Here is a 114,933-nt window from a genome sequence, read left to right on the forward strand (position 1 = left end):
GGTTGGACGGCCTTTTGAGCGGCAACGTCTGCTCGATGCTGGCCAACATTTGGGCATACTCCATATCCAGCTTCCACAGGGGCAGGCGGATCGGCTTGAACCTGCTGCTGATCTGCATGTCGGTGCTGGTGGCCACGAGAGCATCCTTGGTCCCGACAAGCACGATCGGGATCATCATCTTGTTCCCAAGATTCTTCAGGGCGTTCATGAAAGCGCGCTGCTTGATCATAGACCCGCTAAGTACGTTGTGGATCTCATCGACGATGAGTATCCGGGTTCCGATCTTCTCAAAGTAGTATTTGATGTCGTCCAGTTTCTGAGACGGCGCATCCCTGTGGCGGAACGGCACCATCAGGACGGAGAATATTTCATCATAGAATCTTCGCTCATCCGGAACAGGGGGCGCCTGGACATAGACCACCGGATATGCGTCCCCTAGAAGGCCATCGGTGGGAGGATGGTTGCGGCAGAACGTCTTGACGACGCTCGTTTTCCCATTATTGCTGTCCCCGACGACAAGCAAATTGGGCATTCTCGACCTATTGGGCGCCCTCATGAGCGCATCCATCTTTTCGAGGATCTGATTGGCTCGCGGATAGGGAATCCACTTGTCGCTTTCGATATACTCAATCCTCTCCCTATCGCTTTTTCCGACGATCCCCCGCGCCTCAGGGAGAAGGTTGTCGAGATGAGTTTTATCAGTAGTCTTCATATTTCCTCTTTTGGTCCCGCAAGACCTCGATTCCCTGGAACGGTTTGACGTTGGCAAACAGCTCGTCCAATTTGGCATCCATAGACTCGGCCACGGCCCCGCGCGAGACCTTCCCCTCTTTTTTGAGGGTTTCGGCATGGTCTCTTTCATCTGTCAGGCTTGCCTTTCGCTGCTTCTTGGCCTCACCGCCGCGCCTGGCCAGTTTGGTCTTGGCCGCCGCCTCCAATTCAAGTTTTTTCAAGTTCTCATGGGCCTGAAATATCTGATGCTCGTTTGGCTTCCCCAACCCTTTATCACGGAGATTGCGGCGCACTTCACGCAGCTCCCAAATCGACATGGGCGGATAGCCGAGGTTCCTGTAAGGAATCGTGTAATACTGACGCAACCCGGGATCATAAAAATAAACTCTGCTGATATCCCGTGGGTCCTGCCGGAAGGTGAATTTGTCCTTGCTCGTTTTTTGGCCAGACTGGCTTATATACCTCCTGAGCACGTCGTGGAAATAGTGTATGCCATCACTGACCACGCCCTCTCTGTTGATCCTTCTGCGAAAGGAGGGAAGCAAGGAGACCCGGAGGCGTTCCTCGTCGTCAACGACTGAAGGGAGTCCGATCCCGGGTACGGACTCGGTTCCCAGGATCATTTCTTCATATTTCTTGCGGGGGGACATCCCCAAGGTGGAATGATCCTTGTTGTGATAGACGTCGACCAGATAATGCACAATCCATTTCTCCAGTTCGGCGAACGTGAACACTGCCTCCTTGTCGGAGTTGTAATCGCCCCGGGCCGTAACATTGGAAAAAGTTGTGCCGGGCAGATTGTGGATCGCATTGTTGAGGTTCCCGACCAGTCGCTCTATGTGGCCGCCGAATTGAGGACGAGCCACAGGCCTCCAGGCAATCTCGATCCCGTACTCCTCGCAGAAGGCTTTGATATCCTCCCCCCGGAATTCACCAGCGTTGTCGGCGAAAATCGCCTTCGGGAGCCCGAATATCTCCCAGGCTCCATCGACACCCAGCCTTTTCAGGAGTGGGTCTTTTGGAAGTATACCCATCGCCAGGGCCTGGCCGACGGCAAAGAACCCCGGACGGTCCAAGGAGAGGTAGAACCCGTAAACGAATCGAGAAGACACATCCATGGCAAGAGTAATATATGGACGCCCTATCGGCTTCCTGTGAACTTCATCGACCAGCATGATATCTAGAATGGTGTGGTCGATCTGGATGGCGTCAAGGGGGTATTTCCCGTCGGGGAACGTCCCCTCCACGCTACTGAAAATCCTTGAGCTTTTCCTGCTGCCCTCACGCCGCTTGACGACTTCTTTATCGGGCAGCGCAGTGATCCTGTTCCTGATAGTATTTGCGTGGGGAACCCGAACGCCTGCCGACTTGCAGCGCATGGCAACTTCGCGACATATCTCAGTGCCATCTTTGCGTTGTCTCGTCAGGTAACAGTCCTCGATAACCTTCTGCACGATGGCTTCCGCCGCAGGATCGAGCCGTGACTTCCCCTTCCCGCCTCGCAGGTCGAAGGAGGGAGATAGGGCACTCAATTGCTGGGTCGCAAGGTAGCGTTTGATCCAGCGATAGATGGTCGAGGCGCCCACCCTATATACCGAGGCTCTTTGCTCCACCTGCTTCCTGGTACGCCCTTCTCCGAGTACCGGGGCGATTATCTCGAAGCGCTTCCTGGCCACAGCCAGATTCTCATCCGACATTTCATCGGGCGGAGGCAGCGACGTCCCGTCACCGTTTTTCAGTATCTCCCCCAAGTCCGCCACTGCGACAATCTTGACTTCGCCCGTGCCGACATTCTTGATCGTCACGCTCTGCAAATCATACGGCCCCATAATTTCATAGGGCTCACCGCCGACCATAAGTCTGCCGCCTTTTTTCAAATCATGGACGCCCATCCACCACCTTCAGAATTGTAGAGTTGTCTATGGGCCGCTCGACATCCGACAACGCGAGGCGGCCCTTGAAACAGAGATGCCAGACTACAGGCACAAGGACTGGCTGTTCGGCTCTGTCCTTCGCGCAGTGCTGCAGCAGATCGACCAGGCTGATCCCGCCGACGCCCTGAACCGCCCGAATAATCTTCTCCGCGTGGAGGCCGAAGTCCGTGGGCTGGCGGTTGAAGCCGTAGATGAATTTGCAGTTATCAAGAAAATTGCCGCGGATATCCTCATCGGTCATGACTTTGAACGCCAAGCCGTTTTCTTCCGCATACGACTTGGCCAGGTCGAACCTGGGGAGCAAGTCTTCCTTGTTTTCTTCCAGGTCCTTTCGGTATTTGACTTCAACGATGGTTTGGAGAGGACTACGATGGCGATAGGTGATCAAACAGTCCGGAGTGTATTTAAGCTTTTTCCCGGCCAGTTTCCCTTCCAGGACGAGGGGCTGTTCTTCATATGTGGCAACGGCAGGGTCGAATTCGAGCAGGAGGAAGAAATCCCTTTCCAGCCGAGATTCAAAGGCAACGCTCCGGCCGTTCTTCACGCTCGGGAAAAAACCGGTAACGGACCTGAAGTTTTTTGGTATCTTTCGGACAGGCATACACTTTTCCTCAATAGTAAATTTGTCTCACTATTTCGTATTAAATGCAAGCCTGTCCCACTATCTTTTATCACAATCCCATATTTCTTTGTGCATACGCTCAAAGAATGCTAAAAATAGTCAGGTAAGTTGAATTGCGATCACTGCTGGATTTCCAAGGGATAAATCATCCATTATGACAGTCTCGGCAACTTATGGAATTGACAATGGTTTTCCCTTTGTGTATGCGGTTTCTCAATGGCGTGATATCTGTCTTAAATCCGACCCATAGGCGGTAAACCCAACGAGAGGGGAAAAAGAACTGCCAAGATGAGCCAGTCCAAAAAATCGGCGTTTTTGGCCGGGTCATTAAAAATTTCAACCTTCATTTCTTCAAAGTGCTTCATTTCCATGATTCTCTCTCCTTTGGATTCTTGACTATTTTTTGGGCGGAACACTGGTTGCTGTCCGGTATTGGGCATCAATCTGGCCACCATTGGCTTTCACGAGTTCAGTCAGTATGCCGGCAAGAAGCATCTCCTGTCGCTCCTGCCGCAATTCCTGCCGGTGCTGCATTTCGATCAGCCGGGCCAGCATGAAGGCGGTTTCCCTATTTACGGCAGCTGGCGAAGCGGCCAGCATCTGGGAATACCATTCAGGATTGTTGGCCCGCCGATCCACTTCCGCTTGCTGAAGCAAGAAGTAACTTGCCTGGCCGGATTTGATTGCATCATCAACAGCCTTCGGCACAGTTACCCCTCCCATCTTTGCCCAGATGTTACGGATGTGATCTGCCAGCGGTACTCCATCAGCTTCAGCCGGCGCCCGCCAGGCCATGGCTTCGGCGAAGGCCGAAGCGGCGAGACCAAGCTTTGCCTGCTCTGAAAGCCGCATTGCTTCATAAGCCCGGCCTTGATCGGTGTTCTCCAGGTTGCCAGGTAAAACCGGCCGAGGTTGCGGTTGCACGACGTTGCTAGAATACGCCCTTGCCGCCTCTGTCTGTTGTTGATTGAATACATAGCTCTGGTTGCCCGGCAGGCCGGCGCCATGCGTAACAGATCGCGGATCAATGTCAGCATCCTGCATGGCCGACACGGCGGAACAGCGTTTCTGTTCCACATCAACGGGGCTGCAATACTTTTCCCGGTGCCGGGAGTACGTCGTATAAGTGGCCGAGACCGGGGAACTGGTATTCAGCCCCCGCCAGCGAAATCCGGCATGCTCAATTGCAGCTGTCCTTGACGCGCTTCTGGCGACTGCTCCGGCCATCGAGGCGGTGGACACCGAATCACAGGGATTTGGCGGCAGGATCCCGTAATCTTGTCGTGCCCGGGCAGCGCTCTCTGCCCCGGCCAGAGCTACCCGCTTTTTGTCACGATTGTCTGCCACGTCGCCGGCAACCCGGGTGGCCTCACCTTTGACGGCATCGGCGCTGGTGGCAATGGCTTCTTTTAGACTCCTTTGGGAATTTTCTATTGCCCCCACAATATTCCCTGCGGCTGCGTTGATCGCGGCCACTTCTCCACAACACCCGGCCATGGCGCCATTCGCAGGGGCCAGCACGGCAAGCAACGCCAAGTATGCCGCATATTTTTTCGTATTTTTCATTTCGCGGGCCTCGTGAAGGTAAACATTTTTTCCTTGGGACTCGCCGCCCGGCAGGCCGGATCCGTCCCCCCATAAACGACGCATTTGCAGTTGCAGGTTTGCGAGGTTTCTTTCTTAAAGAATGTCCAAACCTCCGTCGGTCCCGTTTCGGGGAAACACTCACATTCGCAACTTTCTTCCCAGCCGCCGGGGCCGGTGATCACCAGGTTCATTTTTTCCTTTTTCGCTTCCTCGGCAGCCTGCGCCTGCCATGCCAACCCCAAAATCGCCATTGTCACTACTAAACAGATTGTCTTTTTCATTTAAAGATCCCCTTAATGTAGCCTGGTATTTCGCTGATTGAATCCTGAATGGCCCCGCCTGATGACTTTTTCACGGTCACGTCCGCAGCCGGCGTGCTGACCGTGTTGGGCTGGTAGACCCCAAGCTGATTTGATCCCGGCAAGCCGACCTGCGCTCCGCCGATGTTGCCCGGCAGCATAACGCCTTGCCGCATGTTTCCTGCCGCCTGGTTGTAGACCGAATCGATCGACGTGCAGGCCGCCTGAGAAACACGGTCCAGGGCTTGCTTTGCCAGATCGCTAACGGATGGGATGCCCAACATACCGGCGACCTTCACGTCCTTGTACTTTTCCAGGCAATTGGAGCTTGAGGCATTTGCCGCGCCTGGCCTGCCCGGCTGTCCCGTGGTGGTTCCGCCACCCTCCAAGGTTGCCGCCGAAGCCTCGGAAAATTCTTTAATTTCCCTGTCCCGTGCATTTTGCGCCATCTGCTGAGCCCGGGCCATCAGGTCAGGTCTGACCGATTCGCAGTCGGCAGCCAGGGCCAGCGTCGGGGAACTGCCGAGAAGAACTATCATTGCGGAAATTTTGATGATTTTTTTCATGCTGCCAACCCCTCCTCTTTTGCGCGTGCGAACTCCAACTCCGCTTTCGCCACCAGGTATTTGCGGGTAAAGACAGCCACCAAGCAAGCCGCCAGTAGCGAAATTACCGGACCAGGCCCGCCAGGGCGCATCCAGCCGAAGGAAAAAAGCAAGCAGCTGAAGACCATCGAAAACTGGTAAAAGTTTTTTCTCCCCAGAAGCGAAACTAGGGGCAAGCCCAGAAACTCAGATTTCGGATCGAGTAGATCCAACTGCTTGGCCCTTTTCCAGCCACGCCAACCAGCCCAGCTCAGAGCCACCCCTCCCACCATCCAGAAAAAATAGTAGATAGGGCTTGCCTCGCGGCCAGACACAACTCTGATAAGGAAATTGAGGCCCGCCGAAGCGGCGATAATGTACCCACTCATTACCGCCGGCCAGGCAAAGAAGCAGAGATTTTCCTTGAATTTTGACTTTTCCATTTTTCCCTCCATTCTGTTCGCAGAATTTGTGTGGTTCCCCTCCCCCCGTGAGGGGGGAGGGGCTTGTACGCCACAGGGTATCTTTTCCCGGCGGGAGAGTTCCGGAAAAAGAAAATGGTGGTAGATGTGCGTCGGCCCACCCATAAATTCTGCGTCATTCAGGCCAGCCAGGAAGTTTGCTACTTCTTCAAACCCTGCCCGAAAAAACTTTTTTTGGACGCATTCGTCTGTTTCAACTTCGGGAATCAGACTAATTCTCACCCCATTTTTGCAGGGGCGAACATCCAACTTTTCCACGTTTGCACCCCAAAACGGAGAGCAGTATGCCCGCGCGAGGCAGATCCATTCATTGTCAGCCGCCGCCTGCCCCATGTGTCCCCGCCAATTGCCGCCACACTCCTCCCTTCCGTCGTAATTTCCTTTTTCCTCAATTTTTTCCATCCATTCCTGCTTCATGATTTTCTCCTTTTTTGTTTTTTTGTGGTTCTTCCCCTATGGAAAAACATCTTTTCACCCCCTTCCCTCACCCCTAAGGGGGAGGGGGTGAAAAGATACAGATCCCGGCTTAGCCGGCTTCCGCTGCAGTTCACAGGCTGCCAGATCGGTACTGACTTGCTTCCGGCAGGGCGAGGGAGCAGTGGGCGTGACAGGCAAAGCCTGGCGCGACCTCTGCCGCCCTGTCCGGCCACTGCTCCAAAATCCCGGAGGGGTCGGGGGGCCAGGGGGCGGGGAGGGCCTGACCTCCCCGGCTCCCCCTGCGTGTTATTGGGATTAAGTGGGCCGAGGCGCAGAGTTTTCTTTCTTGGCCCTGCCTGCCGCCCGGCGCTCTTCTGCCTCTTTGAGCCGTTCTTCTTCGGCTCGGGCCTCTTCCTGGACCCGACGCTCTTCTGCCTCTCTTTCCTGCCTCTCCCGCTCTTGCTGCTCGGCCAAGGCCTTTTCTTTTGCCTTCTGCTCTTGCTGGCGCACCTCTGGATCTGCCCGGCGGATCTGATTGTCGGTGTTTCTGTCAAGCTGCTGGTGCTCCATCTTCTCCTGCCGCTCGGCCTTCTCTGCAAATGCCTCTATTTCAGAGGGGGTGACTTTCAGGGCCTTGATCTCTTGCTCGATCTCCTCCAGCCGATGAGCCTCTTTTCCGCCCAACTCCTTGAGCCTTGCGATATCCTGACCGAGCTTTTCCCGCTGACCGAATTGCCAAAAAGCGAGCATTTCCTGCTGCTTCTCAGTCTCCGCCACCTGCCGTTTGAAAGACGCAAGCCGGTTCAGGGCTTGTTTTTTCTCTTTGGCCAGCTCCGCTCGCCGCTCCCCGTGTTTTTCCTTCAGGCATCTTGCGTGGCAAGCCTCCGGATCCAGCCTCCAGCCCCACTGCTGATTTATTTCCTTATGCATCTCCTTGCGGTGCTCGTTGTATAGATCACGGAGTTGCTCACGCACCTGAGTGCGGATCGCCTCAGGGGCAAGGTCATGCAGCTTGTACCCCACATCCGTATGGGCAATCGCGCCGAACTGTACCGGGGTCAGGGAGCGTTTCCGTGCGATTTTCTCTATCCATTCCCTTGCCTTGTCTTCTGGGGTTTGCTCGACAGGCATTATATGCTTTGGTGTCACCTCTTGATTTTCGGTAGATATCATTTTTTGCTCCTCACGAGGCCGGGAAGCAGCAGATGAAGCAAAGACGTCGATGCCCTCTGTGCCGGCTTCTGCTGATGCTGCTGCAGGTGCTTCCAGAGTGCCCTGCCCATTCCTGCAAACTCCTGCTCCAGGGTCGCAATTTGCTGATTCTGGTTCAGGATCTGCTGTTCCAGCGCCTTGATCTGCTGAGGCAAGCGGAACAGTGGTTTCAACATTGCCGCTGTCTCCTGCGTCACCTGCTGCAGCTGTGCCCGCATCAGCCGCAAGATCTCTTCCCCCTGCTCCACCGTCAGGAGCTGGGGAGAGGGCGGCGTTTCCTGCTGCCAGTGGTTCTGAGGTTCGATCTCCTCCTCCATTTTCTGAATCATGCTCATGTGCTGTTTCCTCCTTTTTGGATGGCACCGTGTAACCGGGTTGTATTTGATTTTGAGGGGAGGCAGCCGGGCCGATCGAATCCGGCATGCCCGGCATGCCATGTTTTTCTCGCCAGGACTGAAGCTCGACTAGGTCCTCGGCAGATGGCTGATACCCCTGGATATCCAAGCCCATCTTGGATCCGGCCAGCCAGGCCTTGCGGCAAAACTCCTCCTCGCCCTGGATTTTCAGGGATTGACCGAAGGTCTCCGAGGCGGTGAGCAGCGCCGCTCGTATGGCCAAATCCTGCCTGGCCAGGACGTGGATTTGCTGGCCTTCCATCCGGAACGCCACTCGCTCTGGGTTCCGGCGGTGCGCCCAGGATCCGTTTTCCAACTGGACAAAATATCGATCTCGTTCTTTCCAGGGGTCGATTTGCCCACGCGCTCGGTAGATTTCAGGCGCCTCTGTCGGTGCCGGCCCCGCCGAGGAGAATGAGCCAGCCACTTCGGAGGCTACGGCCTTCTCACGTAGCCGGGCAACCAGCTCGGCGTCTTTCGTTGCATCAAAATGCACATCCTCCGCAATCCTCTGCCATTTGTATGCTTTGCCGAGGCTGCTGCCTGAGAAGGCATCACCGCCGGCGAGCCGGAAAGAGATACCGCCGACCTGGCCGGATTTGCCGGCTGGCAGCACCTCGATGCCACTTTTTTGGCATCGGGAAACGAAGGTGGCAAAATCCGGGCAGTCCTTCCGGACGGTCCCTATTTTTTTCTGCAAAATGAGGCGATCCGGCACCTTGCCGGTGCGCCGGTACTGGCCAAGCTCGCCTTTGCTGAGACTTTTTTTCTCGCCGCCTTCGGCGCCGGCGGTGAGTTTGAGATTGTGCTCCTTTTCCAGCTCCTGGCAGATCCGGATGGATTGGCGGATGCCGTACTGGTCGTGCCAGACCTTCCCGTCCAGGGCTATGCGGGAGACAATCAAGTGGATATGGTCATGCTCCTGGTCGGTGTGGCGGCAGCAAAACCACTGGTGCCGATCTGGATCCAAGCCCATGCGGGAGAGATAGTCCCGGCTGACTTCCGCCCATTTTGCGTCGCTTAGTTTTTCCCCTGGCGGCAAGGACAAGCTCACATGGTAGACCGGATTTTTGATCTCCGGGCGCAGCCTCCGCGAGGCGGAAAACTGGCGGGCCAGGTCGCGGGGGTCAGTACCCAGGACATTCCCGGCCCCCTCGACCGGGACAGCTCGGCCCGGGTGATTTTCCTCGCCGGGCCCCAGCACGTATTCCAGTGCCCCCCGGAACCCATTCCCTTTTGTTATTTTGCCTTTCACGTCCTCCTCCTATGGATGAAGTATGTGATTTTGTGTCCTCAAATCTCACCACCATCCCCGTCCAGGGCATTTGCAGAGGCAATATGTGATTCGGTGTCCTCTAAGGGAGGAAAAAAACCCTCTCCGAGGAGCTGCCCCCGCAGGCGACCCAGCGCTTCCCGGATTTCGAGGATATCCGGCGTAACGCCCCCCTCAACGCCCGCCTCCACCAGGTGTAGGTGATGGGCAATTTGGTTGAGGTTCGCCGCCGTTCGGGCCAGGGAAACCCAAGCCTCATGGTTGATTGTGGGGATCGAGTGGATTTTTCGGCCCAGGGCCTGCTGCCGGATGTAATCCGGGATCCCGCCTTCGACGAGCCCGCCCTCCCCAGCCATCCGGGTTAAATACTGCATTTCCAGGTCAGAGAAATGGACCCGAACCCTATTTTTTCTTCGTTGGCTGTCCGGCAATGCCGGGCGGCCGGGTTTTTTGAAAGCCATGATCGCCTCCTTTTGTGGTGGAAATATGTTATTTTGTGTCCCCTTATCTTTTCGGGGTGAAGCGAAGCGCCGCCCCCATTTCCCGCTGCCAGAGGCCGGGGGCAAGGTAATCGGTCCCCCATTTTGGGGGCACCGATTAACACCTTGCTACCTGCCAATCTGTGATCAATGCCCAGCGCTCGCGCCGGGTCCCCCTGGGCGAATCGCGTTGTGATCTGGTGGAGAGATGGAGTTTTTGGTCCCTCCACCTGGTCTGTCTGTCCTCCCACCCCGGATTTGACCGCCCTCCGACTTCAAAGCCGCCATGGTGTGGCGGTCGTCATCCTGGCCACCGATCCTGCCGGGATGCCCGCCTACCCAGGCAAGCACCTCATTCGGAAGATGGTGAATCAGGGAAAAACACCGAGAAATTAAGACATATGACAGATAGCAGAAGATAATGAGGGTGGACAGGAAACCACCGATCGCGGCCCAGCCCGAGAAGGCAAAACTGCCGGAACCAAATATTACACTTAGGGAATACTGCAAAAACTTGCCGAGGATCATCATCAGCATCCAACCGGCAACCAGGCCGATGACCATCAATACCGGACGAAAAATCACATTCAGCAAAAATAAGTAGCCATGAGCTGTCCGTTGGCCCATCCCCTCGCCTTCTGTCTCCAGGTGGGCCAACATCCAAAGTGGCGCAGCCACCACTCCCTCTATGGCCACTATGAAATAACCAACGACTCCCGAGAACCAAATGAGGAAAGGGACAAATGGCAGGAAAAATGCCATGAGGACGCCCAGAAGAGTCAGGATCTGGAAGAGAGTAGGCAAGCCGAGGGCGGTTACGCCCGCCCCTATAATTGGGATGCTGGCTGCTTTTGCGGCAAATGCCAGCCCGGCGGCACCTGCTATAGTGAGAACATAACCAAGACCGGTGAGGCCGGTAAGCAAATCGCTCTCGCCGCCCATCAACCCGCGCATGGCGGTGGCCATGCCGGCCGACTCCATGGCGTCGCCGAAAATTTTGGGAAAATCAATGGTCACGGCATTTTTGATCGTTTTCGCCCAACCGGCGACTATACCGACGGCGCGCTCCATGGCTTGGCTCATGATGCCACTCTCGCCTTCGCCGGGAGCAATAGGCTTGACTTCCGCGCTCGCAGCATCGACTATCTCTCTGTTTACGCTGGATATTTTTAGGAAAATGGCCCCAGAATAGAGCCATGAGATGCCTTCTTTTCCCATCCAGTCTGCAAAACCGGTGCGGCTGGCAGCAGCTGCCCGGGCCAGCTTTGAACTTACATCCTGGATGTATTGATTTTTTATGGCGGCCAGGGCTCCTGGATCCGGAGCATGGCCTTCCTGAGTTAAGGCAAGAGACCAAGGATGCAAGGCTATGCTCATCTTTTGCAGGCCCACGGCCTGAGCATCAGCTACTGCAGTGGAATCAAACGGAGGCAAGGCTGCAGGGCCAAGGGGGCCGTCGAAGATGCCTTTGGAGTTAGTTTTGGGGTAAACGATTATCCCGCCACACGAGTCAGGATAATGCCCCTCTGCGGAATCAGAGCTCCCGAAAAGCAATTTCGTGATTGTGCCTTGCTGGGTTAAAGTTCCTTTTTCATCGTAGAAAATTGGCGGTTTACCGGCTTCCGCAGCGGCTTGCTTTTCCTGCAAATTATGCGTAATGGCGCAAACTTGCGACGAAATCAATGCTTCCAGGGTATCGTCCTGAATTCCTGCCTGGGGAGAAGAGAGCACCATGCCGTCCACATGCCCCAGCATCAACTTCCAACTGGCTTCCCAGGTGATATTCGCCACGCCGATTCCAATTACCATTCCCAGGATCATTAAAACCTGCGGGAAAGAATACCCTGCAAACATCGGCACCAGGCCGAATATGCCGTATATAACTCGAATCGGATACCAAATCGAAGAATGCCGACGGCCGAGGAACTGTCCCTCGACGGCGGTATGCATGACGCCGGACATCACGCCGTACAGAACAACAAACGTCGCAACCACAAAGACGGCGACGTTAAAGATGACAAATATCTCGGAAAGCGGAGATTCCGTGCCGGGGATAACCCCGGGAACGGGGCCGAATAGCTGGCCGAGCATGTCAAATGTCGGGTCACCTTCCGCCCTTTCCAGATAATCACTGATCGCGGCCAAAGCTGACGATGGCAAAATTAAGAGAAGCGGGACAACAAGCGCTGCCAACTTAGAAAATAATTTCATGATATTTCACCACTGAAAGATGCGTTTGATACCGCCAGCTGCCCAGAATTCATTTACATCACCCAACTTCCTGATCTCACATTGCCAATAGCGAAATGCGTACTTGAAACTGCACGCCGCGAATACCGCCATCAGGCTGATACTCACCAAGGCCATGTTCATGCGAGAGAGTGTGACGCCATGCAAAAAAATGAGCCCCATCCCCATGATCCAGAAATAAACCGAGACCCAGAACAGCACCCAATAGCAGCGCTTGCTTCCTTTCAGACTTTTCATGATCACGGGAAGTTTTTCAGGAGTAACCTCGAATCGTTTACAGGCGTCTTCAAAGGTATCGTTCTCGACAATCTCCCGGTCCCGCTCAGCCAGGCGCAGCCAGCTGCGAAGAATTCCCTTGGTGGTCCACATCAGAAGATCCCAACCGATGACTGTCAGGAAGGCTTTCTTCATCCCCAAGGCAATCCTTTTCAGCCTGGGGATCTTTTCAGTCCGCTCTTTTTTCTTTCTGAAAAAAAACATCGCGCCCTCTTTTTTCTGTTAATTTTCTAGTGCTTTCAAATAATTGCGTGTGCGCTCCGCCTCCGAAAGCGCCACTACCAGACCATCATCCTGATTTTCCAAGCTTTTTTGCAGTTCCTGGGCACTCTGTCTTGCCAAATTTTCCGCGACCCTCTCCCTATAGCGGTCTATGTTCTTGATTTCCCGACCTTTCTTTATAGCTTCAGCCACTATCTTGTCGGTTAATTGGCTGATTTTTTGTGTTTTTTCATCATCAACACCACCTGGCACTGAGGGGGTAGGGGGAGGTAGATCTATTTGTTCTACTGTTCTACTTTCGTGGCCCCTGCTTGGCCCCTGCTTGGCCCCTGCTTGGCCCTTTGCTTGGCCCTCTGCTTGGCCTTTGTCGATCGGCACAATCTCGTAAATGCCTGAATCTGTGATTTTAAGAGCGGTTCCCCACATGGCCCTTGTGGTGGCCCCCACCATGGCCACAAATCCCCACTTGATGAGCTGATCACGCGCAACCCTGTACTGTTTTGGGGTTGCGCCGATCGCGGCCGCGTCGCCCCGGCCAGTCAATGCTTCCCCGACGTGCAGCTCCACGCCGCTCGCGGGATCCCTGCCCTCCGAAAATCGCGCCCTGGTGGCCAGCAAGGTGAGCAGAGCCAGGGCGTAGGGATGCTGGAGGAGCAGGGCTAAAGCCTCTGTCCTGCCCCGATGCAGTTTGAGCCAACCAGCCACCTATTGCCCCTGCACCCTAGCCCTGAGCCAGGAGATAAGGTCGTTGACCTCGTAAAAAACTATCCTCCCCCCCAATTTCCCCTTTCTGCAGCCTTCCCCGCGGGAGTCCAAATTGGCCATAGTTCTGGGGTTCAACAAGCCCCCTGAAAATTTGGCCACCTCGCGCCGCGCAACTATTGCCGAAGGCCAGCGATCTGCCATTTGATCAAAGATGTCTCTCATTTTCTTTATCCTTATTGTGTTGCTTTCCGTGATTTTGTGTTATGCTGTATGTATCATATGGTACATATTTTGTGGATTAAAGTCAACAAGGAAAAAATAAATGTCCCGCGAAATATCTGAGAGACTGACTAATCTTGTTAATTCAATTGGTTGGACCCAAGAAAAGCTCGCAAAAGAAATTCATTCGAGCCGTCAAACTATCAATCGCTGGGTCACCGGAAAGGTCCCCCCCACGCGAAACAGTCTGTCGCGTGTCGCAAATGCGACAGGATGTAGCCTTGAGTGGCTTCTGACTGGCAATGGAGAAATGTTTGACACCCCGGACTGGGCCAGAGAAGAGACAAACTCTATAGAGCTTGCCCAAAAAGATGACAACCTCGAACATCTCCCTCCGGATTGGCTCGGTTCATCAAGAAAAAATCGCATATCCGACTTGCTGACTAGAGCTGCGATAGTACTAGAGTCCAGTGACGCCTACCGGATAGCATTGGCTGCCACTATCAATGCTCTGTACAAGACTATTGAGATGGAAAAGGAACTTACAGAACTGAAACAGAAATAAAGTGGGGAGATAGTGGGGAGAAAACAACCAGATACAAAAAAGGGTTTTCAGGCCGAAACCCGAAAACCCTTGATTTTACTGGAGCCAACGAGGAGAATCGAACTCCTGACCTACTGATTACGAATCAGTTGCTCTACCGACTGAGCTACGTTGGCGTTCCACTTGCGCATTCACGATATCTTACTGTATCGTGAACGATGATCTGCTACTATCAATTTTAGGAAAAAGTGTCAAGAAATTCCAGTGGATCAGCCGACAAACTGCAACCGAAAAATCTCCTATCTGCAAGTTACGCCGATGAAAAAAAGCATGCCCGTCACCATTCTGGTCGTCGACGACGACACCACCCACCGCATCATGCTCAAATCCATGCTCAGGGAATGGGGCTGGCAGATCGCCGAGGCGGACGACGGCTTCACGGCGGTGGCCGCGGTGCAGGAGCGGCCCTATGACGCCATCCTCATGGACGTACGCATGGCGAAGATGGACGGCATGGAGGCCTTAAAACGCATCCACGCCTACAATCCGGCCATCCCGGTGATCATCATGACCGCCTACTCTTCGGTGGATGCGGCGGTGGAGGCGATCAAGATCGGCGCCCACGATTACCTGACCAAGCCCCTTGATTTCGACCGCCTGAAGCTGACCATGGGCCACGCCCTGGAGCACCGGCAGGTGCAGGAGCACAAGGCCCAGCCCGGCGCAAACAAAGGCCCGGGCCTTGACACCAGCGGCATCATCGGCGACTCCCCGCCCATGCGGGAGCTGATGGAGATGATCTCTTACGTGGCGCCCACCGAGGCCACGGTTTTGATCAGCGGCGAATCCGGAACCGGCAAGGAACTGATCGCCTCGGCCCTGCACCACAACAGCACCCGGAAAAACGGCCCCTTTGTCAAGGTCAACTGCGCGGCTCTGGTGGAAAACCTGCTGGAGTCGGAGTTGTTCGGCCATGAAAAAGGCGCCTTCACCGGGGCGGACCGCCGCCGGGAAGGCAAATTTGTCCAGGCTGGCGGCGGCACCCTCTTTCTCGACGAAATCGGTGAAACCTCCCCTGCCATGCAGGCCAAGCTTTTACGGGTTTTACAGGAACATGAACTGCAGCGGGTTGGCGGCCAGGACACCATCAGCGTCGATGTGCGGGTGCTGGCGGCCAGCAACCGCAACCTCGACGACGAGGTGAAAAACGGCAACTTCCGGGAGGATCTCTACTATCGCCTCAACGTGGTCACCTTGAACGTGCCGGCGCTCAGGGAACGCAAGGAGGATATCCCGGCCCTGAGCGAGTTTTTTGTCCGCAAATGTGCCGAAAAGAACAAACGGCAGGTGGCTGGCATCACCCCCCGCTGCATGGACCTGCTCATCAACTACCCTTGGCCCGGCAACGTCCGGGAGCTTGAAAACGCCATAGAACGAGGGGTTATTCTCATGCGCGGCGAATATCTGGACGAAGAAACCCTGCCCATCGCGGTAAGGCGCTGGGCAGGACAGGGAGAAACGCCCGCAGCCCGGACGACGGTTGCAACACCGGCGTCACTGGAAGAAGCGGAGCGGATGGTGATCGAAAACACCCTGGCCGAGGCGGGGGGCAACAAGAGCGAGGCGGCCCGCCGCCTCAACATCACCAGAAAGACCCTGCTCAGCAAGATGCAGAAGTACGGCCTGGCCTGAAGAGGCTACAGATACCAGGCCTGGAAGACCGCGTCTTCCAGCGGGCCGGCGACAAGCCGCTGTTGCCTGCCGGCGGAGGCGAGAACCACCGTGGCGGCGGGCGACCCCTGCTCCACCTTCTTTCCGTAACGCACCACCAGCCCGGCGGCGGCGGCCAGATCCTCCGGGTGCTCGCTGTAGCGCAACAGTCCCAAGGGGCCGGGCCGCTCCTCCATGGTGAGCAGATCCCCCCGCCCCTGGTGGAGGGCGGCGATCCGCTCGTTCTCCGCCTGATCGCGGCCCAGGGCCAGCCAGCCGCCGTGGGGCAGCTGAAAATGCCGGCCGAAGAGCAGAAGGCGGATGTCGCTTACATTCACCGGCCACTTTTTCCCGTAATACCATGCGATGCGCTTGGCCTGGGCCTGCTCGGTGAGCACGCAGCCGCCGGCCGGCATGGGGTATTCGCTGATGCCGAAGCTTTTGGCCAGCCGCATCTGGGGCTGACGGCCACGGCCCCTGAAGGCGAGCAAGCGCTCGCGGTCCACCAGGCCGACAAGCTCGGCCGGGGTGGGTTCCTGGGTCTTGGCGCAGAGGGGGCGGAGAATCAGATCCTCGCAGCCGCTCTCCCTGGCGATGAGACGCAGGGTGTCCTGGCGCTGGCTCATGGGCCTCTGCCCCAATACCTCGCCACTGATCAGAAAGGAAGCGGCGCATTCATCCATCATCTCCCGCGCGGCCTTCATGAGGAGAATCTTGCAGTCGATGCAGGGGTTGAAGTTTTTTCCGTAGCCATGAGGAGGGTTGGCGAGCATGGCGAGATAGGAGTCGCTCACGTCCCGAAGCAGCAGCTCGATCCCGTAAGTTTCCCTCACCCACTCCACATGCTCGGCTTCCCGGCCGAGAAGATCGTAGCCGAAAAAGGGGGTGACGAACTTGACCGCCTTGACGCGGATCCCCTGGGCCGCGACCAGCCGGCAGGCGAGAATGCTGTCCAATCCTCCGGAAAAAAGAGCCAGGGCAACGGTCATCGGCTACCCTTTGCGCTCCATGAGTTTCCGCGCGTAGGCCAGGGTCTGCTCGCTCACCGAATCGCCGTCGAGCATCCTGGCCAGTTCGCTCACCCTCGCCTCCTCGGGCAGGGGGATGATGGTGGTCCTGGTCCGCTCGTCGCTCACCGTCTTTTGCACCAGGAAATGGTCATCGGCCAGACAGGCGATCTGGGGAAGATGGGTGATGCAGAACACCTGATGATGGCCGGCAAGTTCCCTGATCTTTCTGGCCACCGCCTCGGCGGCCTTGCCGGAAATACCGGCGTCGATCTCGTCGAAGATCACGGTATCCACCTGATCCTTCCTCGCCAGGAGCGATTTCAGGGCGAGCAGCAGGCGGGAAAGCTCGCCGCCGGAAGCCACCTTGGCCAGAGGCTTGAGCGCCTCGCCGGGGTTGGCGGAAAACATGAATTCAAGCCGGTCCATGCCCAGCCGGCCGATGGCCTCCGAACTTTCCGGATCATGTTCCTTAAAGGAAATCTCAAACAGGGCCTGTTCAAAACAGAGAGAAACCAGGGCCTCGCGAATCTTTTGGGCCAAAATTCCGGCCGCCGCATGGCGCTCCACCGAGAGCGCCCTTGCCTCGCTGAGCAGTCGCTCCCTGTCCTGCCGTGCCTCCTTTTCCAGCGAGGCGAGCCGCTCATCCAAGGCCGCAAGCTCGGCAAGCTCATTGGCCGCGGACCGACCAAAGGCGATAACCGAATCAAGATCACCGCCATACTTTCTCTTGAGCCTCTGGAGCAGATCGATGCGGGCCGTGACCGCATCCAGGCGCGCGGGATCGGAGGAGACCATCTCCACATAATTGCGGATGGTTATGGCATGGTCCTCAAGCTGGAAGCAATTTCCGGCCACCTCTTCGGCAAGCTTGGCCAGGCCAGGGTCAAAGGCGGCCATCTGTTCGAGATTTTTGCGGAGAAGGGCGAAACTTTTCCCGGCCGCCTCGGAAAGCAGATAATAACTCTTCTGCCCCAGGGTGATGAGATCGTCCGAGGCCCGCAACCGGTCGCGCTCAAGGAGCAGTTCCTCATCCTCGCCCGGGCTTGGCGCGGCCTCTTCGATCTCCCGGCACTGAAAGGCGAGAAAATCACGACGCTGCTCCTTGTCCTGCTCTCTGGCGAGGAGGGTAAGGTACGATTCCTTGGTCTGCTGCCAGCGATCGTAGAGAGCGGCAACCGCTTCCCTTCTCGGCCAGAGATCGCCCACCGCATCGATGAAGTCGAGGTGGCTGCGGGGGTGGAGGAGCTGCTGATGGTCGTGCTGGCTGGCGACGCTCAGCATATGTTCCATGATCTCGCCCACCACCTTAGCCGTGGCCATGCTGCCGTTCATGAAATAGCGACTGGTCCCCTTGTCGGAGATGACCCGCCTGACCACCAGCCCCTCCTCGGCCTCGATCCCCATCCCGTCAAGCAGCTCCCGGACAATGCGCTGTTTGGCGTCAAGCTCGAAAAGCGCCTCCACGGTCGCCTGCTCCGCCCCACTCCTGATCCAGGCAGTAGCCGCCTTGCCGCCCCCGAGCAGGTGAATGGCCTGCAGGATAATGGACTTGCCGGCGCCGGTCTCGCCGGTGAGCACGGTGAGCCCCTGGTTGAAGGAAACGTGCAGCTTCTCGATAAGGGCGAGGTTGATGATCAGTAATTCCTTAAGCATAAGGCACTCTATACAGCATTATCGGGAGATTGCAAGGGCAGGCGCGGGAAGGCGCCCGGGATTTTTTTGAGTATTACTGGCAATTATCACCGTGCGTAATTATAATTTAAAATCAAGATTATTTTAATATCAAATAAGTGCCTATCCCATCCAGGCCTCTCCCTTGCGAGCAGTATGAAAATTTCACGCCACGCCCTCCGGCGCTTCGTGGCAGGCGCCACCTTTGCCGCGTTCCTCTTCGGCACCCTGCAGCCTCTGCCCTTCCCCCCTTCCGCCGCTTGCGCCTTCACCGTGGGCGAAGAGCGCGAGGTCGGCGAAAAGCTGCTTTCCATCGTGCGCAAGGAGTTCAACCTCATCGATGATCCGGATATCACCGAATACGTTACCCTGCTGGGCAGGCAGACCCTGCAGCTCGCGGGCTCACAGTTTTTCGATTATCATTTTTTCGTCATCGACAACAAGGAGTTCAACGCCTTTGCCGCCCCCTCCGGCCTGATCTTTTTCCATTCCGGCCTGGTCGACATCTGCACCAGCGAAGGGGAGCTGGTCAGCGTCCTTGCCCATGAAATCGGACATGCCGCCAGCCGCCACATTGCCGACCGGATCAGCAAGTCGGGCAAAGTCAATGCCGGAACCACGGCTCTGATGCTGGCGGGCCTGCTTCTTGGCGGCGGCGCGCTCTCCCAGGCCCTTATCACCGGCTCCATGGCCGGCGGCGCCATGGCCAACCTCAAATTCAGCCGCCAGGACGAGGAAGAGGCCGACCGGCTGGCATACAAATGGATGAAGGAGCAGGAGCGTGATCCGCAGGAGATGGTCAACATGCTCAAAAAAATGCGCCGGGTCAGCCGCTACCACAGAAATCGGGTGCCCACCTATCTTCTCACCCATCCGGAACCGGAAAACCGTATCGGCTACATCGAAGACAAGATCCTCCAGGATCCCCGGAAATCCTTTCCCGGCCACGAGGAGTTCGCCTTCCAGCGTTTCCGGTACCGGGTCCAGACCCTGTCCAAGGACACCCAGTCCATCCTGCCGATATTGAAGAACAAGGCAGCTGAACCGGACACTCTTGCAAACGACCCCATGATCTTCTACGCCCTTTCCCAGGCCTATCTGCTCAACCGCGACTTCCGAAAGGCGGAGGACGCGCTTGCAAAGGTGATCAGCCGTTTTCCGGACAAACTGATCTTAAAGACCGACCTGGGGCGGCTCAAGCTTGAGTCAGGCGAGACAGAGGAGGCTTTGCAGATTTTCCAGGCCGTGAACAAGGATGCCCCCTACAGCATCTACAATACCTTCTATCTGGCCAAGGCACTGCAGCAGGCGGGGCAACAGGCGCAGGCGGTGCAGATCTATGAGACCCTGACCGACCAGCTCCCGGCCTACCCGAAGCTCTACTATGAGATCGGCAGAATCAGGGCGGCTCTCGGCAATCAGGCCCTGGGTCATTACAACCTGGGCATCTATCACTTCTACCAGGGGGCCGCCCCCACCGCACGCTTCCATTTCGACCAGGCCCTGAAGGGGCTGCCTTACAGCGATCCCCTTTACGAGAAGATCATGGTCATGAAGGAAAAGATGGAGCGTCTGGAAAAGATGTAGCCGCCTATTTGCGGCTGCGCAGCTTGCGGATGGCCATCACCGCGAAATCCCGAAAAAGGCGGGTGGCCTTGATCCTGCTCGAATCGAGCTTGGGGCGCCCCGCCTTGCGATCGAGATAGATGATGCCGATGGGCTTGTCATCGAGACAGATGGGGAACAGATACACGGTCCTGTCCTTGACAAAATACTTGAGATTCTCGGGAAAGGCGTTGGGGGTGTTGGCGGGGATGGCCATATCCTTGCAGGCGGCAAGGGCCCTGGGGATCACGAAACTGCTCAGGGCCAGGTCGTGTTCGAACTTGGCGATCCCGGCGGGATCGATGTCGCCGAGGCCGAAACGGCCGATCAGCATCTTGCTGGTGGGCTGCAGGCTGATCACGGCGAGGAGAACGCGATCAAAGCCGATACCCCGGTAGAGCGCCTCCAGCAGATTGATGTAAAAATCGTTGAGATTGAAGGGGCCCATCAGGGTTTCCGTGATGTCATGGATAAAGTCGTTGATGGACTTGTCCTGACTGATGGGCAACTCGTCGAGCTCCTGAACGCCCTCCGCATCCAGGGCGGCTCTGGTGCCGATGGACTCTTCCTTGGCTTCGGCCTCCACTGCCTTTTTTTTCTTCCTCTTCGCCGCCCGCTCCGGATCCTTGATATCCTCCTCAATCCCCCGCAGCCGACTGCGGATTTTCAGCTTGGACAGGCCGTACCGGATCGAATCGGATATATCCTCTGAGGCTTCGACGCTCTTGTTGACCATCTCCACCGCTTCTTCCTTGTTCACCGAAAGCAGTTCGCCGTACTGGCCGATGAGTTCGTCCAGATCCTTGTCCTCACAGATGTAATCGACGAGCCGGTTGGAAAAACTGGAGATGCTTTTCAGGTAGCCAAGGGTGTCGTACCCGTTTTTCGGTTCCCCGGGCGCCGGGTCCATGGAGGCGATGACCTTCTCGGAAAGATTCCAGAAGGCCGCCACCTCCTCACCGATCTTGTCAAAGGTCAGATCCTCAAGAACCTGACGGCAGGCGGCATCCTCGGAAAAGCCGTTGCTCACCTTCTGCTCTATTTCCCGGTACATGTCCGGCAGATAGATACAGACGATGATTTTGCCAAGGCTGTGCAGCAGGGAACAGATAAAGGCCTCTTCGGGAACGATCTTCAGGTTCTTTTCCACGGCCAGATCCCTGGCCTGCAGCGCGCTCAGAAAGGAACGGGTGAGAATCTTGCTGATCCCCTCCTTCTCGACCCCGGTTTTGATGAAATCCTCAAACAGGGCGATGGCCGTGGCAAGATCACGAACCGCATCAAAGCCGAGGATGGTCACCGCCTTGGAAATGGAGTTCACCGGGCGGCCCAGGGAGTAATAGGCGGAGTTGACGACCTGAAGAACCTTGTTGGTCAGGGAGTAATCCTTGAGAATTACCTTGGAAAGCTCATAGGCGGCACTGCGACTGCTGTGGGTGAGGGAGATGAGCTCCTGCACGTTATTGGACATGGCCGGCAGTTCGCCCATGTTCATTTTCGCAAAGATTTCAGCAAGTTTGCCACTGGGGGCCGGCGTGGTATCAGTCATATTTACCTGTAGTTACGTCCATATCAGCAAAAAAGATCAGCTCCCCCCGAGCCATTTTTGAAGAAAAATATAATTTAATTATACAAAATTTATGAAAAAAAACTAATTTATGACGGTTTTTTTTCTTACACAGTTATTTGATATATGATAACCTCTTAAGAAGCAAATTATTTCTCCGCAACGTTTTGATATAGTGAAACAAAAGTCCTTTCCCGGCCGACAGGACCGCGCCCGGCAAACCCAAAACGGATCAGGCCAAGATCCTGTCTAGCCCTTGCCTGGAGACAGACTGCGGGTCGCAGGAGAACGGATCTCAACATTCAGCAATTTCGGGAAGAACAATGATACAAAACGGAATGATCAATCTTGAAGACTACACGAAATCAGATTGGACAATCATGCTGAACGACCGGGTCATCACCCGTTTCACCATACACGAAGGCGGGAAACTGATCATCGGCCGCAGCCCGGATGCTGATGTTGTTATCGACAATACCGCCGTATCGAGGCATCACTCCTCTCTGGAGCTTCGCGACGGCCGCCATTATCTGGCCGATATGAACAGCACCAACGGCACCACGGTCAATGGCAAAAAAATCACCTCCAAGGTTCCAATCACGGAAAAAGATGTCATCTACATCGGCAAATTCCGCTTAACCCAATCTTCCGCCGCGGACCAGAACGCATCGTCATCCTATGCCACCTCCATGGATCTTGACGAGGAAACGGTATTCGTGAGTTCACCGAGACAGCAGCAGACGGCCGCGGCCCAGCCGGGCCCGCAGCAGACAGCGCAGTCCGAGGAAGCGGCAACCCTGACGGTCATCGAGGGTGAGGCCTCGCCAAGCAACTTGCCCCTGGCGGGGAAGAGCAGCGTCAAGATAGGCAAGGACCCGTCCTGCGACATGGTGATCGGCGGCTGGTTCGTCGGCAAGACCCAGTGCTACGTGGTAAAAAAGAAGGACAAATACCATATCATTCCCCAGCGCGCCTGGGCCAGCACCAAGCTCAACGATGTGATCATCACCGAAGAGCGCCTTCTGCGCAGAGGCGACATCATACAAATAAAGAACACAACGATCAGGTTCAATTAATTTTTTGGATGTTCTCCCGACTCCTTGACAAGATAAGCAATCGCAAAAAAGGTGCCAGCAGCGACTCTTCGGGTATTTCCCCCAAACGGCCCCCCAAGGATTCCCCTCGCCGAACCGAATTGCCGCAGGTTCCGGTCTGGCAGCCGGGCGACACCATTCTCAACCGCTACCGTGTCGAGCAGGTCATGTCCGGCTCCATGGGCAATGTCTACATCTCCGAACATCTCGGCTGGGGGATAAAGGTCGCCATCAAATCCCCACGGCCTGAGGTCCTCTCCGACCGCGAAGGCATGCGGAGAATCCTGAAAGAGGCGAACAGCTGGGTGCGCATGGGCATGCATCCAAATGTCGCCTCCTGCTATTTCGTTCTCGGCATCAACAAGATTCCCCATTTATTCATTGAATTCATAGACGGTGGCAATCTCTCGGATTGGATCAAGAGCGGTCGCTGCCGGAATCTGCGCACCGCCCTCTCATTGGCCATCCAGTTTTGCCACGGCATGGAATATACTCACAAACATGGCATCATCCATCGCGATATCAAGCCGCCCAACATCATGATCACCAAAAACTCCCTGGTAAAAATAACGGACTTCGGTATCCTCCTCGCCCACGGCGACAAGGAAACCGGAAGTGGCGAAGTTCCCGGGGCGGGCAAAGACGATCACGACGCCACCATCGGCTTCCGCGGCACCATCGGCTACGCCTCCCCTGAACAGCTCCGCAATGCACACACCGTTGACCAGCGCACCGATATTTTTTCCTTCGGTCTCTGCCTCTGGGTCATGCTCTGCGGCAATAAGCCTTTCACCAACAATGCCGTCGAACATGCGATTCCCACTCCGGTCTCAAACGCGCCGGGGGTGAAACTCTCCCCGGTCTTAAAAGAGATTCTCACCAAAAGCATCGCCTTCCATCCCGATGATCGCTACGCCAGCTTCGCCGAGATGCGCTCTGCCCTGAATGACGCTTACAGCGCTGCTTTCAACACGGCCTGCCCCTATGCGGAACTGAGCAATATCGATCTCAGGGCGGACAGCCTCAACAACAGGGCTGTGTCTCTTTTTGAGCTGGGGGAAAGCGCCGAGGCGGAAGAATGCCTGGCCAGAACCCTGGAAATCAACGACATGCTTCCCGAGGCTGTCTACAATATGATTTTACTCAAATGGCGTTCAGGCAAGATGAAGCCGGCCCGCATTCTCCGCCAGATCGAGGCCACGAAAAAGCGGGGCGTCCAGACGCCGTGGCTCAACGAGATGGAGGTGGCGGTCAAACGCAGCCTGGTGGGTGATACCCCGGACGGAGCCAAACAGAAATTCCCGGAGTTTCGCCTCTGCATCCCCAAAAACTCCCTGGAGGTATTCCGGGAGGGGCAGCTTCACCTTTCCGTCCAGCGCAACGTTCTCGACCACCTTGAGAACAAGCGTTACCAGTCCTGCCATGATATCCTGATGACCGCCTGGCAGAACAGCAGCTACAAAAAAGACCGGACCTTCAACAAGGTGTACGACCAGCTGCTGCGGGTTGGAAAAAAACAAAAAATCGTCGGCGTCCAACGCTTTCTCACCCTGAAAGGCTATGGCTCCCCCGCCACAAGCCTGGTCTATGTGCCGGAGAGTAAAAAATTTGTCTCCGCTGGTCCGGACGGCAAGGTTATTCTCCGGGATCTCGGCTCCTCCCTGCCGGCCCTCTTTCTCAGCGACGGAGGAAGCGGGGTTTCCGCCCTGGCCGTATGCCCCAAGGGCAAACATCTCGCCGTTGGCCGAGAAGACGGCACCATCACCCTCTTCTCTCCCCAGAGCGGGAAAGTGGTGGCCAACGAAACCGGCCACAGCGGCGCGGTATATGCTCTGGCCTTCAGCGATACCGGCCGCCACCTCGCTTCCGGCGGCGCTGACGGGCTCATGAAGATCCGCAAACTCTCCACCGGGCCGGAAACCACCGTCTCGGTGAAGGAGGGTGGCGCGTTGCGCTCCATCCTCTTTGTCAACAAGGGTCTCGAACTGGTAACAGGCAGCGAGGACGGCACCCTGCGCCTCTGGGAGTCCGGTGGCAAGGAATGCGTACGGATCATCGAAGCACATGCCATGCCGGTCATCACCCTTGCGGACTCTCCGGACGGAATGCGCTTTGCCACGGCCAGCACCGACCGTTTCATCAAATGCTGGGAACACAGCACCGGCAGATGCCTGCGCTCCATCAAGGCCCACGAAGAGACGGTTTCCTCGGTTCTCTTCCTGCGGGACAACCGCACCCTTGCCTCGGGTTGCGAGGACGACCTCGTCAAACTCTGGGACAGCGACAGCGGTGAATCCCTGGCGATTCTCGATGGCCGCGGCGACGGCATTTACAGCCTGGCCTACGGACCCAAACCCCACACCTTTCTCGCCGGAAGAAAGGATGGGGCCATTGTCTTATGGATGATCATCTACCAGCTGCATTTTGAATAAGCCCGGCAAGGGCGCATAACAGGTACGCTCCCATGTTCAGTTTTCTGAAAAGATTTCTGCCCACCCCCCACAGACCGGTCGCCTTTTTTGGCCGCACCGACACCGGCAGGGTCCGCAAACACAACGAAGACAGCTTCGCCACCCTGCGCAATCGCCGGATCTTCATCGTTGCCGACGGGATGGGCGGCCACAACGCCGGTGAGGTGGCCAGCCGCCTGGCCATCGAGGCATTGCTCGATTATCTCAGCGAAGAGCGCATCAAGGCCATGCGCGGCAACGACAACGAGATTCGGCACAACCTGCTCAAGGCGTTCAATCATGCCAATACGGTGGTCATGGAAAATTCGGCGGCCGATCCGTCCCACGCCGGCATGGGCTGCACCCTGGTCGCCTGCCTCCTTGACGGGGGAACCCTGCACACCTGCCATGTCGGAGACGCCAGATGCTATGTCGCCGAAGGGGGCAAACTGGTGCAGATCACCACCGATCATACCGGGGTTACTTTTGTGCAGACACCCACGCTGACCGAGAAGGAAAACCAGAAGGCGCGCAACGTGGTGACCCGGGCCATCGGTTTTCCATTTCCCCAGGATCCGGAATACCACAAAAACCTTCTGCGGCCCGGGGCAAGAGTTCTTCTCTGCTCCGACGGCCTCTGGAACATGGTTGACCATACCAGGATCGAACAGATGCTTCTCAATGCCGCCACCCCTGAAGAGGCCAGTGAGGCCCTGGTGAATGCCGCCAATGAGGAAGGCGGAAGAGATAACATCACGGCCCTGGTCATCTTTGCGTAACCTCCCATCCGCGGCCGCTTTCTTGATTTCCCTTTACCTTTCTCACTCCTGCCCAAGCAATGAATAATACTATTTCTCGAAAATAAACGGTGGATTACAATGAGTTCAGAAAAAAAAACCGGCTACAACCTTGCAACCATTTCCCTGGAGCTTACCGCTCTTGCCAGAGATCTTGCCCAGGGGAAGCTGCGGGTTGGCAGCAGACGCATCGATGTCTGCGAGCCCTTGTTTTTTAAGACAAAGCAGAAAGTTTCCGGCGAAAAGGCCTATTTCACCCTTTCCTTTCAGGTTCCTCTTGCCCAGGGAGAAACAGGCGATTGCCAAGAAGAAAAAAGTTTCCCCATTGACTCAAAGGGTCCGGGATCAAAACCTTCAGCCGCGGGGAGCGAATTTCAGGACAGACCGCCCGAGGCGAAAAAAATAAAAAAGCAAATCACCGCTCTCTGGAAAGCCATCGGCAAGAGCATTGATGGGGAAAAAGCGCCGCCAGCGGCGGAGGAAAAGAAAATCCTGGCGTTCTGCGAGGATTACAATCTTTTCGCGGAATCAGCCTGGCAGGCGGAGTGGCGAAACTGCGTGGAAATATTAAGAAAATCGTTGCTGGCGGCAAAAGACGGCGATTTCACAAGGGCGCGGGAGCTTGCCGACGAGGTAAACCAGCTTACCAAGAGTTGCCATAAAAAATACAAGTAACAGCCGATGACGCCCTTTGAAATTCTGAAGAAAACGCCTAAAACCAACTGCGGTCAGTGCGGTCAGCCAACCTGCCTGGCTTTTGCGGCCGCGGTGGCCAAAAGCGGCGAGGATCTCAGCAAGTGCCCCTACGTCGACCGGGAAGGGATCGCCATTGACACCGTGAAAGGCCCTGTCCTTGACGCCCTGGCGGAACAGCGCGATCTGGAACTCATCGAGCACCTGAAGAGCAAGATCTCCCACCTGGATCTCAACGCCATTGCAGCGCGACTTGGCGCCTCCCTGCGCGAGGATGACGATTCGCTCCTGTCTTTTCGCTATCTCGGCCAGGAGGTTCTGCTCGGCAAGGAAAATCTCCTGCTCGACAACACCCCGCCCTCAGACCACCGGGACCAGATACTTCTCTATAACTATGTGCATTCGCAAGGAGGAGCCAAGCCTTCTCTCGACTGGATCGGCCTCGAAAGTCTGCCCAATTCCATCTCCAAGGTGAAAACCCTTGCCACCTATTGCGAAAACCGCCTGGCCGGGCTTTTCGCGCAAACCCTTCCCGATCGGATAAGAGCCGCCTGCCAGGGACTGGACGGTGAGGAGGAACACGGAGCCCCGGCCACACTTGCCTTTGTCATTCCCGTGCTTCCCCGGATTCCCCAGTATCTTCTGTTCTGGGCAGAGGAACCGGAAGACGGCTTTGCCGCCAAGGTGAAAATTCTTTTCGATCGTCAGGTCCTGACCTTCCTCGATCTGGAATCCCTGGTTTTTTCAGCGGAACGCATGGCGGACCGCTTCACCGTCCTGCTTGCCTGAAGCAAGATCCTCAACAACCGCTCCTGCGAACCGCTTTCGCCAGGGCGGCCATCATATCTGATGACATTTTCCGCCTTTCCTGTCATAATGTAACCTTGCGAATCTTCGTTGATAATCACTATCCTCAGCATCAGGCAAGCCATGCCCCGACAACAGCCGCAACATAAAGCTCCCCTGGCAGAAAGGATGCGCCCGCAGGCCATCGATCAGTTTGTCGGCCAGGACCATCTTCTTGGCGAGGGCAAACTTCTTTGGCGTCTTATCCGGGAGCAATACCTGCCCTCCCTCCTGCTTTGGGGGCCGCCCGGCAGTGGCAAAACAACCCTGGCCCGCCTTCTGGCGCAAACCACCGGGGCTGAATTCGCCTTTTTTTCCGCCGTGCTTTCCGGGGTCAAGGAAATCCGGGAGATAGTCGCGCAGGCTGGAGAGCGGAAACGGAACGGCAACAGGGCGACCATCCTCTTTGTCGATGAAATTCACCGCTTCAACAAAGGCCAGCAGGACGCCTTTCTTCCCCATGTGGAGAGCGGTCTATTGACCCTGATCGGCGCCACCACGGAAAACCCCTCCTTTCATGTCATCGCCCCGCTGCTCTCCCGTTGCCGGGTGCTTGTCCTGGAACCCCTCTCGGTCGAGGCCCTGCAGACAATCATGCAACGTGCCCTCGCCGATGAGAAACACGGGCTAGGCGATTGGCAGCTCGACATGGCTCCGGAGGCGAGCGCCCACCTCTGCGGGATAGCGGATGGCGATGCGCGCAGCCTGCTCAACAGCCTGGAGATCGCCGCCAACCTCGCCGAAAAAGACGCCCAGGGTCGGAAAATCATCACCCTGGCCGCGGTGGAAGAGGCCATACAACGCAAGAGTCTTCGCTATGACGACGGCGGCGAGGAGCATTACAACCTTATCTCCGCCCTGCACAAAAGCCTGCGCGACAGCGATCCAGACGGTTCTCTCTACTGGTTGTGCAGAATGCTCGCGGCAGGAGAGGATCCCCTCTACATTGCCCGGCGCCTTATCCGTTTCGCATCGGAAGATGTCGGCAACGCCGACCCGCAGGGACTTGCCGTTGCAATCAATGCCCGGGATGCTTACCATGTGCTGGGAAGTCCGGAAGGGGAACTGGCCCTGGCCCAGGCGGTGATCTATCTGGCGAGCGCCTCGAAGAGCAATGCCGCCTATGCGGCGTACAATAAAGTTATGGCGGAAATCAAGCGCACCGGCAGCCTGCCCGTGCCGCTCCATATTCGCAACGCGCCAACTTCCCTCATGAAAGACCTTGGCTATGGCAAGGGGTACCGATACGCCCATGATGATCCCCACGCCCTGGTCGACCAGGATCATCTGCCGAAAGCCCTCGCCGGCACCGTCTTCTACCAGCCAAGCAACCGTGGCTATGAGGCAGTCATCAAGGACAGATTGAACAAATGGCATCAGATCCTCAGCAGCCGTCGCAAAAAAAATCCCGCTTGACAGAAGGAAACCAGCCCATGCGCCATCGTATCGTTCTCCTGTTGTCCGTTGTTCTTTTCGGTATTTCCGGACCGGCAAACGCAGAGGCCCCTGCTTCCGGCGATCTGCCCAGCCTGCAACTTTTCTACAGCAATGACGTGCGGGGCGAGACAGAACCATGCGGCTGAAAAAGCAACCAATTGGGCGGTCTGCCCAAAAAAACCCACCTGCTCAATGAGTTGAGAAAACAGAACGGGGAGATCCTTGCCATTGACGGAGGAGCGTTGCTTTTCAAGGAGAAGGAGATACCCCGGGAGCAGGAATTACAGAGCAAAACCACTGCCCGCGGAATTGTTTCCTCTTACAACGAAACAGGGTTCAAGGCGGTCGGCGTAACCCGCCACGACCTGGCGGCTGGCCTCCCCTTTCTGCTTGAGATCCAGAGGCAATCGCAATTTCAGTGGATAAGCAGCAATCTGATAAGCCGGAAAAGCGGCAAGCACTATTTTACGCCCCAGACCCTGATCACGACAGGCCAGCTCACCGTCGCCATCCTCGGCATCACCGACGACGGCGGGCAAGAACCCTTTTCGCCGGCCGACGATGCGGTCATCCTGCCTTGGCAGGAGGCATTGCCCGCCCAGCTTGCCAAGGTGAAAGATCGGGCGGATATGCTCATCCTTCTGTCCAATTATCCTGAAGCGGAAAACCGGAAGATCGCCGCACTTCACCCTGAAATACATCTGCTTTTGCAGGCCGGAGTCAGGAAAAGCAACCTGGAGCCGACGCTTGTCAACAATACCCTCATGGCCCAGGTGGAACCGCAGGGTAAATATGTGGGCATGCTCAAGGTGAGTTGGGACAAGGCGACAAAGCGCTGGCAATCCCCCCGGGACGAGGAGGCGCTATTGCAAAAAACAAATGAACTGGACCGGATCAGCTGGCAGATCGGCCGCCACCGGAAAAAAGGGGATCCACTCCTGCTTTACAAGGATCAGCCGGCAAATCTGCAGCTTTACAAGGATCTGCTCTTGCAACAGAAAACACTGCGCAACGAGGTCCAGCAGCTGCAGGCGGAAAAGGACGAAAGAGAGCGGGCCCGGACTGGCTTTTCCACCTTTTCCTTCCGCTATTCTCCGATGAACTCGGGGATACCGGATGACCCCAAGGTCAGACGCATGGTGGATGAGACCACCAAGGAAGTGAACAGCATCAACAGGCAGGCGGCGGCCAATCACGCCGCCAAGGATCGCAACCCGGACGCTGCCGGATCATCCTTCTCTAACTACGCGGGCAGCAGCACCTGCACCCCATGCCATGCCGAGCAGGAGCGAAAATGGCTCAATACCAGACATGCCAGAGCTTACGACACCCTGCAGAGAAAGGACCAACAATTCAACACCAACTGCCTCCCCTGCCATGTCACCGGGGCCTTGACCCTGCCGCAAACTTCCATTCTCGGCATTGGCAAGGATCTGCATCAGGTGGGCTGCGAAAGCTGCCACGGCCCTGCCGGCCAGCATGTTCTTTCCCCCCGGGCCCACAAGCCAGGCCAGCCGTCAGCCCCGCTCTGCCTGAACTGCCACACCCCGGAGCATGATGGTAATTTTGATTTCACGGCCGACCTTGCCCGCCTCGGTTGCGGCAAGTGATCCCTAATCCGCCTCAATGGCAATAAAAAACCCCCTGTACGGAATTTCCGTACAGGGGGTTTCGGTTACTACGGTATTTCACCGCTGAAGAACGCTGACAGTTAGCAGCCGAAAGCCTTCTGCAGGGGGGGAACGGTCTGCTTCTTGCGGCTCATCATGCCGTTAACCCACATGGAGTTGCCGGAGATCTTGCCGTTGAAGGCCTTCTCGATCAGGGCAGGGTCGTCGGAGATAACGATGAGGTCGGTTCCCTCTTTTACAACGTCGGTGAGCATGAACAGAACGGAGTGACGGCCGTCTTTCTTCAGATCCTCAAGGGCCTTGGTCAGATCGGCGCGGATGGCGGCAACCTGATCAACGGTGGCCAGCTCGAGCTGACCGATACCAACCTTCTTGCCGTTCATGTCGAAGTCCTTGTAGTCGCGGAAAACGAGATCCTTCATGGGGATGCCGTCCACGGCGGATTTGGCCTTCAGCATGTCCATGAAAAGAGCGTCGGTGTCGGCAACGCCGGCAATGCCCTTCAGGGCGGCGACAGCCTTTTTGTCGGCTTCGGTGCAGGTGGGGGACTTGAAGTTTACGGTGTCGCTCAGGATTGCGGAAAGCATTGCGCCGGCGATGTCCTTGGGCAGATTCACCTTGTTGTTGGTGTACATTTCAAAGAGAACGGTGCAGGTGCAGCCAACCGGCTGGGCATAGAAGAAGATGGGGTTGTTGGTGGTGATGTCGCCGATCTTGTGATGGTCGACAATGGCTACAACCTCTGCTTCCTTGATATTGGCGGGGGCCTGGCCGATATCGCTGAAGTCGACCAGGGCAACCTTTTTGCCGGCGGCGTCGGTCATGGTCTGGGGAGCGGCAAGGCCGAATTTCTTCAGGACGGTCTGGCTCTCGGGATTCAATTTAGCCGCATCGATCTGCATGCAGGCAACGGCATCGGTACCGGTTGCTTTCAGGTAATTAGCATATGCAAGGGCTGCGGCAACGGAATCGGTGTCAGGATTGGAATGGCCAACTACACAAACAGACATGGTGATCCTCCTTAAAAATTTTGTATTGTAAGCGAAACATCCTTTATGAATCGGCCTCCCGAGGCTGCCGAACATAAAAAATTGAGATACCTTACGCGAATGACAAACAATTCACCTTTATAAAACTGGCGAACAATAGTGCTATTGCTTGGGAGAGTCAAGAAGAAAGAAGAAAAAATGAGGGCCTGGAAGACGAAGCGGAATAACTATTTTCAGCTTCGTCTTCCAGGCAAATTGGCACAACCGGAGAGGCTCATGGCATTTGTCTTGCCTGCCTTGTTTTTTTCATGTAACAATTTTGCCAGGGAATGACCACAACCACGCTTGCGCCACCAAAAAGCCAGGACGACACATGACCACCGAATTCACAAAAACGCCGAAAGCCCCCAGAAGATGGAAGGTGCTGGTCGCGGAAGACAACCCTGTTGTCCGCAAGGGCCTGAACAATTTTCTCGTCAAATGGGGCTATGAACCCATTGAGGCGGATAATGGCGACGCAGCCTGGCAGGCGCTTGAAAATGACAGGACCATCAAACTCGCCATCCTGGACTGGAACATCCCGGGTTTAAGCGGCATGCAGGTCTGCCAGCGGATCAGAATGCGCAGCGATGGCCCCTATGTTTATACCGTCATCTTCAGCGCCCGTAAATCCATAGAGGAACAGGTGCTTGCCCTGGAGGGTGGCGCCGACGACTATCTGGTGAAACCTGCCAAACCATCCCTGCTCAGGGCCCGCCTGGGCATAGGCTTAAGAATTCTCGAAAGGATTCCAAGCCAGCCGGGCGGCACCGGCAAATAACGTTCCCCCACCAAAGCAGCCGCCTGCCATGCAAACCATTCAATGTGTGCTTTTCGACCTTGACGGCACTCTGCTGGACAGCCTTGCCGACCTGGCCGGCTCGATGAACACGGTGCTCCGCCGGCATGGCTATCCGGTCCACCCCATTGACGCATACCGGTACTTTGTCGGGGAAGGGGTTGTAAAACTTGTTGAACGCTCCCTGCCGAAAAACAGGAAAACCCCGGAGAAGATCGCGCAATGCGCAGATGAAATGAGGCGGGAATATGCCGGCCGCTGGGCGGAAACCACAAAGCCCTACGCAGGGATTCCGGAATTGCTCGACGCACTGAGTCAGCGCGGGATACCCATGGCCATTCTCTCCAACAAACCGGATGACTTCACGCGCGAAATCGTGAAAAGCCTGCTGGGCAAATGGGATTTTGCCATGGTTGCCGGCGCCAGGGAAGGGATCCCCAGAAAGCCGGATCCGGCCGGAGCCCTTGCTGTCGCCGACAAGTTGCGGATCCCCCCCGACAATTTTCTTTTTGTCGGAGACAGCAATATCGACATGCATACCGCCAGAGGGGCGACCATGTTCGCCGTTGGTGTTCTCTGGGGCTTCAGAACCGAGGAGGAGTTGAAGGCCGGCGGCGCGCAAGCCCTTTTGGCCAGGCCATCGGACCTTTGCCGTCTCCTGGTCCGAGGAAACCAAGGATAACCGCCCTTTGTGTCGGCGGCAGAGGATGGTTCATCCGAATTTGCGGCTCTGAAAGTGCCAAGAAATTCGTGCCGGATAAGGAGAGGAGCGGTTGCCTATTCCGTGGGCCCCTCCGAGAGCCCCATAAAAAAAGCCACGACATTTTGGAATGCCGTGGCTTTTCAGCTTGCTTTTGGCGCCTGCGTTATGCGTTCAGACGCTCCGCCTCTTTGGCCTTGCGGATCTCGCAGGCCAGATGAAACGCCTTTTCCTTGCCATGCTTCAGGATCGACACCGAGGTTTTTCCCTGCTTGCCCACACCATTCACCCAGCTCACCTCGTAGCGGTTCAATTTCTCGTTGAAGCGTACGCCGACCACGCCGGTGGAGGTGTTGCTCACCGTGACGATATGCTTGTCGGTCCGCACCTTGCCGATCTTCTTTTCCGTGGCGTCACGCCAGGCCAGGGCGGCAAGAAGGCTTGAGTATCTCCCCCCGCACTTGCCATCGGAAAAAAACTTGGAGTATGTCTTGCCCTTGAAACGGACACGAACATACCAACCATGGGTGCGTTTGTCCTCCTGATCGATTCTTGCTACATCCTTGTGTTTTTCAACCATAACTTTTTTCGACATATCACTTCACCTGCACAGGTTTAATAAAAATTACCATGCCCGACCATAACCGAAACGACCAACGCATGGCCCCCCCTGCGCCAGAACAACACTTGCAACATTCACTAAAGAGAGCGAATCGGGCGACAGGCATCCGGAAGACGCCTAGCAACCAAGCCCGCAGCAAAACCAATCACCGCTTCCCAACAATACGAACATACATTGTTTTTTAAACATATAGGGAATCACCCTACTCCATCGCTACATATCCATATGTAATTCCATTTACCATACCCTAACCGTTTTCGCACATAAAATGTTAGGAAAAATCATCTTGATCCATCCTTCTCTTTCGCGTGGAGAACTGGTATAGATCCGAACAACGATACGGACCGGCAAGCCGGGGCTTTCCCTCTGCCCATCAATTATTATAAAAATATTACAAAAACAAAAAAAGAGACCAAGAGACATGTCTGATCTCACAACCAAATTCATCAACCTCCTTGAGATTGTCGGCAGACTCAGGGCCCCGGGTGGCTGCCCATGGGACCAGAGGCAGACACCGCAAACCTTCAAACGCTATCTCATCGAAGAAGCCCATGAATTGCTCGAGGCCATCAATGAAAATGCGCCGGCCAGCATACGCGAGGAACTGGGCGACCTGCTTTTCCAGGTAATCTTCTTAAACAATCTTTATCAGGAGCAGAATCTCTTCACCCTTGAGGATGTAATCGACTCCATCTCGCAAAAAATGATCCGCCGCCACCCCCACGTGTTCGGCAATGAAAAAATCGGCTCTGAGCAGGACCTGAAAAAAAAATGGCAGGAAATCAAGAACCGGGAAAATCTCAACAAGGGACAGCCCACGGATCTGTTCAGCTCCATCCCCAAAAGCCTCCCGGCCCTGCGCCGGGCGCAAAGGGTCGCGGAAAGGGCTGCCAACAGCGGTTTTGATTGGCCAGACACCGCCAGCGCCATCGGCAAGCTCGAAGAGGAGATCACTGAATTGAAAACAGCTCTTGCCGGGAACAAGCAGGAAGAAATCGGCGAGGAGTTCGGCGATCTCCTCTTCGCCGTCGTCGTCATTGGCAGAAAGGCAGGCATCGATGGCGAAGACGCTCTCCACCACTCCACCCAGAAATTCATTACCCGCTATGCACGTCTGCAGGAAATTCTCGCTGCCAATGACCGGCGGATTGCGGAATGCGACACCGATGAGTTGCTGCGTCTCTGGAGGCACGCCAAAGACGTGACACGACAACAACCAGATAACCATTGACAAACAACATTTTTCCCTGTTAATAATCGCGATTGTTTTTTTACAAACCATTTTCTTAATCCCTCCTTGCTCTTTGCAGGAAGCGCAGATAGCAAGGGCCAATAGACCACAAGGAGGAATCAATGCGCAGGTACGAGACAATTATTATTGTCAAGCCGGGCGCCGGGGAGACGGACATCTCGTCGGTAGTTGAAAAAGCAACGGGCACCATTGAAAATTATGGTGGATCCATCGTGAAAAATGACCGGTGGGGCCTGAAAAAGCTGGCCTACACCATCGGCAAGGAAAACCAGGGTCACTATCTCTATCTCGAGTACGCAGGCCTGCCCGACGGTGTAAAGGAAATGGAGCGGCAACTGCGGATCGACGACCGCGTCCTGAAATTCATGACCGTAAAAACGCAGGATGTCTTCAGCGAGATCGCACCGAAGCCCGAGAAAGAATCCAGGCCATCATCGGACGATGATGACGATTCGGCTGAATAGTTTCTCATCCTTTGCGATTGAAACTAAAACGATCAAAAGCGAAACAGAGAGTGAGGAATATATAAATGGTTATCAAGAAAAAGAAGGTTTTCAGCCGTCGCAAGGTTTGCCGTTTCTGTACAGACAAGAGCCTTGTCATCGACTACAAGGATATTAAAACACTGCGCAATTTCGTTACCGAACGGGGCAAGATCATTCCGCGGCGGATCTACGGCAACTGCGCCCATCACCAGAGACAACTGACCGAAGCAATCAAGCGTGCGCGCCAGATTGCCCTGTTGCCATACGCGGGACACCCGCAGCTGTAAGAAACGGGCACCCGGCGCAGTGTTGTTTCAGAAGGGATTTTCAGCTGATGCGAAAAAAATAAGAGCCATTGCGATCACGGCCCTTGTTTTTTCCCTGCCGACCGTTCTGCCGGGTCTCGGTTGGCTGCATGGCCTGATGCCTCTGCCGGTTTATTACTTCTTAACCGTATATGGCAGACCGCAGGGAACGAAAATAGTATTCTGGGCCGTGGCAATCGCCGGCATGGCCTCTTTGCTCACAGGGACTTTCCCCGGCCTGCTCTTCTCGCTGACCTTGATTCCGGTGGGGTATATCCTGACCGGATACGCGGAGAAGAAAGAGTCCTTACTGGCCGCGGCGGGCAAAGGGACGATCTTTCTTGCCCTGGCCTGGCTTCTTTTTGCTTTATTGTTTGGCATCATGAGCCAGACAAATCCTTATCAGGAGATTCTGCACAGTCTTGATAATGGCTTTACGGCGACAATTGCCCTGTACAAGGATTCAGGGAAATTCGGAACCGATGACATGGAGGCGATCGCTGCCTTCATAGACCGGCTCAAGGTGCATGTAACCCGGCTTTTCCCGGCCCTGTTGCTCACCTCGATAATCTGCACGGTCTGGCTCAATATTGTTCTCGGCCAGTGGCTGTTCAGAAAAAAGGGAACCGCTCTGGCCGGCGGCGAAGACCTGAAGGCCTGGCGCCTGCCGGACCTCTTCGTCTGGCCCGTGATTCTGGCTGGCTTTGCATTGCTCATCCCCAATGCCCAGCTGAATTCTTTCGGCCTGAACCTGGGATTTGTGCTCCTGGTCGTCTACCTCTCGCAGGGGTTGGCGATCATGGCGACCTTGATGCAGCAGTGGGCATTGCCGAAGTTTTTCCGGTTTGCCCTCTATACCTTTCTGTTTTTGGAGGTCTATGCCATTGTCTTCGTGGCCGCTCTCGGCCTCGCCGATATCTGGCTTGACGTAAGAAGCAGAAAGGCGCAACAGGAAGTAGGCTGACACCCGAGGTGTCATGACATAAAACAATGAAACTGAAGATGAGCATTATCTTCTTTTTTCAGAAATAATGAATCCCCATCTGTTACGGATTCAACCGGAGGCAAAAAATGGAACTCATTCTCAAAGAAACCATCGATACCCTTGGTGAAGAAGGCGATGTTGTGAAGGTAAAGGACGGTTATGGCCGTAATTACCTCCTCCCCAGAAAGCTCGCCGTGCTTGCCACCAAGGCAAACCTTTCCATCCTGGAAAAGGAAAAGGCCGCCATTGTCGCCCGCAAGAAGAAACAGCGTGATGAAGCCGAGGCGCTTGCCAGGAAGATCGCCGGCGCCACCGTTGTTATCGAACATCGGTCCGGCGAAGACAACAAGCTCTACGGCTCCGTCACTTCCGCCGACATCGCCGCGAAGCTTGCCGAGCTTGGCATCGAAGTCGACAAGAAGAAGATCGTGCTCGACGAACCGATCAAGACCCTTGGCATCACCATGGTTCCGGTAAAAATCGGATATCAGGTCGGGGCTGACATCAAGGTCGAAATCGTTCCTCTGGCCGGCGAATAATTCCGGCGGGACAGGAGGATTTGCTTTCTCCTCCTGTCCCGACTCATTTGCCAATGGAACCAGGAACCGGCTCTTCCATAGCGCACCGCATTCCCCCGCAGAATATCGAGGCTGAACAATGTGTTCTGGGCTCGATCATGCTGCAGCAGGGAACCATGCCCAAGGCGGCGGAACTCCTCACCGAAGAAGACTTCTACCGCGACGCGCACAAAAAGATCTTTTCCGCCATGGTCACTCTCTTTGATCGCGGGGAGCCCCTTGATCTCATCACCGTTTCGAACATCCTGAAGGACAGCAACGTCCTGGACGGAGTCGGCGGGCCAACCTACCTCGCCACCCTCACCGACATCGTGCCCGTTGCGGCAAATATCGCCTACTATGCCAAGATTGTCAGGGAGAAATCCATTCTCCGCAGGTTGATCCAGACCAGCACGGACATTGCCGGCCGCTGCTATGAGGAGCAGGACGATATCGACGGTCTGCTGGATGATGTCGAAACCACGGTCTTCGAAATCTCGAGAGCTAAAAGCGGTCAGTCATTCCACCCCCTGAAGACCGTCATCAACACCACCTTCAAGCATGTGGAAAAGCTTTACGAACGCAAGGAACACATCACCGGCGTCCCCACCGAGTATCACGATTTCGACAAGATGACCGCGGGGCTCCAGCCTGCCGATCTGATCATTGTCGCCGGCCGACCCAGCATGGGCAAGACCGCCCTGGCCATCAACATGGTGCAGAACGCCAGCCTGCTCCACCAGGTGCCGGTCGCCGTTTTCAGCCTGGAAATGAGCAAGGAGCAGCTCGGCATGCGTATGCTCTGCTCCATCAGCCGCGTCGATGCCCAACGGCTGCGGACGGGCTTCCTCAAGGAACAGGATTGGCCCAAGCTCACCCGGGCCGTGGGCATGCTCTCCGAAGCGCCCATCTACATCGACGACACCCCGGCCATCACGGTGCTGGAAATGCGCGCCAAGGCCCGAAGGCTTAAGACCGAGCACAACGTGGGTCTGATCGTGGTCGACTACCTGCAGCTGATGCGGGGCAAATCCAATGTGCAATCGCGCGAGCAGGAGATCAGCGACATATCCCGCTCCCTGAAGGCCATGGCCAAGGAACTCAGCGTTCCGGTCATCGCCCTTTCCCAGTTGAACCGGAGCCTTGAAAACCGGCCCAACAAAAGGCCGCAACTTTCCGATCTCCGCGAGTCAGGCGCCATCGAACAGGACGCCGATCTGATCATCTTCATCTATCGCGATGAGGTCTACAACAAGGCGGAAGACAATCCCAGACGGGGCATTGCCGAGGTTATCATCGGCAAGCAGCGTAACGGCCCCACCGGCACGGTGGAATTGGCCTTCCTGGACCGCTTTACCACCTTTGAAAACCTTGCTCACCACGATTTTCCGGCAACAGAATGAGTTGCCGGTTGTTTTTTTGAGCACGGTCAGTTATTACATCAGACGAGTTTGCGGCAAAACAGGCGTCACAGGCCGGAAACCAGCATGAGCCAGGCATGGCGTCCCGCCCCCTCAAAAAATACAACTACCCGAATTTATTGAACCTATGCAGAAATCAATGAATCTAAAATATGACTTCGAGGCCATTGAGTCCAAATGGCGCGCACACTGGCAGAACAACTCCACCTACAAGGTCAGCGAGGATCCCGGCCGGCCCAAATATTACCTGCTCGAGATGTTCCCCTACCCTTCCGGCCGGATCCATATGGGACACGTGCGCAACTACACCATCGGCGACGTGGTGGCCCGCTACAAGAGGATGAAGGGCTTCAATGTCCTGCATCCCATGGGCTGGGATGCCTTCGGCCTGCCGGCGGAAAACGCCGCTATCAAGCACGACACCCACCCGGCCAAGTGGACTTACGAAAACATCGAATACATGAAAAAACAGCTGCAGCGCATGGGCTTCAGCTACGACTGGCAGCGCGAGCTCGCCACCTGCAATGCCAAATACTATCGCTGGGAACAGCTCCTCTTCATCAAGATGTTCGCCAAGGGCCTGGTGTACCAGAAAGTGACCACGGTCAACTGGTGCGAGACCTGCCAGACGGTGCTGGCCAACGAACAGGTCATCGACGGCACCTGCTGGCGCTGCGACAATGCTGTTTACCCCAGGGAGATGAACGGCTGGTTCTTTAAGATCACCGATTATGCCGAGGAGCTGCTTGCCGGCTGTGACCGCCTCACCGGCTGGCCGGAAAAGGTTCTCACCATGCAGCGCAACTGGATCGGCAAGAGTATTGGCGCCGAGGTGGAGTTTGCGGTGGAAGGCAGCGGAGAAACCCTGAAAATTTTCACCACCCGCCCGGATACCATCTTCGGCGCCACCTTCATGTCCATGGCTCCCGAGCATCCCCTCGCCCTGGAGCTGAGCAAGGGCACTGAACAGGAGGGCAAGGTCAGAGAGTTCATCGAACGGATCAAAATCGAAAAACAGCGCTTAAAGCCCGGAGACGAACTCGAAAAGGAAGGGATATTCACCGGCGGCTACTGCCTCAACCCCTTTACCGGCGACAGACTGCCCATCTATGTGGCGAACTTCGTTCTCATGGAGTATGGAACCGGCGCCGTCATGGCCGTGCCTGCCCATGACCAGCGTGACTTTGAATTTGCCAGGAAATACGGCATCGCCATCAAGGTTGTGGTCCAGCCCGCCGAAGAGGCCTCGCTCAACCCGGAGACCATGGCAATGGCCTCGGAAGGCGCGGGGATTCTTGTCGCATCCGGCGAGTTCAGCGGCCTGCCCTCGGAAGAGGCGAAAAAAGCGATCACCGCCGCGGCCGAGCAGAAAGGTTTCGGCTGCCAACGCACCACCTATCGCCTGCGGGACTGGGGCATCTCCCGGCAGCGATACTGGGGCGCGCCCATCCCCATGATCTACTGCCAGAAATGCGGAGTACAGCCGGTGCCGGAAGAGGAACTGCCCGTCAGTCTGCCCGTCGATGTGCAGTTTGACAAATCAGGCAAATCGCCCCTGCACGGCCTGGAGAGTTTTTACAAGACCTCCTGCCCCAGGTGCGGCGGTGCGGCAAGACGGGAAACCGACACCATGGATACCTTTGTCGAGTCATCCTGGTACTTTGCCCGCTACGCAAGCCCGCGGCACACGGATGGGCCGCTGGACAGAAACAGCGTCGACTACTGGCTGCCGGTGGATCAGTATATCGGCGGCGTGGAGCATGCGATCCTCCACCTGCTCTACTCCCGCTTCTTCACCAAGGTAATGCGGGATCTCGGCTATCTCAGCATTGACGAGCCCTTTACCAACCTGCTCACCCAGGGCATGGTGATCAAGGACGGCACCAAGATGTCCAAGTCCAAGGGCAACGTGGTGGACCCAAACGAGCTGGTGGCCAGATACGGCGCGGACACCGTCCGTCTCTTCAGCCTCTTTGCCGCCCCGCCTGAACGTGATCTTGAGTGGAGCGACCAGGGCGTCGAGGGCGCCTATCGTTTCCTGAACCGGGTTTACCGCTTTGTGTGCGACAACCTGGGCGCCTTTGCCCAGCCTCCCGCTCCTGTCGTCCCAGCCACCCTCAACGAAAGCAGCAGACTCCTGCATCGGAAGACCCATCAGACCATCCGCAAGTTCGGTCTTGACATTGAGAACAAGTTTCACTTCAACACCGCGATCAGCGCGGTGATGGAGCTGACCAACAGCCTTTACAGCCTGACCGGCGAAGAGGCCGGGGAGGCCTGTGACCCGGCGGTGATCCGCGAGGCGATCGAGGCCATCCTGATGCTGCTCTCCCCCATGGTTCCACATTTTTGCGCGGAACTCTGGGAGGGCACCGGACACACGATAGCCCTTGATCAAGTGCTCTGGCCGGAGTACGATCAGGAAGCGGTCAAGGAGGAAACCATTACCGTGGTGGTCCAGGTCAAGGGCAAGGTTCGCAGCCAGTTGCAGGTTGCGCCGGACCTGAGCGACGGGGAGCTTGAAAAAATGGCGCTCGACGACGAAAAGGTCCGGAAATTCCTCGAAGGCAAGCCCGTCCGCAAGGTAATCGTGGTCAAGAACAAGCTTATTAACATAGTGAACTGACGTCCAATCCGCTCCGACTGCCACCAACAAACAGAGCGCACGGCCGTTGCATGGTCTGGATAATGAACGTTTGCACCTTGAGAAAAATCTGCCTTCTGCTGGTACTTTTTTTCCTTTCCGGTTGCGGATACCACAATCCCAACATCTTGACGGATGAAGAAGCCGGCCCCCCCATCAAGCTCTACGTTCCGCTCTGGACCAACCCCACCAGCGAAACGCGCCTTGCCACCGACATTCACAATGCCCTGCAGGACTGGCTTATCCAGTCAAAACGCCTTATCCTGGTCGGGAATGCGGCCTCGGCAGACTATATCCTCAAGGGCAGGATTGTTTCGGTGCGTTATCCGGGAAGATCATATAACGTCAAAGATACCGCCCTGGCGCTGAAAGCCATCCTGACTGTTGAATATTCCGTGCGAGATGTGAAAACGGACAAGCCCGTCTGGGAGGCGAAGGGCTATTCCCTTGAAGAAACCTACACGGTTGGAAGCAGCACAGCCCAGACCGATGCGAACAAGAAAACCGCCCTGGAACTCATCGTCAACGACCTTGCCGAAAACATCTATATCCGCATCTACCGGGCCATTTCCCGGCACCGGAAGGGAACCGGAGCAGACAACAGATAAACAGCCCGTTGAAAAACGGGCTGAGCGGCGCAGGATGTGTCGCCGGATTTCGCCGGCTCTGTACGAACCAGTGAACTCGGGAGGCTGGCCGAAACGTCTTTTGCAACGGACTGATAGATGGGAAGCCCACTCTTCCCACTCTCCCGGAATCCCTTTCAAAAAATTCCGCCCGCCGCCTTGATTTTCCACCAGGTCACGATCGCCTTATCCAACCGGAAAAACGTCTTTATCTCCTAAAAGATGACGCGCGCGTTCACCGCCAAATATGAATGGCAATCTGCGCACAGGAAAGGTATATAGTGTAATTCCTTAACCCATATTTTTTTGCAAGCACGACCGAATCAAGCTCCGGAGGTACACATGCCATCTCGCAGAGAACTTGCCAATGCCATCCGCGCCCTCAGCATGGATGCCATACAAAAAGCAAAATCAGGCCACCCCGGCGCCCCCATGGGCATGGCGGACATTGCCGAAGTTCTGTGGAATGATTTTCTGCATCACAACCCGGCCAACCCGAAATGGCCCAACCGCGACCGTTTTGTCCTTTCGAACGGCCACGGTTCCATGTTGCTCTACTCCCTGCTGCACTTAAGCGGCTATGATCTGCCCATTTCAGAGATCAAAAATTTCCGTCAGCTCCATGCCAAGACTCCTGGCCACCCTGAGTACGGCTACGCCCCCGGCGTTGAAACCACCACCGGTCCCTTGGGCCAGGGCATTGCCAATGCCGTGGGCATGGCCATCGCGGAAAAGACACTGGCCGGCCAGTTCAATCGCTCCGGGCACACTATCATCGATCACCACACCTATGTTTTCCTGGGTGACGGCTGCATGATGGAAGGCATCTCCCATGAGGCGTGCTCTCTGGCAGGAACCTTGAAACTCGGCAAGCTGATCGCCCTTTATGACGACAACGGCATTTCCATTGATGGCGAGGTGGGAGGCTGGTTTACCGACAACACCCCCATGCGTTTTGCCGCCTATGGCTGGCATGTGCTTGAAAACGTGGACGGCCATGACCCGGAGGCGGTGAAAAAGGCCATTGCCGAAGCTAAAAGCGTCATTGACAAGCCTTCTCTCATCTGCTGCAAAACCATCATCGGCTGGGGCTCCCCCAACAAACAGGGCAAGGAGATCTGCCACGGCGCTCCCCTGGGGGATGCGGAAATCGCCTTGGTCCGCGAGACCATCGGCTGGCCCCATCCCGCCTTTGAGGTGCCGGCAGGGATCTATGCCGGCTGGGACGCCAGGGCCAAGGGCAGCAAGCTGGAGGCTGCCTGGAACGAGCAATTCGCTGCGTACCGGAAGGCCTTTCCCGAACTTGCCGCTGAACTCTCACGCCGCTTGAGCGGCGGGCTCCCTGCCGACTGGCCCCAAAAGGCCGCTGCCTTTATCGAAGGGATCAATGCCAAGGCGGAAAAGGTTGCAACCAGAAAGGCTTCCCAGATCTGTCTGAACGGCTATGGTCCACTGCTGCCCGAGCTGCTTGGCGGCTCCGCCGACCTGGCAGGCAGCAACCTGACCATCTGGTCCGGCAGCAAGGGCATTCAGGAAGATGCCGGCGGCAACTACGTCTATTACGGGGTGCGCGAATTCGGTATGGCCGCCATTGCCAACGGCATCGCCCTGCACGGCGGCTTTATCCCCTACACCGCCACCTTCCTGATTTTTTCCGAATATGCGCGCAACGCCCTGCGCATGGCGGCCCTCATGAAGCAGCAATCCGTTTACGTCTTTACCCATGATTCCATCGGTCTTGGCGAGGACGGTCCCACCCATCAGCCCATTGAACAGGCAGCCACCCTGCGGCTGATCCCCAACATGAGCGTCTGGCGCCCCTGCGACGGACTTGAAACAGCGGTAGCCTGGAAAGTCGCCGCGGAGCGGAAATCAGGGCCCACCAGTCTTTTGCTCTCCAGGCAGAACCTGCCCCACCAGCAGCGGACCCCGGAACAGATCACCAACATCGCCAAAGGCGGCTATACCCTGCTTGATTGCGGTTGCGCGAATCCCGACGCCATCATCATTGCCACCGGCTCCGAGGTCGAACTGGCCGTGGCCGCAGCCAAGACGTTGATGGACAAGGGCAAGAAGATCCGGGTCGTCTCCATGCCGAGCACTGATTTCTTTGACAGCCAGGATGCGGCCTATCGACAATCCGTCCTTCCCGACTCCGTCCAGGCTCGGGTTGTGGTGGAGGCAGGCGTCACCGGCGGTTGGTACCGTTACGCCGGTTGCAAGGGGAAGGTGATCGGCATTGACCGCTTCGGTGAATCCGCGCCGGCCGAGGAACTCTTCAAATATTTCGGCCTCACCGTGGAAAACGTGGTTAAAGCCGTGGAAGAAACTCTGTAAGACTTCAGCGAGGGGACAGAGTCATACGATCTGTCCCCTCTTCCCATTTTACCCCGCCCATGTTCTCCATAGCCAGCCTCGTCCTCGACAACCCTTTCATTCTGGCCCCCCTTGCCGGCTACACCGACCTAGCCTACCGCCTCCTTTGCCGGGAATATGGCGCTTCCCTCTGTTATTCGGAGATGATCAGCTGCCACGGGTTGATCCATGGCCAGAAGAATACCCTGGAGATGCTCGCCACCGTGCCCGAGGAGCGGCCCGTGGCCATGCAGCTCTTCGGAGGAGAAGCGGACCTGATGGGGGAAGCCGCCGCCATTCTCTCCGAGCAGCCCATCGACCTCATCGATATCAACATGGGCTGTCCGGTAAAAAAGGTGATCAAGAAGGGGGCGGGGTGCGCCCTGATGAAGGAGCCCCACACCGCTGCCCGGGTCATCAGGGCGGTGGTCGCGAAGGCGAAGGTGCCGGTTACGGTGAAATTCCGTTCCGGCTGGAACCATCAGAACATCATTGCCTGCGACTTTGCCAGGATGGCCCAGGACAACGGCGCTGCCGCGGTCATCGTCCATGCCCGCACCTGGAGCGACGGCTTTGGCGGTTCTGCCGACTGGAACATGATCAGAAAGGTCAAGGAAGCTGTCTCCATTCCGGTGATCGGCAACGGTGATGTCAAGTCGCACGCCGACGGGCTGCGCATGCTTTCTGAAACCGGCTGCGATGGGGTGATGATCGGCCGGGCCGCCCTGGGCACCCCCTGGATCTTTTCCGCTCAAGCCACAGCCTCTCCTCCGCTGGCCTACCGCCTCAACGCCCTCTGCCGCCATCTCGACCTGATTCACCGTTTTTTTTCGGCAGGGAAGATTCTCCCCAAAGTAAAAAACCAGGCAGGCAGATATTTCAAAGGGCTTTCGCACGGAAGCGCCCTCAAAAAAGAAATTTACCAGGCAAAGACTTTCCAGGAACTCATTGAGATCATTGAAAAAAATATTGCCAACAGAAACGATTGAGCCAACGGCACAAAACCTCTTCCCGCTCCTTTTCTCACTGGGCAGCAACCACGGCTTTTTTTCCCTCGCAAATCAGCAGGAAAATATCCAGAAGAATTCACCCGTTCCCCCTCTTAAAAAGTTGACTTCCCTCCTTGTACCAAATATTGTTAGGTAGATTAAAATTTGTTCAGAAGATAATGTTTCAATCAGGAGCTGCATGAAACCGACAAAACGACTCAGCGCCAGCCTGGAAGATTATCTTGAGACCATCTACCATATCATCTCGGAAAAGCAGGTGGCCCGCGCCAAGGAGATCGCCAGCAAGCTCAAGGTAAGCCGCTCTTCGGTGACCGAGGCCTTCAGGGCCTTGGCCCAGAAAGGATTTATCAACTACGCACCCTACGAGGTTATCACCCTCACCCCGGCCGGCAAGGAGGTGGCGGAGGACGTTATCCGACGCCACCGGGCCTTGAAGGAATTCTTCATCAAGGTGCTTGCCGTGAATGAAAAGGTGGCTGAAGACGGCGCCTGCCGCATCGAACACTCAGCGCCAAGGGAGATCATCGACCGCCTGACCCAGTTTGTCCATTTCATGGAAAAGTGCCCCCGCGGCGGGAACGATCTGATCAAGAGCTTCAGCAGGTATTGCCAGACAGGAAAAACAGACGACAAATGCAAGGAATGCATCTCACTTTGTCTTGAAAAGTAGATTCACTCCGTTGTAATTTAGAGAATATAATATTATCGGTTGGTTACTCAGGAGAAAGACACATGGATGGCTTGTTTGCGGAAGGCTGGTATGAACATCCCAGCCTCGGTCTCATCAAGGTATATACCAAAGGCGCGGAATGGGTTTATCAGTGCTATACCAAAAACGGTCAAAAGGCGCTCTCGAAAGAGCGCCCCTTGGACAGTTGGACCTGGGCCTTGAGCGAACCCAGCGCCAAGGATCTGCTGGCCTTCTGATTCCCCCGTCTCAGGAGAGACGGGCCAGGGCCTCGCGCAAACGCTTCATCCCTTCCTTAATGGTGTTCAGGTCGGTGGCAAAGGAAAAACGGATAAAGGCATCCGCCCCAAAGGCCGCGCCGGGCACTGTGGCCAACAGCGCCTCATCGAGCAGATAATCCGCCAGATCAACCGAATTGGCCACGGTTTTCCCTTTAAAATTTCTGCCAAAATAGGCGGAAACATTCGGAAACACGTAGAAAGCCCCCTTTGGCCGCACACAGGTCACATCCGGGATGCTGCACAAGGCATCCATGATGAAATCAAGCCTGGGCACAAAAGCATCCCGCATCATGGTCGGAAAGTCCTGAGGGCCGCTCACCGCGGCCAAAGCCGCTTTCTGGGCGATGGAGCTGGGATTGGAGGTGCTTTGGCTCTGAATCTTGTTCATGGCGGCGATGATATGCTTGGGACCGGCTGTATAGCCTATGCGCCAGCCTGTCATGGCAAAGGATTTGGACACCCCGTTGAGTACCAGGGTCTGCGCCGCAAGCCTCGGCTCAACGTCAAGGATGTGGCTGAGTTTGCCGTCCCCGTAAACAATGGTGTCATAAATATCGTCCGAGATAATCAGCCATTTCCGCTCGATGGCCAGCTTGGCCACCGCGGCCAGCGCCTTCTCGGAAAATACCGCGCCGGTGGGATTGGAGGGGCTGTTCAAGATAAGCGCCTTGGTCTTGGAAGTGGCATACCTCTCGAGAAGCTCTTCGGTCAGATCAAAGTCGTTTTCCTCTGCAAGCGGAACCTCCACCGGACTCGCGCCGGCCAGAGTCACAATGGGCGGATAGGAAACCCAATACGGGGTGGGGATCAGTACCTCGTCTCCCGGACCGAACAGGGCCTGGGCCATGTTGTAAAGCCCGTGCTTGCCGCCACAGCAGACCTGAATCTGGTCCGGCTCATAGCGCCAGCCCTTGTCCTCGGCGATCCGCCGGACAATCGCCTCGCGCAGTTCGGGGATACCAGGCACCGCGGTATAGCGGGTAAACCCTTCATCGATGGCCCGTTTTCCCGCCTCGCAGACATGGGCCGGCGTATCAAAATCGGGTTCGCCGACGCTGAAATTCAGAATATCCGCCCCGGCCGCCTTCAAGGCCTTGGCCTTGGCGTTGACGGCAAGAGTTGGCGATGGTTTGATCTGTTTCACACGGGCAGCAAGGCTAATAATTTCCGCTTCCATTTCATATCCCTACAGCAGCTTTGATTGAAAAAAACGCCCTTTTGGGCATCAGCACACCAACAACGCTTCAGTCGTACAGCACTTTCTTCAGGTTCAGGCCGCAGGCCGGGGCGGTCGCGCCAGCCATTGACCTGTCGCGGGCCGCCATGATATCGGCAAGTGCCTCGGCAGCAATGGAGCCACGACCAATGTCAAAAAGAGTCCCGATAATATTGCGCACCATGTGCCTCAGAAAACCATCCCCGGCAATTGTCAGCCGGCAGACAGCCGCCTCGCCTTCCGGTCCCTGCAAACGGACAGTATCGATGGTCCGGACCGCCCCCCTGCCGCCGCAGTTGGAGCTGTCCCGGGAACCGGTGGCCTCAAAGCTGCTGAAATCGTGGGTGCCAACCAGCACGGGAAGGCAGCGCGCAATAGCGGCAAGATCAAGAGGCCGCGGCACATGGGCGGCATAGAGGCGCAGGAGAGGCGGCATGATTTCCACCATGGCAAAGGTATACTCGTACACCTTTCCCCTGGCGTTATAGCGTGCCTGAAAATCATTGGCAACATTTTCCGCCGACAACACCCTGATATCCCGAGGCAGCGTATTATTCAACACCTTTACCAGCCCTGACAACGGGATATTGATCCTGGCGCTGAAATTCGCCACCATCCCGTCGGCATGCACCCCGGCATCGGTTCGCCCAGCCCCGTGCAGGGTGATGGTTTCCCTGCTGACCCGTGCGATCGCCTCCTCCAGGACACCCTGAATGGTCGGGTGCCCCTTCTGTCTTTGCCAGCCGGCATAACAGGTGCCATCAAAGGCCAGGACAAGTTTTATATTACGCACGGTGCATTACGGGAAAAAGGGAACGACCTTGAGACCGGTATTTTCAGGAAAGCCGCACATGATGTTCATGTTCTGCACAGCCTGCCCGGAGGCGCCCTTCACCACATTGTCGATGGCGGAAAGAACAATTACCCGGCCGGTGCGGGGATCATACTTAAAGCCGATATCACAGTAGTTGCTGCCCCGAACATACTGGGTGGCGGGATACTGATTTGCCGAACAAACGCGGACGAACTCCTCATTTCCATAGAAGTCCCGATACAGTTCAACAAGGCGCGGCAATGCCTCGTTGGCCTTGGCATAGATGCTGCTCAAAATCCCCCGGGACATCGGAACCAGATGGGGGGTGAAGGAAACCGTGACCGGCCTGCCGGACAACACGCTCAACTCCTGCTCGATCTCCGGGGTATGGCGATGCTCTCCGACTTTATAGGCCTTAAAGCCATCGGCCACTTCGCAGTACAGGGTCCCGACCTGGGCGGAACGCCCCGCCCCGGAAACACCGGACTTGGAATCTATCACTATTGTTTCCGGATCAACGACCCCTGCCCGCAACAGAGGGGCAAGACCAAGAATGATGCTGGTGGGATAGCAACCGGGATTGGCGACCAGATCGGTGGCGGCAATCTTCTCCCGATACAGCTCAGGAAGACCGTACACCGCCTTGGCAAGCAATTCCTTTGCGCTATGGGCCTGATACCACTGTTCATATACTGCGGCATCACGGATGCGAAAATCCGCGCTCAGATCAACAACCTTTTTGCCGGCGGCCAAGATCTGCGGGACAATATCCATGGCGGTCTGATGGGGCACGGCGGTGAAAAAAAGATCGGCCCGCTCGACCAGTTTATCTCCCTGCACATCCTCGCAGAGGATATCAGCGCGCCCCCGCAGGCTCGGGAAAACGTGGGAAAGGGGTTTCCCCGCATACTGGCGGGAGGTCGCCACCGTGAGTTCGATTTCGGGATGATTGCACAAGATCCGGGCAAGCTCAGCACCTGTGTAGCCCGACGCACCAACGATTCCTACTCGCACCATCTGCCTCACCAATCAAAAAAAACATTCCGTGTATATGCCGACAAAAAAACAGGGGAAGAGCGATAACGCCTTCCCCTGCAGAGGTAAACAAAGATATGCAAGAATGCAACTGTAAAACTGTTAACGCTTGGAGAACTGGAACCTCGCCCTGGCCGCCTTCTGGCCATATTTCTTTCTCTCCTTCGCGCGCTGGTCGCGGGTCAGGAAACCAGCCCGTTTCAGGGTGACGCGGTATTCAGGGTCAACGATGAGCAGGGCGCGGGCTATTCCGTGCCGCAAAGCCTCGGTCTGGGCGATCTTGCCGCCGCCGCTCAAGGTAGCCATGACATCGTACTTCGCCGCGGTCTCGGTCAAAGCCAAGGGTTTGGCAACCTTTTGACGGTAATCAAAGCCACCACCGAAATAATCTTCAACGCTCATCTTATTGACTTGGATATTGCCGGATCCGGGAGTGAGCCATACCCTGGCAACAGCGGTCTTTCTTTTTCCAGTCGCGTAAAAACGATTTTCAGCCATTTCCTACTCCAATAGCCTGCTCATTGAACAGGTGATTATAATTCCAAAGCCTGAGGCTGCTGGGCTGCATGCGGATGCTCCGCGCTCGCGTACACCTTCAACTTCTTCAACTGGGCGCGCCCCAGAGTATTTTTAGGCAACATGCCACGCACTGCCTTGATCAGGATATCCTCAGGCTTCTTCGCCAGCATTTCCTTTGCGGTCTGTTCTTTCAAGCCGCCCATATACCCGGTGTGGCTGTAATAGACCTTGTCATCCCACTTCCGGCCGGTCATCCGGACCTTGTCGGCATTGACAACGATCACGAAATCACCGACATCAAGAAAGGTGGAGTAATTGGCTTTGTGCTTCCCGCGCAGGCGGATCGCAATCTCTGATGCCAAACGGCCAAGCACCTTGTCCTGAGCGTCCACCACATACCACTTGCGCTCAATCTCTTTGACCGGGGTCAAATGCGTTTTCATTTCACTTTCCTCTCGAATACTAAAACCGGATCCATAATTATAAGTTAAAATGGCCCGTTTTGCCACAAAAAAAGCAAAACGGGCTTCCGGTATCTCAATGAAAGGCCCGAATGGCTTCGAACCTCGTTATCGCAAATAAAAATGGAGCGGGAAACGAGATTCGAACTCGCGACTTCAACCTTGGCAAGGTTGCACTCTACCACTGAGTTATTCCCGCTCTCAGACTGCTCTCTTCAAAACGCCCGATATATAACAATGCCCGACTTGGTTGTCAACAAAAAACCTGGAGTTCGCAATATTTTTGTCATGTCCCGGGACAAATTGCGACCCGGTGAGCAATTTAACGATAATATATCGTTATTACAATATTTTTTTTCAAAAAAATAGGGATTCTTATTGCCTCGCGGCATGGCATCTTGGTAAGATAGCCATAATTATCGATCTACTCAAAATTGCCGTACATGTTCCTTACCTCATTTATTACAACGCAGGAGTAATCCATGGCCGCACGACGCGTACGCCAAGGCGAAATCAAACGCCAGACCAAGGAGACCGACATCGGCCTCTCCTTAACCATTGACGGTTCGGGACGGGCCGAGATCAAATCCGGAGTCCCTTTTCTTGACCACATGCTGACCCTTTTTACCGTGCACGGTTTTTTTGACCTTGCGGTGCAGGCCTCCGGGGATACCGAAGTGGATGCCCATCACACCGTGGAAGACCTCGGCATCTGTCTGGGCCAGGCCCTGAAAAAGGCTTTGCAGGACTTCGCCGGGATCAAACGCTATGGCTTTTGTTCGCTCCCCATGGACGAGACCCTGGTCCGCGTGAGCCTGGACTGCTCGAACAGACCATACCTTCATTACGGAGTCGCCCTCCTTGACCAGAAAGTCGGCGAGTTCGACACCCAGCTTGCCAAGGAATTCCTCCGCGCCTTTGCCCTGCATGGAGGATTGACCCTGCATATAGAAATGGCCCACGGCGAAAACACCCATCATATCCTGGAGGCAATCTTCAAAGCCCTGGGCAGGGCACTGGATGAGGCGACAACGCCGGAAGCCCGCGCCCAGGGACCGCTTTCTTCCAAAGGCACCTTATAATTCCATAACTCCGGGAGAACCGCTGTGACATCTTGCAAATCCTTTTTCGTCGGCGTCATCAATATAAGCCTGCTCCTCGCTCTTTTCGGTTGCGCCCAGAAAACAGCGCAGCAAACCCAGGAAGATGAGCTGTTCCCCATCAAGACCATCGTTCTCCTTCCGGTTGAAATCGCCCCTGACGGGAACACCAGCCCCTCGGAAAAAGAACGGGCGCAACTCGAGGCGGGCCAGATTGCCATGAATGCCATCCTGGCTGAATATTTCGCCGGTAACGACCAGATCAACATCCTCACCGAAGGACAACGCGACGCTCTCGACAAAGGCTTTACCCGCTGCCGCACCACCGCGGCGGTAAACATCTGCCGTATTTACAAAGCCGACGCGGTTCTGCTCTGCACCCTGCACCGGTATGTGGAAAGGGAGGGAACGGAATACTCCATCATCAGTCCGGCCACGGTGGCCTTTGACTACAAGCTTGTCCTGGCCGAAAGCGGGCAAACCCTCTGCGCCGGCACCTTCACCGAAACCCAGAAACCGTTGCTGGACGACATGTTTCAGTTCTTCAAGAAGGCAAAACGCGGCTTCAAGTGGTTGACCGCCGAGGCGCTGGCCCGGGACGGCGTTCAGCAGAAACTTGCCAACTGCCTTTATCTCCAGAAATAGTCTTCCCGGTGCTGCCCATCCCAAAGCAGATCAACCACCTGGTCGGCAGGGCCATGCATCTCTACAGGATGCTCGCCGACGGCGACCGGGTGATGATTGCCGTTTCCGGCGGGATCGACAGCCTCGTGCTTTCCTGGCTTCTGCGGCAATGGCGCCTCAAGGCGCCCATCAGCTTCGAGCTTCTGGCCGTCCACCTCGACATGGGTTTCGGCGGCAACGAGCTGGAACTTGTCAGAGAGCAGCTCAGCCGTCTCGACCTCCCCATGCTTCTGGAACGGACCGAATTCGGCCGCAATGCCCTTGCCGCCGAAAAAAATGGCAAGAGCGGCTGCTACCATTGCGCACGGCAACGCCGCAACCGCCTCTTTGCCCTGGCGAAAGAGCATCGCTGCAACAAGATCGCCTTTGGCCACCACCAGGAAGACATCATTGAGACCTTTTTCCTCAACCTTTTCTACGGAGGAAGCTTAAGCGCCATGTCCCCCAACCAGAAACTTTTCAACGGCAAACTCGCCATCATCAGGCCGCTTGCCCTGGTTGGCAAGGACCGCATCTGCGCCCTGGGTCTCGATCTGGGCGTCACCCCGGTGGCCAATCCCTGCCCCATGGCAAAGGAGTCGCACCGGGAAAAAATCCGCCTCTGGCTGCAGGAACTCTACACGAACGAACCTTCGCTCAAGGCAACGATTTTCGCAAGCCTCGCAAACGTAAAGCCCGATTACCTCCTCACTCCGCAGCCATGAGTCGAGGCAGAGGCTGATGCAAACCCATACCGCCTGCCTGCCCTGCCTCAGGAAACAAGCGGAATATACCCTGCGCCTTGCCTGCCCCGAACCCACACGGCGATCTGCAATACGCGCCGCAGTGGAAGAGTATCTCGCCGGCATTGACCCCGCCCTCTCGCCGCCGGAAAATGCCACCGGCATGTACCAGCTCATCGCCCGCGAGGCCCGATGCCCTGACCCATATGCCGCCCTCAAAAAAAAGAGCAACGATCTTGCCCTCGCCCTGCGCGCCAGAGTCCGGAAGGAAATCAGAGCCAGCGCCGACCCGCTCCTCGCGGCCATCAGGTTTGCCGTAGCCGGCAACATCATTGATTATGGAGCGCACCATGACTTTGACATCAAGCAGACCATGGACCGTTGCCTGCACCATGATTTTGCCATAAACGACTATACATGCTTCCGTGAAGAGCTAGGCAAGGCCGAAAAAATCGTCTTTCTTGCGGACAACTGCGGGGAAATCGTCTTTGACGATCTGCTCATCGGCGAAATCGGCGGCAATATGCTTCTCGCCGTCAAGGACAGCCCCATCATCAACGACGCAACGCTTGCCGATGTGGCTGCCTGCAATATCGGCCAACAATACCGGGTGATCGGCAACGGCACCGCCTGCCCCGGAACGCCCCTTGATCGTTGCAGCCGCGAATTCCTGAGCCGTTTCCAGGACGCCGACCTGATCATCAGCAAGGGCCAGGGCAACTTTGAAACCCTCTCGGCGAGAGCCGCGCCACTCTACTTTCTGCTCACGGTGAAATGCGGCGTCGTCGCCGGGCACCTGCAGGAGCTGAACGGTATCAGAGTGAAGATCGGGGATATGATCCTGTGCAAACAAAAAAAGGGGAGCCTGTAATACCGGCCCCCCTGCAAACATTACCCTTCTGACTCAAGATCCCATCCGGCTCCCTATCGGTTGAGCAGACGGGCCATCTCCTTGGCAAAATAGGTGATGATGATGTCCGCGCCGGCCCGTCTTATGGCCAGCAGGCTCTCGCACATGACCTTTTCCCCGTCGATCCAGCCATTGGCGGCCGCCGCCTTGATCATGGCATACTCACCGCTCACATGGTAGGCGGCGATGGGCAGATCGAACTCTTCCCGCAGCCTGCTGATGATATCCAGATAGGCCATGGCCGGCTTGACCATGAGGATGTCCGCGCCTTCATCCACATCCAGGGTCGCCTCGCGCAGGGCTTCCCGGACGTTGGCCGGGTCCATTTGGTACGCCTTGCGGTCGCCATGCTGGGGCGCGCATTCCGCCGCGTCCCGGAACGGTCCGTAAAAGGCGGAGGCATACTTGACCGCATAAGACATGATCGGCACCATGTGAAAGTTGTTCTCGTCCAGGATGCCGCGAATTTCGGCGACCCGGCCGTCCATCATGTCCGAGGGGGCGACCATGTCGGCCCCGGCCTGGGCATGGGACAGGGCGGTCCTGGCCAAAACCTCAAGGGTGGCGTCGTTATCCACTTCATCCTCGATGATAATGCCGCAATGGCCATGACTGGTATATTCACAGAGACAGACATCCGTGGAAACCATGAGCTCCGGAGCCTTGTTCTTCAGCTCCTTGATGGCCCGCTGAATGATGCCGTCCTTGGCATGGGCGCCCGACCCCCTGGAATCCTTTTTGTCCGGCAGACCGAAGAGGATGACATTGTTCACCCCGAGGGACATGCACTCCTTTGCCTCTTTGGCCAGCTGATCGACCGTGATCCTGAACACCCCGGGCATGGAGGAGACTTCCTCCCGTTTCCCCTTGCCGGGCATCACGAACAGCGGGTAGACAAGATGCGCCGGGGAAATGCTTGTTTCCCGCACCAGGGCGCGGAATATCTCGTTGCGTCTGAGCCGTCTCGCTCTGTACTCCGGAAAAATCATAACCTCTCCTTTTCGTGGCGGCAAAAAATCCCGGGCCAAGCCCCTGAAGCCTTTCCTGCCTGCTGATGATTGTCTTTGAAGGTCGCGGACTTGAGCAGCCACGCAACGTGGCTACTCGACCCGGAAGGTCTCCCCAACCAGTTTATTGATGAATTTTTCAGGCGAATCGACCCCCTCACGGGGAATCACCACCCGGTCCACGCCTTTTTTCTGACTCATGAGCCGCAGGCCATATTCCATGGTTTGCAGAATCCCGACACAGGCTGCGTTGATGGCCTCAAGGGTTCTGGGCTCCCGGCGCAACAGGCCGTCGATGGCCTCTTCGGCAAAGGTGACCCGGATGCCGCATTTCTTGGAAATCTCATCCTCGCAGTCGTGGATCGCCTTGACCAGCCGGATGAATCTGTCGCTCACCTCACGCGGGTCCGTATCCAGCTCCTGGCTTTCCTGGGCCATGAGGCGAAGGCGCTCGGGTGTGGTGAGCACCTGATGCTCCTCAAGATAATCCCCCATCCGCCGGTGAATAAAATCCATCAAGTGCTGGTACTCGCTTTGCAGCAACTCCTCGTAGCGGCGGCGGTGTTTGGCCTGCACCCCGGGATCAGCGAGCAGTTGCGCAAGCGCTTCCCGCGGCTCCCGCACCATCTCGGCATCCACCACCAGATGCCGGATGGCGGTGGAGGGCAGCTTTTTTTCAAAATGGAGAAGCACCCTTTCCATGACGCTCACCAAGCCGCGGGCCCCGGTTTTCTCGTTCATGGCGCGCCTGGCGATCTCCCGGAGGGCCGCGCCCTCAAACTGAATCTCGATGCCGTAGGCGCGAAAATCCTGCTTTTTGGCGACAATCACCGAGCTGTTCGGGTTGGTCAGGATCTCATGGAAATCATCCTCGCTCAATTCATCAAGGACGGCGATCACGGGCAGGCGGCCGACGAACTCGCTCTCAAAGCCGAACTGGATAAGATCCTCCGCCTTGACCTGCTTCAAAAACCGCCACGATTCCTTCTGGGAAGAAACCGCGCTCTCAAAGCCGATGGACTGCCGCTGCACCCGCTTTCTGATAATCTCCTCCAGACCGACGAAGGCGCCGCTCATGATGAAGAGAATGTTCCTGGTGTTGACGGTGCGCTTTTCCCTCTTGCCGGTGGCGCGGTACTGTTCGATGGCCTCGATCTGGGAGATGGGGTCGTGGGGCACCTTGAGCTCAACCTCGGTTTCCTCCATGGGTTTCAGCAGAGCCCGCTGCACGCCGGTCCGGGAAACATCGGCGCCGATCCGGTATTCGCTGGCGGCGATCTTATCGATCTCGTCCACATAGATGATGCCGTACTGGGCGCGCTCAAGATCCCCGTCCGCCTGGCGGACCAGATCGCGGACCAGATCCTCGACATCGCCTCCCACATAGCCGGTTTCGCTGAACTTGGTGGCATCCCCCTTGATGAAAGGCACGCCGAGGCGCTGGGCGATGAGCTTGATCAGGAAGGTTTTTCCCACGCCGGTCGGACCCATGAGGAGGACGTTGTTCTTGATCTGACCGATATTGCGCTTGGCCCGCCCGGGATTCTCCAGAGCGAAGCTGATCCTGTTGAAATGGGTGCAGATCTTGGTGGCGAGGATGGCCTTGGCCTCGTCCTGTTTCACCACATACTCGTCCAGATAGGCGATGAGTTCCTCCGGCGTGGTGTCAAAATGAAATTGCTTTCCGTCGGCGGACTTGACCTTGTCGCCGTCCTCCCCCTCTTGGGGCTGGGACATGGGCAGAAGTCCGCTGGAGACAATCTTCACCCGCTTCCCGTATTTCTTGGTAAGATATTCGCCGATTTCCCTTTCCAGCTCTTTCTGGTCCGGCAGGTTGTTGTCAAATTCGCTCATGGCATCCTCGATCGCAGCAAGACTTCCCCTCACTCCTCATCAAGGGCGAGGGTTTTCATCTTCTTATGCAGATGACTCCGTTCCAGGCCGATTTGTTCCGCGGTTTGGGAAATGTTGCCGTCATTCTCCCCAAGGCGCTGCTTGAGATACTCCCGCTCAAAGATCTTTTTCGCCTCCTTGTAACTCAAGGCATGATACAGGGCGGCAAGACCCGCGCTGGCCGGAATCTCGCCACCGGCGGCGGTCCCTCTCCCCAGCAGGGAGACGACCAGGGCCTCATCCACGATCTCGGCGGGCGACATGATCATGACCCGTTCGACAAAGTTGCGCAATTCCCGCACATTTCCCGGCCAGCGGTGCTGCATCAGCACCTGGAGAGCGCCGGCGGTAAACTTTTTTTTCCCCAGCCCCTTCCGGGCATTATCGACGACAAAGTCGGAAACCAGCAAGGGAATATCCTCCAGCCGGTCGCGCAGAGCCGGAACGTGGATGGGCACCACATTGAGGCGGTAGAAGAGATCGGCGCGAAAATTGCCGTTTTCTATTTCCTGCTCCAGATCCTTGTTGGTGGCGGCAAGAACCCGCACGTCCACGTGGATGGTCTTTGCTCCGCCCACCCGCTCGAATTTCTGCTCCTGAAGGATGCGCAACACCTTGGCCTGGGTCTTGAGGCTCATGTCGCCGATCTCGTCCAAAAAAAGTACGCCGCCGTCGGCCAGGTCGAACTTCCCGCGCCGGCCGGCAGTGGCGCCGGTGAACGCCCCCTTCTCATGCCCGAACAGTTCGGACTCGATCAGCTCTTCGGGAATGGCGGCGCAATTGAGCTCGATCATGGGCTTGTGCGCGCTCCTGGACAGACGATGAATGGTCTGGGCCACCAGCTCCTTGCCGGTGCCATGCTCGCCGCGAATCAGTACCCAGGCGTCGGTGGGCGCGACCCGTTCGACCAGCTGCCGCAATTGCGCCATGGCCGGGGAATTGCCGGTAAGCTGCTTTTTCCCGGCGCTCTGCTGACGGAAGATAAGATTCTCTTTCTTGAGCTGGGAAAGATGGAGGGCGTTGTTGATGGAGAGAATGATCTTGTCGTAGGAGGGCGGCTTTTCAATGAAATCGTAGGCTCCCAGCCGGGTGGCCTGCACCGCGGTTTCAATGGTGCCGTGGCCGGAGATCATGATCACGGCCAGGTCCGGGTAGGACTCCCTGATCTGCCTGAGCACCTCCATGCCGTCAAGACCTGGCATCCAGATGTCGAGCAGGACCAGATCGAAGCGGTCCTCTTCCAGAATAGCCAGCCCCCTTGTGCCGTCTTCGGCGCAAACCGGTTGAAACCCCTCATCGGAGAGGATGCCGGAGAGGGAATCGCGGATGCTTGCCTCGTCATCGATTATGAGAATTTTTGCTGCCATCATCTTTCAAGTATGCGGTTTTGATTTCATCCTGACCATAATACCATGGGATACCACGCAGGAGAGAACGATTTTCTAGCCCTTGTCCAGGGGAAGCTCCACGATGAACCGGGTGCCCCGCGGTTCATTGTCCTTGACGCGGATGTAGCCGTTATGGTCGGCAACCACGGTGCTGGCAATGGCCAGACCCAGACCGGTGCCGGTTTTTTTCCTGGAGAAATAGGGCTCAAAGAGATGCAGTTTATCCGCGTCGCTGACGCCGATGCCATTGTCCCGCACTTCAAGAAATGCCGCCCGTTCCGCCTGGTCGCAGGAGAGGATGATTTCGATGCGCCCGCCCGCTTCCGTAGCCGCCACCGCATTGTCCAGGAGGTTGATGAGCACACGTTTCATCTGTTTGAAATCAAAGGTCAATCTTGGCATCCCCTGGTCCACGTCCAGGCGGAACTCCCTTTCCTTGTGGGCTTCCTCATAGAGCACGAAGACCTCCTTGGCCATGTCCGCAAGGCTGCCTAAAGACTTCTGTACGGCGGGCATCCTGGCAAAACTGGAAAACTCGCTGACCAGCTTCTTCAGCTCCTCCACCTGATTGACAATGGTCCTGGTGCAGACATCAAAGACCTCCCGATCCTCATCCAGACGGTCGAGATACTTCTTGCGCAGCCTCTGGGCGGAAAGCTGGATGGGGGTCAGGGGATTCTTCACCTCATGGGCAATGCGCCGCGCCACCTCGCGCCAGGCCGCCATGCGCTGGGCCTTTTCCAGTTCGGTGAGGTTGTCGAACACCAGCACCACACCCAAGGGCTGGCCGTTTTCATCCTCGAGCTTGGTGAAGTTGACGCGCAGGGAAAAGGTTTCATCACCAACGGTAAGACGCAGGGGCTTTTCGATGGAAGGCTTTCCCGAGCGTGCCAGTTCGGCCAGGAAACCCTCCAGAATCGTCAGATGCTCCTGGCGCATGACCGCCCGATAATGGGCGCCGGCAAAGACCTTGCGGTCGATCTTCAACAGCTCTTCGGCAAATCGGTTGATGGTGGTGATCCTGCCGTTTTCATCGAGAGAGATCACGCCGGCAGCCACGTTCTGGAGGATGATTTCCATGTACCGGCGCCTGGTTTCCGCGTCCAGGTTGCTCTGCCGCAAGGCAGAGGTCGCCTCCTCGACCTGTTTCTTGCTGGCCGCCAGGTCGCTGGTCATCCGATTGAAGGAGTCCACCAGGGTGCCCATCTCATCGCCCGAGGTTTTTTCAAGCACGAAGTCCAATTCGCCCTCGGCGACCCGGCGGGTGGCTTCCGCCAGCTTGCCGATGGGACCGGTGAGCCCGCCGGCCACGTAAAAGGCGAACCAGACTGCGCAGAAGACAATGAGCAGGGTGACGATGAGCAGCATGACCAGAAGGCTTGTCTTGATGGGGGCCTTCAACAGCAGCAGTTGCTTGTATCCCTCATACCCAGAGGAGACCGTCTCCATCCGCTGAATGCGTTCCTGGGGGATCAGGAGGGAAATGACCAGCACCTCCTGCCGGGAGGAGGATCCGCCGACGCGCACCGGACTGATGCCGCGGACCAGCTCGCCAGCCACCACCGGCTGGATGGTCACCTGCTCCCGGGTGCCGGCAATGGCGTTGCGGATCATCTCCATGGGGATCTCCGGCACAGCCTGGTCCGCGACCTCGGGCCGATAAGCCTTATTGAGAATCTCCCGCTGTTCGGAGATGATCTCCACCCCGGCAAGGCCGTGGCTCTCCATGACCTCGACAAGAAAAAGATCCAGATTGTCGGCGCTGACATGGTTGTAGCGGGGCGAGGCAAGGCGTTCGGCGATAAGGCGGCCCTGGCGGCCGGCCTGACTTTGCGCCTCCTGGTAAACATTTTTCGCGATCTGGATCGACTCTTCCAGGGACTGCTCCACATTGATATTGAACCAGTAGTCCATACTGGTGGAGATAAATTGCAGGGAAATGAAGAAGAGCAACCCGGTGGGAAAGAACGACATGGAAACAAAGGCGATGACCAGCTTGGTGCGCAATCTGGTGCCGAGAAACCTGCGACGCCGCTCGAAAACGAGCTGGACCAGATTGCGGAGGACCAGGAACACCATCAGGAGGAGGAGAAGGACGTTGAAATTGATGAGAACGAAGATGAGGACGTTGCCGCTCACCGGAAAAGGCACGGTGCCCAGCTGGACCACTTTCGTCTCCAGAAAGGTGAGAAGCGGAACGAGAACAAGACAGGCCAGGATGATCAAGCGGATTCGCTTCTTGCGTCGCTCCCGATCCCTCCTGACCACCTCCTCCTGATTGCTATCCATTTCAGTACCTGAATTCGAGGCTGTACCAGTCGGTTTCAAAGTCCCAGAGGCTCAAAAACGGGACCACATAATGGAAATAAAGGGGCAGGGTTTTCTCGGCAAGCTTGGCCTTGACCCTGAGAGAATACTCCTCTTCGGCCCGCAGGGCGTTGAGGGGCAGCACCTGCACGCCGTTGAGCTGTGACATGGCCCGCTTGGCCTCGGGCAGCGATTTGGTGCGGATGATCTGCCCGTCCGCCTCGGAGCGGCTGACGGCATACTCCTCTTTCAGGGTATCGTAGGCCAGGGTGTGCTCAAGTTCCAGGGAAATGACATCCTCATTGAGCCAGGCCTTCCTGTTTCTGGACAGTTCCACATAAAAACTGAAGGTCACCGGGATGCCGTTTCTGATCCCCTCTTCCATCTCGGCGGTAAAGGCGTTCTTCACGTTGAGAAAGAGGAGCAGATCGCTGCTTGAATTGGTGACAATGAGCTCTTCGATGCTGGCATTCTTGGCAAAGCAGTCCCGCGAGGCCGTGACGGTGAAAACCGCGGCCAGGGCAATGAACAAAAAAAGGCTGCGTGCAGAATTCTGAAAAACTCTCGCCATGATTCAATAACCGTACTGCTCCGCGTACGCGCTGAAAATGGATAAGGAAACGGGCGGAATCCAGATTTTGGCAAGCCCATTTTTTACAAAGGTTACGGGTTGTTATACCTGTAAACCAAAACAATTGCACCAGATTGTTACAAAACTTCGGCCCGCCCGAGCCGAAAACGCGGGGGAGCGCCTTGCCGACAACGGTTCAAACGGTAAACCCGCTCTCCGGGCCGCCGAGAGGCGGACGCCCCATCTGGCGCCATTTTTTTGCCACCAGGGAGTGCGCCTTTTCCAGAAACGGGCCGAAAGTTGCCGCGTCCCTGGCCGACAAGGCCACCGCGCCATGGATTCTGACCTGCTCGGCAACAAATTCGGCATCGACGAGGTCGATCTTGTTGAACACCTTGAGACAAGGGAGATCATCAAGCTCAAGCTCGCGGAGCAGCTCCTCAACCACCTGGATATGATCGACAAAGCGCGGATTGCCGAGGTCCACGACATGGATGAGCACGTCCGCCTCATGCAACTCCTCCAGGGTGGCCTTGAACGCCTGCAGAAGCTCGTCGGGCAGATTCCGGATAAAACCCACCGTGTCGGTGATGATCACCTCGACGTCCTCGGGAAAACGCAACCGCCTGCTCGTGGGGTCCAGGGTGGCGAAAAGCTTGTCTTCGGCGACAATCTCGCTCTTGGTCAGGGTATTGAGCAGGGTCGATTTGCCGGCATTGGTGTAACCCACCAGGGAAAGGACAGGCAACTCCCGCTTACGGCGCCGCGAGCGACGGTGCTCCCGCTCCCGGCCCACCTCTTTGAGTTTTTTCGCCAGCTTGCTCAAGCGGTCGTTGATCCGCCGTCGGTCAACCTCAAGGCGGGTTTCGCCCGGGCCGCGGCCGCCGATGCCGCCGGTGAGCCTGGAAAGTGCATCGTCACGGGTGGTGAGCCTGGGCAGCATGTACTTGAGCTGGGCCATCTCGATCTGCAGTTTGCCCTCGCGGCTCAAGGCCCTGCGGGCAAAGATATCGAGGATGAGCTGGGTGCGGTCAATAACCCGCAGTTCGGTATGGTCGGTGATGGAACGGATCTGGGAGGGATTCAGCTCCTGGTCGAAGATGAGCAGGTTGGCGTTCAAACGCAGGGCGGAAAGCATGATCTCCCCGAGCTTGCCCTTGCCCATGATCCATTTCGGATTGATCCTGTCGCGGCGCTGCACCACGGTATCAAGCACCACCACCTCATCGGAACGCGCCAGCTCGACCAGCTCGTCCATGGCTTCCTGCGCCTTGCCCCGCTGGGCCGTGGTCACGCTGACCAGGATCGCACGGTCCCTGCCCTTGTCAACCTCGCGGGCCGGACGGTAGCGGGCGAATTCATCCTCCAGGGCGGCGATGAGCTCCCGACAGGGATGGCTTTGCCGGCTCGGCACCTCGGGAGGCAGAAACACCCAGTTGCGTCCCTCCACGGCCTGCGGGATCAGATGGGCGGTGTAAAGACGGGTGGGCAGGCCGCTTTCGTCCATCTTCACCATGCTCATCAGATCAAGACGCAGAAAGAGAAGATCCATCAGATCGTCTTCGGAAAGATCCTCGCCGCCAAGATGGGTATGTACGCAGCGCAACCCCTTCAGGCGGCCGCCCGCCGCGGAACGGTACTGGCTGAGGGAGGGAATCATGATGGCCCGGTGATCGCCCACCAGAACAAATTCCACCTGCCCGACCCGGCTGAGCAGCACCCCGACCTGCCGCCCGGTTTCAAAGGAAAAGGCGCAAAGCTCCCTGGCAAGCTCAGGGCTGATGATGTCGTCAGGGGAGACCCGCCGCTTGGCGATGCGTTCAAGCCATTTCAACTGCGCGGTTTTCAGGCCGCCGGTGTTGCCGCTTATGATGCCGATGGGAATCCCTCCGGGTAGAGATGGGGAAAAGAAGGAGGCAATACGCTCAACTGCTCCGCTCCCGGAGCAGCCGCTTGTCGCCGACCCGGATGGTCACCTTGATCCTGTCGAAATACTCCAGGAGCGGAATGGAGAACTTTCTGGTCAGTCCGGTCATATTCTTGAAGCGGGGCGCATCGATTTCCCCCTCTTTGCGGATAAAATCAACCACCTGCCGCTGCAGCCCGTTCACTGTCTCGGCGTGAAAATAAAGATCCTCGCTGATCTTCACCAGTACCTGCTCGCGGACCAGAACCTCGAGCACCTCCTTGACCAGGGAGAGTGGATACTTGGCAAAGTGCTCCTGCACCTCACGCACCGTTGGCGGGGTGAGTCCCGCCTGTTTGTAGAAATCCGCCATCTCCCGGCGGACCGCCTGGGCATCCGCCTTGAAGGAAACCTTGTGGCTGGCAAGACGCACGATGGATTCGTCCACCACAATCGCCCCCTGTTTGCCCAAACCGGCAAGGAGGAGTTGAAAGAGCTTCTGGTCGATGGTGCCAGGGAGCCTGGACCGCAATTCCTCTTTGGAAAGCCCTGGCTTCATGGAGTTGTCCCGATGAAAATCGGCCAGAATCTTTACCAGGGACGCAGAGGTCTGCTCGAAGGTTTGCGCGGCAATCATCCGCTGCCGCTCTGAATCAACGACAATGATCCTGCGGCTGGAGATGGGGGCTTCCAGGACTTTCTTAAAACGTTTGCCGAATTGGCCGCTCTTTACTGAAAGCTCATCAAAAGTGAGGCCGGAAATGCCTGCCTCGGCAAGGTGCAGCAGGGCGAGATCCTCGCTGGAGCCTTCATGGTAACAGGCGAAGATCCCCTTGTTCACTTCCTTGAACCGCCGCCGCTTCGGGGGGGCACCGTTTAAGATGGCGCCGCCGCCGATGGTGAATACCGGCGAGTAGCTCCGCACCACATAATGGTCGCCCGGCCAGGCGCCGAAAGGCGCTTCGAGCAGAATCTGCACATTGGCCTGCCCGCCCGGGGCAAGCTCCTCATCATCGAGCAGGACGATGCGGGCCATGATCTCGGCGGTACCGATATGCACCCGCACCCGGGTTCTGTTTTTGAGCGGTTTGGCATTGCCGGAAAGATAGAGAAAATCGGCGTCGAACATATAGGAGGGCTGCAGGGTGTTGGGAGTGGCCAGCATGTCGCCCCGGGTCACCATGTCCATATCAATCCCCTGGATGTTGATGGCGGTGCGCTTGCCCGCCTCCACCAGCTCCATGTCCTGGCCATGCACCTGGATGCCGCGGATCTTGGCGATGTGTCCGGCCGGGTAGACGGCGATATCGTCTCCCACGTTGATGCGGCCGGAAATGGAGGTGCCGGTGACCACCGCGCCGAAGCCCTTCATGCTGAAGACTCTGTCCACCGGCAGACGGAAGGGGCCGTATGCCTCGTGGAATTCGCTTTCCCGCACCAGACGGTCGAGCACCTCCCGCACCTCGGCAATCCCCTCGCCGGTCATGGCCGAAGCCGCCACCATGGGAGCATTTTCCAGAAAGCTGCCCTGCAAAAACTGGCGCACGTCCTCCCGAACCATTTCAAGCCATTCCGGCTCGACCATATCCTTTTTGCTGAGGATGACCAGGCCGCGTTTCACCCCGAGCAGACGACAGATCTCGAAGTGCTCCCGGGTCTGGGGCATGATCCCTTCATCGGCGGCAATAACAAAGGCGACCAGATCGATGCCGGAGGCGCCCGCCACCATGTTTTTCACAAAGCGCTCATGGCCGGGCACGTCGATGATGCCCAGGCGATGGCCGCAGGGCAGATCGAGAAAAGCGAAGCCGAGTTCGATGGTGATGCCGCGTTTCTTTTCCTCCTTGAGCCTATCCGTATCAATGCCGGTGAGGGCCTTGACGAGGCTGGTCTTGCCATGGTCAACATGGCCGGCGGTGCCGAGGATGATCTCCCGCATCCTGGCTACCAGCCTCCGTTCAGAAAGGGATTGGCGCGAGCCTCCTCACCCACTGTGGAGCGGGCGCCACCATAGCCATGTCCCGGCCAGACCACGGTCTCCGGCGGCAGGGAGAGGATCTTTTCCCGGATGGCATCGAGCAGTTGCAGAGTATCGCCGCCGGGGAAATCGGTGCGGCCGACCCCGCCGACAAAGAGGGTGTCGCCGGTGAAAAGATGGGGCGCGGCATAGAGGCAGATGCCGCCGGGGGTATGGCCGGGGGTGTGGAGTACCGTAAGGGTCACCTTGCCGACAACGATGGTGTCGCCGTCGGCCACGGTCCGGTCCGCGGGGGGAGAGAACGGCAGGCCAAGCATGGCAAAATACTGCTCGATGTCCTGACGGGCGAAAAACTCCACATCGGCCGTGTGCATGATGATCGGAGCGCCGGTGGCCTTTTTGAGGAGCGCATTCCCGCACACATGGTCAGGATGGCCGTGGGTGCAGACAATCGCCTCAACGGCAAGCCCTTCGCTCCTGCAGCAGGCGAGGATCTTCTCCTCGCCGCCGCCGGGGTCGATGACACAGCATTTGCCCGTCTCCTCGCAGCCCACCACATAACAGCACACGGCCATGGAACCAACGGTCAACTGTTTCACAATCATCAGCAAAACTCCCCTGATTTCAGCAACTGCCCCGACAGGCAGGCGAAACCGCTTTACTCTTTACACCCCACCGCCTTCAACAGTCGCAGGTATCGGGGTTGCAGGGCCCGCCGCCACAGCCGCAGCTTGAGGCAGCGGCGGCCATGGGGATCGACGAGGCGGCCGATCTGGTCGGCATCTGCTTTTCCACGTTGGCGAGAAACGCATTAAAGGCATTGATGGCCAGGCTCTCGGCCCCGGATGAGAGATAGGGCCTGCCGTCGTCGCCGGCGATCACAACCTTGGGATCCACCGGAATCCTGCCCAGGAAGGGAATGGCAAACTCAGCGGCCAGTTTCTCGCCGCCGCCGGTTTTGAAGATCTCCACCGGCTTGTCGCAATGGGGGCAGATAAAGCCGCTCATGTTCTCGACGATGCCGACAATCTGCATCTTGACATGCTTGCAGAAATTCAAGGATTTGCGCACGTCGGCCAGAGCGATGTTCTGCGGGGTCGTCACCACCAGGGCCTTGGCGTCCTTGATGGTATTGGCCACGGTCATGGGTTCGTCGCCGGTGCCCGGCGGCGCGTCGATGACCAGATAGTCCAGGTCGCCCCAGGCCACATCGGCGATGAACTGACGGATGGCCTGGTTTTTCAGGGGACCGCGCCAGATAATGGGATCATCCCTGTTCTCCATCATGCTCTCAAGCGACATCACCCTGAGGTTGGCGTTGTATTCCATGGGCGGCATCTTGCCCTCCTTGGTGAGTTCGCCTTCCATGCGGCCGTGCATGTTGAGCATGCGGACGATGTCCGGGCCGTGCAGGTCAACATCCATGAGGCCGACCTTGTACCCCTTGCCGGCAAGGCCGATGGCCAGGTTCACCGAGATGGTGCTCTTACCGACCCCACCCTTGCCGCTCATCACCAGGATCTTGTTTTTGATCCGGCCGAGCGAGGCAGTGATCGCCATATTCTGCTGGGCAAGCGCCGCATCGGCGGAACCGCAGGTGCTCCCCTTCTTGCTTCCACAACTTCCACTGCTGCATTTTGACATGATAACCCTCCAACGCTATGGACAATCTCAAAAATTGAGTTGTTCTTGTCAGTCCGTTGAAAAAAAATCCCTGGCTTTTTCAACTGCCGGTTGGCCCAAGAAGGCCTTGGCCAACCCCACGAATTTCCTGACTCCCTCAGAGCCGGCAAAATTCGGCGACATGTCTCCCTGCCGCCGGCAACCCGTTTCCATGGGGCTGTTAAAAGCATGCCCAACAATTCGGATCCTGCCGAAAGCAGAGATCCTTTCCCGGATCATACCCTGGAAACGCAAAATATAATGCAAAACCGCCGTCTTTGAAAGGCAAAAACCCTCTCCCCGGGCAAAGCCCGCCCTGGGGGCAAACCGCGGAAATAAAAATGGACCGCGCAAAGGCGGTCCATTTCCGACACGCCGCTGCCGGGTGCCGTTACGCGGGCAGCGCGACAAATTCGGTGCGCTCCAGGGACATCTCCATATGGAAACGGTTCGTATCCAGGCTGAAAACCAGACGACGGCTGTCCTTATAGTCCAGATCCGGGGTAAGGGTGATGGCGGTGTTCAAGGCCAGGGCCTTGGGCTGGCCTATGTAGGAGGTCAGCTCGAATTTGCTCTCCACCATCTGCATGGCCTTGCCCATGATCTGGTTGGTCATCTCGCCGATGGTATCAACCACGTCGACCGAGGTGAACTCCTTGGCCAGATCGCCCTCCGGCAGGCCCATGGCCAGCATGTAGCTCCGGTAGAGATCCATGGCCGCCGCCGCCGAGAAATTGATGATCGCCAGGCCGCTGTAATCGCCGCTGAACTGCACGAAACAGCCGATATCGGGCTTAAGCCCCACATCGGGGATGATCTGGATGGTTTTTGAGTATTTGATTTCCTTCTTGGTGCTTTTCTCAAGGGTCTTCTTGGTGGCCTGACAGAAGAGCTCGGCAACAAGGTCAATGGTGGCTGGTTTGGCAGTCATTGTTTTCCTCACCTCGGGTCGCTGGCGACCTGTTTCTCGTTTCCTTCCCGGCACAACCGGAAGGGGACCAACGGGTTTTATTATTCGATTTTCCCAAACACTGCAAGAAGAGACGGGCAACAAAAAAGGCTACAAGAAAATCACTTGTAGCCTCAAAAAGTTCCTGGTGCCCAGGACGAGAATCGAACTCGTACGGGTGAAACACCCGAGGGATTTTAAGTCCCTTGCGTCTACCAGTTCCGCCACCCAGGCTCACAACGCTCAACTCAACCAAGGGGCCATGTACCATATCAGCCCTTAAAAATCAACAGCTTCTCCGTTTGGCCGTTCCCGGTCGGAACCCCTCCCCCGGCTAGCCCTCTTCCTCAAAGTACTGAACCTGGTAGACATAAACCTTAAGCCTTTCCCGGCGCCAGGCATCGGGGGGCAGCCAGGCCTTGCGGCAAAGGTGGCTCAAAAATTCTTCGGGATCCGGCAGCTGGGCCCAGACCTGGGGCAGAAAGGTGGCGCCCTGGGGTCCCTTCCGGAGGATGACGCCATCGACGCCCACTCGGAGCTTTCGTGTCAGATCCTCGGAATCCGTGTAGGCAAGCAGACATGGCTCGCTGAGGATGCTGACCTCAACCTCGATGTCGGCCAGTTCGTCGCCCTGCAAGGGACTAAAGCGGGAATCGTGAAAGGCCGCGTTCAAGGCATTGCTCCGTACGCCTTCGACAATGGACTCGCTGGCCGCCAAGCTGCCGATGCAGCCTCGCAGTTCGCCGCGCTTCTTCAAGGTCACGAAAGTACCGCGCCGCGCCTGCAGGGCGTTATCCTTCAGGGTCTGGTCGGGATCATCCTCCTGTCCCGCAGGCAACATGCCAAGCTCTTGGGAGATGGCCCGCCGCGCCAACCGGAGCAGGGCCTTGCCCTGTCTGGCCGAAAGCATTTCCTTTTCATCCCGATCATTTTTGTGCATGGAGCGCTCCCTGTCGATTTCCCTGCCTTCACTTTCCGCCAAAAGCGGAAATTTGCAAAGTAAAAATTATCGGCTCAACAGGGAAACAACTTGAAATCTCAGAGGCAATCAGGAAAGCTGTCAGGCCATGAAAGGCATCATCATTCTTCTCGCCGCCATCACCGTGACCCTGACCGCCCCCGCACGGGCTGCCGATCCGGTCCGGGGCAAGGCGCTTTTTCACAGCCCCAGCCTGGCTGGCGGCACCTCCGGGAAAACCTGCCTGACCTGCCATGAGGGCGGCCGGGATTTTTCCGGGAAAACCTTACGCAGGGAGCGCTATGAGGTGATGGGCATTGCCATGCGGAGCCTGCCCGAAGTCATCAACTTCTGTATCGAGGTCGCTTTGCGGGGGGAGGGGATTGCCGAACAGGGTCAGGACATGGAGGATCTTATCGCCTTCCTCCATGAGTTCATCAAAACAGGACAGCCGACTGGAGAATAAAAAAACCCTGGCCGATCGGCCAGGGTTTTCGCAGCATGGAACTCTCTCTTTTCAGCAACCGCAGGAGCCGCTGGAGCCGCAGGAACTGCCGCAGCTTCCACCGCCCATCCCCAGAGGTTTCGCCGGAGAAATGGCGAAGCCGGAACGGGCACCCGCCTCGATGAAGTCCACCTTGATGACCCCACACTGGTTGCTGAGATTATTATCAACCAGAAACTTAATTCCGCCATGTTCAAACGTGGCATCGTTTTCTTTTGACTCATCCAGAGCCAAGCCCAAAGAGGGACCTGCTCAGCCCCCCTGCATCAGCGCAACACGTACTGCGGAATCGATATTATTATCGTCCAGGTACGCTTTCAGTTTGGCAACCGCCAGATCTGTTACCTCAAGCATCCTTTGATCTCCTCAGCAAAGGTTCATAAAAAATATCCGGCCCTTTCGGACCGGAAAGAAAAATACAAAAGGGATTTTGTCTTTTTCCAATTTCTTAAAAAATAAGAAAAGTTCCTGAATAAGTCAAGACAGGTTTTTTCTTTGACCTCGTGCGCTTTCGCGCATATAACTATGTAAAAGGCCTTGCGGCGCAAGGCTTGCGGAGGTTCTTCGCCGCGGGCAACATCCGTTCCGTCAGGCAAGAAAAAATTCAGCACGAGGTTTTTCAAAATGAAAAAAATCGTTATCTCCACCGGTGGTGGCGATGCTCCCGGCCTGAACGCCGTTATCTATGCCGTGGTCAAATCCGCTGATTACCGCGGCTGGGAGGTTTACGGCAGCCGCGGCGGCTACAAAGGACTGCTCGATCCCGATGAGCTGGTTCGCCTTACTCCGGAACTCGTTGAAGATATCACCCCCATCGGCGGCACCATCCTGGGTTCCACCAATAAAGGCAACCCCTTTGCCATGCCGGTGGAAAACCTGGCCGGCGAGGTGCAGCTTCGCGACGTTTCCGATCGGGTCATGCAAAATTTCAATCGCCTCGGCTTTTTCTGCCACATTGCCGTGGGCGGTGACGGCAGCCTGGAGATCGCGCATCGTTTTGCCACCGAAAAGGGCATGCCGGTGATCGGGGTGCCCAAAACCATTGACAACGACCTGCTCGCAACCCAGAGAACCTTTGGCTGCGACACCGCCGTGGCCACGGCCACCGAGGCCATCGATAAGCTGCACTCCACCGCCAAATCCCACGACCGGGTCATGGTGGTGGAGGTCATGGGCCGCGACTCCGGCTGGATTGCCATCAACTCGGGCCTTTCCGGATGCGCCGACGTGATCCTCATCCCGGAAATCCCCTTTGACATCGAAAAAGTCTGCGCCAAAATCAACGACAACGAGCTGCACCACAAGCATTATTCCATTGTCGTGGTGGCGGAAGGCGCGCGTGCGAAAGGCGCCGAGGTGATCCACAAGGCGCAGGAGCAATGCGAGGTTGGCAGACAGGAGGTGCTCCTGGGTGGGGTGGGCGAATGGGTTGCCAGACAGATCAGGGAGAAAACCGGCAAGGACACCCGCTCCCTGGTCCTTGGCCACCTGCAGCGGGGAGGCTCCCCCACCACCTTCGACCGCATGCTGGCCCTGCGTTTCGGCGGCGCCGCGGTGCGGTTGGCCGAGCAGGAGGTCTTCGACCACATGGTGGCCCTGTCTGCCACCGACATCAAGCCGGTGCCCCTGGCCGAGGCGGTGAAGGCGAGGAAAAAAGTGCCCCTGGACAGCGACAAGGTGCTGACCGCCCGGGAAATAGGCATCTGCCTGGGGAACTGAGGAGGGGAGCGGAATGCCGCATGAACAAGGGGGATCAACAACGCCTTTCCCGGCGCTTCCACCGCCCCGCTACCCCTCTCCCCTGCCGAGCCTCTCCATATACTCCTGCCACTCGATGGGCAGCATGGTCTTTTTCAGGTTGTTGCACTCCTTGCAGCAGGTGACCATGTTGCCCTTGCTGCTGGTGCCGCCGCGAGCCAGGGGCACGATGTGATCCAGGGTCAGATCCTTGGGGGAAAATTTCCGACCGCAATAGTGGCAGAGCCCCTGGGCGAGCTTGTTGCGCCACCAGTTGGTCTTCCGCATCTCCCGCGCCTTGGCGCGCTCCTTGCGGATCCGGGCCTCGTCCACTCCGGTAAAAAAGAAGTCAAGATCCTCAGCCACCCACCAAGTCCCCCAGGAGCTTCTGCCTGGCCGCGCCCACCAGATAGAGGGAGCCGGCCACGCAGATCAGGTCGTTCTCCCTGGCCAGTTCGGCTGCACGGGCCAGGGCTTCGGCAACGGTCACCGCGCCAACCGCCTTGCCGCGCTCGGCCTCAGGCAGCAGGGCCATGAGCGACTCCGGTGTCGCCGAACGCTCACTCTCGGGCCGGGTGAAAACGATCCGGTCGGCCAGGGGAGAAACGGCCCGCAGGGTTTTAGCCACATCCTTGTCCGCCATGCAGGCCCAGACCAAGATGAGCCGTTCATAGGCAAAATCCCGCCGCAGGGCGGAGGTGAGACTCTCCACCCCGGCCGGGTTATGGGCGCCGTCCAGGAGATAGCGGCACACGGGCGGGGCAGATTTTTCTGCCCCCTTTGCCGGACACTCGACGCGTTTGCCCTCGCGAAGACAGAAAAACTCCAGCCGGCCAGGCCAGCGCACCGACACGAGCCCCTCCCTGATCGCTTCCGCCGGCACCGGAAAAGTAGCTGCCAGCTGCTCCAGAGTGGCCAGGGCAAGGGCGGCGTTGTCGATCTGGTAGTCGCCCACCAGGCCGCAGCGCAGATTGTCAAGCCGCCAGGCGCCCGGGCCGGCGCCCAGATAACGCCAGCAGCCGCCGGCGGCCCGCTCCGTTTTGAAATCCCGGCCCGACAGAAACAGGGGAGCGCGCCTCTCCCGGGCGACCGCTTCCACCACCGTCCGGCTTTCGTCGGGAGCCACCCCGGAAACCAAGGGCACCCCCTCCTTGATGATGCCCGCCTTTTCCCCGGCCACCGCGGTCAGGTTGTCGCCCAGATACTGCTCGTGGTCCATGCTGACATTGGTGATCACCCCGACCAGGGGCAAGACGACATTGGTGGCATCTAGCCTGCCGCCCATGCCAACCTCAAGGATGGCCACGTCCACTTTTTCCTTGGCGAACCAGAGCAGGGCCAGGGCGGTGGTGAATTCAAAATAGGTGATCTGGTTTTCACCGAGTGCTTGCCGGATTGCGCTGGCATGCTCGGCAAAGGCCTCTTCGGAGATATAACGGTCGTTGATCCTGAACCGCTCCCGAACCGAACTGAGATGCGGCGAGGTATAGAGGCCTGCCTTGTAGCCGGCCCTGGCCAAAATGGCAAGCAGGGTCGTCGAAACCGAGCCTTTGCCGTTGGTGCCGGCAACATGGATGAAACGCAGCTTCTCCTGGGGATTGCCCACCGAGTCGAGAAACTGGCGCATGCTCTCAAGACCCAGTTTGATCTTAAAAAACTGCAGCTTGTCGAGAAAGGCCCACGCCTCCCGATAGTTCATCATGCCAGGATCTCCAGTTTGGCGTAATCAAGGTGAAGGGTCTTTTTGCCGTAACGTTGGAAAAACACATCCACCGAACGCGGCCCGGCCATCTTTTCCACTCTGCCCTCCCCAAAAAAAGAATGCCGCACCTTCAGGCCCACGGCGAGCCTTGTCGCCGGATCGTCAGCAGACGTGGCAGAGGCGGGCTTTCGCGCCGGCGGCACCCCGAAATCGGTGCGGCCGCCCTTCTCCCGTTCATAAAAGGTAGCCGGCGCCTGCCAGCCCCCGGCCACCGCCGCCGTCTGGGTCAGGCCGTGGGGAAGCTCCTGGAGAAAGGGGGAAATGCCGCCGCGCGCCCCGTGATTGTCATAGGACATCACCTCCTGGGGATAGACGAGATAGAGGCGCTTTCTGGCCCGGGTGGCCGCCACGTAAAGCAACCGGCGCTCCTCCTCCCGCTGTTCCGGCAGGATGGCCTGGGAGGAGGGGAATTTGCCGTCGGCCAGGTTGATGATAAAGACATTGTCCCATTCAAGCCCCTTGGCGGAATGAATGGTGGAAAGGATCAGCCTGCTGCTGCCGACTGCGGCCCCGTCCTCTGCCTGCGGCGGATCAAGGGAGGCATCGTCAAGAAAGCTCTGCAGTTGCGCATAGCCGGCCATGATGAGCTGCAGCTGCTCCAGATCCCGGCGCCGCCGCGGATAATCGTCGTGATAGAGCCGTTCGAAAACGGGCTGATAGTACTCCATGATCTCATCAAACATCGCGGACATGGCAAGCCCGGGCAGCCGCAGACGGGTCAGCAGATCCAGCAGCTCACGCAAGCCGCCCTGCCAGCTCTTGCCGGCCGGATACTCCTTGAGGGCCTCAAGGGGATCCTCGGCGCTTTTAACCCGGCTCAGGATGTTCTGGGCGGTCCTGGGGCCGACCTTGTCGAGTTGCAGGAGAAGCCGGTTCCAGGAGAGGTGGTCGTGGGGATTTGCCACGATCCGCAGGTAGGAGAGCACATCCTTGATATGGGAGGACTCGGTGAGCTTGAGCCCCCCCCGTTTTTCAAACTCGATCTGACGGTTGGCCAGCTCCAGCTCCAGCTTGTAGGAATGGAAACCCGAGCGGAAGAGCACGGCGATCTCCCCCAGGTCCACGCCTTCATTCCTGAGGGAAGCGATTTTTTCCGCCACGTAGCGCGCCTGCTGGGCCTCGTCCCGCGCCCCATACAGATACGGCTTTTCCCCACCCTCAATTTTGCTGAAGAGGGTCTTGGTGTACTTTTCCTGGGCGCGCTCGATGATGGCGTTGGTCACGTCGAGAATCTTCTGGGAACTGCGGTAATTCTCCTCCAGGCGGATGAGCCGGGTGCCGGGAAAAAGATTGGGGAAATCCATGATGTTGCGGAAATCAGCGCCCCGGAAGCTGTAAATGGATTGCGAGTCATCGCCGACCACCATGACATTGTTGTGCCGGCTGGCCATGAGGCGGACGATCTGGGCCTGGATGGGGTTGGTATCCTGGTACTCGTCCACCATGATATGCGTAAAGCGGCCGGCAAGTTCGGCCTGCACCTCGGGAAACTCGGCGAGAACCCTGCGCCAGTTCACGAGGAGATCGTCATAGTCCATGAGGCCGTGCTCCAGCTTGAACTGATGATAATGCTTGCGAATGGTGAGGAGATCGTCAAGAAAATCGTGCAGGTGGCCGTATTCGTCCTCAACCAGCTCCTCCAGCGCCATGCCTTTGTTCACGGACTTGCTGAGGATGTTGACGATGATCCTTTTCGAGGGGAAACGTTTATTCTCGCCGCCAAGACTGAGGGAGTTCTTGAGCAGGTTGACGATCCCCTCGGCATCGGACTGGTCAATGATGGTGAAATTCGGTTCATAGCCGAGCTGACGGCAATGGCGACGCAGGAGCAGGTTGGCGACGGCGTGGAAGGTGCCGCCGGTCACCAGCTGACAGGAGGAATCGACCAGAAAACTGGCCCGGTGCAGCATCTCCTGGGCCGCCTTGCGGGTAAAGGTGAGCAGGAGAATCTCCTCCGGGTTCACGCCCTGTCCGATGAGGTGGGCCAGACGATAGACCAGGGTGCGGGTCTTGCCGCTGCCGGCGCCGGCAATGACCAGGATGGGCCCGGTAATGGTGGTCACCGCCTCATGCTGGGCCTCATTGAGATCCTGGCGGCTGATGCGGCCTACTGGCCTTGGTTCCTCGGTTTTTCGGGGGGGTGGAAATAGGGATTGCTGCATGGCGGCAACTCTAACACAACCGCCAGGCTCCTTTCGACAAAAAAAGTTGAATTTTGGGGGCCAGATGGTAGATTAGCTATGCGTTCATATCTTTACAGGATGTTGGAAAAGCCATCCTGGCTTTTCCAAGTACGCACTCGCCGAAGAGAATCCTTCGAGTGCTCACGGTTTCAACGGGTTGATCCCCGCTGAAATTGGCGATCCATCCCCCTGGATCGCCGGCAGGCCGACGAAAAACGAGTTTTTCAACAGCCTGTCAAACAGTGCGCGCCGCTTCGGCGTCAAGAGACAAAAGACCAGTGAGATGGAGAACATGACCGATCTTTTCAGCAATGAAGCATTGAGCAAGCTCTTCCCGGCGGATCGCGCCAACCGGTTCTTTGACGCCCTTTTCGGCGACGCCGAGGAAGGCGCCTACGACATCAAACTCGTCTTCACGGGACAAACCGGCACCTGTCTCAACTTTGCCCTGGAACTGCATGAACGGCCCGGCAGATGCCTGGCCTGCAACCTCACCTACGGCCTGCCCGAAGTCTTCAGCAGACATCCGGTCATCAACATCAAGGGGCTGGTGGAAGAGATCAATACCCTGCTTGCCGGCAGGGCCACCTGCACCGGCTGGCGGCTCGGCGCCACCAATTCCGTCACCAGGAAGCTGCACACCATTCCCCTCACCGTCAACCTGGGGTAAACCGGCCCGCCCCCATCCCATTGGGCGCACAAACACACAGGGCGGCAAGATCCCTGCCCAACCACGGCTAAGACGGTCGAGAGGCCAATTGGGCAAAAAAACGGCCTACATCCGAGGGCTTGTGGGCATCGGAGCCTGCCAGGAGGGGAATACCCAGACGCTCCGCATCCTCGACGATCCAACCGGCGGGATAGGGCGCTCCGCGCAGGGAAAACCCGGAGGTGTTCACCTCCAGAGCCATCCCTTTCTCCCGCATGGCCCGCAGAACCTCTCTGATCTTGTCGTGATGCGCCTCGCTGAAGCGGGTGTCCGGATGATGGCGGAGCACGGCGTCGAGATGACAAAGAACCGTGCCGGGCAAAAGGGTAATGGCCTCAAGGAGAGCGGAAAAGTAACCGGAGATGACCTTTTCGATTCCATGGGCGGCCAAGGCCTCCAGATTGTAGGGCTTGCGGCTCACCACGTTGTAGTGCCGGCCTGCAATCTCAAAAAAATGAAAGGATACCCCGACCCGGTCCCATCGGTATTGCCGCAAAAAACCAAGCAATTCAGGCACCGCCTTTGGGTTGTACCCGACCTCCACTCCGAGGCCGATCCGGATTTTCCCCTTGTAGCGCTCCCTGAGCCTGCACCCTTCGGCATGGTAAAAGGCAAAATCATCCGCGGAAAGCCAGGTGGATTCAAAGTAGCGGATGCCGCATTCCAGATGCTCAAGAAAGATGATTTCCTTGAGCCCGTTGCCCACGGCGGCCAGGACATACTCCTCCATCTCGCCTTTGGCGTGGTGGCAGAGTCTGGTGTGCACATGACCGTCGCTTAAGGTATCTACCCGCATTGTCAGTAAGAAAAGAAGTGGTTGGAGGGATACGGGCCTCCGGGCCCTGACGGGACGCCTCTCAGTGGAAGTCCTCCTGCCGGACCACAACCCCGTTCTGCGCGTGGCGCAAGCCGCTGCCTGCCCGTGCAAAGGGAACAAAGACAAGCTGATAGCTCTTGACCTGGAAACGCAGACGCGGCAACCAGGGGAAGATATTCTCCTGATTCACCGCTGCATTGGCAAAGGTTATCTTGAGACTCTGCAACGCCTCGTTTAAAGAAACGGTCACCGGCCGCGTTTCCTGGACCGGCAGGTGTTTGCTCTCCCCGACTCCGGGCTGGCTCACGGTAAAACGGCTTGCCAGCTCCAGGAACGCGCGCGGTTTTATCCGAAAAGCCGGAATCCAATACTGCATGGCCATCTCCTCGTTGCTCGCCCGCACTTCCCGGGGCTGCGCGGTCGCTTCGGCAAATTCGCCGTAGGTGTTGATGGCGCCTCCGGCGGCGGAAGCGGCAATTTTCCAGAAAGGAAGATAGACCAGATCGTTTTCCTGACTGGGGATGGTTGCCCAGGGCACCTTTTTCAGCGCCTCTTCCGCGACCAGGAGAGCACTCTGACATTTGCCGCAGAGCAGAACCTCGCTCTCCCGAGCCCCTTCGAATTTTGTCCCGCATCGGCCGCAGGCGCCGGGGAGGACGAGCGGTTTCCAGCTGAAATCCTTGATTGCCAGAGCGGAAAAGATTTCGGCGGCGCCACCGGGAAGATCCGCCAAAGCCTCGCCGCTCACGCCGTCAAAAACATGATCACCGAACAGGGAGAGGGGGTAGTAGATCAGGCTTGTCGTGTCGCCGACATACGCCTGATGAAAAAGACGCACGCCAGGGGGCGCGGTCAGCTTGAGCGCCTCGGCGAGAATCCTGTTCAGACTCACGGTATTGTTGAGAAAAACAACCCCTTTTTCCGCCCGGGCAAACCGAAGAACCGTCTGTTGCGGCAGCTCGATGGTGGAGGGAAGAAAATCGAGGGGAGCGGCGAGACGGATCACCTCGAAGGCCGCCTGCGTTACCCCTGCTTTGCCGCAGCTGAAAAGGGTGCCGCGCAGATGGGCATAGGGGACGAACAGCTGGTGCGCCCCTTTGCGGGCATGGGGAATGACATAGCGGGCTGTATTCCGGCTGGGCAGCAGATTGTTGCCCCGGCAGGAGCCGCATGCCACCAGGCGATCCGTTTCCTTGATGGCCAGGGGCTGCGCGCAGTGGCTGCAATTATGAGTAACGGCAAAAACCATTGGTTGTCCTGAAAACCCGTCCATTGACGAAAGAGAGCCTCACAGCATTTTCAGGGTAGCAGTTTTTCTCAACATATCAAGAAATTGTAGCAAGACTGACAAAAAAAAAGAGCACATCCTCCCCACGGGAATGTGCTCGGCAAAAATAGCGCTTTCCAAAAAGGCTAGGCATTACCACGCGGAAAAAAATGAACCACTCCGTCGATCTCCGAGGTGTCACAGATGCGTCCGGGACCAAGCTCCATGAATTGCTCGATCCCGTCCATGCTGATGGAAATCTTCTCGCCATCGGGCATGTGGAACACCACCGTGCGAACCTTTGTTATATCAATGGGCGTTCCAGCCACTTTCATAGAACCTCCTCAAAAAAAACAGCAAGATTAAAACACCACTGGCTTTTTAGTACTTTATTCATTTCTTACATTTCAGCAAGAGAATGTCGCGGAAATTTTAATAGCTCTTCCTTGCCAGCACTTCACGGGGCTTTGAGCCGTCGGCAGGCCCCACCACCCCTTCCCTTTCCATGAGTTCGATCATCCTGGCCGCCCGGTTGTAACCGACCCGCAAACGACGCTGCACCATGGAAATGGAGGCCTGACCCGTCTCGCAGACAAGGGCCACGGCCTCGTCATATTTTTCATCCAGCTCACCGCCCCCATCACCCTCGGCAGTCTCACCCTCCTCGGCGAGCCTGAGCACGGCCTCATCATAGCGGGCAGTGCCCTGCTCTTTCAGGAAAGCGACAATGCGCTCGGTTTCCTTTTCGGAAATGTAGGCGCCGTGAATCCGCTGGATCTTGCTGGTGCCCGGCGGCATGAAGAGCATGTCGCCGGCGCCCAGGAGATGCTCGGCGCCGCTGCCGTCGAGAATGGTGCGGGAATCGATCTTGGAAGAGACCTTGAAGGACATGCGGGTCGGGAAATTCGCCTTGATGAGCCCGGTGAGCACGTCCACCGAGGGCCGCTGGGTGGCGAGGATCAGATGCATGCCCGCGGCCCGGGCCATCTGGGCGAGCCTGGCCACGGCATCCTCGACCTCGCGGGAGGAAACCATCATCAGGTCGGCCAGCTCGTCGATGATGATGACGATGAGGGGCAGCTTGTTCTCCGCCGCCGCGTTGTAGCTGGCCAGGCTTTTGACCTTGGCCTCCTCCATGAGCTGATAACGGCGTTCCATCTCACGCACCGCCCAGAGCAGGGCCCGACTGGCCAGCTTGGGGTCCACCACCACCGGGTGCAGCAGATGCGGAATATCCTCATAGCCGGAAAGCTCGATGCGCTTGGGGTCGATGAGGAGCAACCGCACCTCCTCCGGGGTGGCGTTGAAAAGGATGGAGCAGATGATGGTGTTCACCGCCACGCTTTTTCCCGAGCCGGTGGCGCCGGCAATGAGCAGATGGGGCATTCTGGCGAGATCCGCGACCACGGGATTGCCCACCACATCCATGCCCAGGCCGATGGTCAGCCTGGAGGCGGCCTTCTGGAACTTTTCATGGGCAAAAATATCCCGCACATAGACCACATGGCGCTCCGGGTTGGGGATCTCTATCCCCAGGGCCGCCTTGCCGGGAATGGAGCCGACAATGCGGACGCTTTCCGCCTTGAGCCCCAAGGCCAGGTCGTCGGCCAGGCCGATGATCTTGTTGATCTTGATGCCGGGCGCCGGCGCAAACTCGTAGGTGGTGATGACCGGACCGGGAGAAATACCGACCACCTTGCCCTCGACCCCGAAATTCATGAGCTTCTCCTCAAGCTCGGTGCTCACCGCATAATAGTATTCCCGATCCACCGACACTTCGCGGTTTTCAGGTTTATCAAGCAAGGAAAGGCCGGGCAGCCGGTAGGCGCCGCTGGCCGCCGGCAGGAATTGGAACTCATCCTCAACCACCTCGTCGGCGCCAGCAAGCTTCACCGGCTCATGGACGCTGGGCACCAACGTCGCATCCTGGGCGGAAATTTTCTGCCTTGCCGGAGGGGCATCCTGCCGGGCGGGAGCCTCAGCATCTTCCATGTTCTGGGCCTCCCGCCATGCCTGCCGCCTCTCGGCAACCGTGTCACGGAGCCGGGCGCCAAAAACATACGGAGAAAAATCAAGGGTAAGCATCAGGGAAATGATGAGGATCACGACAAAGAGGAGGAGCGAGCCGGGGCCGCCGAAAAACTGGGCGCCGTGGTAAGCAAGAACTCTGCCGAGATACCCGGCTGCCGGATACCGATGGCCGAAAAGACTCAGTTCGCCGAGGGAAGCGGCTCCGATCAGACCACTGCTGGCAAAGAGAATGCCGGTTCCGCCGGCAACGATCAGGGGCAGCTTCTCCGCGCTCAGGCTGGGAGAAAAAAGACGCAGGGAGTAGAAGAGCAGCAGAAACGGCAGCCAGAGGGAGGTCAGCCCGAAAAATCCCATGAGCAGCGTGGCGCAGAAGCGGCCGACCGCCCCACCCCAGTTCCCGGCCACGGCCTGCGCCGAATCGGGCTGGGCGGAGTAGCTGACCAGGCAAAGGAGGAGAAAAAGGGCAAAAAAAACACCGATAACAGAGAGAATCTCGCGTCCGAGCGTGGGTTTTTCGTGCCTGCTGGTGCCTCGTTCCATACCGTAACGTATCACTTCCAGGGCAGAGAGTCTATCCCGGACCACATCGGCATCTTAACCGGTACGGTCGAGATTCTTGAGAATGGCATCAAGAATGCCGTTAATGAAGGCGGGTGAATCATCGGTACAATAGCGCTTGGCCAGTTCGATGGCCTCGTCGATGGCGACCCTGGGCGGCACGTCATCCTTGTAAAGCATTTCATAGGCAGCCAGCCGGATGATATTGCGGTCCAGGACCGACATCCGGCTCAACCGCCAGTTGACCGCGCTTTCAGCTATCTTGGCATTGATCTCTTCGAGCTTTTCCGTGATGCCTTCCACCAGTTCCCTGGCGTAGGGAACGGATTTCCTGCTCACCTCGAAATTGTCGCAGAGCAGGGGGAAGTTCTCCACCGCCGGGGTGGAGGTCATCTCCCCCTGATACAATGCCGTAAGGGCAAGCTCCCTTGATTTGCGTCTGGTTCCCATGGATGACAATCAGGGCAGTTGAGGGAGGAGGTTGACCATCTCGATGGCGGTGGCCGCGCATTCGGAACCCTTGTTGCCGGCCTTGGAACCTGCCCGCTCAATGGCCTGCTCGATGGTATCCGTGGTCAAAACGCCGAAAATGATGGGCACCCCGGACTCCATGCTGGCCATGGCGATGCCCTTGGCCGCCTCGTTGGCGACGAAATCAAAATGGGGGGTGGCCCCGCGGATTACGGCGCCGAGACAGATCACCGCGTCATACTTGCCGCCTCTCGCCATTCTCTGGGCAACCAACGGTATCTCGAAAGCGCCGGGCACCCTGGCCACGTCAATATTCTTGTCAACCGCGCCGGAACGGAGCAGGGTGTCCATGGCACCTTCCAGCAAACGCTCGGCGATGAACGAATTGAAGCGGGCAATGACGATCCCGAATTTCTTCCCGTCGGCCTGCAGTTTTCCTTCAAAAAATTTCGGCATGCTCATTCCTCCCGGAGTATTTACCCGCTTATGCGTTGTTTTTGTTTTTCAGCTCCAGCATGTGGCCGAGCTTGTCTTTTTTGGTTTTCAGGTAGTTGATGTTTTCCGGCTCCGCCTCCATCTCGATGGGCAGCCGACCGGTCACCTGCAGGCCATAGCCCTCAAGGCCGACGATCTTTTTCGGGTTGTTGGTGATGAGCCGCATCTTGCGCACACCCAGGTCGCGGAGAATCTGGGCTCCGATCCCGTAATCACGCAGGTCCGCCTTAAATCCCAGGGAGACGTTGGCCTCCACCGTATCCATCCCCTGCTCCTGCAGGGCGTAGGCCTTGATCTTGTTGACCAGGCCGATGCCGCGTCCCTCCTGCTGCATGTAGAGAACGATGCCGCTGCCCTCCTTGTCCACCATGCGCATGGCATTGTGCAGCTGACCGCCGCAATCGCAGCGCTTGGAGCCGAAAACATCGCCGGTCAGACAGGCGGAATGCACCCGGACCATGATCTCCTGACCCGGCTCGATCTCGCCCTTCACCAGGGCGACATGTTCATGGTCATCCACATCATTGGTATAGACGATGGCCCTGAACTCTCCATACCGGGTGGGCAGTCTGGTTTCGGCGGCGCGATGGACCAGCTTGTCTTCCCGGGTCCGGTAGGCGACCAGATCAGCGATGGTGGCGATCTTCAGACCGTGCTCCTTGGCGAAAATCTCCAGATCGGGCATCCGGGCCATGGTGCCGTCCGCCTTCATGATCTCGCAGATAACCCCGGCAGGATGCAGACCGGCCAGGCGGGAAAGGTCCACGGAGCCTTCGGTCTGGCCGGTGCGCACCAGAACGCCGCCGCGGCGGGCGCGCAGGGGGAAGATATGGCCGGGGCTGACGATATCGTAGGGCTTGGCCTCCGGGTCCGAGGCGACAAGGATGGTCCGGGCCCGATCCGCCGCTGAGATACCGGTGGTCACTCCGGTGCGCGCCTCGATGCTCACCGTGAACGCCGTCTCAAAGGGAGACTGGTTGTTCTGCACCATCATGGGGATCTGCAACTGTTCCAGGTGTTCCGGAGTCAGGGTCAGGCAGATGAGGCCGCGGCCGTGGGTGGCCATGAAATTGATGGCCTCGGGCGTCACCTTTTCCGCGGCCATATAGAGATCCCCTTCGTTCTCACGATCTTCATCATCGACCAGGATAATCATTTTCCCGGCCCGGATATCCTCAATCACATCCTCAATCGAACTTACAGCCATCGTTATTCACCTTAACAGCCCTTAACGCCGCGCTTATTTCAGAAAACCGTGCTCGGTGAGAAAAGCGGGATTAATTCGAGATTCCTTCATCTCTTGATCGCTCCCCTTGACCGAGAGCAGTTTTTCCACGTACTTGCCAATGAGATCAACCTCGATGTTGACCGTATCCCCCTGTTTCAGAGCGCCAAGGGTGGTCACCTGCAGGGTGTGGGGAATGATGGACACGGAAAAGACCCTGGCATCCACGCTGTTCACCGTGAGGCTGATGCCGTCGATGGTGATCGAACCCTTCTCAATGATGTATTTCCCCAGATTTTCCGGCACCGCAAAGGAAAAGAGAACGAAACCGCCCAGAGGCTTGCGCGCAAGCACCGGCGTGGTGGCATCGACATGGCCGCTGACCATGTGGCCGCCCAGCCGGTCGGAAAGCCTCAAGGCCCGCTCCAGGTTCACCACCCCGCCGGTGGAGAGCCTGCCGAGATTGGTGCGGGTAAGGCTTTCCGGCGAGACATCGACGGCAAATCTGCGACCACTGATCTCCCTGGCGGTAAGACAAACGCCGTTGACGGCGATGGACTCGCCCTCTTCCGGGTCGGGCAGGTCGAAATCCGCCTGGACGACAAAGAGCATCCCGCCACCGGCCGGCCGCTTTTCAACTATTTTGCCTTTTCCCAGTATGATTCCGGTAAACATCTTCCATCCCAATAAAAGTGCCAGAACAGGTAAGCACGTGCGCGGCCGAAGTCAATGCCGGAACGCCGACGAGCCCATTCCCGCCATATTTCAGTCCCCTGCCGCTTCGGCAACGAGCCCTTCCAGCAGAACATCATCCCCAAATCGCTTCACCCGGGTGGTCTGAAAGCGGGGCGCCGCCTGCACCGAGGCCAAGCCCAGGGCATCGAGAAGCGGGACCCCGTCCGCCCCGAGAAAACAGGGGGCGATGAACAGGCTCACCGCATCAACGAGCCCGGCCCGAAGAAAAGCCCCGTGCACCCGACTGCCCCCTTCCACCAAAACGCTGGTGATCTGGGCGCGACCAAGCTCGCAGAGCACGGCGGGCAGATCGAGACGGCCGGTCCTGTCCACCGGGACCGGCTTGACAATCGCTCCGGCCGCGACCAGCGCCGCTGCCCTTGTCGGGTCGACGGCGGGACCGCAAAAGACCCAGGTGGCGGCCGCCGATTCCTGGCGCAGCACCTTCGCCGCCGGCGGCAGTTTGAGAGTCGCGTCCAGGATGATCCGCAACGGGTCCTTGCCCCGCCGACCGGGAATCCTCGTGGTCAGGGAGGGGTCATCGCTTACGGCCGTGCCGCTGCCGATGAGAATGGCATCCACCCTGTCCCGCAACCGGTGCACCTCCCGCCGGGACTGCTCGTTGGTGATCCAGCCGCTCTGGCCGGACGCCACGGCGAGGCGGCCGTCAGCACTGACGCCCGCCTTCATGATCACCCAAGGCAGACCGGTGGTGATATGTTTGATAAAGGGGCGATTCAGCTCCCGGCATTGAGCGGCGAGCACTCCGTGCTCCACCGCAAGCCCGTTGTCGGCAAGCATCTTGCACCCTCCCCCCGCCACCAGCGGATTGGGGTCGAGCATGCCGACCACCACCCGGCGGATGCCGCTGGCCAAAATGGCCTTGGTGCAAGGGGGGGTCCGTCCCGTATGATTGCAGGGCTCCAGGGTCACATAGATGGTGGAGCCTGCGGCCTTTTTACCGGCCGCCGCCAGTGCATGCACCTCGGCATGGGGGGTGCCGGCCTTGCGATGATAGCCCGTGGCGAGCAAGCGGTTGTTTTTAACAATGACCGCGCCGACGCAGGGATTGGGCGAGGTCCGTCCCAGCCCCTTCTTGGCCTCCCTGATGGCCAGGCGCATCCAGGCGAGATCCGTTTTCATGCCTTGAGGTCTTCCGGCCCGCCCAGCATGTCTTTCAACTCGGACATGAACTCGTTTAAGTCCTTGAACTGCCGGTACACCGAGGCAAAGCGCACATAGGCGACGCCGTCGAGTTTTCTGAGGCCGTCCATGACCCGCTCGCCGATGAGCTTCACCGGCACCTCGCGTTCTCCCATATCCTGAAGCTCGCGTTCCAGGGAATCAACAAATTCGTCGATCTGGGCCATGCTCACCGGCCGCTTCTCGCAGGCCTTCTTCAATCCCTCCACCACCTTGTCCCGATCCCAGGACTCCCGGCGGCCATCCTTTTTGATCATCATGGGCATGGTCACTTCCAGCCGCTCGTAGGTGGTGAACCTGCGGTTGCAGGCATCACACATCCGCCGCCGACGGGTGATGGTGTATTCCTTGTTCAGGCGGGAATCAACAACCCGGTTTTCCAGATGACCACAATAGGGGCATTTCATGGCTTCGCCTTCATGATCTGTGCGCAGGGGCATGCCCCTGCCGGTTACAGAATTACCCCAGATGGAGCAGGGGAATCTTGGCTTCATCCATCAGCAAAGCAGAAAGGGTATCAGCGTATCCCTCTTTGTAATAGATCTTCTCGATCCGGGAATTGATCAGCATCTTGCTGCAGATCGAGCAGGGCATGTTGGTGCAGTACAGAGTGGAACCCGCGATGCTGAACCCGTAAAGCGCCGCCTGGATAATGGCATTCTGCTCGGCATGCAACCCCCGGCAGAGTTCATGCCGCTCGCCGGAAGGAATTCCCCGTTGCTCGCGCAGACAACCCACCTCAAGGCAATGGCTCACCTTGGCCGGCGCTCCGTTGTAACCGGTGGCGATGATGCGCTTGTCGCGGACGAGGATGGCACCGACCTTGCGGCGCAGACAGGTGGAGCGCTGCGCCACCAGTTCAGTGATGGACATGAAATACTCATCCCAGGAGGGTCGCGTGTCTGTCATCGCACTTACTCGTCGTCCCGGTCCCGATCGGGGTAAAGGGGAAAGGTATCACAGAGCAGCCGCACTTCAAGGCGGATCCTGCTCAATGCCTCCTTGTCGCTGCGGTTGATAATGGCCCGGTTGATCCAATCGGCGATCTTGACCATCTCCGCCTCCTTGAGGCCGCGGGTGGTCACGGCCGGGGTGCCGATGCGGATGCCGCTGGTGACGAAACGGCTCTGCTGATCAAAGGGGATGGCGTTTTTGTTCACGGTGAGGCCCGCATCTTCAAGTGCCCTCTCCGCTTCCTTGCCGGTGGTTCCCTTGTTGGTGAGATCCACCAGAAGCAGATGGTTGTCGGTGCCGCCGGAAACCAGGCGGAATCCGTGGCCGATGAGCGCTTCCCCGAGCTTCTGCGCGTTTTTCACGACCTGGGCCTGATCCTTTTTGAACTTTTCCCCCATGGCTTCCTTGAAGGCCACGGCCTTGGCGGCAATGACATGCACCAGGGGTCCGCCCTGGATGCCGGGAAAAATCTTGCTGTCGAGCTTCTTGCCGAACTCGGCCCTGGCGAGAATCAGACCGCCGCGAGGGCCGCGCAGGGTCTTGTGGGTGGTGGTCGTGACGAAATCGGCATAGGGCACCGGAGAAGGATGGACCCCTGCCGCGACCAGGCCGGCAATGTGCGCCATGTCCACCATGAAGAGGGCGCCGATCTTGTCGGCGATCTTCCGGAAGGCGGCGAAATCGATGATCCGCGGATAGGCGCTCGCGCCGGCCACGATCATCCTGGGCCGGTGCTCAAGGGCGATCCGCTCCACCTCGGCCATGTCGATCCGCTCGGTTTCCCGGTCCACCCCGTAGGAGACGAACTTGTAGAGCTGGCCGGAAAAATTGACCCCGGCCCCGTGGGTCAGATGACCGCCGTGGGCCAGATCCATGCCCAGCACGGTGTCTCCCGGTTCCAGACAGGCGAAATAGACCGCCATATTGGCCTGGCTGCCGGAGTGGGGCTGAACATTGGCGTACTCGGCGCCAAAAATCTTCAGAGCCCGCTCAATGGCCAGGGATTCGATCTCGTCGGCATACTCGCAGCCGCCGTAGTAACGGCGATGGGGATACCCTTCGGCATACTTGTTGGTGAAGATGGAGCCCTGCGCCTCCAGCACCGCTTCGCTGACGATATTTTCCGAGGCAATCAGCTCGAGCTGGTTGCTCTGCCTCTCCAACTCGTACCGTATGGAACGGTACACATCCGGGTCTGTATTCTTGAGATATGACACGTTGCTACCCTGTGGTTAAAAGGAACTCTTGTGAGCCTTAAGAAATAATCGCGGCCGAAAAATTACTCAAGGTAATTCCGGCCGCAGAAAAACACGTTCTCGGTGCCCGCGGAGGACGGGCCCGGCCATCAGAACATCTGGATCCGCTTCAGATGCCTGCCGCCCGCGAATTCGGTACCGATCCAGGTCCGGACAATTTCCACGGCCAGGCCGGGGCCGACCACCCGAGCGCCCAGGCAGAGGACATTGGCATCGTTGTGCTCCCGGCTCATCCGCGCGGTGAACAGCTCATGGCAAAGAGCGGCGCGGATCCCGTCAAAACGGTTGGCGACCATGGACATGCCGATGCCGGTGCCGCAGATGAGGATACCCCGGTCGGCTACACCGCTCTGCACCCGGGAGCAGACCACCTTGGCAAACTCCGGGTAGTCCACCGACTCGGTGGAATAACAGCCCCGGTCGTCGATCTCCTGGCCCATTTCCTTCAGCACCGCGACAATCTCCTCTTTCAAGGCAATGCCGCCATGGTCACAGCCGATGGCTATCTTCACCGTTATCCCTCGTATCGCTTCATGATCAGAACCGCGTTGGTGCCGCCGAAGCCAAAGGAGTTGGACATGGCGGCCCGGATCTTCATGGCCCGCGCCTTGTTGGGCACGTAATCAAGATCGCATTCCGGTTCGGGGTTTTCCAGGTTCATGGTGGGCGGCGCGATCTGGTGCTTGATGGCCAGGGCGGTGAATACGGACTCGATGCCACCGGCTCCACCAAGCATGTGGCCGGTCATGGATTTTGTCGAGCTGATCGCCAGCTTGTAGGCGTGGGCGCCGAAAACCTTCTTGATGGCCCGGGTCTCCACCACATCGTTGAGCGGGGTCGAGGTGCCGTGCGCGTTGACGTAATCAAGATCCTCAGGCTGCATGCCGGCGTCCTGCAGGGCCATGCGCATGCAGCGCACCGCGCCGTCGCCATCCTCGGGGGGGGCCGCCATGTGGTAGCCGTCGCCGCTTAATCCGTAGCCGACGACCTCGGCATAGATCCTGGCGCCCCGGGCCTGGGCGTGTTCAAGCTCTTCGAGAAGCAACACGCCGGCACCTTCGGAGATGATGAAGCCGTCACGATCCTTGTCAAAGGGGCGGGAGGCCTTTTCCGGGGCGTCGTTCCTGGTGGAGAGCGCCTTCATGGAGTGAAAGCCGCCCACGGCCAGGGGACAGATGACCGACTCGCTGCCGCCGGTGATGGCCACATCGCACTCATTGTTGGCAATGGAGCGGAAGGCCTCGCCCACGGCATGGGTACCGGCGGCGCAGGCCGTGGTCAAACAGAGATTCGGACCCTTGGTGCCGTAGATGATGGAAATCTGGCCCGCGCCCATGTTGGGAATGACCATGGGGATGAAGAAGGGGGTGATCCGCTTGGTTCCCTTTTCCAGGGCGACCTGATGATATTTTTCAATGGTGGGAAGCCCTCCGAGACCGCAGCCCATGATGCTGCCGACCCGGGCCGCATTGGCGTCGGTGATCTGAAAATCGGCATCCCGCAAGGCCTCGCCCGCCGCGGCAACCGCATACTGGACAAAGAGGTCCAGATGCTTGGCCACCTTTTTGTCGATGTGCTCTTCGACCTGAAAGTCCTTGACCTCGGCGGCGATTGTGACTCCGACCTCGCTGGCGTCAAAGCGGGTGATGGGACCGATCCCGCTCTTGCCTTCGCAAAGGCCGCTCCAAGTTTTCTCAACCCCTGTCCCCAGTGGGGTAACCAAGCCGACTCCCGTCACCACTACTCTTCTGCCCACGCTGACCCTCATCATCTGTTTGCAGAGACAGGAAAGCCTTGGCGGGCAAATACCCACCAAGGTCAGTCCTCAAATATTCCCTAGGATTGCCTGTTGCCTAAAAAAAAAACAGAATCAACCGGCAACCTTGTTGATATGGTCGATGGCGTGCTGCACGGTGGTGATCTTCTCGGCCACCTCATCGGCGATCTCGACGTCGAAAGCCTCTTCCATGGCCATGATCAGCTCGACCAGATCCAGGGAGTCAGCGCCCAAATCATCGATGAAAGAAGCGCCCGGCACGACCTTCTCTTTATCCACGCTCAGCTGCTCGGCAATGATATCAATGAGTTTCTCTTGTACAGACATGTTCTCTTCTCCTTCCTAGTTTACGGTAAAAGCCTCTTACCCAAATTCTTCCTACCCGTTATCACATAAACATGCCGCCGTTGACGTGGAGAAATTGTCCAGTCACATAGCGGGCATCGTCAGACGCCAGATAGACGACAGCCCCGGCCACATCCTCGGCCTCGCCGAGAATGCCCATGGGGATCTCGCCTTTGATGGTGTTGGTGATCTCCTCGGAGAGATCCCTGGTCATATCGGTGACGATATAGCCGGGTGCCACCCCGTTGACGGTAACCCCGCGGCTTGCCAGCTCCTTGGCCACGGATTTGGTAAAGCCGACGATGCCGGCCTTGGCCGCCGCATAGTTCGCCTGCCCGGCATTACCGGCAAAACCGATCACCGAGGTGATATTGATGATCCTGCCCCAACGCTGCTTCATCATGGCCCGGCTCACCGCCTTGGTGCAGAGGAAAACGCCCTTGAGGTTGGTATTGAGCACCTCGTCCCACTGCTCCTCCTTCATCTTCATGAGCAGGCCGTCCCGGGTGATACCGGCGTTATTCACCAGGATATCCACCCTGCCCTGCTCCTTGAGAATCTTCTCGAATGCCGCCTCGATTTCCGCGGGGACCGCCACGTTGAACCGGGCCGTTTCCGCGGCGCCGCCCTTGGCGCGGATGGATTCCACGGTCTCTTCGGCCGCGGCAGGATTGCTGACGTAATTGACGATAACCTTGGCGCCCTGCGCGGCCAGGCGCTGACAGATGGCGCGGCCGATGCCACGGCTGCCGCCGGTCACCACCGCTATTTTCCCGGTAAGGCTCATTGGGATTTCCTTTCCTTGAATTTGGCAATCAGCTTGGGGACCACTTCAAAAACATCACCGACAATCCCGTAGGTGGCCACGTTGAAAATCGGCGCATCGGGATCCCGGTTGATGGCAATGATCGTGTCGGCCGACTGCATGCCAACCAGATGCTGGATCGCCCCGGAAATGCCGCAGGCGATATAGATCTTCGGCGCCACGGTCTTGCCGGTCTGCCCGACCTGATGGGGATAGGGGATCCAGCCGCTGTCCACGGCGGCCCTTGAGGCAGCGACAGCACCGCCAAGAAGATCGGCAAGCTCGCGGATCATGGCAAAGCCCTTTTCGTTTTCCAGGCCCCGGCCGCCGGCTACGACAATGTCGGCCTCGGTGAGGTTCACCTTGTCAAGATCCTCCACCACCGAGTCAAGAACCTTGACCCGAGGAGTGAGTTGGCCGGCGGCAAGCGCCACCTGCTCGATCTCGCCCTTGCGGCCCGCGTCCCGGGGCAGCGGTTTCATCACCAGAGGGCGAACCGTGGAGATCTGCGGCCTGGTATGCGGACAGACGATGGTCGCCATGATGTTGCCGCCGAATGCCGGCCTGGTCTGCAGCAGCGCGCCGTCCTCTTCCCGGATCGCCAGATCGGTGCAATCGGCGGTAAGGCCGGTGGCGAGGGTGGTGGCAACCCGGGGAATAAAGGAGCGGCCGATGGCCGTTGCGCCGGCAAGGATGATCTCGGGCTTGTGTTGCCTGGCAAGGCCGCTCAAGGCATTGCCGTAAGCATCATCGGTAAAGGCGGCAAGCGAAGGGTCATCGACGACAAAAACCTTGTCCGCCCCGTGGGCGACCAGCTCTTCCGGCAGGCCGGCGAGCTGATGGCCCAAAAGCACGGCGCTGAGCGCGACGCCCCTTTTCTCCGCCAGCTTGCGGCCGGCGCCGAGCAGCTCAAGGGCCACCGGCGCAAGTCTGCCATGCCGGCATTCCGCATACACCCACACCCCGGACCAGTCGGCAAGATTGCCCTGGGTCGCCTTTTCCTCCCTTTCGATGGAAAGGGCGCCAACCTCGCAGACATCGACACAGCTTCCACACAGGGTGCAGGAATCACCGACAACGGCATGACCGTCTTCAACCTTGATCGCCCCGAAAGTACAGGTGCTTTCACAGACGCCGCAACCAATACAGGCTTCTATATCAATTCGTAACATGGAAAATCCGTTCCTCTGCGTTTACAGTAAGGGAGTCAGCTTTTCATAGAGCTGGGCCACCTGCTCGTCGGCGCTGCCGGCAAGCATGGCCCTTTCCCCTTTCAGTTCCGGGGAAAACACCTTAACCACCTGGGTGGGAGAGCCCTTCAGGCCGAGCTGTTCGGGATCGGCTTCGATATCGCCGGCGTTGAGGACGGTGAGCTGAATGCTCTTGGCCTTCATCTTGCCCTTGAGGGAAGGAATCCGCGGCTCGTTGATCTCTTTTACCACGGTGAAGAGCGCCGGCAGCGGCACCTCAAGAAGATCATAGCCGTCGTCCATCAGGCGTTCCACCTGCATGGCCTTGCCGTCGCATTCCCTGATCTTCCGCACATAGGCGACAAAAGGGATCCGCAACCGTTCGGCCAGGCCAGGTCCCACCTGGGCGGTGTCGCCGTCGATGGCCTGCTTGCCGCAGAGAATAAGATCAAAATCGTCCAGCTTGCGGATGGCCATGGAAAGCGTATAGGTGGTGGCCCAGGTATCGGCGCCGGCAAAAGCGCGGTCGGAGACAAGCACGATCTCGTCCGCTCCGCAGGAAACCGCCTCGCGGAGCATGGCCTCGGCCTGCGGCGGGCCCATGCTGACCACGGTCACCGTGCCGCCGTGCTTTTCCTTGAGGCGGACCGCCTCTTCCAGGGCATGACGATCGTAGGGATTCATAATGGATTGTACGCCGTCCCGGGCCAGGGTGTTGGTCTTCGGGTCCAGGCGGACATCCTTGGCGTCCGGAACCTGTTTCACACAAACGATGATCTTCATTAGGACCTCGTGTACTCCTTGTTGAGTTCCTGTCCGATGACATTGCGCTGAATCTGGTTGGTCCCCTCATATATCTGGAGGATCTTGGCATCCCGCATCATCTTCTCCACCGGGTACTCGCGCATGTAGCCGTAACCGGCCAGCACCTGCACCGCGTCGGTGGCAACCTTCATCGCCATGTCGGTGGCAAAGACCTTGCACATGGAAGAGGCCTTGGACATGTCGTTCTTGTGGGCGTCGATGTGTTTTGCCGACGCGTAGACGAGCGCCCGGGCCGCCTCGACCTGAATGGCCATATCAGCCAGGATATGCTGCACCGCCTGAAAGGAGATGATCGGCTTGCCGAACTGCACCCGCTGCTTGGCATAGGTGACCGCCTCGTCCAGGGCGCCCTGACCGAGACCGACGCCGAGAACGGCGATGCCGGGCCGGGACTGGTCGAGGGTTTTCATGACGGTGATAAAACCCATGCCGACCCGGCCGATGACCCGGTCCTTGGGAATCCGGCAATCCTTGAAAATCAGTTCCCGGGTGGAGGAGCACCGGATGCCCAGCTTCTTCTCCTTGACCCCGTAAGAAAAGCCGGGATCGGTATCCTCGACCACGAACATGGTCGCCCCGCGGGGGCCCTTGCTCTTGTCGGTGATGGCGATGACCGTGTAGATCTGGGCCTCGCCGGCGTTGGTGATCCACTGTTTGGTGCCGTTCAGCACCCAATGATCGCCGTCAAGCACCGCCGTGGTCTGGATGCCGGAGGCATCGCTGCCGGCATTGGCCTCGGTGAGGGCGAAGGCGGCGAGCTTCTCGCCGCTGGCGATACGGGGCATGTATTTCTTCTTCAGCTCGTCGCTGCCGGAGATCAGGATGGGATAGGCGCCCAGGGCGCTGGCGGCGAAGGCGGTGGCCACCCCGGTACACCCGCGGGCGAACTGCTCAAGGGCCAGGGCCATCTCAAAACAGCCGCCGCCAAAGCCCCCATATTCCTCCGGAATGTAAAGACCATAGAGATCAGCCTTGGCAATGGCGTTCAGGATATCTCGGGGATACTCTTCGGTTTCATCCAATTCCGCTCGTTGCGGAACAATCATTTCCTCGGTAATCTGCCGAGCAACGTCAACGATCATCCGCTGCTCTTCGGTCAAGAAATAATCCACTGCTCCCCCTTTCTGTCTCGATCAGATTTTGTTGAAATCACTGCCAAGCGAAACCTGCAAAAAGCTACAACTTCCACCAATTGCGGACAGACCTGCATCTGCCTGAGCCGTCGCATCCTTTCGATTGCCGGGCATTATAGCTTGCCATGTATGAATTACCACCTGATAACCGCGGCTCCCCAGGTGAAACCGCCACCGAAGGTACAGATGAGAAGCAGATCCCCCTGCCGCAGTCGTCCCTCCCGGTTCGCCTCGTCCAGGGCTATCGGGACGGTTGCCGCCGATGTATTACCATATTTGTGCACATTAACATAGAGTTTTTCAAAGGGAAGACCAAGATGATCGGCAAGGCTTTTCAAGATGCGGATATTGGCCTGATGCGGCACAACCAGGGAGATATCGGCGATGGAGAGATTCTCCTTGCGGAGGACGGCCATGATGGCGTCGGCCATGGCCCGGACCGCATACCGGAAAACATCGCGGCCAACCATCTTGATGAAGGGCCCGTCGCTGGCGGCGCTGGGCAAGTCGGGATTCAGGCTCGCCGCGTTGTCCATGTGCAGGAGTTCCCAGAGACGCCCATCGGCATAGAGCTGACTGGCCAGCAATCCCCTTTCCTGGTCGCCGCCGGTCACCACGCAGGCCCCGGCTCCATCGCCGAACAGCACACAGGTATTCCGATCCTGCCAGTTGGTGCGGGCGGAAAGGTTTTCCGCACCGATCACCAGAATTTTCATCTCCGGGTTGTTACGAAGGTACTTGTCCGCGATATCAAGGCTGTAAAGAAAGCCGGAACAGGCGGCGTTGACATCAAGAGCAAAGGCATTGGCCGCGCCCAGCTCCTTCTGCACCAGACAGGCACAGGAGGGCATGGCCTTTTCACAGGAAATCGTGCCGAGCACGATCATATCGATGGCCAGGGCGTTCAGGCCGGCCATTTCCAGCGCCTTTTCCGCCGCCCTGGTGGCCAGCATGGAGGTCTCTTCCCCGCAGGCGGCTATGTGCCGGGTTTTGATGCCGGTCCTGGTGGTGATCCACTCATCCGTGGTATCCACCATCTGCTCCAGCTCCGCGTTGCTGAGAACCCGTTTCGGCAGCGAAGAACCGGTGCCTATGATGACCGCTCGACTCATGCCCCGGCTCCTGCGGAAGAGAGCGCGGCCCCCCCGGCTTCATCCTGCTGGACGACAAGGGCCTGGTCGGCGGAAAGCAGCTCAAGGATGCGATCATTGACCTTATTGCGCGCCATTTCCGCGGCAACCCGGAGGGCATTCTTGATGGCCAGGGCGCTGGAACGGCCGTGACAGACGATGCCGTTTCCCTTCAGACCCAGGAGAGGAGCGCCGCCATACTCGGCATAATCGACCCGTTTTTTAAAGGAGGCAAAGGCGTCTCTGGCCAGAAGATAGCCGAGCTTCGCCTTCATGCTTTTGGAAATCTCGTCGCGCAACATGCCCATCACCGCCTCGGCCAACCCTTCGCTGAGCTTCAGACAGACATTGCCGACAAAACCGTCGCAGACAATGACGTCAACCTCGCCCTGAAAGGTGTCACGGCCTTCCACGTTACCGATATAGTTGAGGGAGCTTTGCTGGAGGAGTTCATGGGTTTTCTTGACCAGGGCGTTGCCCTTGCCTCCCTCCTCGCCGATGCTGAGAAGGCCGACCCTCGGCTTTTGGGTGCCGAACAGGACCTGGGAAAAGGCAGCGGCCATGATGGCGAACTGAAAGAGATGCTGGGCGCGGCAGTCGACATTGGCCCCCACATCCATCATCACGAGGGGCCCCTTCAGCGTCGGATAGATGCCGGCAATGCCCGGACGTGAGATATTCTCCAGCCTGCCGAGCATTTTCACCCCGGCGGCCATGGTTGCCCCGGAGTTGCCGGCACTGACCACGGCGTCGACCTTCCCTTCCCTGTGCAGGGCAAAGGCCCGGACAATGGAAGAATCCTTCTTCTTGCGTATCGCATCGAAGGGGGACTCATCCATGGCAACGACCTGGGAGGTATGAACAAGGTGGAGGCGTTCCGCCGGAAAGGCCCGCGCCGCAAGAATGGCGCTCAAACGCTTCTCGTCACCCAGAAGTGTGATTTCAAGATCAGCAGAGTCGCGCACGGCCATAATTGCCCCGGAAACCATCTCCTCGGGGCCTCGATCGCCGCCCATGGCATCCAGGGCAATATGTAAGGCCATCGCGTAGCTCTATTAATCCTCGTTCAGCTTGATGACCGTACGCCCCTTGTAGGAACCACATCCCGGACAGAGGCGATGCGGGAGCTTGGGCTCGCCGCAGGCCGCGCAGGTGGAAATGGTCGGCCTGCAAAGCGCATCATGGGAGCGACGAATTCTGGTACGACGATGGGAGTGTCTTCTTTTTGGTAAAGCCATTACTTTTCCTCCATTGGAAAGGCTCGATCACAGCCATTGTCTGTAATCGTTTTTTCAAAATTTTTCAATACGTTAAAAGGGGTTACTCCGTTGCTTTCAGTGTTTGAGCTTCGCAAGCACACTGAAAGGAGAGGAACCGGACTCCCGCGAGCAGGCACACTGTTGCGTATTCAGATTCACCCCGCACCCCGGGCAAAGGCCATGGCATTCTTCGTTGCACAGCCTTTTTTCCGGCAGGGCAAGATAGAGTTGCTGGGCCAGAACCGCATAAATATCAATAAGCGGCTCGTCAAGATACACCACATCCATTTCTTCCCGGCTGCACTCGTGCTCTCCGGCAAAGGATTGCTCCTCCCCCGGGGAAAGCAGTTCAAAATCGATCCGGAAACGGGTCTCCAAGGGATAGCTGAACTGTTCAAGACAACGGTCGCACTCAAATAGCAGGGTGAGATTCAAATCCCCTTCCAGAACAACCCGTTCTCCATTCCTGCCGAGAAAAATCGTGGACCGCACCTCGCCCTGCCAGGCAACCTCGGCGGGGAGCCAAGACGTTTCAGGGACATTCAGCCAGAGACCGTCCTCGGGTATCTCATCAAATCTGACCTGCACGGGTCACCTTGCCCTTCTGCCGAAACGCAGAAAAATGGAACCAGTAAATATAAAAAAACACGGCCTGTTGTCAAGCAAATTCACCACAACCTCATCATTTACCGGCGGAAGCGGCTGCCCGGGCTCGGCAACGTCAGAAGGCAGGCCACAGGCCGTGTCGACTTCAGGGGAACGAAAAGAGACCGCGGGCCGAAAGCCGGGGAAGGATCAAAAGGGAGCCTGGCCAAAAGGCCGCGACGGGAAAGGGGTTTATAACAAAGGTCACAGCAGTCGGGACAGCCGGTCGCTGGCCTTGCGCAACCGATAGCCCATCACATGGATGATGCGGCGAAGCAGGGCGAGGCCAAGGGAGGGATTTTCCCTGGCCAACTTCTCCACCCCCTGACAGGAAAGCATCAGGAGCTGACTCATTTCCGTGGCCACCACCGTCGCGTTCCTGCGGCCGCACTCCACCACGGATACCTCGCCGACCATGCTGCCCCGCTCCAGGACGGCCATGAGGACGAATTTGCCGGGAAAAGTCGTTTCCTTCTTCACCGCCAACTTGCCGGAGACCAGAAAGCCCATGCTGTCTCCGACATCACCTTCCCGCATCAGAACCTCCCCGGCCCGACAGGACCGGGGCTCAAGGTAGGCGGCGAGCGCCTCGATCTCCGCAGGAGAGAGAAAGGAGAAAATATCGTTCAGTTCGGCCGCGGTGTACATTCCGAACAGTCTGACTTCGGCAGCATTCATCTGTTCTTATTCCGCCTGGTTTTTACTGACCTTCTCTTCCAGACGCACGAGGAGGCCTGCAAAATTTTCCTTGTTCAGGATGCTGGCGAACTGGGTGCGATAGTTGTTCACCAGACTCACCCCTTCCACCTCCACATCGTACACCATCCAACGATCGTTGCTGTTCTTCAGCTTGTAGTTGACGGGCGTCTCCACGTTATTGCGCACCAGATCGCTGTACACGATGGCTTTGTCACCCTGCACCGCATGTTTTTTAAAAACAACCCGTTCTCCGGAATAGGTTTCGATCTTGGTGATATAGGTATTTTCCAGCAGCTTGGTAAACAGGTGCACAAACCGGTCCTGCTCCTCGGCGGAGCGCTCCTTCCAGTGCTTGGCCAGAGTTCGCATGGACATTTCCCGGAAATCAAATTTTTTCTCGACAATGCGCACCACCCTTGCCCGCCGTTCCTGCTTCAGTTCCGGCCCGGCAAGTTTTTCATCCTGCAGGATGGCAATGATTTCATCGACCGCATCCTTGACAAAAACAACAGGATCCGTAGCCGCGGCGCAGGAAGAACCGCTGACCACCGCCTGGAAGCCGAGTATAAAAAACAACAGCAAGGAAAACCGTTTCATGTAGCCCATCCTAAACTCCATACCATATCTTGGCCAAGACGTTCCTGGCCCAAAAACTATTTCAGCAGTCGGGCTTCGGAAAACCCGGCCGCGCAGAGTACTTGCTCTTCCGCCTTTGCCAGGGAAAACTCCGCGCCCACCGGTACCTGCACCCCATAGTATTTATAATCACCACGATCGTACACCTTGATCACGGCCCGGCGCCCCATGGCGAGCAGCTGTTGCTGCAGCAGGAGCGCCTGGTCCGGGTCAACGGAAGTTCCGACCTGCACGAAAAAGGGATCGGCAAAGGCGGAATCCGTTGCCTCGCCGCCCGCCCCCCGCTCGGGGAGCCTCCCGGCATAAACGCCCTCCCGGGCAACCGGCAGATTCGAGTATACCGAATCCTTGCCCATCACCGCATCGCGAATCTTCTTCAACCGGTACTGACGGTAGGCGTCCCGCAGGGCGATATAGGGATCAAGAGCGGACTCCTTGAAATCCTCATAATCGCCAGTGGTCAGGGAGGTGTTGTTGACTTCGCGCCCCGCCTGGGCGGCCAAGCCCGCGCCAGTATCGGAAGCGGCCAGGTAGGTGAGGGGATTCAGGAAGGCGTCACCCACCAGGCCGAGGGTATCCCGGACATTTGAGGGTCCGAAGACGGGCCAGCAGATATAAATACCTTCCCCCATCCCATATACGCCCAAGGTCTGCCCCAGATCCTCATCCCGGGGAGCCAGGCCGAACTCACGCTTGGCAGGGTCTCCGAAGCCCGCGACCCCCAGGGTGCTGTTGATCACGAAACGCGCCACCTCAATGCCGCTGTCTTTCACCTTGCCCTGCAGCAAATTATTGACAACCCTGACCGGGGTAAGCAGGTTGTGAAAGAAGTCACGGACGGATATCCGCACATCATCGGCCAAAAAATAAGCATACCCCTGGGCGGCCGGCTTGAGCACCCAGAAATAGAGCTTGTCGTTAAAGTGAAAAAACACCCTGTTAACCGGCTCCAGAGGGTCGGAGGCCATGGACATGGGCTGCTCTTCCCCAAAGGCGGGTTCGTCGGCAAAGGACGCCTCATCCTCCTGCGCCGCGGCCAGAGAGCCAAGGGAAAGGAACAGAGCGCAACAGACGGTCATCAGCATTTTTTGCAGGAGATGCTTGGTCAACTTCATAACAGTTTCTGCGCCTCACTGAGGGTAAACGGCACCGGGCCGCGCTGGAAAGATTCCTCCTTCCTCGCGGACATGACTCTGATCAGATTTCAATAATGCCCTATTTGATAATTTTTTTCAAAAAGATTTAAGGGGAAAGTTAACCTTGAAAACACCCGGGAGAACCGAATCAGACATCGCCGAATATATACTTGCTCACCAGTTCCTCCAGGTCCACGGCGGACTCGGTTTCCGTGATCATCCCCCCATCCTGGAGAATATCCTCGGAGCCTCCCTGGGTGATCTTGACATACTTGTCGCCGATAATGCCCTGGGTCTTGATGGAAGCCACGGCATCATCGGTGATTTTCACCCCGTCATTGATCAAAAAAAAGACCGTGGCCTGATCGTTCTCTCCCAGGGCGATCTGGGAAACCTTGCCGACGCTCACCCCGGCCACTTCAACGACCGCACCCCGCTTCAGCCCGGAAACATTGCCGAAATTCGCCTGCACCGTGTAGGTCTTCTCCATGGCAAACACGGAAAATTCCCCCAACTGAAGGGACAGGTAGACAAAACAGAGGAATCCCGTCAGCACGAAAGCGCCGACAACCAAGTCGATATTTATCTTTTTCATAATCTTTATTCCAACTCCCTGCTTAAATAAACATTCCCCATGGTGCTCCGCACAAAAGCCTGGATCTCGGGAATTTCACTTTGCTGAATATCTTCAGGGCTGGCAAAGGCGTTGAACTTTCCCTTGTTGACAAGGATTACCTGATCAGCCAGATTGAAAATTTTCGGAATATCGTGGCTTACAATTATCGAGGTATAGCCGAACTGCTTCTGGGTTTCCATGAACAGTCTGTATATTTCGAGGGATTTCTCCGGATCAAGTCCGGTGGTCGGTTCGTCAAAAAGCATGATTTCCGGGTGCAGCATCAGGGCCCTGGCCAAACCGACCCTCTTCTTCATGCCGCCGCTCAACTGGGCGGGGAATTTTTCTTCATGGCCCTTCAGGCCCAGCTGCGCGAGGGTGGTGAGCACCCTGGTCCGCATCTCGACCCGGCTCAATTTGGTCCGCTCCTCAAGCGGCAGGGCGACGTTGTCAAAAACGTTCAAAGAGTCAAGGAGAGCCCCGCCCTGGAAAAGAACCCCGAATTTTGTCCGCACCCGGTTCAGGTCCCTGGCCCGCATCCGGGAGATATCCTCGCCGTCCACGTAGATCTGCCCGGAATCCGGCTTGAGCAGACCGAGAATGAGCTTCAAGGTCACGCTCTTCCCCTGGCCGCTGGGGCCGGCGATGACGGTGGTCTTGCCGGCATGGACGGCAAGGCTCACGCCGTTGAGCACGGTCTGGCTGCCGAACGATTTATAAACATCCCTGAATTCGATGATTGCCGCACTCATAACATGATCGCCGTAATCAGATAATCCCAGATGAGGATGGCGATTGAGGATAATACAACCGCCTGGGTCGTGACCCTGCTCACCCCTTCGGCGCCAAAACCGGCACCGCGGATGTTGTGGACGAAAAAACCCCTTCCGGTGCAGATCCAGACGACGAGCAGGGCAAAGACAAAGGACTTCACGATGCCCATGTTGATATCCTGATTGACAACGCTCTGCTCCATGCCGGCAAAATAGGCGCCTGGATTGACACCCAGCAAACCGCAGCCGGCCAGGTACCCTCCGAAAATGCCCACCACGTTGAAAATAAGGGTGAGGAGCGGGATGGAAATCAGAGTGGCGAGAAATTTGGGGGTGATGAGATAGCGGAAGGGATCAATGGCCATGCACTCCAGGGCATCAATCTGCTCGGAATTGCGCATGATGCCGATTTCGGCGCACATGGCGGAGCCGGCCCGCCCGGTGACCATAAGGGCGGTGAGCACCGGCCCGAGTTCACGGATGAGAGAAAGGGCGACCGCCGAACCAAGCGCCCCTTCGGATCCAAACTTCCGAAGGGTGTAATAACCCTGCAGGCCAAGCACCATGCCGGTAAATGCGGCGGTGAAGAAGATGACCCAAAAGGAATCGGCGCCAATGAGGCGTACCTGTCGGACCATGGCGGAGAAGCGAAAAGGCCGTTTGAACCCTCCTGCCACGCCCATGGCGAGAAAAGTCCCCATTCTCCCCAGATCCTGCAGGGAGTAGAGGGTATTGTTTCCTATCTTTTCAAGGTACCGAGTCATAGCCGTTGCAGAAAATCCCGTTCAACCCTCAGGAAAAGGTGGTTCTTCATTTCCAGACAAACCGACAGCCCAGACAACCATGGCCCAGCGGCTCCGTTCCACCCAAATCTGATCAATCTACCCATTACCCATGAAGCATGTCAAGGGATTGCGGCATAAAATATCCATTTGCCATCAAGCCCGGAAAACCGAAAAAAAAAAGGATCAGGCCTGACGGCTGATCCTTTAATTTTCTTGGCGGAGTGGACGGGGCTCGAACCCGCGACCCCCGGCGTGACAGGCCGGTATTCTAACCAACTGAACTACCACTCCCGATGTGGTGGGCGAAACAGGGATCGAACCTGTGACCCTCGGCTTGTAAGGCCGATGCTCTCCCAGCTGAGCTATTCGCCCACATGAAGTGTGGCAACATATACCCTTGACGGCCATGATTCGTCAAGCAAAAAACTCATCCCCTCCTAAAAAATAAAACCCCACGGAAGGGCAGGAACAAGGGGTTGCGAACATGCCGCTAATGGGCCACGTTGCCTGCGGAGAGCAGCCCTTCAACGCCAAGATTCTCAATGGGAATGTCCCTGAAAAGCAGCTCCCCCTCCTTGAGCACCAAGGCCTTTTTCAAAACCTCATCCACATGCTCCACCAATTCCACGGTGAGATCCTTGAGGATTTTGGCGGGAATCTCGTGCAGGTCGCGCTCGTTTTCCTTGGGAATCAGCACATGCTTGATGTTCCCCCGCCGGGCGGCAAGGAGCTTTTCGGTCAAGCCGCCGATGGGCAGCACCCTGCCCCGGAGGGTGATTTCGCCGGTCATGGCGATGTCGCGGCGCACCGGAATCTTCAACAGCGCGGAAACCATGGAGGTTGCCATGGTGATGCCGGCCGAAGGACCATCCTTGGGTATCGCCCCCTCCGGCACATGGATATGGATATCGAGCTTCTGATAAAAGTCAGGCAACAGGCCAAGCTGGAGGGCCCGGGTCCGCACATAGCTCAGAGCGGCCTGCGCCGACTCCTGCATCACATCGCCCAGCTTGCCGGTCACGGTGAGATTTCCCTTGCCCGGCATCAGGGCGGTCTCTATCTGCAGGAGTTCGCCTCCCACCTCGGTCCAGGCGAGACCGGTGGTAAGACCCACCTTGTCCTTTTCCTCGGCGGAGCCGAAACGGTACCTGGGCGCGCCAAGGTATTTGGCAATGCCGGCCTCATTGACCCGATACCGTTTGCTGCTCTTCTTCTTGAGGCGATCTCTGGCAATCTTCCGGCAGATGGAAGCAATATTGCGTTCGAGGTTTCTCACCCCCGCCTCCCGGGTGTAACGACGCACCACCTCAAGAACGGCGCTGTCCGTAAAAAGAATATCCCCGGCGGCGAAACCGTTTGCCGCAAGCTGTTTGGGAACCAGGAAACCCTGGGCGATGCTGAGCTTGTCCTCTTCCGTATAGCCGTTGAGCTTGATCACCTCCATGCGATCCTGCAGGGGCGCCGGAATTGAATGCAGGGTATTCGCGGTGGTGACGAAGAACACATCCGAGAGGTCATAGTCGAGATCGAGATAATGATCATTGAATGAATTGTTCTGCTCCGGGTCCAGAACCTCAAGAAGAGCCGCGGATGGATCGCCACGGAAATCCATGCTCATCTTGTCGACCTCGTCGAGGCAGATGACCGGGTTGACCACCTTGGCCTTCTGCATGGACTGGATGATCTTTCCGGGCATGGCGCCGATATAGGTACGCCGGTGCCCGCGGATTTCCGCCTCATCGCGGACACCGCCAAGGGAGAGACGAACGAACCTGCGGCCCATGGCCCTGGCCACGGATTTGCAGAGGGAGGTTTTCCCCACCCCCGGCGGCCCGACCAGGCAGAGGATCGGCCCCTTGATCTTCTCCACCTGCGCCTGGACGGCGAGGTATTCCAGGATGCGCTCCTTGGGTTTCATAAGCCCGTAGTGGTCCTGTTCCAGGATATCCTCGGCCTGGCTGATGTCGATCTTTTCTTCCGTCTTTTCCCGCCAGGGAAGGCTTAAGATGCAGTCGATGTAGTTTCGCACCACGGTCGCTTCCGCCGACATGGCCGGCATCATCTTCAGCTTCTTAAACTCCTGCTCAAGCTTGGCGCGGGCTGTCTCGGGCAACTTTTTCTCCCGGATGGCCTTTTCGAGATCATCGGCCTCGGTGGAGCCGTCCTCGGAGGTACCCATCTCCTTCTGGATGGCGCGGATCTGCTCGGCAAGATAGTAATCCTTCTGGGTCTTATCGATTTTTTTCTTGACCCTGGCCCGAATGGTTTCTTCAAGCTCGGCGATCTCAATTTCCTTATGGATGAGGGCGAGCACCTGCTCCAGACGATCCACCACGACAAAGGATTCGAGAACCCTCTGTTTCTCCTCCACGCTCAAGGGGAGGTGCGCGGCCAGCACATCGACGAACTTTGCCGGGCTTTCTATGCGCGCCAGGGATTTGACAACCTCGCCGGGCACCTTTTTGTTGTACTTGATATACTCCTTGAAGCTTGCCTGAATCTGCCGGACAAAGGCAACGGCTTCGGCGCCGCCGGCATCCTTGAATTCCTCTTCCTCCACCTGCACGACGAAGTAGTCGGGGCTGGGCAGATGCCGAACGATCCGCGCCCTTCTCTTTCCCTCAACCAGGGCCTTGATCGTGCCGTCAGGCAGGCGGAGCAGCTGCATGACCGTGGCCACCGTGCCGACAGCATGCACACTCTCCTCGCTGGGATCGTCCTCGGAGGCATCTTTCTGGGCGGAAAGAAAAATCTCGGAGCGTTTGGCCATGGCCTCTTCCAGGGCCTTGATGGAACGCTCCCGCCCGACAACCAGGGGGGCGACCATATACGGGAAGACGACGATGTCCCGCAACGGCATCATGGGAAAGGTGTTTTTCTGCTCGGAGTGGTATTCAGCCATAATTTTCCAAAAAACCTTTACGGATTAGCGGACCGGGGCGGAAACCGTTTTTCCATCGGTCTGCGATTGATGCCGCGAAGCATCGTCAGTTTTGCCCGCCGTCATGCGGCCCGGGAAACGGCAAACCGACATGCTGCTTTCGGTGCGGCAAAGGCCGGGGAAACCTTCTGACGCACCGCGAGAATCAGGCGCTCTTCTTGGCCTCTGCCTCGTTATCAAAAAGAATCACCGGATAGTCGCCGTTCAGGATCACCTGTTCGCTGATCACGCATTCGCGCACGTTTTCCTTGGAAGGCAGCTCGTACATGATATCGAGCATGGCCTGCTCCATGACGGTGCGCAGCCCGCGGGCGCCGGACTTCCTCTTGATCGCCTGCCGGGCGATGGCGGCAAGGGCGCCTTCGGTGAAACGCAGGCGAATGTTGTCGAACTCGAAGAGCTTTTCGTACTGTTTGGTGAGCGCGTTCTTGGGCTCGCGCAACACCCGGACCAGATCCTCCTCGTCCAGTTCCTCCATGGTGGCGACCACGGGCAGTCGCCCGACCAGCTCGGGGATCAGGCCGAAGCGCAGGAGATCCTCGGCCTGGACCTGGGCAAGGATATCACCCATGGACTTCCTGGGCTTGCCCACCACTTTGGCGCCAAAGCCCATGGACTTGGTGCCGGTGCGCTGTCTGATCACCCCGTCAAGGCCAACAAAGGCCCCGCCGCAGATGAAAAGGATGTTGGTGGTGTCGATCTTGATATATTCCTGCTGCGGGTGTTTGCGCCCGCCCTTCGGCGGCACGCTGGCCACGGTGCCCTCGATGATCTTGAGCAGGGCCTGCTGTACGCCCTCGCCGGAAACGTCGCGGGTGATGGAGGCGCTGTCGGATTTGCGGGCGATCTTGTCGATCTCGTCGATATAGATGATGCCGCGACTGGCCCGCTGGATGTCATGGTCGGCCGCCTGCAGGAGATTGACCAGAATGTTTTCGACATCCTCGCCCACGTAACCGGCCTCGGTGAGGGTGGTGGCGTCCGCCATGGCAAAGGGCACGTTGAGAATCTTGGCCAGGGTCTGGGCCAGCAGGGTTTTGCCGCTGCCCGTGGGCCCGACCAGCAGGATATTGCTCTTCTGCAGCTCCACCGGATTGGCATCCCCGCGCGACTGCGCCTCGATGCGCTTGTAGTGATTATGCACCGCCACGGCCAGCACCTTCTTGGCCTTCTCCTGACCGATCACATACTGGTCAAGGTAGGCCTTGATGTCGTGCGGCTTCAGGGCCGAGGCCTCGGCCTGGGCCTCCAGCTCGTGCAACCGGTCTTCGCTGACGATCTCATTGCAGAGGTCGATACATTCATTACAAATGTATACGGTCGGACCGGCGATGAGCTTCTTGACCTCGTCCTGACTTTTACCGCAAAAGGAACAGGTCACTTCGACTTCGCCATTATGGTCTTTTGCCATGCTTATGACTCCTCTTCAGGGGTTGCTCGTTTCATCAGCACCTTATCGATGATCCCGTACTTCATGGCCTCTTCCGCGCCCATGAAGAAATCACGCTCCGTGTCGGACTGGATCTTTTTGATCTTCTGCTTGGTATGGTTGGCCAGGATGGTATTCAGGGCCTGCCGCATCCGCAGGATCTCGTTGGCGTGGATTTCAATGTCCGTGGCCTGGCCCTGAAAGCCGCCCATGGGTTGATGCAGCATGATCCGGGAATTGGGCAGCGCATAGCGCTTGCCATCGGTGCCGGCGGCGAGGAGGACGGCGCCCATGCTGGCGGCCTGCCCCATGCAGAGGGTGGCGATGTCGCACTTCACGTAGCGCATGGTATCGTAGATGGCAAGTCCGGCGGTCACGACCCCACCCGGCGAATTGATGTAAAAAGTGATGTCCTTGTCCGGATCCTCGGCCTCCAGAAAAAGAATCTGGGCAATGATGATATTGGCTATTTCGTCATTGATGGCCGTGCCCAAAAATATAATCCTTTCCTTCAAAAGCCGGGAATAGATATCATAGGCGCGCTCGCCGCGGGGGCTCTGTTCGACCACCATGGGGATGAGATTCATCGGGTTGCTCCTTTTAAATTACGCTGAAGAATGTTGAAAAACTCAATCCCTGCATCGCCGGCAGGCTGACGGCAAAGGCTTTGACGTCAGCCTGCCCGGGCCTCGTCTCCTCAGGCGGAGGCGGACGGCACGACCTTGACCCTGGCCGCGTCGAGCAGGAAGGTCAGAATCTTCTCGTTGAGCAGCTCGGCCATGAAGGGGAGCAGGTCATCGCGGTTTGAAAAATATTTCTTCACCTCGCTGACCGGCATATTGTACTGCTGGGAAATGCGCTGAAACCCCTTGTCGATGTCCTCGTTTTCCAGTTTAAGCGCTTCCTTCTCCGCCACCTTCTTGAGGATGAAGTCGCCCTTCACCCTCGCCTCGGCGGCAAGCTTGTACTGCTCGACCAGCTTGTCCTTGCTGAAGCCGGCAGCCTCAAGGGTGACGCCCTGCCGTTCCAGATTCTCCTGCAGATCCTTGATCATGGCGTTGACTTCATAGGTAACCAGGCGGGGCGGCACTTCGAAATCATGCTTTTCGATCAGGGCCTTCATCAACCGGTCGGTAAGCTCGCTGCGCTGGGCATCCTTCTTGGCCTGCAAGCGTTTCTCGGAGATATGCGCCTTCAGGTCGGCCAGGGTTTTGAACTCCTCGCCCACCTCCCTGGCAAAATCATCGTTCAGCTCGGGCAGCACGCGCTCCTTGACATCCTTGACGTTGATCTTGAATTCGACCTTTTTGCCGGCAAGGATCGGATTGGCGAAATTTTCCGGGAAATCAATCTCCTGCGAGGCCTCATCCCCTTTCTTCAGGCCCACCAGCTTGCCTTCGAACTCCTTGCCGAACTGGCCGGAGCCGACGTCGATGGAATAATTTTCACCGACAACCTGTTTGATGACATTGCCGTTATGATATCCCTGGAAATCGATGATGGCCATGTCTCCATCGGCGATGGCCCGGTCCGCGACGCTCTGCAGGGGAGCCATCTGTTTGCGCAGGGTCTCAAGCTCGGCTGCGATCTCTTCCTCGCCCACCACGGCCTCGACCTGCTCGATCTCCACCCCTTTGTACTCATTGAGATCGAACTGCGGCCGGACATCGACCTCGGCGGTATAGGTAAAGCTGCCGTCCTCGCCGAACTTCTGGTCCCGGATGTCGGGATGCACCACGGCGTCGAGCCTGCTTTTCTCCAGGGCGTCGAAATAGCTTTCCTGAATCAGTTTTTCGGCGACATCGTACTCCACCTTGGGGCCATAATTTTTCTCAAGAACCTTGCGGGGCACCTTGCCCTTGCGAAAGCCCTTCAGGTTGGCTTCCGAGGAGAGTTTCTTATAGGCGGTCTCAAGCTCCCGGCCGACCTGCTCACCGGGCAGGGTTACAACCATCTTCTTGGTAAGCGGACTGACGTCTTCGACATTGATTTGCATTGCATACCTTCCTTGTTATAAAAACTTAGCTAACGATTCAGTTACAGACCCGACAACTGCCATACGCAAAGGTCCTACGGGGCCGACCGGAATTTCCCTGGTGCGAGAGAGGGGAGTCGAACCCCTACACCAAAGGCGCTGGTTCCTAAGACCAGTGCGTCTACCAATTCCGCCACTCTCGCATGAACAACAAAAAATAACCAACTTTCATTGCCCAGTCAAGGATGGCTTGCGCTTTGCCTCTACATTAAAACGTTTTCCCCGGCACATGGCGGCTGCGGGAACCATCCGTCTCTCCCCGCTCCTGCCGGTCCGGAGAGGAAACCCCGCTTTCCCCTTCCTCAAATTGCCAACCGTTAAATACATTGACTTTTCAGCGCATTATTGATAGCTAGTATGCCTGCCTGCAACCTCACGGCAACATGTTTCCCCAAGCAACGAGAAGCCCTATGACAGAGAAGAAAACCGCGCAACCATTCCCGGCAAACGGCCTTGCCACCCTCATCGGCAGCCTGCCCGTCGGCCAGTGCCAGGAGGCCCTTTCCCTCATTTTTGAGCACATGCCGGAGATCCCTCTCTGGCCGCAATTGCCCAGCAATCCCCTGGAAGGCATGCTCAACCAGTTCATCGAAGGCATGCCCGGGATTGTCGAGGATGGCGAGCGCACCTATTTCAATATCCATACCGAGCAATTCGAGGGCGAGATGCTCGCCTACTACGAGCAATACCTCGCCGCCCTGGAAGACCCCGCGCTTCTTGCCGATTCCGTCTTCGCGGTGAGCAAATCCCGCGGCCAGGGGCTTTATGCGTTCAGGGAGGCGGCGGCAACCGGAAAGCCCGCCGCGGTCAAGGGGCAGCTCACCGGCCCCTTCACCCTGCTCACCGGCCTCCACGATCAGGAAGGGCGGGCCGCCTATTATGACCAGACCATCCGCGAAATGGCGGTGAAAGGCCTTTCCCTGAAGGCGGCCTGGCAGACCAGATTCCTGAAGGATCTGGGAGTGCCGGTCATCGTTTTCGTCGACGAGCCCGCGCTGGCCGGTCTTGGCTCCTCGGCCTTCATCACCGTCTCCCTGACCGACATCGGCCAGGATCTCAACGAGGTCATGGGCGCGATTCAGGCCGCCGGGGGCCTGGCCGGGGTCCATGTCTGCGCCAACACCGACTGGGATTTCCTGCTCTCCACCAATCTGGATATCGTCAGCTTCGACGCCTACGGCTTCTTTGACAAGCTTGCGGCCTGCAAGGATGCGCTCTACGCCTTCCTTGCCCGCGGCGGCATTATCGCCTGGGGCATTGTTCCGACCTCGAAAACGGAAGACATCGAAAAAGAAACCGCGGAAACGCTTTTTTCGCTCTGGGAGAAGCAGGTGGCCCAGCTGGTGAACAGCGAATGGGACATGCAGGCCCTGATCAGACAGAGTCTGATCACCCCCAGTTGCGGAACCGGCTCCCTGCCGCTGAGCCACGCCCGCAAGGTGCTGGGCATGACCCGCGATCTTTCCGCGGCCATCCGCGGCAAATACCTCGCGCCCTTGCCGTGAGCAGTCGTTTTTAACCTTCAATTACTTTCTTGAGCATGCGGAACCATGGATGAACTGAATCAGGTCTTAAAACAACGCCGGCAAAAGGCGCAGGAAATGTCGGAATTGGGGATAAATCTTTATGCCAATGATTTCAAGCCCCAACACCGGATCATTGATATCCTCGACAGGAATGCCAACGCGGACGCCCCGGTGGAAGAGGGCGGCAAATCGGTGGCCGGCAGGATCATGGCCCTGCGCAAGTTCGGCAAGGCCTCTTTTCTTCATATCCAGGATGAATCCGGCAGGATCCAGGTCTACATCAAGCGGGACGATGTGGGAGTGGAAGCCTACCAGATTTTCAAGAAAATGGATGTGGGCGACATTGCCGGCTTTTCCGGCAAGCTGTTCCGCACCCAGACCGGCGAACTGACCATCGAAGCGGCCACGGTGAAACCGGTGACCAAATCCCTGCGGCCCCTGCCGGAAAAATTTCACGGCCTCACCGATGTGGAAACCCGCTATCGGCAGCGCTATGTGGACCTGATCATGAACCCGGAGGTGCGGAACACCTTCCGCAAGCGGGTGGAGATCATCCGCCTGGTTCGGGAATTCCTGAGCAACCGCGGCTTCATGGAGGTGGAAACCCCCATGATGCAGGCGATCGCCGGCGGCGCCACGGCCAAGCCCTTCAAGACCCACCACAACGCCCTGGGCATGGATCTCTACCTGCGCATCGCCCCGGAGCTGTACCTGAAACGCCTGCTGGTCGGCGGTTTTGAACGGGTGTTCGAGATCAACCGCAACTTCAGGAACGAAGGCCTTTCCACCCGCCACAACCCCGAGTTCACCATGCTGGAGTTCTACCAGGCCTTTGCCACCTATGAAGACCTGATGGATCTTACCGAGGAGATGGTTTCCTACATTGCCGCCGAGGTCTGCGGCTCCATGGTCGTGCCCTATCAGGGCCAGGAGGTGGATCTTTCCCCGCCCTGGAAACGCTACAGCATGGATGAAGCGCTCATCCACGTCGGCGGCATTGCCCCCGAGATCCTGCGGGACCCGGCAAAAACCCGGCAGCTTGCCCTGGAGAAAGGAATCGAGCTCGACCCAAAAGCCGGACACGGCAAGGCGAAAACAGAACTCTTTGAACTGCTGGTGGAGGAAAAGCTGATCAACCCCACCTTTGTCACCCAGTATCCCACGGAAGTCTCCCCGCTGGCGCGGCGCAATGAGGCAAACCCGGAGGTGACCGACCGCTTTGAGCTGTTTATCACCGGCCGGGAGATGGCCAACGCCTTCAGCGAGCTCAACGACCCCATCGACCAGAAAGAGCGGCTGCAGAAGCAGATCGACGAGCGGGGCGATGACGAGGAGATTTTCCCGGAGATGGACGAGGACTTTGTCCGCGCCCTGGAATACGGCATGCCGCCGGCCGCCGGCGAGGGTATCGGCATCGACCGGCTGGTGATGCTGCTCACCGACTCCCCCTCGATCCGCGACGTCATCCTCTTCCCGCACCTGCGACCAGAAAAGAAATAGGCGCACGCCAAGCCGTCTCGCGATGCTCTTCAGCCCATCCCACCGTGCCCAATGAGGGAAGCCGTGCAATTTGAATGGTTTGTTTGCCTGCGTTATTTAAAGGCCAAGCGCAAGCAGGGTTTCATCTCCCTTATTTCCTTTATTTCCGTGGCCGGCGTCATGGTCGGGGTCATGGCCCTCATCGTGGTGCTCGCGGTGATGACCGGATTCACCTCCGAATTCCGCGACAAGATTCTCGGCATCAACTCCCATGTCGTGGTCCAGAAGCTTGGCGACAGCGTCCCGGAATACAGGGAGCTTGCCCGCAAACTGGAGCGGATCCCCGGCGTGACCGGGGTCACCCCCTATATCTACAGCCAGGCCATGATCACCAGCGGCGCCGGCGGCACCGGCGCCGTTCTGCGCGGGATCGACCCGCAAACCGCCCCCAGCGTCCTCAGCCTGGCTTCCCAGCTCAAGCAGGGCTCCTTGCTCGACCTGGCCGAGGAACAGCCGGGAGGCGCGAGAAGGCTGCCCGGCATCATCCTCGGCAAGGATCTGGCCATGCAGCTGCGGGCCTTCATGCATGACAAGGTGCGGCTCATTTCCGCGGCCGGCCCTCTGACCCCCATGGGAGTCCTGCCCAGGATCACCACCTGCCAGGTGGTTGGCATCTTCGACACCGGCATGTACGAATACGATTCCGCCCTGGCCTACGTTTCCCTCGACACCGCGCAGAAATTCCTCGACCTTGACGACAGCGTCCATGGCCTTGAGGTGAAAACCGCCGACATCGACAAGGCGGACCGGATTGCCAGACAGATCGAAGCAGGCCTCGGCCACAATTTTCTCGCCAAGGACTGGATGCAGATGAACCGAAACATCTTCTCCGCCCTGCGCCTCGAAAAAACCGCCCTCTCGGTGATCATGGCCCTGGTGGTGCTGGTGGCCGCCTTCAACATCGTCAGCACCCTGATCATGGTGGTCATGGAGAAAAACAAGGATATCGCCATCCTGAAATCCATGGGCGCGACCTCGGCGAGCATCATGCGCATCTTTATCTACGAGGGGCTGGTGATCGGCACGGTGGGCACCGTGCTGGGGGTTCTGGGAGGCCTTGGTCTCTGCGAGCTCCTGAGCCGCTACAAGTTCATCGAACTGCCGGACGTCTACCCCATCTCCACCCTGCCGGTCCTGGTCCTGCCCTCGGATGTCATCATCATCGCCGTTTCCGCCGTTGTCATAACCTTTGCCGCCACCCTCTATCCCTCCTGGCAGGCGGCCAAGGTCGACCCTGCCGTGGCCCTCCGTTATGAGTGAGCGCATGCACGAAACTCCGCCATTTTTCCTTGCCCAGGGCATTTGCAAGGAATACCGCAGCCACGAGTGCCTCACGGTTCTGGCCGGCATCGACCTGCAACTTTCCCCCGGAGAGATGGTGGCCATCGTCGGCGCCTCCGGCACCGGAAAAACCACTCTTCTCCACATTCTGGGCGCCCTGGACCGCCCCAGCCAGGGCAGGCTCTTCTACAAGGGCGAGGAGGTCTTCACGAAGACCGACAATGAGCTTTCCCGGTTTCGCAATCAGGTGATCGGTTTTGTTTTTCAGGCGCACCACCTGCTGCCCGAGTTCAACGCCCTGGAGAATGTCCTCCTTCCCGGTCTCATTGCCGGCAGGTCTCGCACCGCGCTGGAAAAGGAAGGCAGATACCTCCTGGATCGGGTCGGCGTCCTCGGCCGGGCCGGCCACAAGATCGGCGAACTTTCCGGCGGCGAACAGCAGCGGGTGGCCCTGGCCCGTGCCCTCATCATGCAACCGGCGGTGCTGCTCGCCGACGAGCCGACCGGCAACCTCGACCCCAACACCGGCCTGCGGGTTTTCGAACTTATCCGGGAGCTGAGCTCGACCCTTTCCCTGGCCACGGTCATGGTCACCCACAATCTTGAACTGGCGAGCCGGATGAACCGCTGCCTCACCTTGAAAAACGGCGCCCTGAACGAACCGTAAAATGACAGTAAAGATTCTTGACAGCGGTGGCAATGCCTGCTAAGTCAGTAAGACTATTTTGCCCGCGGATCAAAAAACAGTTCCCTTACGCAGCCGACGCCCATCCTTCACCCCCTTGAAATCAATGGTTATGAAACGACAGACAACCGCCTTGCCCACTTCGCCCTCTGCTCGTAATATCCCTGGCCCGGACCGGTTCCCTGTCCTGCTACTTGTTTTCGCCCTTCTGACGGTGTTTTTCTCGCCGGGCCGGGCGCTGGCCGCGGGCGACGAGCCGAATACCATCTTCCTGCCTCCCAAAATCAACGCCCAGACCGCGATTGACGCCCTGCGCGCCACCAGCGACCAGGCCCTGCTCGATGTCCTGACCGGCAAGGGCTTGACCATGCTGCCCAGGGAAGAGGTTGCCAAAAACGTCGGTTACGAGGAATGGCCGCCCAGGCAAAACAGCCTGCCGCCCCTGGTGACCGCCGCCGCCGTCAACTATGTGGCCACCGGCAGCATCACCAGGCTCGGCGAACAGCTGAGCATGGATTTTGTCGTCTACGATCTCTTCAGCGCCGCCCCGCCCAAATATTTTTATCAGGTGAGCAGGAACGAGGCGGAGCTCGCCGCCACCCTCAAGCTGCTGGTTGGCGACATTCTCTCCCACACCGGCAAGTACTTTCTCATCGAATCCATCCAGATCGCCGGCAACACCCGCACGGACGCCGGCGCCATCATGCGCCAGATCAAAAGCCAGGCCGGCGATCAATACAATCCGGCCAACCTGCGCGCCGACCTCCGGAACATCTTCCAGATGGGGTACTTCGATGATGTGCAGATCCTGGTCAACGACACGGAAAAGGGCAAGCAGGTGACCTTTCAGCTGACCGAGAAGGCGGTGATCGGCCAGGTGCTCATCGACGGCGAGGACGAACTCGAGGAAGATGAGATCAAGGAGGTGATCAGCATCTCGCCCAACACCATCATCAACACCAAGGAAGTGCAGAACTCGGTGGAAAATATCCGCAAGCTCTACAAGGACAAGGGCTTCTACCGCACCAACGTCAACGCCAAGCTGAGTTACAGCACCGCCGACAGGGTGAATGTCAGCTTCGTCGTCGAGGAAGGCGTCAAGGTCTTCATCAAGGATATCCGCTTTGTCGGCAACAACGCCTTCACCGCCAGGGAACTGCGCAAGGAGATGACCACCTCGGAGAAGGGGCTGTTCTCCTGGTTCACCGATTCCGGCAAACTCAAGCGCGACCTTCTTGAGCAGGACCGCTCCCGCATCGGCGCCCACTATCACAACAACGGCTATATCGAGGCCAAGATCGGCGAACCGGTCATCAGCTACGAGGGAGACGCCCTCATCATCACCTTTGAAATTGCCGAAGGCGACCGCTACCGGGTCGGCACCATCGATATCGGCGGCGATCTCGTCGGCGACAAAAACGAGATGTTCAAATTCATCGAGCTGGGCAAGGAAAAATTCTTCAGCCGCAAGATCCTCCGCGACGACGTTATGCGTCTCACCGACTACTATGCGGAAAAAGGCTTCGCCTTTGCGGAGATCGAGCCCGACCTCAGCAAAAATGCCGAGGACAGGCGCATGGACGTCAACCTCAAGGTCAGCAAGGGCCACCTCGTCCACGTGAACCGGATCAACATCAAGGGCAACACCCGGACCCGGGATAAGGTCATCCGCCGGGAAATCCAGGTGAAGGAAGGAGGCATCCTCGACGCGAGCGCGGTGCGCAAGAGCAGCGAACGCCTGCAGCGGCTTGATTTCTTCGAAGAGGTGAACGTCACCCCCGAGCCCACGGTGCAGGAAGACCTCATGGACGTGGTGGTGGACGTCAAGGAAAAGGCCACCGGCACCTTCAGCGTCGGCGCCGGCTACAGCTCGGTGGACAACCTGATGTTCATGGGCGAGGTGAGCGAAAACAACTTCTTGGGCAAGGGCCAGCGTGTCTCCCTGCAGGCCAACATGAGTTCGAGTTCCAACCGCTACAACTTCAGCTTCACCGAGCCTAGGCTCAACGACACCAAGCTGCTCTTCGGCTACGACCTCTACAACTGGGAACGCGAATACGACGACTACACCAAGGACTCCACCGGCGGCGCCCTGCGCTTCGCCTACCCGGTCTGGGAAAAATGGGTTCTCGGCTGGGGTTACGGCTACGACGACACCCAGCTTTACGACGTCAGCCCCTATGCCTCCGAGATCATCAAGGAGTCCCAGAGCATCGAGACCACCAGTTTCGTCCGGGTCGGTCTGACCAAGGACACCAGGGACCGCTACACCGACACCTCCAAGGGCGCCATCACCACCTACAGCATCAAGCACGCCGGCATGTTCCTGGGCGGCGACAGCGCGTTCACCAAATACGAGGCCTCGACCAGCTGGTATTTTCCCCTCAAGTGGGACACCGTCTTCCATGCCAAGGGTTCTGCCGGCTATGTCGCGGAAAACGAGGACAAGAAACTGCCGGTTTACGAACGCTTCTACCTGGGCGGCCTGAACACCATCCGCGGCTTCGACAACGGCAAGGTCAGCCCCCTTGACCCGACCACCGGCGAACGAATCGGCGGCACCAAGATGTGGTACGGCAATCTCGAATGGATATTCCCCATCGTCAAGGAGGCCGGCCTCAAGGGCCTGGTCTTCTTCGATACCGGCAACGTATACGACGACAAGGAAACCTGGGACTTCAGCGACCTGCGTTACAGCGCCGGCCTGGGCTTCCGCTGGATGTCGCCCATGGGGCCGTTGCGTCTTGAATGGGGATACAATCTCGACCCCGAGCCGGGCGAGCAGTCCGGCGTCTGGGATTTCAGCCTGGGCGGGGCTTTCTAGCGCCGGCCGCTCCCGGCAACATGAGCGCGGCCACTCTCTTCATCCGCGCTCTCGGGCAAAGACAACCGATGAACAACACTGTCACGGCCCTCCTCAAGGAGGGCCGTTCCCTGAATATCACGGGGCTGAGGGGCAGCGCCGCCGCCCTCTTCATCGCCCGCAGCACGGAACTTACCCGGCCGCTCCTCTGCATCATGCCCAGCGAGACGCAGGCGCAACATCTCGCCCAGGATCTGGCCCTGTTCTGCGCCACCCCGGTCCATCACTTTCCGGGCTATGAAATTCCTCCCTACACCCCCCTGTCGCCGGACGGTAAAACCGTGGCCGAACGACTGGCCACCCTCTATCAGATGCAGACCAGCGCCTCTCCCTTTGTTCTGGTCATCTCCATCGAGGCGCTGCTGCGCAAGACCCTGCCCCAGCCCTCTCT

At 57.6% G+C, this 114,933-nt stretch carries 109 protein-coding genes and 6 tRNA genes (2 of these 115 cut by a window edge); 38 read left to right on the forward strand and 77 right to left on the reverse strand.

Going from position 1 to position 114,933, the window contains the following annotated elements; genetic code table 11:
• From ACUUL3_RS07135 to ACUUL3_RS07195, 13 genes are all read right to left on the reverse strand, one after another.
• Positions 1-712: the 5' portion of a TniB family NTP-binding protein gene (locus ACUUL3_RS07135; protein ID WP_448554721.1), read on the reverse strand. It extends 197 nt beyond the left edge of the window; 712 of the gene's 909 nt are visible here — the first part of the coding sequence; the start codon lies at positions 710-712; its stop codon lies off the left edge, out of view.
• Entirely contained in the window at positions 699-2,624 is a 1,926-nt protein-coding gene (locus tag ACUUL3_RS07140; RefSeq protein ID WP_448554719.1) for a Mu transposase C-terminal domain-containing protein, read from the reverse strand. Before ACUUL3_RS07140 ends, ACUUL3_RS07135 begins: the two co-directional genes overlap by 14 nt.
• Positions 2,611-3,210: a TnsA endonuclease N-terminal domain-containing protein gene (locus tag ACUUL3_RS07145; protein WP_448554718.1), complete on the reverse strand. Its 600-nt coding sequence runs from the start codon at positions 3,208-3,210 to the stop codon at positions 2,611-2,613. Before ACUUL3_RS07145 ends, ACUUL3_RS07140 begins: the two co-directional genes overlap by 14 nt.
• Positions 3,211-3,521: 311 nt before the next feature.
• Entirely contained in the window at positions 3,522-3,659 is a 138-nt protein-coding gene (locus ACUUL3_RS07150) for a hypothetical protein (RefSeq protein WP_448555902.1), read from the reverse strand.
• A 25-nt stretch (positions 3,660-3,684) separates the two neighbouring features.
• Positions 3,685-4,854 (reverse strand): hypothetical protein, encoded by a 1,170-nt coding sequence (locus ACUUL3_RS07155; RefSeq protein ID WP_448555904.1) that lies wholly within the window; start codon positions 4,852-4,854, stop codon positions 3,685-3,687.
• Complete coding sequence (locus tag ACUUL3_RS07160; protein WP_448555906.1) at positions 4,851-5,156, reverse strand: hypothetical protein; 306 nt, start codon at positions 5,154-5,156, stop codon at positions 4,851-4,853. Before ACUUL3_RS07160 ends, ACUUL3_RS07155 begins: the two co-directional genes overlap by 4 nt.
• Entirely contained in the window at positions 5,153-5,740 is a 588-nt protein-coding gene (locus tag ACUUL3_RS07165; protein ID WP_448555908.1) for a hypothetical protein, read from the reverse strand. The genes ACUUL3_RS07160 and ACUUL3_RS07165 overlap by 4 nt, the downstream gene beginning before the upstream one ends.
• A complete protein-coding gene (locus ACUUL3_RS07170) occupies positions 5,737-6,657 on the reverse strand; it encodes a hypothetical protein (protein WP_448555910.1) in 921 nt (306 codons plus the stop codon). Before ACUUL3_RS07170 ends, ACUUL3_RS07165 begins: the two co-directional genes overlap by 4 nt.
• 315 nt (positions 6,658-6,972) lie before the next feature.
• Positions 6,973-9,519: a relaxase/mobilization nuclease domain-containing protein gene (locus tag ACUUL3_RS07175; protein WP_448555912.1), complete on the reverse strand. Its 2,547-nt coding sequence runs from the start codon at positions 9,517-9,519 to the stop codon at positions 6,973-6,975.
• A gap of 38 nt (positions 9,520-9,557) precedes the next feature.
• Positions 9,558-9,998 (reverse strand): plasmid mobilization protein, encoded by a 441-nt coding sequence (locus ACUUL3_RS07180; protein ID WP_448555913.1) that lies wholly within the window; start codon positions 9,996-9,998, stop codon positions 9,558-9,560.
• Between the two features lie 165 nt (positions 9,999-10,163).
• Positions 10,164-12,227 (reverse strand): DotA/TraY family protein, encoded by a 2,064-nt coding sequence (locus ACUUL3_RS07185; RefSeq protein WP_448555915.1) that lies wholly within the window; start codon positions 12,225-12,227, stop codon positions 10,164-10,166.
• A 6-nt stretch (positions 12,228-12,233) separates the two neighbouring features.
• Positions 12,234-12,746, reverse strand: a complete 513-nt coding sequence (locus ACUUL3_RS07190; protein WP_448555917.1) for a hypothetical protein — start codon at positions 12,744-12,746, stop codon at positions 12,234-12,236.
• A gap of 18 nt (positions 12,747-12,764) precedes the next feature.
• Positions 12,765-13,469 (reverse strand): hypothetical protein, encoded by a 705-nt coding sequence (locus ACUUL3_RS07195; RefSeq protein ID WP_448555919.1) that lies wholly within the window; start codon positions 13,467-13,469, stop codon positions 12,765-12,767.
• 322 nt (positions 13,470-13,791) lie between these two features.
• Here ACUUL3_RS07195 and ACUUL3_RS07200 point away from each other — a divergent pair, with 322 nt between their 5' ends.
• On the forward strand, positions 13,792-14,253 hold the full coding sequence (locus ACUUL3_RS07200) for a helix-turn-helix transcriptional regulator (protein WP_448555920.1): 462 nt from the start codon (positions 13,792-13,794) through the stop codon (positions 14,251-14,253).
• Between the two features lie 79 nt (positions 14,254-14,332).
• Here ACUUL3_RS07200 and ACUUL3_RS07205 read toward each other — a convergent pair.
• Positions 14,333-14,408, reverse strand: a tRNA-Thr gene (locus ACUUL3_RS07205).
• A 142-nt stretch (positions 14,409-14,550) separates the two neighbouring features.
• On the opposite strand from ACUUL3_RS07205, the gene ACUUL3_RS07210 reads away from it, so the two are divergent.
• A complete protein-coding gene (locus ACUUL3_RS07210; protein WP_448556448.1) occupies positions 14,551-15,924 on the forward strand; it encodes a sigma-54-dependent transcriptional regulator in 1,374 nt (457 codons plus the stop codon).
• A 5-nt stretch (positions 15,925-15,929) separates the two neighbouring features.
• On the opposite strand, the gene ACUUL3_RS07215 is transcribed toward ACUUL3_RS07210, so the two are convergent.
• Both ACUUL3_RS07215 and recN read right to left on the reverse strand, forming a co-directional pair.
• Positions 15,930-16,931 (reverse strand): thiamine biosynthesis protein, encoded by a 1,002-nt coding sequence (locus tag ACUUL3_RS07215; RefSeq protein WP_448555922.1) that lies wholly within the window; start codon positions 16,929-16,931, stop codon positions 15,930-15,932.
• Positions 16,932-16,934: 3 nt separating this feature from the next.
• Complete coding sequence (gene recN / locus ACUUL3_RS07220) at positions 16,935-18,605, reverse strand: DNA repair protein RecN (RefSeq protein WP_448555924.1); 1,671 nt, start codon at positions 18,603-18,605, stop codon at positions 16,935-16,937.
• Positions 18,606-18,779: 174 nt separating this feature from the next.
• On the opposite strand from recN, the gene ACUUL3_RS07225 reads away from it, so the two are divergent.
• Positions 18,780-20,210, forward strand: coding sequence for a beta-barrel assembly-enhancing protease (locus ACUUL3_RS07225; RefSeq protein ID WP_448555926.1), 1,431 nt, complete (start codon positions 18,780-18,782; stop codon positions 20,208-20,210).
• A 4-nt stretch (positions 20,211-20,214) separates the two neighbouring features.
• Here ACUUL3_RS07225 and ACUUL3_RS07230 read toward each other — a convergent pair whose 3' ends face one another.
• Complete coding sequence (locus tag ACUUL3_RS07230) at positions 20,215-21,777, reverse strand: HDOD domain-containing protein (protein WP_448555928.1); 1,563 nt, start codon at positions 21,775-21,777, stop codon at positions 20,215-20,217.
• Between the two features lie 341 nt (positions 21,778-22,118).
• Between ACUUL3_RS07230 and ACUUL3_RS07235 the strand changes: the two genes are divergently transcribed.
• From ACUUL3_RS07235 to ACUUL3_RS07270, 8 genes are all read left to right on the forward strand, one after another.
• Entirely contained in the window at positions 22,119-22,871 is a 753-nt protein-coding gene (locus ACUUL3_RS07235) for an FHA domain-containing protein (protein ID WP_448555930.1), read from the forward strand.
• Between the two features lie 119 nt (positions 22,872-22,990).
• Positions 22,991-25,321 carry a protein kinase domain-containing protein gene (locus ACUUL3_RS07240; protein WP_448555932.1) on the forward strand — a complete coding sequence of 777 codons (2,331 nt, stop codon included), beginning with the start codon at positions 22,991-22,993 and terminating at the stop codon, positions 25,319-25,321.
• A gap of 32 nt (positions 25,322-25,353) precedes the next feature.
• Complete coding sequence (locus ACUUL3_RS07245) at positions 25,354-26,118, forward strand: PP2C family protein-serine/threonine phosphatase (RefSeq protein WP_448555934.1); 765 nt, start codon at positions 25,354-25,356, stop codon at positions 26,116-26,118.
• 99 nt (positions 26,119-26,217) lie between these two features.
• Positions 26,218-26,811 carry a hypothetical protein gene (locus tag ACUUL3_RS07250; protein WP_448555936.1) on the forward strand — a complete coding sequence of 198 codons (594 nt, stop codon included), beginning with the start codon at positions 26,218-26,220 and terminating at the stop codon, positions 26,809-26,811.
• Between the two features lie 6 nt (positions 26,812-26,817).
• Positions 26,818-27,618, forward strand: a complete 801-nt coding sequence (locus ACUUL3_RS07255) for a DUF3786 domain-containing protein (protein WP_448555938.1) — start codon at positions 26,818-26,820, stop codon at positions 27,616-27,618.
• 186 nt (positions 27,619-27,804) lie between these two features.
• Positions 27,805-29,091, forward strand: a complete 1,287-nt coding sequence (locus tag ACUUL3_RS07260) for a replication-associated recombination protein A (RefSeq protein ID WP_448555940.1) — start codon at positions 27,805-27,807, stop codon at positions 29,089-29,091.
• A gap of 17 nt (positions 29,092-29,108) precedes the next feature.
• Positions 29,109-29,258, forward strand: coding sequence for a hypothetical protein (locus tag ACUUL3_RS07265; RefSeq protein WP_448555942.1), 150 nt, complete (start codon positions 29,109-29,111; stop codon positions 29,256-29,258).
• A gap of 12 nt (positions 29,259-29,270) precedes the next feature.
• Positions 29,271-30,722 carry a UshA-like (seleno)protein gene (locus tag ACUUL3_RS07270; protein WP_448555944.1) on the forward strand — a complete coding sequence of 484 codons (1,452 nt, stop codon included), beginning with the start codon at positions 29,271-29,273 and terminating at the stop codon, positions 30,720-30,722.
• Positions 30,723-30,823: 101 nt separating this feature from the next.
• Here ACUUL3_RS07270 and ACUUL3_RS07275 read toward each other — a convergent pair whose 3' ends face one another.
• On the reverse strand, positions 30,824-31,753 hold the full coding sequence (locus ACUUL3_RS07275; protein WP_448555946.1) for a manganese-dependent inorganic pyrophosphatase: 930 nt from the start codon (positions 31,751-31,753) through the stop codon (positions 30,824-30,826).
• Between the two features lie 352 nt (positions 31,754-32,105).
• Between ACUUL3_RS07275 and ACUUL3_RS07280 the strand changes: the two genes are divergently transcribed.
• Together ACUUL3_RS07280 and ACUUL3_RS07285 are read left to right on the forward strand one after the other, a co-directional pair.
• Positions 32,106-32,552 carry a response regulator gene (locus ACUUL3_RS07280; protein ID WP_448555948.1) on the forward strand — a complete coding sequence of 149 codons (447 nt, stop codon included), beginning with the start codon at positions 32,106-32,108 and terminating at the stop codon, positions 32,550-32,552.
• A 28-nt stretch (positions 32,553-32,580) separates the two neighbouring features.
• Complete coding sequence (locus ACUUL3_RS07285) at positions 32,581-33,252, forward strand: HAD family hydrolase (RefSeq protein WP_448555950.1); 672 nt, start codon at positions 32,581-32,583, stop codon at positions 33,250-33,252.
• A 184-nt stretch (positions 33,253-33,436) separates the two neighbouring features.
• Here ACUUL3_RS07285 and ACUUL3_RS07290 read toward each other — a convergent pair whose 3' ends face one another.
• Entirely contained in the window at positions 33,437-33,865 is a 429-nt protein-coding gene (locus tag ACUUL3_RS07290) for an AP2/ERF family transcription factor (protein ID WP_448555952.1), read from the reverse strand.
• Between the two features lie 448 nt (positions 33,866-34,313).
• Between ACUUL3_RS07290 and mazG the strand changes: the two genes are divergently transcribed.
• The 12 genes from mazG (at position 34,314) to ACUUL3_RS07350 (ending at position 46,459) form a co-directional block, all read left to right on the forward strand.
• Positions 34,314-35,123, forward strand: a complete 810-nt coding sequence (mazG, locus tag ACUUL3_RS07295) for a nucleoside triphosphate pyrophosphohydrolase (RefSeq protein ID WP_448555954.1) — start codon at positions 34,314-34,316, stop codon at positions 35,121-35,123.
• Positions 35,124-35,245: 122 nt separating this feature from the next.
• The gene (gene rpsF / locus ACUUL3_RS07300) at positions 35,246-35,608 is read left to right on the forward strand and encodes a 30S ribosomal protein S6 (protein ID WP_448555956.1); all 363 of its coding nucleotides are present in this window, start codon (positions 35,246-35,248) and stop codon (positions 35,606-35,608) included.
• 65 nt (positions 35,609-35,673) lie between these two features.
• A complete protein-coding gene (gene rpsR / locus ACUUL3_RS07305; protein WP_448555958.1) occupies positions 35,674-35,916 on the forward strand; it encodes a 30S ribosomal protein S18 in 243 nt (80 codons plus the stop codon).
• Between the two features lie 19 nt (positions 35,917-35,935).
• On the forward strand, positions 35,936-36,898 hold the full coding sequence (locus ACUUL3_RS07310) for a DUF2232 domain-containing protein (protein ID WP_448555960.1): 963 nt from the start codon (positions 35,936-35,938) through the stop codon (positions 36,896-36,898).
• 107 nt (positions 36,899-37,005) lie between these two features.
• The gene (gene rplI / locus ACUUL3_RS07315) at positions 37,006-37,458 is read left to right on the forward strand and encodes a 50S ribosomal protein L9 (protein WP_448555962.1); all 453 of its coding nucleotides are present in this window, start codon (positions 37,006-37,008) and stop codon (positions 37,456-37,458) included.
• A 53-nt stretch (positions 37,459-37,511) separates the two neighbouring features.
• The gene (gene dnaB / locus ACUUL3_RS07320; RefSeq protein ID WP_448555963.1) at positions 37,512-38,879 is read left to right on the forward strand and encodes a replicative DNA helicase; all 1,368 of its coding nucleotides are present in this window, start codon (positions 37,512-37,514) and stop codon (positions 38,877-38,879) included.
• Positions 38,880-39,036: 157 nt separating this feature from the next.
• Positions 39,037-41,523 (forward strand): leucine--tRNA ligase, encoded by a 2,487-nt coding sequence (leuS, locus tag ACUUL3_RS07325; RefSeq protein ID WP_448555965.1) that lies wholly within the window; start codon positions 39,037-39,039, stop codon positions 41,521-41,523.
• A gap of 77 nt (positions 41,524-41,600) precedes the next feature.
• A complete protein-coding gene (lptE, locus tag ACUUL3_RS07330) occupies positions 41,601-42,149 on the forward strand; it encodes an LPS assembly lipoprotein LptE (protein WP_448555967.1) in 549 nt (182 codons plus the stop codon).
• A 360-nt stretch (positions 42,150-42,509) separates the two neighbouring features.
• The gene (gene tkt, locus ACUUL3_RS07335; protein ID WP_448555969.1) at positions 42,510-44,504 is read left to right on the forward strand and encodes a transketolase; all 1,995 of its coding nucleotides are present in this window, start codon (positions 42,510-42,512) and stop codon (positions 44,502-44,504) included.
• A gap of 59 nt (positions 44,505-44,563) precedes the next feature.
• Positions 44,564-45,511, forward strand: a complete 948-nt coding sequence (gene dusB, locus ACUUL3_RS07340) for a tRNA dihydrouridine synthase DusB (protein ID WP_448555971.1) — start codon at positions 44,564-44,566, stop codon at positions 45,509-45,511.
• 199 nt (positions 45,512-45,710) lie between these two features.
• Complete coding sequence (locus ACUUL3_RS07345) at positions 45,711-46,202, forward strand: metal-dependent transcriptional regulator (protein WP_448555973.1); 492 nt, start codon at positions 45,711-45,713, stop codon at positions 46,200-46,202.
• 62 nt (positions 46,203-46,264) lie between these two features.
• Positions 46,265-46,459: a hypothetical protein gene (locus ACUUL3_RS07350; RefSeq protein ID WP_448555975.1), complete on the forward strand. Its 195-nt coding sequence runs from the start codon at positions 46,265-46,267 to the stop codon at positions 46,457-46,459.
• A gap of 10 nt (positions 46,460-46,469) precedes the next feature.
• Here ACUUL3_RS07350 and ACUUL3_RS07355 read toward each other — a convergent pair whose 3' ends face one another.
• From ACUUL3_RS07355 to ACUUL3_RS07380, 6 genes are all read right to left on the reverse strand, one after another.
• Entirely contained in the window at positions 46,470-47,678 is a 1,209-nt protein-coding gene (locus ACUUL3_RS07355; RefSeq protein WP_448555977.1) for a pyridoxal phosphate-dependent aminotransferase, read from the reverse strand.
• Positions 47,679-47,745: 67 nt separating this feature from the next.
• Positions 47,746-48,510 (reverse strand): tRNA pseudouridine(38-40) synthase TruA, encoded by a 765-nt coding sequence (gene truA / locus ACUUL3_RS07360; RefSeq protein WP_448555979.1) that lies wholly within the window; start codon positions 48,508-48,510, stop codon positions 47,746-47,748.
• Positions 48,511-48,516: 6 nt separating this feature from the next.
• Positions 48,517-49,548, reverse strand: a complete 1,032-nt coding sequence (gene argC, locus ACUUL3_RS07365) for an N-acetyl-gamma-glutamyl-phosphate reductase (protein WP_448555981.1) — start codon at positions 49,546-49,548, stop codon at positions 48,517-48,519.
• A 120-nt stretch (positions 49,549-49,668) separates the two neighbouring features.
• Positions 49,669-50,064, reverse strand: a complete 396-nt coding sequence (rpsI, locus tag ACUUL3_RS07370) for a 30S ribosomal protein S9 (protein ID WP_448555983.1) — start codon at positions 50,062-50,064, stop codon at positions 49,669-49,671.
• 35 nt (positions 50,065-50,099) lie between these two features.
• Positions 50,100-50,528, reverse strand: a complete 429-nt coding sequence (gene rplM, locus ACUUL3_RS07375; RefSeq protein ID WP_448555985.1) for a 50S ribosomal protein L13 — start codon at positions 50,526-50,528, stop codon at positions 50,100-50,102.
• A gap of 142 nt (positions 50,529-50,670) precedes the next feature.
• Positions 50,671-50,745: transfer RNA gene (locus tag ACUUL3_RS07380), tRNA-Gly, on the reverse strand.
• Positions 50,746-51,028: 283 nt separating this feature from the next.
• On the opposite strand from ACUUL3_RS07380, the gene hisB reads away from it, so the two are divergent.
• The 4 genes from hisB to ACUUL3_RS07400 are packed head-to-tail and all read left to right on the forward strand — an operon-like array spanning position 51,029 to position 53,923.
• Positions 51,029-51,628: an imidazoleglycerol-phosphate dehydratase HisB gene (gene hisB, locus ACUUL3_RS07385; protein WP_448555987.1), complete on the forward strand. Its 600-nt coding sequence runs from the start codon at positions 51,029-51,031 to the stop codon at positions 51,626-51,628.
• A gap of 24 nt (positions 51,629-51,652) precedes the next feature.
• On the forward strand, positions 51,653-52,291 hold the full coding sequence (locus ACUUL3_RS07390; protein WP_448555989.1) for a hypothetical protein: 639 nt from the start codon (positions 51,653-51,655) through the stop codon (positions 52,289-52,291).
• Positions 52,292-52,299: 8 nt separating this feature from the next.
• The gene (locus ACUUL3_RS07395; protein ID WP_448555991.1) at positions 52,300-53,034 is read left to right on the forward strand and encodes a tRNA lysidine(34) synthetase; all 735 of its coding nucleotides are present in this window, start codon (positions 52,300-52,302) and stop codon (positions 53,032-53,034) included.
• 16 nt (positions 53,035-53,050) lie between these two features.
• The gene (locus tag ACUUL3_RS07400) at positions 53,051-53,923 is read left to right on the forward strand and encodes a damage-control phosphatase ARMT1 family protein (protein WP_448555992.1); all 873 of its coding nucleotides are present in this window, start codon (positions 53,051-53,053) and stop codon (positions 53,921-53,923) included.
• A 53-nt stretch (positions 53,924-53,976) separates the two neighbouring features.
• Here the strand turns inward: ACUUL3_RS07400 and hemB are convergent, their stop codons facing one another.
• The 12 genes from hemB to amrA all read right to left on the reverse strand — a co-directional run bounded on the left by hemB (position 53,977) and on the right by amrA (position 68,563).
• On the reverse strand, positions 53,977-54,951 hold the full coding sequence (hemB, locus tag ACUUL3_RS07405; protein WP_448555994.1) for a porphobilinogen synthase: 975 nt from the start codon (positions 54,949-54,951) through the stop codon (positions 53,977-53,979).
• Between the two features lie 111 nt (positions 54,952-55,062).
• Entirely contained in the window at positions 55,063-56,823 is a 1,761-nt protein-coding gene (locus tag ACUUL3_RS07410) for an AAA family ATPase (protein ID WP_448555996.1), read from the reverse strand.
• A 29-nt stretch (positions 56,824-56,852) separates the two neighbouring features.
• Positions 56,853-58,229 carry a sigma-54-dependent transcriptional regulator gene (locus tag ACUUL3_RS07415; RefSeq protein WP_448556450.1) on the reverse strand — a complete coding sequence of 459 codons (1,377 nt, stop codon included), beginning with the start codon at positions 58,227-58,229 and terminating at the stop codon, positions 56,853-56,855.
• A gap of 75 nt (positions 58,230-58,304) precedes the next feature.
• Positions 58,305-60,539 (reverse strand): ATP-binding protein, encoded by a 2,235-nt coding sequence (locus tag ACUUL3_RS07420; protein WP_448555998.1) that lies wholly within the window; start codon positions 60,537-60,539, stop codon positions 58,305-58,307.
• Position 60,540: 1 nt separating this feature from the next.
• On the reverse strand, positions 60,541-61,089 hold the full coding sequence (locus tag ACUUL3_RS07425) for a DUF4390 domain-containing protein (RefSeq protein ID WP_448556000.1): 549 nt from the start codon (positions 61,087-61,089) through the stop codon (positions 60,541-60,543).
• Positions 61,090-61,324: 235 nt separating this feature from the next.
• Positions 61,325-62,962, reverse strand: a complete 1,638-nt coding sequence (gene hflX, locus ACUUL3_RS07430) for a GTPase HflX (protein ID WP_448556002.1) — start codon at positions 62,960-62,962, stop codon at positions 61,325-61,327.
• Between the two features lie 91 nt (positions 62,963-63,053).
• Positions 63,054-64,973, reverse strand: a complete 1,920-nt coding sequence (gene selB, locus ACUUL3_RS07435; RefSeq protein WP_448556004.1) for a selenocysteine-specific translation elongation factor — start codon at positions 64,971-64,973, stop codon at positions 63,054-63,056.
• 5 nt (positions 64,974-64,978) lie between these two features.
• Complete coding sequence (locus ACUUL3_RS07440; protein ID WP_448556006.1) at positions 64,979-65,617, reverse strand: MBL fold metallo-hydrolase; 639 nt, start codon at positions 65,615-65,617, stop codon at positions 64,979-64,981.
• Between the two features lie 76 nt (positions 65,618-65,693).
• On the reverse strand, positions 65,694-66,656 hold the full coding sequence (locus ACUUL3_RS07445; RefSeq protein WP_448556008.1) for a P-loop NTPase: 963 nt from the start codon (positions 66,654-66,656) through the stop codon (positions 65,694-65,696).
• Between the two features lie 409 nt (positions 66,657-67,065).
• Positions 67,066-67,605 (reverse strand): DUF3334 family protein, encoded by a 540-nt coding sequence (locus tag ACUUL3_RS07450; RefSeq protein ID WP_448556010.1) that lies wholly within the window; start codon positions 67,603-67,605, stop codon positions 67,066-67,068.
• 164 nt (positions 67,606-67,769) lie between these two features.
• Positions 67,770-67,857: transfer RNA gene (locus tag ACUUL3_RS07455), tRNA-Leu, on the reverse strand.
• 100 nt (positions 67,858-67,957) lie between these two features.
• The gene (amrA, locus tag ACUUL3_RS07460) at positions 67,958-68,563 is read right to left on the reverse strand and encodes an AmmeMemoRadiSam system protein A (protein WP_448556012.1); all 606 of its coding nucleotides are present in this window, start codon (positions 68,561-68,563) and stop codon (positions 67,958-67,960) included.
• Between the two features lie 127 nt (positions 68,564-68,690).
• On the opposite strand from amrA, the gene ACUUL3_RS07465 reads away from it, so the two are divergent.
• The gene (locus ACUUL3_RS07465; RefSeq protein ID WP_448556013.1) at positions 68,691-69,047 is read left to right on the forward strand and encodes a hypothetical protein; all 357 of its coding nucleotides are present in this window, start codon (positions 68,691-68,693) and stop codon (positions 69,045-69,047) included.
• Between the two features lie 51 nt (positions 69,048-69,098).
• Here ACUUL3_RS07465 and ACUUL3_RS07470 read toward each other — a convergent pair whose 3' ends face one another.
• Positions 69,099-69,440: an IscA/HesB family protein gene (locus tag ACUUL3_RS07470; RefSeq protein WP_448556015.1), complete on the reverse strand. Its 342-nt coding sequence runs from the start codon at positions 69,438-69,440 to the stop codon at positions 69,099-69,101.
• A gap of 270 nt (positions 69,441-69,710) precedes the next feature.
• On the opposite strand from ACUUL3_RS07470, the gene ACUUL3_RS07475 reads away from it, so the two are divergent.
• On the forward strand, positions 69,711-70,805 hold the full coding sequence (locus ACUUL3_RS07475) for a 6-phosphofructokinase (protein WP_448556017.1): 1,095 nt from the start codon (positions 69,711-69,713) through the stop codon (positions 70,803-70,805).
• A 69-nt stretch (positions 70,806-70,874) separates the two neighbouring features.
• Here the strand turns inward: ACUUL3_RS07475 and ACUUL3_RS07480 are convergent, their stop codons facing one another.
• Genes ACUUL3_RS07480 through ACUUL3_RS07490 form a run of 3 tightly spaced genes read right to left on the reverse strand, consistent with a single transcriptional unit; the run spans position 70,875 to position 74,747 of the window.
• On the reverse strand, positions 70,875-71,189 hold the full coding sequence (locus ACUUL3_RS07480; RefSeq protein ID WP_448556019.1) for an HNH endonuclease: 315 nt from the start codon (positions 71,187-71,189) through the stop codon (positions 70,875-70,877).
• Positions 71,182-72,525: a bifunctional folylpolyglutamate synthase/dihydrofolate synthase gene (locus tag ACUUL3_RS07485; protein WP_448556021.1), complete on the reverse strand. Its 1,344-nt coding sequence runs from the start codon at positions 72,523-72,525 to the stop codon at positions 71,182-71,184. Before ACUUL3_RS07485 ends, ACUUL3_RS07480 begins: the two co-directional genes overlap by 8 nt.
• Complete coding sequence (locus ACUUL3_RS07490; RefSeq protein ID WP_448556023.1) at positions 72,522-74,747, reverse strand: ATP-dependent helicase; 2,226 nt, start codon at positions 74,745-74,747, stop codon at positions 72,522-72,524. Before ACUUL3_RS07490 ends, ACUUL3_RS07485 begins: the two co-directional genes overlap by 4 nt.
• 178 nt (positions 74,748-74,925) lie before the next feature.
• Here ACUUL3_RS07490 and ACUUL3_RS07495 point away from each other — a divergent pair, with 178 nt between their 5' ends.
• Positions 74,926-75,438: a pancreas/duodenum homeobox protein 1 gene (locus ACUUL3_RS07495; protein WP_448556025.1), complete on the forward strand. Its 513-nt coding sequence runs from the start codon at positions 74,926-74,928 to the stop codon at positions 75,436-75,438.
• Between the two features lie 67 nt (positions 75,439-75,505).
• Here the strand turns inward: ACUUL3_RS07495 and ACUUL3_RS07500 are convergent, their stop codons facing one another.
• The 36 genes from ACUUL3_RS07500 to ACUUL3_RS07675 form a co-directional block, all read right to left on the reverse strand.
• Positions 75,506-76,243 carry a histidinol-phosphatase gene (locus tag ACUUL3_RS07500; RefSeq protein ID WP_448556027.1) on the reverse strand — a complete coding sequence of 246 codons (738 nt, stop codon included), beginning with the start codon at positions 76,241-76,243 and terminating at the stop codon, positions 75,506-75,508.
• A gap of 91 nt (positions 76,244-76,334) precedes the next feature.
• Positions 76,335-77,543, reverse strand: coding sequence for a hypothetical protein (locus ACUUL3_RS07505; RefSeq protein ID WP_448556029.1), 1,209 nt, complete (start codon positions 77,541-77,543; stop codon positions 76,335-76,337).
• Positions 77,544-77,707: 164 nt separating this feature from the next.
• Positions 77,708-77,896, reverse strand: a complete 189-nt coding sequence (locus tag ACUUL3_RS07510; protein WP_448556031.1) for a hypothetical protein — start codon at positions 77,894-77,896, stop codon at positions 77,708-77,710.
• A 97-nt stretch (positions 77,897-77,993) separates the two neighbouring features.
• Positions 77,994-80,132: a DNA translocase FtsK 4TM domain-containing protein gene (locus ACUUL3_RS07515; protein WP_448556033.1), complete on the reverse strand. Its 2,139-nt coding sequence runs from the start codon at positions 80,130-80,132 to the stop codon at positions 77,994-77,996.
• A gap of 54 nt (positions 80,133-80,186) precedes the next feature.
• Positions 80,187-80,600 (reverse strand): transcription antitermination factor NusB, encoded by a 414-nt coding sequence (gene nusB, locus ACUUL3_RS07520; RefSeq protein ID WP_448556035.1) that lies wholly within the window; start codon positions 80,598-80,600, stop codon positions 80,187-80,189.
• Between the two features lie 9 nt (positions 80,601-80,609).
• Positions 80,610-81,077 carry a 6,7-dimethyl-8-ribityllumazine synthase gene (gene ribH / locus ACUUL3_RS07525; RefSeq protein ID WP_448556037.1) on the reverse strand — a complete coding sequence of 156 codons (468 nt, stop codon included), beginning with the start codon at positions 81,075-81,077 and terminating at the stop codon, positions 80,610-80,612.
• A 28-nt stretch (positions 81,078-81,105) separates the two neighbouring features.
• Complete coding sequence (locus tag ACUUL3_RS07530; RefSeq protein ID WP_448556039.1) at positions 81,106-82,323, reverse strand: bifunctional 3,4-dihydroxy-2-butanone-4-phosphate synthase/GTP cyclohydrolase II; 1,218 nt, start codon at positions 82,321-82,323, stop codon at positions 81,106-81,108.
• A gap of 33 nt (positions 82,324-82,356) precedes the next feature.
• Positions 82,357-83,016 carry a riboflavin synthase gene (locus tag ACUUL3_RS07535; protein ID WP_448556041.1) on the reverse strand — a complete coding sequence of 220 codons (660 nt, stop codon included), beginning with the start codon at positions 83,014-83,016 and terminating at the stop codon, positions 82,357-82,359.
• 90 nt (positions 83,017-83,106) lie between these two features.
• Positions 83,107-84,219: a bifunctional diaminohydroxyphosphoribosylaminopyrimidine deaminase/5-amino-6-(5-phosphoribosylamino)uracil reductase RibD gene (gene ribD, locus ACUUL3_RS07540; RefSeq protein ID WP_448556043.1), complete on the reverse strand. Its 1,113-nt coding sequence runs from the start codon at positions 84,217-84,219 to the stop codon at positions 83,107-83,109.
• Positions 84,216-84,686 (reverse strand): transcriptional regulator NrdR, encoded by a 471-nt coding sequence (nrdR, locus tag ACUUL3_RS07545; protein WP_448556452.1) that lies wholly within the window; start codon positions 84,684-84,686, stop codon positions 84,216-84,218. The genes ribD and nrdR overlap by 4 nt, the downstream gene beginning before the upstream one ends.
• Before the next feature lie 52 nt (positions 84,687-84,738).
• Entirely contained in the window at positions 84,739-85,188 is a 450-nt protein-coding gene (locus ACUUL3_RS07550) for a deoxycytidylate deaminase (RefSeq protein ID WP_448556045.1), read from the reverse strand.
• A gap of 5 nt (positions 85,189-85,193) precedes the next feature.
• The gene (locus ACUUL3_RS07555; protein WP_448556047.1) at positions 85,194-86,450 is read right to left on the reverse strand and encodes a serine hydroxymethyltransferase; all 1,257 of its coding nucleotides are present in this window, start codon (positions 86,448-86,450) and stop codon (positions 85,194-85,196) included.
• A gap of 128 nt (positions 86,451-86,578) precedes the next feature.
• On the reverse strand, positions 86,579-87,001 hold the full coding sequence (rpiB, locus tag ACUUL3_RS07560; RefSeq protein ID WP_448556049.1) for a ribose 5-phosphate isomerase B: 423 nt from the start codon (positions 86,999-87,001) through the stop codon (positions 86,579-86,581).
• Positions 87,002-87,003: 2 nt separating this feature from the next.
• Positions 87,004-88,245, reverse strand: coding sequence for a beta-ketoacyl-ACP synthase II (gene fabF, locus ACUUL3_RS07565; protein WP_448556050.1), 1,242 nt, complete (start codon positions 88,243-88,245; stop codon positions 87,004-87,006).
• A gap of 114 nt (positions 88,246-88,359) precedes the next feature.
• A complete protein-coding gene (gene acpP, locus ACUUL3_RS07570; RefSeq protein ID WP_448556052.1) occupies positions 88,360-88,593 on the reverse strand; it encodes an acyl carrier protein in 234 nt (77 codons plus the stop codon).
• A gap of 61 nt (positions 88,594-88,654) precedes the next feature.
• Positions 88,655-89,398 (reverse strand): 3-oxoacyl-[acyl-carrier-protein] reductase, encoded by a 744-nt coding sequence (gene fabG / locus ACUUL3_RS07575; protein WP_448556054.1) that lies wholly within the window; start codon positions 89,396-89,398, stop codon positions 88,655-88,657.
• On the reverse strand, positions 89,395-90,588 hold the full coding sequence (locus ACUUL3_RS07580; RefSeq protein WP_448556056.1) for an FAD-binding protein: 1,194 nt from the start codon (positions 90,586-90,588) through the stop codon (positions 89,395-89,397). The genes fabG and ACUUL3_RS07580 overlap by 4 nt, the downstream gene beginning before the upstream one ends.
• A 21-nt stretch (positions 90,589-90,609) precedes the next feature.
• Positions 90,610-91,389 carry an electron transfer flavoprotein subunit beta/FixA family protein gene (locus tag ACUUL3_RS07585; RefSeq protein ID WP_448556058.1) on the reverse strand — a complete coding sequence of 260 codons (780 nt, stop codon included), beginning with the start codon at positions 91,387-91,389 and terminating at the stop codon, positions 90,610-90,612.
• Positions 91,389-92,543, reverse strand: coding sequence for an acyl-CoA dehydrogenase family protein (locus tag ACUUL3_RS07590; protein WP_448556059.1), 1,155 nt, complete (start codon positions 92,541-92,543; stop codon positions 91,389-91,391). Before ACUUL3_RS07590 ends, ACUUL3_RS07585 begins: the two co-directional genes overlap by 1 nt.
• A gap of 155 nt (positions 92,544-92,698) precedes the next feature.
• Positions 92,699-93,676, reverse strand: a complete 978-nt coding sequence (locus ACUUL3_RS07595) for a beta-ketoacyl-ACP synthase III (RefSeq protein WP_448556061.1) — start codon at positions 93,674-93,676, stop codon at positions 92,699-92,701.
• Positions 93,673-94,737 (reverse strand): phosphate acyltransferase PlsX, encoded by a 1,065-nt coding sequence (plsX, locus tag ACUUL3_RS07600; protein ID WP_448556063.1) that lies wholly within the window; start codon positions 94,735-94,737, stop codon positions 93,673-93,675. The genes ACUUL3_RS07595 and plsX overlap by 4 nt, the downstream gene beginning before the upstream one ends.
• 12 nt (positions 94,738-94,749) lie before the next feature.
• A complete protein-coding gene (gene rpmF / locus ACUUL3_RS07605) occupies positions 94,750-94,932 on the reverse strand; it encodes a 50S ribosomal protein L32 (protein WP_448556065.1) in 183 nt (60 codons plus the stop codon).
• A gap of 96 nt (positions 94,933-95,028) precedes the next feature.
• Positions 95,029-95,541, reverse strand: coding sequence for a YceD family protein (locus ACUUL3_RS07610; RefSeq protein WP_448556067.1), 513 nt, complete (start codon positions 95,539-95,541; stop codon positions 95,029-95,031).
• Positions 95,542-95,802: 261 nt separating this feature from the next.
• Positions 95,803-96,276, reverse strand: a complete 474-nt coding sequence (locus ACUUL3_RS07615; RefSeq protein ID WP_448556069.1) for a cyclic nucleotide-binding domain-containing protein — start codon at positions 96,274-96,276, stop codon at positions 95,803-95,805.
• Between the two features lie 6 nt (positions 96,277-96,282).
• Entirely contained in the window at positions 96,283-96,903 is a 621-nt protein-coding gene (locus tag ACUUL3_RS07620) for an MlaC/ttg2D family ABC transporter substrate-binding protein (protein ID WP_448556071.1), read from the reverse strand.
• A gap of 47 nt (positions 96,904-96,950) precedes the next feature.
• Positions 96,951-98,048 (reverse strand): MlaA family lipoprotein, encoded by a 1,098-nt coding sequence (locus tag ACUUL3_RS07625; RefSeq protein ID WP_448556073.1) that lies wholly within the window; start codon positions 98,046-98,048, stop codon positions 96,951-96,953.
• 169 nt (positions 98,049-98,217) lie between these two features.
• On the reverse strand, positions 98,218-98,664 hold the full coding sequence (mlaD, locus tag ACUUL3_RS07630) for an outer membrane lipid asymmetry maintenance protein MlaD (RefSeq protein ID WP_448556075.1): 447 nt from the start codon (positions 98,662-98,664) through the stop codon (positions 98,218-98,220).
• A 5-nt stretch (positions 98,665-98,669) separates the two neighbouring features.
• A complete protein-coding gene (locus tag ACUUL3_RS07635) occupies positions 98,670-99,437 on the reverse strand; it encodes an ABC transporter ATP-binding protein (RefSeq protein ID WP_448556077.1) in 768 nt (255 codons plus the stop codon).
• A complete protein-coding gene (locus ACUUL3_RS07640; RefSeq protein WP_448556081.1) occupies positions 99,434-100,222 on the reverse strand; it encodes an MlaE family ABC transporter permease in 789 nt (262 codons plus the stop codon). The genes ACUUL3_RS07635 and ACUUL3_RS07640 overlap by 4 nt, the downstream gene beginning before the upstream one ends.
• A gap of 235 nt (positions 100,223-100,457) precedes the next feature.
• Positions 100,458-100,534 (reverse strand) — tRNA-Asp (locus ACUUL3_RS07645).
• A gap of 5 nt (positions 100,535-100,539) precedes the next feature.
• Positions 100,540-100,615: transfer RNA gene (locus ACUUL3_RS07650), tRNA-Val, on the reverse strand.
• A 118-nt stretch (positions 100,616-100,733) separates the two neighbouring features.
• Positions 100,734-103,145, reverse strand: coding sequence for an endopeptidase La (gene lon, locus ACUUL3_RS07655; RefSeq protein WP_448556083.1), 2,412 nt, complete (start codon positions 103,143-103,145; stop codon positions 100,734-100,736).
• A 184-nt stretch (positions 103,146-103,329) separates the two neighbouring features.
• The gene (clpX, locus tag ACUUL3_RS07660) at positions 103,330-104,595 is read right to left on the reverse strand and encodes an ATP-dependent Clp protease ATP-binding subunit ClpX (protein WP_448556085.1); all 1,266 of its coding nucleotides are present in this window, start codon (positions 104,593-104,595) and stop codon (positions 103,330-103,332) included.
• Positions 104,596-104,597: 2 nt separating this feature from the next.
• Complete coding sequence (gene clpP / locus ACUUL3_RS07665; protein WP_448556086.1) at positions 104,598-105,200, reverse strand: ATP-dependent Clp endopeptidase proteolytic subunit ClpP; 603 nt, start codon at positions 105,198-105,200, stop codon at positions 104,598-104,600.
• A 110-nt stretch (positions 105,201-105,310) separates the two neighbouring features.
• Entirely contained in the window at positions 105,311-106,609 is a 1,299-nt protein-coding gene (gene tig / locus ACUUL3_RS07670; protein ID WP_448556088.1) for a trigger factor, read from the reverse strand.
• A 98-nt stretch (positions 106,610-106,707) separates the two neighbouring features.
• Positions 106,708-106,791: transfer RNA gene (locus ACUUL3_RS07675), tRNA-Leu, on the reverse strand.
• Positions 106,792-107,058: 267 nt separating this feature from the next.
• Between ACUUL3_RS07675 and ACUUL3_RS07680 the strand changes: the two genes are divergently transcribed.
• The 6 genes from ACUUL3_RS07680 to mfd all read left to right on the forward strand — a co-directional run.
• Positions 107,059-108,153: a hypothetical protein gene (locus ACUUL3_RS07680; RefSeq protein ID WP_448556090.1), complete on the forward strand. Its 1,095-nt coding sequence runs from the start codon at positions 107,059-107,061 to the stop codon at positions 108,151-108,153.
• Positions 108,154-108,198: 45 nt separating this feature from the next.
• Entirely contained in the window at positions 108,199-109,674 is a 1,476-nt protein-coding gene (gene lysS / locus ACUUL3_RS07685; RefSeq protein ID WP_448556092.1) for a lysine--tRNA ligase, read from the forward strand.
• A 63-nt stretch (positions 109,675-109,737) separates the two neighbouring features.
• Positions 109,738-110,973 carry a lipoprotein-releasing ABC transporter permease subunit gene (locus ACUUL3_RS07690; RefSeq protein WP_448556094.1) on the forward strand — a complete coding sequence of 412 codons (1,236 nt, stop codon included), beginning with the start codon at positions 109,738-109,740 and terminating at the stop codon, positions 110,971-110,973.
• A 4-nt stretch (positions 110,974-110,977) separates the two neighbouring features.
• Entirely contained in the window at positions 110,978-111,661 is a 684-nt protein-coding gene (locus ACUUL3_RS07695) for an ABC transporter ATP-binding protein (RefSeq protein WP_448556096.1), read from the forward strand.
• Positions 111,662-111,791: 130 nt separating this feature from the next.
• The gene (gene bamA, locus ACUUL3_RS07700) at positions 111,792-114,503 is read left to right on the forward strand and encodes an outer membrane protein assembly factor BamA (protein WP_448556098.1); all 2,712 of its coding nucleotides are present in this window, start codon (positions 111,792-111,794) and stop codon (positions 114,501-114,503) included.
• 68 nt (positions 114,504-114,571) lie between these two features.
• Positions 114,572-114,933, forward strand: the beginning of a protein-coding gene (gene mfd / locus ACUUL3_RS07705) for a transcription-repair coupling factor (RefSeq protein ID WP_448556100.1). 3,127 nt of this gene lie beyond the right edge of the window; the window shows 362 of its 3,489 coding nt (coding positions 1-362); it begins with the start codon at positions 114,572-114,574; its stop codon lies off the right edge, out of view.

The organism is Thiovibrio sp. JS02, assembly GCF_053485635.1.

What these genes read in the sequence shown, in the direction of transcription:
- ACUUL3_RS07420 (WP_448555998.1), bottom strand. Translation starts at nt 60,539, where the DNA reads ATGGATAGCAATCAGGAGGAGGTGGTCAGGAGGGATCGGGAGCGACGC.
- ACUUL3_RS07290 (WP_448555952.1), bottom strand. Translation starts at nt 33,865, where the DNA reads ATGTCGAAAAAAGTTATGGTTGAAAAACACAAGGATGTAGCAAGAATC.
- ACUUL3_RS07155 (WP_448555904.1), bottom strand. Translation starts at nt 4,854, where the DNA reads ATGAAAAATACGAAAAAATATGCGGCATACTTGGCGTTGCTTGCCGTG.
- ribD (WP_448556043.1), bottom strand. Translation starts at nt 84,219, where the DNA reads ATGAAAACGGATCTCGCCTGGATGCGCCTGGCCATCAGGGAGGCCAAG.
- dnaB (WP_448555963.1), top strand. Translation starts at nt 37,512, where the DNA reads ATGGAACCAGGAACCGGCTCTTCCATAGCGCACCGCATTCCCCCGCAG.
- ACUUL3_RS07485 (WP_448556021.1), bottom strand. Translation starts at nt 72,525, where the DNA reads ATGATGAACTATCGGGAGGCGTGGGCCTTTCTCGACAAGCTGCAGTTT.
- ACUUL3_RS07355 (WP_448555977.1), bottom strand. Translation starts at nt 47,678, where the DNA reads ATGGAAGCGGAAATTATTAGCCTTGCTGCCCGTGTGAAACAGATCAAA.
- ACUUL3_RS07550 (WP_448556045.1), bottom strand. Translation starts at nt 85,188, where the DNA reads ATGACAGACACGCGACCCTCCTGGGATGAGTATTTCATGTCCATCACT.
- hemB (WP_448555994.1), bottom strand. Translation starts at nt 54,951, where the DNA reads ATGATTTTTCCGGAGTACAGAGCGAGACGGCTCAGACGCAACGAGATA.
- ACUUL3_RS07530 (WP_448556039.1), bottom strand. Translation starts at nt 82,323, where the DNA reads ATGGCTGTAAGTTCGATTGAGGATGTGATTGAGGATATCCGGGCCGGG.
- ACUUL3_RS07210 (WP_448556448.1), top strand. Translation starts at nt 14,551, where the DNA reads ATGAAAAAAAGCATGCCCGTCACCATTCTGGTCGTCGACGACGACACC.
- ACUUL3_RS07255 (WP_448555938.1), top strand. Translation starts at nt 26,818, where the DNA reads ATGACGCCCTTTGAAATTCTGAAGAAAACGCCTAAAACCAACTGCGGT.
- ACUUL3_RS07580 (WP_448556056.1), bottom strand. Translation starts at nt 90,588, where the DNA reads ATGTTACGAATTGATATAGAAGCCTGTATTGGTTGCGGCGTCTGTGAA.
- ACUUL3_RS07625 (WP_448556073.1), bottom strand. Translation starts at nt 98,048, where the DNA reads ATGAAGTTGACCAAGCATCTCCTGCAAAAAATGCTGATGACCGTCTGT.
- ACUUL3_RS07515 (WP_448556033.1), bottom strand. Translation starts at nt 80,132, where the DNA reads ATGGAACGAGGCACCAGCAGGCACGAAAAACCCACGCTCGGACGCGAG.
- ACUUL3_RS07225 (WP_448555926.1), top strand. Translation starts at nt 18,780, where the DNA reads ATGAAAATTTCACGCCACGCCCTCCGGCGCTTCGTGGCAGGCGCCACC.
- bamA (WP_448556098.1), top strand. Translation starts at nt 111,792, where the DNA reads ATGAAACGACAGACAACCGCCTTGCCCACTTCGCCCTCTGCTCGTAAT.
- ACUUL3_RS07350 (WP_448555975.1), top strand. Translation starts at nt 46,265, where the DNA reads ATGGATGGCTTGTTTGCGGAAGGCTGGTATGAACATCCCAGCCTCGGT.
- ACUUL3_RS07260 (WP_448555940.1), top strand. Translation starts at nt 27,805, where the DNA reads ATGCGCCCGCAGGCCATCGATCAGTTTGTCGGCCAGGACCATCTTCTT.
- dusB (WP_448555971.1), top strand. Translation starts at nt 44,564, where the DNA reads ATGTTCTCCATAGCCAGCCTCGTCCTCGACAACCCTTTCATTCTGGCC.
- ACUUL3_RS07190 (WP_448555917.1), bottom strand. Translation starts at nt 12,746, where the DNA reads ATGTTTTTTTTCAGAAAGAAAAAAGAGCGGACTGAAAAGATCCCCAGG.
- ACUUL3_RS07450 (WP_448556010.1), bottom strand. Translation starts at nt 67,605, where the DNA reads ATGACTGCCAAACCAGCCACCATTGACCTTGTTGCCGAGCTCTTCTGT.
- rplI (WP_448555962.1), top strand. Translation starts at nt 37,006, where the DNA reads ATGGAACTCATTCTCAAAGAAACCATCGATACCCTTGGTGAAGAAGGC.
- ACUUL3_RS07695 (WP_448556096.1), top strand. Translation starts at nt 110,978, where the DNA reads ATGCACGAAACTCCGCCATTTTTCCTTGCCCAGGGCATTTGCAAGGAA.
- ACUUL3_RS07465 (WP_448556013.1), top strand. Translation starts at nt 68,691, where the DNA reads ATGAAAGGCATCATCATTCTTCTCGCCGCCATCACCGTGACCCTGACC.
- rplM (WP_448555985.1), bottom strand. Translation starts at nt 50,528, where the DNA reads ATGAAAACGCATTTGACCCCGGTCAAAGAGATTGAGCGCAAGTGGTAT.
- ribH (WP_448556037.1), bottom strand. Translation starts at nt 81,077, where the DNA reads ATGCCGAAATTTTTTGAAGGAAAACTGCAGGCCGACGGGAAGAAATTC.
- nusB (WP_448556035.1), bottom strand. Translation starts at nt 80,600, where the DNA reads ATGGGAACCAGACGCAAATCAAGGGAGCTTGCCCTTACGGCATTGTAT.
- tig (WP_448556088.1), bottom strand. Translation starts at nt 106,609, where the DNA reads ATGCAAATCAATGTCGAAGACGTCAGTCCGCTTACCAAGAAGATGGTT.
- lysS (WP_448556092.1), top strand. Translation starts at nt 108,199, where the DNA reads ATGGATGAACTGAATCAGGTCTTAAAACAACGCCGGCAAAAGGCGCAG.
- ACUUL3_RS07285 (WP_448555950.1), top strand. Translation starts at nt 32,581, where the DNA reads ATGCAAACCATTCAATGTGTGCTTTTCGACCTTGACGGCACTCTGCTG.
- ACUUL3_RS07415 (WP_448556450.1), bottom strand. Translation starts at nt 58,229, where the DNA reads ATGGCAGCAAAAATTCTCATAATCGATGACGAGGCAAGCATCCGCGAT.
- clpX (WP_448556085.1), bottom strand. Translation starts at nt 104,595, where the DNA reads ATGGCAAAAGACCATAATGGCGAAGTCGAAGTGACCTGTTCCTTTTGC.
- ACUUL3_RS07510 (WP_448556031.1), bottom strand. Translation starts at nt 77,896, where the DNA reads ATGAAAGTGGCTGGAACGCCCATTGATATAACAAAGGTTCGCACGGTG.
- ACUUL3_RS07230 (WP_448555928.1), bottom strand. Translation starts at nt 21,777, where the DNA reads ATGACTGATACCACGCCGGCCCCCAGTGGCAAACTTGCTGAAATCTTT.
- nrdR (WP_448556452.1), bottom strand. Translation starts at nt 84,686, where the DNA reads ATGAAATGCCCCTATTGTGGTCATCTGGAAAACCGGGTTGTTGATTCC.
- plsX (WP_448556063.1), bottom strand. Translation starts at nt 94,737, where the DNA reads ATGGCCTTACATATTGCCCTGGATGCCATGGGCGGCGATCGAGGCCCC.
- ACUUL3_RS07170 (WP_448555910.1), bottom strand. Translation starts at nt 6,657, where the DNA reads ATGAAGCAGGAATGGATGGAAAAAATTGAGGAAAAAGGAAATTACGAC.
- ACUUL3_RS07475 (WP_448556017.1), top strand. Translation starts at nt 69,711, where the DNA reads ATGAAAAAAATCGTTATCTCCACCGGTGGTGGCGATGCTCCCGGCCTG.
- leuS (WP_448555965.1), top strand. Translation starts at nt 39,037, where the DNA reads ATGAATCTAAAATATGACTTCGAGGCCATTGAGTCCAAATGGCGCGCA.
- ACUUL3_RS07215 (WP_448555922.1), bottom strand. Translation starts at nt 16,931, where the DNA reads ATGACCGTTGCCCTGGCTCTTTTTTCCGGAGGATTGGACAGCATTCTC.
- ACUUL3_RS07440 (WP_448556006.1), bottom strand. Translation starts at nt 65,617, where the DNA reads ATGATTGTGAAACAGTTGACCGTTGGTTCCATGGCCGTGTGCTGTTAT.
- ACUUL3_RS07615 (WP_448556069.1), bottom strand. Translation starts at nt 96,276, where the DNA reads ATGAATGCTGCCGAAGTCAGACTGTTCGGAATGTACACCGCGGCCGAA.
- ACUUL3_RS07265 (WP_448555942.1), top strand. Translation starts at nt 29,109, where the DNA reads ATGCGCCATCGTATCGTTCTCCTGTTGTCCGTTGTTCTTTTCGGTATT.
- ACUUL3_RS07585 (WP_448556058.1), bottom strand. Translation starts at nt 91,389, where the DNA reads ATGAAGATCATCGTTTGTGTGAAACAGGTTCCGGACGCCAAGGATGTC.
- ACUUL3_RS07345 (WP_448555973.1), top strand. Translation starts at nt 45,711, where the DNA reads ATGAAACCGACAAAACGACTCAGCGCCAGCCTGGAAGATTATCTTGAG.
- ACUUL3_RS07280 (WP_448555948.1), top strand. Translation starts at nt 32,106, where the DNA reads ATGACCACCGAATTCACAAAAACGCCGAAAGCCCCCAGAAGATGGAAG.
- acpP (WP_448556052.1), bottom strand. Translation starts at nt 88,593, where the DNA reads ATGTCTGTACAAGAGAAACTCATTGATATCATTGCCGAGCAGCTGAGC.
- ACUUL3_RS07275 (WP_448555946.1), bottom strand. Translation starts at nt 31,753, where the DNA reads ATGTCTGTTTGTGTAGTTGGCCATTCCAATCCTGACACCGATTCCGTT.
- ACUUL3_RS07620 (WP_448556071.1), bottom strand. Translation starts at nt 96,903, where the DNA reads ATGGGCTACATGAAACGGTTTTCCTTGCTGTTGTTTTTTATACTCGGC.
- ACUUL3_RS07535 (WP_448556041.1), bottom strand. Translation starts at nt 83,016, where the DNA reads ATGTTTACCGGAATCATACTGGGAAAAGGCAAAATAGTTGAAAAGCGG.
- ACUUL3_RS07445 (WP_448556008.1), bottom strand. Translation starts at nt 66,656, where the DNA reads ATGTCAAAATGCAGCAGTGGAAGTTGTGGAAGCAAGAAGGGGAGCACC.
- ACUUL3_RS07680 (WP_448556090.1), top strand. Translation starts at nt 107,059, where the DNA reads ATGACAGAGAAGAAAACCGCGCAACCATTCCCGGCAAACGGCCTTGCC.
- hisB (WP_448555987.1), top strand. Translation starts at nt 51,029, where the DNA reads ATGGCCGCACGACGCGTACGCCAAGGCGAAATCAAACGCCAGACCAAG.
- mlaD (WP_448556075.1), bottom strand. Translation starts at nt 98,664, where the DNA reads ATGAAAAAGATAAATATCGACTTGGTTGTCGGCGCTTTCGTGCTGACG.
- ACUUL3_RS07185 (WP_448555915.1), bottom strand. Translation starts at nt 12,227, where the DNA reads ATGAAATTATTTTCTAAGTTGGCAGCGCTTGTTGTCCCGCTTCTCTTA.
- rpmF (WP_448556065.1), bottom strand. Translation starts at nt 94,932, where the DNA reads ATGGCTTTACCAAAAAGAAGACACTCCCATCGTCGTACCAGAATTCGT.
- ACUUL3_RS07245 (WP_448555934.1), top strand. Translation starts at nt 25,354, where the DNA reads ATGTTCAGTTTTCTGAAAAGATTTCTGCCCACCCCCCACAGACCGGTC.
- ACUUL3_RS07490 (WP_448556023.1), bottom strand. Translation starts at nt 74,747, where the DNA reads ATGCAGCAATCCCTATTTCCACCCCCCCGAAAAACCGAGGAACCAAGG.
- clpP (WP_448556086.1), bottom strand. Translation starts at nt 105,200, where the DNA reads ATGAATCTCATCCCCATGGTGGTCGAACAGAGCCCCCGCGGCGAGCGC.
- ACUUL3_RS07410 (WP_448555996.1), bottom strand. Translation starts at nt 56,823, where the DNA reads ATGAGCGAATTTGACAACAACCTGCCGGACCAGAAAGAGCTGGAAAGG.
- rpsR (WP_448555958.1), top strand. Translation starts at nt 35,674, where the DNA reads ATGGTTATCAAGAAAAAGAAGGTTTTCAGCCGTCGCAAGGTTTGCCGT.
- tkt (WP_448555969.1), top strand. Translation starts at nt 42,510, where the DNA reads ATGCCATCTCGCAGAGAACTTGCCAATGCCATCCGCGCCCTCAGCATG.
- ACUUL3_RS07400 (WP_448555992.1), top strand. Translation starts at nt 53,051, where the DNA reads ATGCAAACCCATACCGCCTGCCTGCCCTGCCTCAGGAAACAAGCGGAA.
- recN (WP_448555924.1), bottom strand. Translation starts at nt 18,605, where the DNA reads ATGCTTAAGGAATTACTGATCATCAACCTCGCCCTTATCGAGAAGCTG.
- ACUUL3_RS07640 (WP_448556081.1), bottom strand. Translation starts at nt 100,222, where the DNA reads ATGACTCGGTACCTTGAAAAGATAGGAAACAATACCCTCTACTCCCTG.
- ACUUL3_RS07635 (WP_448556077.1), bottom strand. Translation starts at nt 99,437, where the DNA reads ATGAGTGCGGCAATCATCGAATTCAGGGATGTTTATAAATCGTTCGGC.
- ACUUL3_RS07200 (WP_448555920.1), top strand. Translation starts at nt 13,792, where the DNA reads ATGTCCCGCGAAATATCTGAGAGACTGACTAATCTTGTTAATTCAATT.
- rpsF (WP_448555956.1), top strand. Translation starts at nt 35,246, where the DNA reads ATGCGCAGGTACGAGACAATTATTATTGTCAAGCCGGGCGCCGGGGAG.
- fabG (WP_448556054.1), bottom strand. Translation starts at nt 89,398, where the DNA reads ATGAGCCTTACCGGGAAAATAGCGGTGGTGACCGGCGGCAGCCGTGGC.
- rpsI (WP_448555983.1), bottom strand. Translation starts at nt 50,064, where the DNA reads ATGGCTGAAAATCGTTTTTACGCGACTGGAAAAAGAAAGACCGCTGTT.
- ACUUL3_RS07505 (WP_448556029.1), bottom strand. Translation starts at nt 77,543, where the DNA reads ATGGTTTTTGCCGTTACTCATAATTGCAGCCACTGCGCGCAGCCCCTG.
- ACUUL3_RS07250 (WP_448555936.1), top strand. Translation starts at nt 26,218, where the DNA reads ATGAGTTCAGAAAAAAAAACCGGCTACAACCTTGCAACCATTTCCCTG.
- amrA (WP_448556012.1), bottom strand. Translation starts at nt 68,563, where the DNA reads ATGCACAAAAATGATCGGGATGAAAAGGAAATGCTTTCGGCCAGACAG.
- ACUUL3_RS07595 (WP_448556061.1), bottom strand. Translation starts at nt 93,676, where the DNA reads ATGAGTCGAGCGGTCATCATAGGCACCGGTTCTTCGCTGCCGAAACGG.
- ACUUL3_RS07140 (WP_448554719.1), bottom strand. Translation starts at nt 2,624, where the DNA reads ATGGGCGTCCATGATTTGAAAAAAGGCGGCAGACTTATGGTCGGCGGT.
- mazG (WP_448555954.1), top strand. Translation starts at nt 34,314, where the DNA reads ATGTCTGATCTCACAACCAAATTCATCAACCTCCTTGAGATTGTCGGC.
- ACUUL3_RS07235 (WP_448555930.1), top strand. Translation starts at nt 22,119, where the DNA reads ATGATACAAAACGGAATGATCAATCTTGAAGACTACACGAAATCAGAT.
- selB (WP_448556004.1), bottom strand. Translation starts at nt 64,973, where the DNA reads ATGCGGGAGATCATCCTCGGCACCGCCGGCCATGTTGACCATGGCAAG.
- ACUUL3_RS07180 (WP_448555913.1), bottom strand. Translation starts at nt 9,998, where the DNA reads ATGGCTTTCAAAAAACCCGGCCGCCCGGCATTGCCGGACAGCCAACGA.
- lon (WP_448556083.1), bottom strand. Translation starts at nt 103,145, where the DNA reads ATGGCTGAATACCACTCCGAGCAGAAAAACACCTTTCCCATGATGCCG.
- ACUUL3_RS07165 (WP_448555908.1), bottom strand. Translation starts at nt 5,740, where the DNA reads ATGAAAAAAATCATCAAAATTTCCGCAATGATAGTTCTTCTCGGCAGT.
- ACUUL3_RS07150 (WP_448555902.1), bottom strand. Translation starts at nt 3,659, where the DNA reads ATGGAAATGAAGCACTTTGAAGAAATGAAGGTTGAAATTTTTAATGAC.
- ACUUL3_RS07160 (WP_448555906.1), bottom strand. Translation starts at nt 5,156, where the DNA reads ATGAAAAAGACAATCTGTTTAGTAGTGACAATGGCGATTTTGGGGTTG.
- argC (WP_448555981.1), bottom strand. Translation starts at nt 49,548, where the DNA reads ATGGTGCGAGTAGGAATCGTTGGTGCGTCGGGCTACACAGGTGCTGAG.